Source organism: Streptomyces pinistramenti, from assembly GCF_020564935.1.
Taxonomy (GTDB): Bacteria; Actinomycetota; Actinomycetes; order Streptomycetales; family Streptomycetaceae; genus Streptomyces; species Streptomyces pinistramenti.
Window position 1 is genome coordinate 1 of record NZ_JAJCXB010000001.1, and the last position, 110659, is coordinate 110659.

General features: G+C 70.8%; 116 protein-coding genes and 7 pseudogenes (1 of these 123 cut by a window edge). 68 read left to right on the top strand and 55 right to left on the bottom strand.

Annotated elements, in window-relative coordinates; genetic code table 11:
• Both LIU39_RS00005 and LIU39_RS00010 read right to left on the bottom strand, forming a co-directional pair.
• Window positions 1–1120: hypothetical protein (locus LIU39_RS00005; protein WP_227043172.1), on the bottom strand; the 1120-nt coding region annotated here is incomplete at its 3' end.
• Window positions 1117–1812: a sigma-70 family RNA polymerase sigma factor gene (locus LIU39_RS00010; protein ID WP_227043173.1), complete on the bottom strand. Its 696-nt coding sequence runs from the start codon at window positions 1810–1812 to the stop codon at window positions 1117–1119. The genes LIU39_RS00010 and LIU39_RS00005, both read right to left, overlap by 4 nt.
• Window positions 1813–2415: 603 nt before the next feature.
• Between LIU39_RS00010 and LIU39_RS00015 the strand changes: the two genes are divergently transcribed.
• The 3 genes from LIU39_RS00015 to LIU39_RS00025 all read left to right on the top strand — a co-directional run bounded on the left by LIU39_RS00015 (window position 2416) and on the right by LIU39_RS00025 (window position 6004).
• The gene (locus LIU39_RS00015; protein WP_227043174.1) at window positions 2416–3009 is read left to right on the top strand and encodes an HAD family acid phosphatase; all 594 of its coding nucleotides are present in this window, start codon (window positions 2416–2418) and stop codon (window positions 3007–3009) included.
• Between the two features lie 334 nt (window positions 3010–3343).
• Window positions 3344–4312, top strand: a complete 969-nt coding sequence (locus tag LIU39_RS00020; RefSeq protein ID WP_227043175.1) for a helix-turn-helix transcriptional regulator — start codon at window positions 3344–3346, stop codon at window positions 4310–4312.
• Between the two features lie 726 nt (window positions 4313–5038).
• Window positions 5039–6004, top strand: coding sequence for a hypothetical protein (locus LIU39_RS00025; protein ID WP_227043176.1), 966 nt, complete (start codon window positions 5039–5041; stop codon window positions 6002–6004).
• Between the two features lie 559 nt (window positions 6005–6563).
• Here the strand turns inward: LIU39_RS00025 and LIU39_RS00030 are convergent.
• The 3 genes from LIU39_RS00030 to LIU39_RS00040 are packed head-to-tail and all read right to left on the bottom strand — an operon-like array spanning window position 6564 to window position 7967.
• Window positions 6564–7421, bottom strand: a complete 858-nt coding sequence (locus LIU39_RS00030; RefSeq protein ID WP_227043177.1) for a class I SAM-dependent methyltransferase — start codon at window positions 7419–7421, stop codon at window positions 6564–6566.
• Window positions 7422–7441: 20 nt separating this feature from the next.
• Complete coding sequence (locus LIU39_RS00035; protein WP_227043179.1) at window positions 7442–7786, bottom strand: VOC family protein; 345 nt, start codon at window positions 7784–7786, stop codon at window positions 7442–7444.
• Window position 7787: 1 nt separating this feature from the next.
• Complete coding sequence (locus LIU39_RS00040; protein WP_143944860.1) at window positions 7788–7967, bottom strand: ribbon-helix-helix domain-containing protein; 180 nt, start codon at window positions 7965–7967, stop codon at window positions 7788–7790.
• Window positions 7968–8088: 121 nt separating this feature from the next.
• Between LIU39_RS00040 and LIU39_RS00045 the strand changes: the two genes are divergently transcribed.
• A protein-coding gene (locus LIU39_RS00045; protein ID WP_443742992.1) for an IS5 family transposase occupies window positions 8089–9020 on the top strand; the annotation gives its coding sequence in 2 pieces (ribosomal slippage) (window positions 8089–8485 and window positions 8485–9020; 933 coding nt in all).
• Between the two features lie 15 nt (window positions 9021–9035).
• On the opposite strand, the gene LIU39_RS00050 is transcribed toward LIU39_RS00045, so the two are convergent.
• Window positions 9036–9347 carry a DUF6112 family protein gene (locus LIU39_RS00050; protein ID WP_227043180.1) on the bottom strand — a complete coding sequence of 104 codons (312 nt, stop codon included), beginning with the start codon at window positions 9345–9347 and terminating at the stop codon, window positions 9036–9038.
• 108 nt (window positions 9348–9455) lie between these two features.
• A complete protein-coding gene (locus LIU39_RS00055) occupies window positions 9456–10565 on the bottom strand; it encodes a C40 family peptidase (RefSeq protein ID WP_227043181.1) in 1110 nt (369 codons plus the stop codon).
• Window positions 10566–11061: 496 nt separating this feature from the next.
• Here LIU39_RS00055 and LIU39_RS00060 point away from each other — a divergent pair.
• The 4 genes and pseudogenes from LIU39_RS00060 (at window position 11062) to LIU39_RS00075 (ending at window position 13712) form a co-directional block, all read left to right on the top strand.
• Window positions 11062–11816, top strand: a pseudogene (locus LIU39_RS00060) (DNA-methyltransferase).
• A gap of 152 nt (window positions 11817–11968) precedes the next feature.
• On the top strand, window positions 11969–12625 hold the full coding sequence (locus LIU39_RS00065; RefSeq protein ID WP_227043182.1) for a DUF4913 domain-containing protein: 657 nt from the start codon (window positions 11969–11971) through the stop codon (window positions 12623–12625).
• Window positions 12625–13104, top strand: a complete 480-nt coding sequence (locus LIU39_RS00070; protein WP_227043183.1) for a hypothetical protein — start codon at window positions 12625–12627, stop codon at window positions 13102–13104. Before LIU39_RS00065 ends, LIU39_RS00070 begins: the two co-directional genes overlap by 1 nt.
• Window positions 13104–13712 carry a DUF3631 domain-containing protein gene (locus tag LIU39_RS00075; RefSeq protein ID WP_227043184.1) on the top strand — a complete coding sequence of 203 codons (609 nt, stop codon included), beginning with the start codon at window positions 13104–13106 and terminating at the stop codon, window positions 13710–13712. The genes LIU39_RS00070 and LIU39_RS00075 overlap by 1 nt, the downstream gene beginning before the upstream one ends.
• Before the next feature lie 245 nt (window positions 13713–13957).
• On the opposite strand, the pseudogene LIU39_RS00080 reads toward LIU39_RS00075, so the two are convergent.
• The 5 genes and pseudogenes from LIU39_RS00080 to LIU39_RS35135 all read right to left on the bottom strand — a co-directional run.
• Window positions 13958–14573 (bottom strand): annotated as a pseudogene (locus LIU39_RS00080) (IS5 family transposase); the annotation flags it as partial.
• Window positions 14574–14624: 51 nt separating this feature from the next.
• Window positions 14625–14909: pseudogene (locus tag LIU39_RS00085) on the bottom strand (helix-turn-helix domain-containing protein); the annotation flags it as partial.
• Window positions 14910–15132: 223 nt separating this feature from the next.
• Window positions 15133–16320: an SDR family oxidoreductase gene (locus tag LIU39_RS00090; RefSeq protein ID WP_227043186.1), complete on the bottom strand. Its 1188-nt coding sequence runs from the start codon at window positions 16318–16320 to the stop codon at window positions 15133–15135.
• Window positions 16317–16859 carry an RNA polymerase sigma factor gene (locus LIU39_RS00095; RefSeq protein ID WP_227043188.1) on the bottom strand — a complete coding sequence of 181 codons (543 nt, stop codon included), beginning with the start codon at window positions 16857–16859 and terminating at the stop codon, window positions 16317–16319. Before LIU39_RS00095 ends, LIU39_RS00090 begins: the two co-directional genes overlap by 4 nt.
• A 131-nt stretch (window positions 16860–16990) precedes the next feature.
• Complete coding sequence (locus tag LIU39_RS35135; RefSeq protein ID WP_227043190.1) at window positions 16991–18025, bottom strand: helix-turn-helix transcriptional regulator; 1035 nt, start codon at window positions 18023–18025, stop codon at window positions 16991–16993.
• A 107-nt stretch (window positions 18026–18132) separates the two neighbouring features.
• Between LIU39_RS35135 and LIU39_RS00105 the strand changes: the two genes are divergently transcribed.
• Together LIU39_RS00105 and LIU39_RS00110 are read left to right on the top strand one after the other, a co-directional pair.
• Window positions 18133–18537 carry a hypothetical protein gene (locus LIU39_RS00105; protein WP_227043191.1) on the top strand — a complete coding sequence of 135 codons (405 nt, stop codon included), beginning with the start codon at window positions 18133–18135 and terminating at the stop codon, window positions 18535–18537.
• Window positions 18538–18669: 132 nt separating this feature from the next.
• Window positions 18670–19371: a TMEM175 family protein gene (locus LIU39_RS00110; protein WP_227043192.1), complete on the top strand. Its 702-nt coding sequence runs from the start codon at window positions 18670–18672 to the stop codon at window positions 19369–19371.
• A gap of 82 nt (window positions 19372–19453) precedes the next feature.
• Here LIU39_RS00110 and LIU39_RS00115 read toward each other — a convergent pair.
• A pseudogene (locus LIU39_RS00115) lies at window positions 19454–20200 on the bottom strand (MMPL family transporter); the annotation flags it as partial.
• Window positions 20201–20584: 384 nt separating this feature from the next.
• Here LIU39_RS00115 and LIU39_RS00125 point away from each other — a divergent pair.
• The gene (locus tag LIU39_RS00125; protein ID WP_119986409.1) at window positions 20585–21313 is read left to right on the top strand and encodes a DJ-1/PfpI family protein; all 729 of its coding nucleotides are present in this window, start codon (window positions 20585–20587) and stop codon (window positions 21311–21313) included.
• Window positions 21314–21472: 159 nt separating this feature from the next.
• On the opposite strand, the pseudogene LIU39_RS00130 reads toward LIU39_RS00125, so the two are convergent.
• Window positions 21473–21760: pseudogene (locus LIU39_RS00130) on the bottom strand (IS5/IS1182 family transposase); the annotation flags it as partial.
• 14 nt (window positions 21761–21774) lie between these two features.
• Here LIU39_RS00130 and LIU39_RS00135 point away from each other — a divergent pair.
• Together LIU39_RS00135 and LIU39_RS00140 are read left to right on the top strand one after the other, a co-directional pair.
• Complete coding sequence (locus tag LIU39_RS00135; protein ID WP_372463751.1) at window positions 21775–22236, top strand: hypothetical protein; 462 nt, start codon at window positions 21775–21777, stop codon at window positions 22234–22236.
• A gap of 125 nt (window positions 22237–22361) precedes the next feature.
• On the top strand, window positions 22362–22934 hold the full coding sequence (locus tag LIU39_RS00140) for a helix-turn-helix domain-containing protein (RefSeq protein ID WP_227043194.1): 573 nt from the start codon (window positions 22362–22364) through the stop codon (window positions 22932–22934).
• 18 nt (window positions 22935–22952) lie between these two features.
• On the opposite strand, the gene LIU39_RS35425 is transcribed toward LIU39_RS00140, so the two are convergent.
• Window positions 22953–23501: a hypothetical protein gene (locus tag LIU39_RS35425; RefSeq protein WP_372463752.1), complete on the bottom strand. Its 549-nt coding sequence runs from the start codon at window positions 23499–23501 to the stop codon at window positions 22953–22955.
• Window positions 23401–23886, bottom strand: coding sequence for an FAD-dependent oxidoreductase (locus LIU39_RS35430; RefSeq protein WP_372463753.1), 486 nt, complete (start codon window positions 23884–23886; stop codon window positions 23401–23403). Before LIU39_RS35430 ends, LIU39_RS35425 begins: the two co-directional genes overlap by 101 nt.
• A 304-nt stretch (window positions 23887–24190) precedes the next feature.
• On the opposite strand from LIU39_RS35430, the gene LIU39_RS00150 reads away from it, so the two are divergent.
• The 4 genes from LIU39_RS00150 to LIU39_RS00165 all read left to right on the top strand — a co-directional run bounded on the left by LIU39_RS00150 (window position 24191) and on the right by LIU39_RS00165 (window position 28227).
• The gene (locus LIU39_RS00150) at window positions 24191–24880 is read left to right on the top strand and encodes a rhodanese-like domain-containing protein (protein ID WP_227043195.1); all 690 of its coding nucleotides are present in this window, start codon (window positions 24191–24193) and stop codon (window positions 24878–24880) included.
• Between the two features lie 251 nt (window positions 24881–25131).
• Window positions 25132–26496, top strand: a complete 1365-nt coding sequence (locus tag LIU39_RS00155; protein ID WP_227043196.1) for an MBL fold metallo-hydrolase — start codon at window positions 25132–25134, stop codon at window positions 26494–26496.
• Between the two features lie 144 nt (window positions 26497–26640).
• Complete coding sequence (locus tag LIU39_RS00160) at window positions 26641–27390, top strand: sulfite exporter TauE/SafE family protein (protein ID WP_227043197.1); 750 nt, start codon at window positions 26641–26643, stop codon at window positions 27388–27390.
• A gap of 459 nt (window positions 27391–27849) precedes the next feature.
• Entirely contained in the window at window positions 27850–28227 is a 378-nt protein-coding gene (locus tag LIU39_RS00165) for a hypothetical protein (protein WP_227043199.1), read from the top strand.
• 41 nt (window positions 28228–28268) lie between these two features.
• On the opposite strand, the gene LIU39_RS00170 is transcribed toward LIU39_RS00165, so the two are convergent.
• Window positions 28269–28454 (bottom strand): DUF6381 family protein, encoded by a 186-nt coding sequence (locus LIU39_RS00170; protein ID WP_227043202.1) that lies wholly within the window; start codon window positions 28452–28454, stop codon window positions 28269–28271.
• 233 nt (window positions 28455–28687) lie between these two features.
• Complete coding sequence (locus tag LIU39_RS00175) at window positions 28688–29266, bottom strand: TetR/AcrR family transcriptional regulator (RefSeq protein WP_227043205.1); 579 nt, start codon at window positions 29264–29266, stop codon at window positions 28688–28690.
• Between the two features lie 98 nt (window positions 29267–29364).
• On the opposite strand from LIU39_RS00175, the gene LIU39_RS00180 reads away from it, so the two are divergent.
• The 11 genes from LIU39_RS00180 to LIU39_RS00230 all read left to right on the top strand — a co-directional run bounded on the left by LIU39_RS00180 (window position 29365) and on the right by LIU39_RS00230 (window position 37033).
• Window positions 29365–29694: a hypothetical protein gene (locus LIU39_RS00180; protein WP_227043207.1), complete on the top strand. Its 330-nt coding sequence runs from the start codon at window positions 29365–29367 to the stop codon at window positions 29692–29694.
• A gap of 248 nt (window positions 29695–29942) precedes the next feature.
• Window positions 29943–30281, top strand: coding sequence for an SH3 domain-containing protein (locus LIU39_RS00185; protein ID WP_227043209.1), 339 nt, complete (start codon window positions 29943–29945; stop codon window positions 30279–30281).
• 57 nt (window positions 30282–30338) lie between these two features.
• Window positions 30339–30830 carry a hypothetical protein gene (locus tag LIU39_RS00190; RefSeq protein WP_264482219.1) on the top strand — a complete coding sequence of 164 codons (492 nt, stop codon included), beginning with the start codon at window positions 30339–30341 and terminating at the stop codon, window positions 30828–30830.
• An 11-nt stretch (window positions 30831–30841) separates the two neighbouring features.
• On the top strand, window positions 30842–31276 hold the full coding sequence (locus LIU39_RS00195; RefSeq protein ID WP_227043214.1) for a hypothetical protein: 435 nt from the start codon (window positions 30842–30844) through the stop codon (window positions 31274–31276).
• Window positions 31277–31286: 10 nt separating this feature from the next.
• The gene (locus LIU39_RS00200) at window positions 31287–31697 is read left to right on the top strand and encodes a hypothetical protein (RefSeq protein WP_227043215.1); all 411 of its coding nucleotides are present in this window, start codon (window positions 31287–31289) and stop codon (window positions 31695–31697) included.
• A gap of 27 nt (window positions 31698–31724) precedes the next feature.
• Entirely contained in the window at window positions 31725–32594 is an 870-nt protein-coding gene (locus LIU39_RS00205; RefSeq protein WP_227043217.1) for a winged helix-turn-helix transcriptional regulator, read from the top strand.
• Window positions 32591–33193 (top strand): hypothetical protein, encoded by a 603-nt coding sequence (locus LIU39_RS00210; protein ID WP_227043220.1) that lies wholly within the window; start codon window positions 32591–32593, stop codon window positions 33191–33193. The genes LIU39_RS00205 and LIU39_RS00210 overlap by 4 nt, the downstream gene beginning before the upstream one ends.
• A 5-nt stretch (window positions 33194–33198) precedes the next feature.
• Complete coding sequence (locus tag LIU39_RS00215) at window positions 33199–33645, top strand: hypothetical protein (RefSeq protein ID WP_227043222.1); 447 nt, start codon at window positions 33199–33201, stop codon at window positions 33643–33645.
• A 27-nt stretch (window positions 33646–33672) separates the two neighbouring features.
• Window positions 33673–34926 (top strand): MFS transporter, encoded by a 1254-nt coding sequence (locus tag LIU39_RS00220; RefSeq protein ID WP_227043224.1) that lies wholly within the window; start codon window positions 33673–33675, stop codon window positions 34924–34926.
• A gap of 13 nt (window positions 34927–34939) precedes the next feature.
• Entirely contained in the window at window positions 34940–35776 is an 837-nt protein-coding gene (locus LIU39_RS00225; RefSeq protein WP_227043226.1) for an SPDY domain-containing protein, read from the top strand.
• 30 nt (window positions 35777–35806) lie between these two features.
• The gene (locus LIU39_RS00230; protein ID WP_227043228.1) at window positions 35807–37033 is read left to right on the top strand and encodes an ATP-grasp domain-containing protein; all 1227 of its coding nucleotides are present in this window, start codon (window positions 35807–35809) and stop codon (window positions 37031–37033) included.
• A gap of 854 nt (window positions 37034–37887) precedes the next feature.
• Here LIU39_RS00230 and LIU39_RS00235 read toward each other — a convergent pair.
• Window positions 37888–38193 carry a hypothetical protein gene (locus tag LIU39_RS00235; RefSeq protein ID WP_227043230.1) on the bottom strand — a complete coding sequence of 102 codons (306 nt, stop codon included), beginning with the start codon at window positions 38191–38193 and terminating at the stop codon, window positions 37888–37890.
• Window positions 38194–39003: 810 nt separating this feature from the next.
• Between LIU39_RS00235 and LIU39_RS00240 the strand changes: the two genes are divergently transcribed.
• The 3 genes from LIU39_RS00240 to LIU39_RS00250 all read left to right on the top strand — a co-directional run bounded on the left by LIU39_RS00240 (window position 39004) and on the right by LIU39_RS00250 (window position 41289).
• Window positions 39004–39840: an alpha/beta fold hydrolase gene (locus tag LIU39_RS00240; protein ID WP_227043233.1), complete on the top strand. Its 837-nt coding sequence runs from the start codon at window positions 39004–39006 to the stop codon at window positions 39838–39840.
• A 67-nt stretch (window positions 39841–39907) separates the two neighbouring features.
• Window positions 39908–40495 carry a TetR/AcrR family transcriptional regulator gene (locus LIU39_RS00245; RefSeq protein ID WP_227043236.1) on the top strand — a complete coding sequence of 196 codons (588 nt, stop codon included), beginning with the start codon at window positions 39908–39910 and terminating at the stop codon, window positions 40493–40495.
• An 86-nt stretch (window positions 40496–40581) separates the two neighbouring features.
• Entirely contained in the window at window positions 40582–41289 is a 708-nt protein-coding gene (locus tag LIU39_RS00250; RefSeq protein WP_227043238.1) for a type 1 glutamine amidotransferase domain-containing protein, read from the top strand.
• 173 nt (window positions 41290–41462) lie between these two features.
• Here the strand turns inward: LIU39_RS00250 and LIU39_RS00255 are convergent, their stop codons facing one another.
• The 4 genes from LIU39_RS00255 to LIU39_RS00270 form a co-directional block, all read right to left on the bottom strand.
• The gene (locus tag LIU39_RS00255) at window positions 41463–41672 is read right to left on the bottom strand and encodes a hypothetical protein (RefSeq protein WP_227043239.1); all 210 of its coding nucleotides are present in this window, start codon (window positions 41670–41672) and stop codon (window positions 41463–41465) included.
• 23 nt (window positions 41673–41695) lie between these two features.
• Window positions 41696–43642, bottom strand: coding sequence for a caspase, EACC1-associated type (locus tag LIU39_RS00260; protein ID WP_227043241.1), 1947 nt, complete (start codon window positions 43640–43642; stop codon window positions 41696–41698).
• Window positions 43642–44025 carry an effector-associated constant component EACC1 gene (locus LIU39_RS00265; RefSeq protein ID WP_227043243.1) on the bottom strand — a complete coding sequence of 128 codons (384 nt, stop codon included), beginning with the start codon at window positions 44023–44025 and terminating at the stop codon, window positions 43642–43644. Before LIU39_RS00265 ends, LIU39_RS00260 begins: the two co-directional genes overlap by 1 nt.
• Before the next feature lie 402 nt (window positions 44026–44427).
• Window positions 44428–45252, bottom strand: coding sequence for an SDR family oxidoreductase (locus LIU39_RS00270; protein ID WP_227043245.1), 825 nt, complete (start codon window positions 45250–45252; stop codon window positions 44428–44430).
• Between the two features lie 500 nt (window positions 45253–45752).
• On the opposite strand from LIU39_RS00270, the gene LIU39_RS00275 reads away from it, so the two are divergent.
• The 5 genes from LIU39_RS00275 (at window position 45753) to LIU39_RS00295 (ending at window position 49506) form a co-directional block, all read left to right on the top strand.
• Entirely contained in the window at window positions 45753–46109 is a 357-nt protein-coding gene (locus LIU39_RS00275; RefSeq protein WP_264482220.1) for an SPDY domain-containing protein, read from the top strand.
• Between the two features lie 264 nt (window positions 46110–46373).
• Window positions 46374–46664 carry a hypothetical protein gene (locus LIU39_RS00280; RefSeq protein WP_227043248.1) on the top strand — a complete coding sequence of 97 codons (291 nt, stop codon included), beginning with the start codon at window positions 46374–46376 and terminating at the stop codon, window positions 46662–46664.
• Entirely contained in the window at window positions 46661–47476 is an 816-nt protein-coding gene (locus LIU39_RS00285; RefSeq protein WP_227043250.1) for an SPDY domain-containing protein, read from the top strand. Before LIU39_RS00280 ends, LIU39_RS00285 begins: the two co-directional genes overlap by 4 nt.
• Before the next feature lie 723 nt (window positions 47477–48199).
• Entirely contained in the window at window positions 48200–48457 is a 258-nt protein-coding gene (locus LIU39_RS00290) for a hypothetical protein (RefSeq protein ID WP_227043253.1), read from the top strand.
• A gap of 581 nt (window positions 48458–49038) precedes the next feature.
• Window positions 49039–49506 (top strand): hypothetical protein, encoded by a 468-nt coding sequence (locus LIU39_RS00295; protein ID WP_227043254.1) that lies wholly within the window; start codon window positions 49039–49041, stop codon window positions 49504–49506.
• A gap of 45 nt (window positions 49507–49551) precedes the next feature.
• On the opposite strand, the gene LIU39_RS00300 is transcribed toward LIU39_RS00295, so the two are convergent.
• The 7 genes from LIU39_RS00300 to LIU39_RS00335 all read right to left on the bottom strand — a co-directional run bounded on the left by LIU39_RS00300 (window position 49552) and on the right by LIU39_RS00335 (window position 54697).
• A complete protein-coding gene (locus tag LIU39_RS00300; protein WP_227043683.1) occupies window positions 49552–50172 on the bottom strand; it encodes a NucA/NucB deoxyribonuclease domain-containing protein in 621 nt (206 codons plus the stop codon).
• Window positions 50094–50939, bottom strand: a complete 846-nt coding sequence (locus LIU39_RS35795) for a plasmid mobilization protein (RefSeq protein WP_505016417.1) — start codon at window positions 50937–50939, stop codon at window positions 50094–50096. Before LIU39_RS35795 ends, LIU39_RS00300 begins: the two co-directional genes overlap by 79 nt.
• Window positions 50940–51298: 359 nt before the next feature.
• Window positions 51299–51490: a hypothetical protein gene (locus LIU39_RS00315; RefSeq protein WP_227043258.1), complete on the bottom strand. Its 192-nt coding sequence runs from the start codon at window positions 51488–51490 to the stop codon at window positions 51299–51301.
• Entirely contained in the window at window positions 51487–52791 is a 1305-nt protein-coding gene (locus tag LIU39_RS00320; RefSeq protein WP_227043261.1) for a DUF2637 domain-containing protein, read from the bottom strand. Before LIU39_RS00320 ends, LIU39_RS00315 begins: the two co-directional genes overlap by 4 nt.
• Window positions 52788–53459: a WhiB family transcriptional regulator gene (locus LIU39_RS00325; protein ID WP_227043263.1), complete on the bottom strand. Its 672-nt coding sequence runs from the start codon at window positions 53457–53459 to the stop codon at window positions 52788–52790. The genes LIU39_RS00320 and LIU39_RS00325 overlap by 4 nt, the downstream gene beginning before the upstream one ends.
• Window positions 53460–53651: 192 nt before the next feature.
• A complete protein-coding gene (locus LIU39_RS00330) occupies window positions 53652–54329 on the bottom strand; it encodes a zinc finger domain-containing protein (RefSeq protein ID WP_227043266.1) in 678 nt (225 codons plus the stop codon).
• Window positions 54330–54334: 5 nt separating this feature from the next.
• Window positions 54335–54697 carry a hypothetical protein gene (locus LIU39_RS00335; protein WP_227043268.1) on the bottom strand — a complete coding sequence of 121 codons (363 nt, stop codon included), beginning with the start codon at window positions 54695–54697 and terminating at the stop codon, window positions 54335–54337.
• 1211 nt (window positions 54698–55908) lie between these two features.
• Here LIU39_RS00335 and LIU39_RS00340 point away from each other — a divergent pair.
• Both LIU39_RS00340 and LIU39_RS00345 read left to right on the top strand, forming a co-directional pair.
• A complete protein-coding gene (locus tag LIU39_RS00340) occupies window positions 55909–56328 on the top strand; it encodes a hypothetical protein (RefSeq protein WP_227043269.1) in 420 nt (139 codons plus the stop codon).
• 68 nt (window positions 56329–56396) lie between these two features.
• Window positions 56397–57221, top strand: coding sequence for an MmyB family transcriptional regulator (locus LIU39_RS00345; RefSeq protein WP_227043271.1), 825 nt, complete (start codon window positions 56397–56399; stop codon window positions 57219–57221).
• A 45-nt stretch (window positions 57222–57266) separates the two neighbouring features.
• Here LIU39_RS00345 and LIU39_RS00350 read toward each other — a convergent pair whose 3' ends face one another.
• Complete coding sequence (locus tag LIU39_RS00350) at window positions 57267–57974, bottom strand: hypothetical protein (protein WP_227043273.1); 708 nt, start codon at window positions 57972–57974, stop codon at window positions 57267–57269.
• 556 nt (window positions 57975–58530) lie between these two features.
• Complete coding sequence (locus LIU39_RS00360; RefSeq protein ID WP_227043274.1) at window positions 58531–58746, bottom strand: hypothetical protein; 216 nt, start codon at window positions 58744–58746, stop codon at window positions 58531–58533.
• 199 nt (window positions 58747–58945) lie between these two features.
• Here LIU39_RS00360 and LIU39_RS00365 point away from each other — a divergent pair, with 199 nt between their 5' ends.
• Complete coding sequence (locus tag LIU39_RS00365; protein WP_227043276.1) at window positions 58946–59161, top strand: transposase family protein; 216 nt, start codon at window positions 58946–58948, stop codon at window positions 59159–59161.
• A gap of 213 nt (window positions 59162–59374) precedes the next feature.
• A complete protein-coding gene (locus tag LIU39_RS00370; RefSeq protein WP_227043279.1) occupies window positions 59375–59857 on the top strand; it encodes a hypothetical protein in 483 nt (160 codons plus the stop codon).
• Between the two features lie 458 nt (window positions 59858–60315).
• Here LIU39_RS00370 and LIU39_RS00375 read toward each other — a convergent pair whose 3' ends face one another.
• Window positions 60316–60732, bottom strand: a complete 417-nt coding sequence (locus tag LIU39_RS00375; RefSeq protein WP_227043281.1) for an ATP-binding protein — start codon at window positions 60730–60732, stop codon at window positions 60316–60318.
• A gap of 617 nt (window positions 60733–61349) precedes the next feature.
• On the opposite strand from LIU39_RS00375, the gene LIU39_RS00380 reads away from it, so the two are divergent.
• Window positions 61350–61676 (top strand): MerR family transcriptional regulator, encoded by a 327-nt coding sequence (locus tag LIU39_RS00380; protein WP_227043283.1) that lies wholly within the window; start codon window positions 61350–61352, stop codon window positions 61674–61676.
• A gap of 147 nt (window positions 61677–61823) precedes the next feature.
• A pseudogene (locus LIU39_RS00385) lies at window positions 61824–62114 on the top strand (Sua5 family C-terminal domain-containing protein); the annotation flags it as partial.
• A 167-nt stretch (window positions 62115–62281) separates the two neighbouring features.
• Here LIU39_RS00385 and LIU39_RS00390 read toward each other — a convergent pair.
• From LIU39_RS00390 to LIU39_RS00400, 3 genes are all read right to left on the bottom strand, one after another.
• Window positions 62282–62923: a carbonic anhydrase gene (locus LIU39_RS00390; RefSeq protein WP_227043285.1), complete on the bottom strand. Its 642-nt coding sequence runs from the start codon at window positions 62921–62923 to the stop codon at window positions 62282–62284.
• 830 nt (window positions 62924–63753) lie between these two features.
• A complete protein-coding gene (locus LIU39_RS00395) occupies window positions 63754–63999 on the bottom strand; it encodes a hypothetical protein (protein WP_227043288.1) in 246 nt (81 codons plus the stop codon).
• Window positions 64000–64547: 548 nt separating this feature from the next.
• On the bottom strand, window positions 64548–65249 hold the full coding sequence (locus tag LIU39_RS00400; protein WP_227043290.1) for a TMEM175 family protein: 702 nt from the start codon (window positions 65247–65249) through the stop codon (window positions 64548–64550).
• Between the two features lie 156 nt (window positions 65250–65405).
• Here LIU39_RS00400 and LIU39_RS00405 point away from each other — a divergent pair, with 156 nt between their 5' ends.
• Window positions 65406–66023 carry a TetR/AcrR family transcriptional regulator gene (locus LIU39_RS00405; protein ID WP_227043292.1) on the top strand — a complete coding sequence of 206 codons (618 nt, stop codon included), beginning with the start codon at window positions 65406–65408 and terminating at the stop codon, window positions 66021–66023.
• Between the two features lie 28 nt (window positions 66024–66051).
• Here the strand turns inward: LIU39_RS00405 and LIU39_RS00410 are convergent.
• Together LIU39_RS00410 and LIU39_RS00415 are read right to left on the bottom strand one after the other, a co-directional pair.
• Window positions 66052–67019 (bottom strand): annotated as a pseudogene (locus tag LIU39_RS00410) (IS5 family transposase).
• Window positions 67020–67084: 65 nt separating this feature from the next.
• Entirely contained in the window at window positions 67085–67402 is a 318-nt protein-coding gene (locus tag LIU39_RS00415) for an ArsR/SmtB family transcription factor (RefSeq protein WP_227043294.1), read from the bottom strand.
• A 78-nt stretch (window positions 67403–67480) separates the two neighbouring features.
• Here LIU39_RS00415 and LIU39_RS00420 point away from each other — a divergent pair, with 78 nt between their 5' ends.
• From LIU39_RS00420 to LIU39_RS00465, 10 genes are all read left to right on the top strand, one after another.
• On the top strand, window positions 67481–67762 hold the full coding sequence (locus LIU39_RS00420) for a muconolactone Delta-isomerase (protein ID WP_227043295.1): 282 nt from the start codon (window positions 67481–67483) through the stop codon (window positions 67760–67762).
• Window positions 67763–68249: 487 nt separating this feature from the next.
• A complete protein-coding gene (locus tag LIU39_RS00425) occupies window positions 68250–68459 on the top strand; it encodes a MarR family transcriptional regulator (protein ID WP_227043296.1) in 210 nt (69 codons plus the stop codon).
• Between the two features lie 332 nt (window positions 68460–68791).
• Window positions 68792–69031 (top strand): helix-turn-helix domain-containing protein, encoded by a 240-nt coding sequence (locus LIU39_RS00430; RefSeq protein ID WP_308409328.1) that lies wholly within the window; start codon window positions 68792–68794, stop codon window positions 69029–69031.
• Between the two features lie 22 nt (window positions 69032–69053).
• The gene (locus LIU39_RS35440) at window positions 69054–69689 is read left to right on the top strand and encodes a tyrosine-type recombinase/integrase (RefSeq protein ID WP_227043297.1); all 636 of its coding nucleotides are present in this window, start codon (window positions 69054–69056) and stop codon (window positions 69687–69689) included.
• Window positions 69690–69886: 197 nt separating this feature from the next.
• Window positions 69887–70282, top strand: a complete 396-nt coding sequence (locus LIU39_RS00440; protein WP_227043298.1) for a tyrosine-type recombinase/integrase — start codon at window positions 69887–69889, stop codon at window positions 70280–70282.
• A gap of 83 nt (window positions 70283–70365) precedes the next feature.
• Complete coding sequence (locus tag LIU39_RS00445; RefSeq protein WP_227043299.1) at window positions 70366–71199, top strand: M55 family metallopeptidase; 834 nt, start codon at window positions 70366–70368, stop codon at window positions 71197–71199.
• Window positions 71192–72526, top strand: a complete 1335-nt coding sequence (locus LIU39_RS00450; protein WP_227043300.1) for a M20/M25/M40 family metallo-hydrolase — start codon at window positions 71192–71194, stop codon at window positions 72524–72526. Before LIU39_RS00445 ends, LIU39_RS00450 begins: the two co-directional genes overlap by 8 nt.
• A 78-nt stretch (window positions 72527–72604) precedes the next feature.
• On the top strand, window positions 72605–74638 hold the full coding sequence (locus tag LIU39_RS00455) for a prolyl oligopeptidase family serine peptidase (RefSeq protein ID WP_227043301.1): 2034 nt from the start codon (window positions 72605–72607) through the stop codon (window positions 74636–74638).
• Window positions 74635–75567: a S66 peptidase family protein gene (locus LIU39_RS00460; protein ID WP_227043303.1), complete on the top strand. Its 933-nt coding sequence runs from the start codon at window positions 74635–74637 to the stop codon at window positions 75565–75567. The genes LIU39_RS00455 and LIU39_RS00460 overlap by 4 nt, the downstream gene beginning before the upstream one ends.
• A 171-nt stretch (window positions 75568–75738) precedes the next feature.
• Complete coding sequence (locus tag LIU39_RS00465) at window positions 75739–77583, top strand: CocE/NonD family hydrolase (RefSeq protein WP_227043307.1); 1845 nt, start codon at window positions 75739–75741, stop codon at window positions 77581–77583.
• Window positions 77584–77662: 79 nt separating this feature from the next.
• Here the strand turns inward: LIU39_RS00465 and LIU39_RS00470 are convergent, their stop codons facing one another.
• Both LIU39_RS00470 and LIU39_RS00475 read right to left on the bottom strand, forming a co-directional pair.
• Complete coding sequence (locus tag LIU39_RS00470; RefSeq protein WP_227043308.1) at window positions 77663–77857, bottom strand: ferredoxin; 195 nt, start codon at window positions 77855–77857, stop codon at window positions 77663–77665.
• A 66-nt stretch (window positions 77858–77923) separates the two neighbouring features.
• Window positions 77924–79111, bottom strand: coding sequence for a cytochrome P450 (locus tag LIU39_RS00475; protein ID WP_227043309.1), 1188 nt, complete (start codon window positions 79109–79111; stop codon window positions 77924–77926).
• Between the two features lie 331 nt (window positions 79112–79442).
• On the opposite strand from LIU39_RS00475, the gene LIU39_RS00485 reads away from it, so the two are divergent.
• Both LIU39_RS00485 and LIU39_RS00490 read left to right on the top strand, forming a co-directional pair.
• Window positions 79443–80870: a CoA transferase gene (locus LIU39_RS00485; protein ID WP_227043311.1), complete on the top strand. Its 1428-nt coding sequence runs from the start codon at window positions 79443–79445 to the stop codon at window positions 80868–80870.
• Between the two features lie 102 nt (window positions 80871–80972).
• Window positions 80973–81506: a GNAT family N-acetyltransferase gene (locus LIU39_RS00490; RefSeq protein ID WP_227043313.1), complete on the top strand. Its 534-nt coding sequence runs from the start codon at window positions 80973–80975 to the stop codon at window positions 81504–81506.
• 13 nt (window positions 81507–81519) lie between these two features.
• Here LIU39_RS00490 and LIU39_RS00495 read toward each other — a convergent pair whose 3' ends face one another.
• Entirely contained in the window at window positions 81520–81864 is a 345-nt protein-coding gene (locus LIU39_RS00495) for a MerR family transcriptional regulator (RefSeq protein WP_227043315.1), read from the bottom strand.
• 58 nt (window positions 81865–81922) lie between these two features.
• On the opposite strand from LIU39_RS00495, the gene LIU39_RS00500 reads away from it, so the two are divergent.
• Window positions 81923–82555, top strand: coding sequence for a flavodoxin family protein (locus LIU39_RS00500; protein WP_227043317.1), 633 nt, complete (start codon window positions 81923–81925; stop codon window positions 82553–82555).
• 209 nt (window positions 82556–82764) lie between these two features.
• On the opposite strand, the gene LIU39_RS00505 is transcribed toward LIU39_RS00500, so the two are convergent.
• The 3 genes from LIU39_RS00505 to LIU39_RS00515 all read right to left on the bottom strand — a co-directional run bounded on the left by LIU39_RS00505 (window position 82765) and on the right by LIU39_RS00515 (window position 85663).
• On the bottom strand, window positions 82765–83118 hold the full coding sequence (locus LIU39_RS00505; protein WP_227043321.1) for a VOC family protein: 354 nt from the start codon (window positions 83116–83118) through the stop codon (window positions 82765–82767).
• 102 nt (window positions 83119–83220) lie between these two features.
• Complete coding sequence (locus LIU39_RS00510) at window positions 83221–84036, bottom strand: class I SAM-dependent methyltransferase (RefSeq protein ID WP_227043323.1); 816 nt, start codon at window positions 84034–84036, stop codon at window positions 83221–83223.
• Window positions 84037–84178: 142 nt separating this feature from the next.
• Entirely contained in the window at window positions 84179–85663 is a 1485-nt protein-coding gene (locus LIU39_RS00515) for a bifunctional phosphatase PAP2/diacylglycerol kinase family protein (protein WP_227043325.1), read from the bottom strand.
• Between the two features lie 120 nt (window positions 85664–85783).
• Here LIU39_RS00515 and LIU39_RS00520 point away from each other — a divergent pair, with 120 nt between their 5' ends.
• From LIU39_RS00520 to LIU39_RS00530, 3 genes are all read left to right on the top strand, one after another.
• Window positions 85784–86221: a GNAT family N-acetyltransferase gene (locus LIU39_RS00520; protein ID WP_227043327.1), complete on the top strand. Its 438-nt coding sequence runs from the start codon at window positions 85784–85786 to the stop codon at window positions 86219–86221.
• Window positions 86222–86529: 308 nt separating this feature from the next.
• A complete protein-coding gene (locus LIU39_RS00525; RefSeq protein WP_227043328.1) occupies window positions 86530–87735 on the top strand; it encodes an aminotransferase class I/II-fold pyridoxal phosphate-dependent enzyme in 1206 nt (401 codons plus the stop codon).
• 119 nt (window positions 87736–87854) lie between these two features.
• Window positions 87855–89021 carry an MBL fold metallo-hydrolase gene (locus tag LIU39_RS00530; protein WP_227043329.1) on the top strand — a complete coding sequence of 389 codons (1167 nt, stop codon included), beginning with the start codon at window positions 87855–87857 and terminating at the stop codon, window positions 89019–89021.
• A gap of 375 nt (window positions 89022–89396) precedes the next feature.
• Here the strand turns inward: LIU39_RS00530 and LIU39_RS00535 are convergent, their stop codons facing one another.
• Both LIU39_RS00535 and LIU39_RS00540 read right to left on the bottom strand, forming a co-directional pair.
• Window positions 89397–90011, bottom strand: a complete 615-nt coding sequence (locus LIU39_RS00535) for a DedA family protein (protein ID WP_227043647.1) — start codon at window positions 90009–90011, stop codon at window positions 89397–89399.
• Between the two features lie 20 nt (window positions 90012–90031).
• Entirely contained in the window at window positions 90032–90874 is an 843-nt protein-coding gene (locus LIU39_RS00540; protein ID WP_264482225.1) for an MBL fold metallo-hydrolase, read from the bottom strand.
• Between the two features lie 239 nt (window positions 90875–91113).
• Between LIU39_RS00540 and LIU39_RS00545 the strand changes: the two genes are divergently transcribed.
• Window positions 91114–93255: a phage holin family protein gene (locus LIU39_RS00545; protein ID WP_227043650.1), complete on the top strand. Its 2142-nt coding sequence runs from the start codon at window positions 91114–91116 to the stop codon at window positions 93253–93255.
• A gap of 86 nt (window positions 93256–93341) precedes the next feature.
• Window positions 93342–94694, top strand: a complete 1353-nt coding sequence (locus LIU39_RS00550) for an amino acid permease (RefSeq protein ID WP_227043331.1) — start codon at window positions 93342–93344, stop codon at window positions 94692–94694.
• Window positions 94695–94725: 31 nt separating this feature from the next.
• Here the strand turns inward: LIU39_RS00550 and LIU39_RS00555 are convergent, their stop codons facing one another.
• Complete coding sequence (locus LIU39_RS00555) at window positions 94726–95868, bottom strand: M20 family metallopeptidase (RefSeq protein WP_227043332.1); 1143 nt, start codon at window positions 95866–95868, stop codon at window positions 94726–94728.
• Between the two features lie 273 nt (window positions 95869–96141).
• Here LIU39_RS00555 and LIU39_RS00560 point away from each other — a divergent pair, with 273 nt between their 5' ends.
• Window positions 96142–96450 (top strand): 4a-hydroxytetrahydrobiopterin dehydratase, encoded by a 309-nt coding sequence (locus tag LIU39_RS00560; protein WP_227043333.1) that lies wholly within the window; start codon window positions 96142–96144, stop codon window positions 96448–96450.
• Between the two features lie 13 nt (window positions 96451–96463).
• Here the strand turns inward: LIU39_RS00560 and LIU39_RS00565 are convergent, their stop codons facing one another.
• Together LIU39_RS00565 and LIU39_RS00570 are read right to left on the bottom strand one after the other, a co-directional pair.
• Complete coding sequence (locus LIU39_RS00565) at window positions 96464–97477, bottom strand: YihY/virulence factor BrkB family protein (protein WP_227043334.1); 1014 nt, start codon at window positions 97475–97477, stop codon at window positions 96464–96466.
• Between the two features lie 328 nt (window positions 97478–97805).
• Window positions 97806–98456, bottom strand: coding sequence for a DUF6286 domain-containing protein (locus LIU39_RS00570; protein ID WP_227043335.1), 651 nt, complete (start codon window positions 98454–98456; stop codon window positions 97806–97808).
• A 721-nt stretch (window positions 98457–99177) separates the two neighbouring features.
• On the opposite strand from LIU39_RS00570, the gene LIU39_RS00575 reads away from it, so the two are divergent.
• From LIU39_RS00575 to LIU39_RS00585, 3 genes are read left to right on the top strand one after another with little or no spacing between them, the layout of a single operon-like run.
• Window positions 99178–99723: an RNA polymerase sigma factor gene (locus tag LIU39_RS00575; RefSeq protein WP_227043336.1), complete on the top strand. Its 546-nt coding sequence runs from the start codon at window positions 99178–99180 to the stop codon at window positions 99721–99723.
• Entirely contained in the window at window positions 99714–100325 is a 612-nt protein-coding gene (locus tag LIU39_RS00580) for an Asp23/Gls24 family envelope stress response protein (protein ID WP_227043337.1), read from the top strand. The genes LIU39_RS00575 and LIU39_RS00580 overlap by 10 nt, the downstream gene beginning before the upstream one ends.
• Window positions 100322–100711, top strand: a complete 390-nt coding sequence (locus tag LIU39_RS00585) for an Asp23/Gls24 family envelope stress response protein (RefSeq protein ID WP_227043339.1) — start codon at window positions 100322–100324, stop codon at window positions 100709–100711. Before LIU39_RS00580 ends, LIU39_RS00585 begins: the two co-directional genes overlap by 4 nt.
• A 27-nt stretch (window positions 100712–100738) precedes the next feature.
• On the opposite strand, the gene LIU39_RS00590 is transcribed toward LIU39_RS00585, so the two are convergent.
• The 3 genes from LIU39_RS00590 to LIU39_RS00600 all read right to left on the bottom strand — a co-directional run bounded on the left by LIU39_RS00590 (window position 100739) and on the right by LIU39_RS00600 (window position 104260).
• Window positions 100739–101578: an endo alpha-1,4 polygalactosaminidase gene (locus tag LIU39_RS00590; RefSeq protein ID WP_227043341.1), complete on the bottom strand. Its 840-nt coding sequence runs from the start codon at window positions 101576–101578 to the stop codon at window positions 100739–100741.
• 159 nt (window positions 101579–101737) lie between these two features.
• Window positions 101738–103132 (bottom strand): cryptochrome/photolyase family protein, encoded by a 1395-nt coding sequence (locus tag LIU39_RS00595; RefSeq protein ID WP_227043343.1) that lies wholly within the window; start codon window positions 103130–103132, stop codon window positions 101738–101740.
• A gap of 60 nt (window positions 103133–103192) precedes the next feature.
• The gene (locus LIU39_RS00600) at window positions 103193–104260 is read right to left on the bottom strand and encodes a DUF1266 domain-containing protein (protein ID WP_227043345.1); all 1068 of its coding nucleotides are present in this window, start codon (window positions 104258–104260) and stop codon (window positions 103193–103195) included.
• A 104-nt stretch (window positions 104261–104364) separates the two neighbouring features.
• Between LIU39_RS00600 and LIU39_RS00605 the strand changes: the two genes are divergently transcribed.
• From LIU39_RS00605 to LIU39_RS00615, 3 genes are all read left to right on the top strand, one after another.
• Window positions 104365–105363: a class I SAM-dependent methyltransferase gene (locus tag LIU39_RS00605; RefSeq protein WP_227043347.1), complete on the top strand. Its 999-nt coding sequence runs from the start codon at window positions 104365–104367 to the stop codon at window positions 105361–105363.
• A 164-nt stretch (window positions 105364–105527) separates the two neighbouring features.
• Window positions 105528–105989, top strand: coding sequence for a hypothetical protein (locus tag LIU39_RS00610; RefSeq protein ID WP_227043350.1), 462 nt, complete (start codon window positions 105528–105530; stop codon window positions 105987–105989).
• Window positions 105990–106458: 469 nt separating this feature from the next.
• On the top strand, window positions 106459–107217 hold the full coding sequence (locus tag LIU39_RS00615) for a DUF2637 domain-containing protein (protein ID WP_227043352.1): 759 nt from the start codon (window positions 106459–106461) through the stop codon (window positions 107215–107217).
• Between the two features lie 152 nt (window positions 107218–107369).
• Here LIU39_RS00615 and LIU39_RS00620 read toward each other — a convergent pair whose 3' ends face one another.
• The 3 genes from LIU39_RS00620 to LIU39_RS00630 form a co-directional block, all read right to left on the bottom strand.
• Window positions 107370–108203 (bottom strand): aldo/keto reductase, encoded by an 834-nt coding sequence (locus LIU39_RS00620; protein WP_308409327.1) that lies wholly within the window; start codon window positions 108201–108203, stop codon window positions 107370–107372.
• Window positions 108204–108331: 128 nt separating this feature from the next.
• Window positions 108332–110158 (bottom strand): AMP-dependent synthetase/ligase, encoded by a 1827-nt coding sequence (locus tag LIU39_RS00625; RefSeq protein ID WP_227043354.1) that lies wholly within the window; start codon window positions 110156–110158, stop codon window positions 108332–108334.
• Between the two features lie 402 nt (window positions 110159–110560).
• Window positions 110561–110659, bottom strand: partial view of a LysR family transcriptional regulator gene (locus LIU39_RS00630; protein ID WP_227043356.1) — the end only. Its footprint extends 765 nt past the window's final position; the window shows 99 of its 864 coding nt (coding positions 766–864); its start codon lies off the right edge, out of view; its stop codon occupies window positions 110561–110563.

Consider the following 110659-nt stretch of genomic DNA (forward strand, 5'->3'; position numbering starts at 1 on the left):
CCGGGGTGCCGGACGCGGCCCGGCCGCTCACCGCGGTCGGCTCCTCGTACGCCTCCTCGGCGAAGAGCGAGGCGGCGCCGCGCCGGCCGTCGGACGTCTGCCCGGCGGGCGGCGGCGGCAGTACCGGCGGGATGTCGGGCAGGGCCTTGGCCACCGCGCGCCCCAGGGCGTTCGCGGCGGTCAGCAGCCCGGTGCCGGCCAGCAGCAGCCGGCCGTGCCGGTCGGTCACCAGGCGCCTGGTGTGCCCGCGCGCGCGGCCGGGCACCAGGATCCGCGGCCTGGGCGGCCCCGACGGGCTGGTCGCGAAGTCCTCGGGCAGCGGGTCGGGCAGCTCGGCCGCGACCAGCACCGGGGCGATGCCGTGCCGCGGCTCGGTGTCCCGCGCGGCCCGGAACGCCTCGCGTACCGGAGCGCCGGGATGCCGGGGGTGCACCCCTTCGGCGACGGTCACCAGCCCGTCGGGCACCCGGGCGTCGAGCTGCGCCGCGAGGACCCGCACCAGCGCCTGAGCGGTCCGGCTGTCGCCCTCGACCGCCGTGGTGGCGGGGCCGCAGGCCAGGTCGAGGAAGACGCAGCTGCGGCCGGTCGAGCCGGTCGCGACGAGCACCGGCGGGCCGTCGTCCGGATACGGCGTGACCGCCGGCAGGTCCTGGCGGCGCACCGTCCAGCGGGACGGGTCCGCGAGGTCCTCGGTCCAGGGTGCGTCCGGCGCGTCCGCCGCCGTACCGGCCAGCAGCACGGTGACCGATTCGTCGTCGACCAGCGCCGCGTACGGCCGCGGGGCGCGGTCGGCGGGGACCTGGCGGGCGGCGGCCTGCCGGGCTGCGGTCACGGCGCGTTCGGCGTCCCGCCAGCTGTGCGGGGAGCGCAGGTGTCGGGTCAGGAGGCGCAGCGCCCTGCGGTGTTCGCGCAGGGCGGCCAGGGGCGCGCCGAAGGCATGGGCGGTGGCCGCCGTCTCCCGGCGGACGGCGGCCCAGGATGCCTTCCAGCCGCCGGCCCGGCGTACCGGAATCCGGATCAGCAGGAACAGCAGCAGGAGCATCCCGAGCACGCCGAGGATGGTGAAGATGAGGTTCTGGTGGGCGTTGATGAAGGCGAACGGATCGGCGTTGCGGTTCATGCGGCGGCGCTTTCGGCGGCGGGGAGAGGGGGCGTCGCGTTCGTGGCTGTCCTCGTGGTCGTTCCCGGAAGACCGGGGGGTGGGGCGGATTGCCTCGGGGGCTTGGCGAGTTCACGTCGCATCGCGAGCAGAGCGTAATGCGTGCGCGACTTGACCGTGCCACGCGGTATCCCCATGGCCTGCGCGGCCTCGGCGCCGGAGCGGCCCATGAGGTGGACGTGGACGAGCACATCGCGGTGTTCGGGGGAGAGCCGGTGCAGCGCCTGGGTCAGGACACAGCGGTCGATGACGGTGTCGGCCATGTCCGCGCCTGCCGGGTGCAGCAGGACCTCGGTGGGCGCCGGGCCCACCGGTACGGCCCGCTCGCGGCGGTGCGCGTCCACGGCGAGATTGTGCGCCACCGTGAACAGCCAGGGCCCGAGCCGGGTTTCGCTGCCGTCCGGGGCCGCGCCCTCGCTGAGGTCGAGCCGGTCGGCGGCGAGCCAGGCGCGCAGGAACGTCTCCTGGACGATGTCCTCGGCGCGGTGCGGGTCGCCGGGCGTGAGGCGGCCCGCGTAGCGCAGCAGGGACGGGCGGTAGCGCTCGACCACGCCGCGGAGCAGTGCTTCGGTGTCGGCGGCGAGGGCCGGGGGCCCGGCGGCGCCTGGGCGGCCGCGGACTGTGCGAGGTGTGGACGGGCGAGCCGTTCGCAAAACGGGCACTCCTCCTCGGACAGGGCACGAACCGGTAGAGGGTCTTTTCCGTGCCGTCAGTACGTGTCGTTCGCCGCGGTGCGAGGGGAACTCCCTCGGCCTCGTCGGCTTTCGGACACTCCGTCGCGCTCGCGGGTCACCCGGGGTGCGCACCGGCCTCTGCGCGAGCTTGACGCACAGGCAGCCCCGGCAACCTCAAGAGACCCTCTGAACTTCTCAGAGAATACGTGAAATGGGTAATCGGGCTCCGTGCGGTTCCGGCCTCGTGACGAGCCTCCGGCCACTGCGGCCTGCCGTTCCCCGGGCCGTGTGCGGAGCGAACATCACGGGGTTCACAAGAAGTTCATCCGCGCGAAGGGGAGGCTGCCGCCGCTGACGGAGCCGCACGGCCTGGCCGGATCTCATCCCTTCGCCGCCCGTTGACGCCACTGGCACCAACTGGCCACACCGGGGCGGGCCGCTCGGGTACAACATGTCCCGCGGACCCGGGAAGCGCAGAACCGCGGGAGCTGCGGCGCCCGCCCCTGGGAGATCGGGCCGGGCAGCTGCGGCTCCCCCACCCCGCCGACCGGCCGCCTCAGTTCGTCTTCGGGAGGATCCAGCATGGCTCACGGTAGGAAGTCCGCCCTCGTCGTCGGCGTCGTGATGTGCGCCCTCGCCGCCGCCCCGGTGCCGGCCGGAGCCGTGGCCGCTCCCGCCACCACGGCGGGGTCACTGCCGAGCGAGAGCCAGTGGCTGGCCGACGTGGCGCCGGTCGCCTCGTCGCTGCACAGCTACCTGGAGCAGCGCCTCGGCGACGCCGGCAGCGCCGAACACCCCGCCGTCGTCCTGGACATCGACAACACCTCGCTGGCCACCCACTACGACGAGGGACAGCCCATCAAGGCGATCCTGGAGGCCACGCGGTACGCCCACGACCACGGTGCGGCGGTCCTCTTCGCCTCCTACCGCAGCGCGAGTTCGAAGGACTCCACCACCAGGCAGCTCACGTCGGCCGGCTACACCGTGGACGGTCTGTGCCTCAAGCCGCACGGCGACAGTCCCGGCAAGGCCGCGGTCAAGCTCGGGTGCCGGAAGACCTTCGAAGGGCAGGGGTACACGCTCGTCGCCAACGTGGGCAACCGCAGCACCGACTTCGAAGGCGGCCACTACGAGAAGGGCTTCAAGCTCCCCGACTACGACGGGGGCTTGAGCTGACGGCGCACACGCGCCACTGAGCGGGGGCGTACGGGATCCCCACCACCGAGTGCTGCCGCATCGCGCGGGAGACCGGTGTCCCGGCGCTCCGCGACCCGGCGGCGTCCCCGGCCCGCGCGCACCCGCGGCGGTCCGGGGCCGCCGCCGCGTCGGCCTCCTGGAACGCCCCCGGCGGCAGGCCGGACCCGCGCCGGCGGAACCTTTGCCCGATGGCGTGCTCATGGCAGCATGTGTCCCTCTGCGACAGCCGGTCCCGCCGGCCGGCATCGCGTTCCTGCCTGCCCGCCGCCGCGGGCCGCACCGGGAGCTGGGGACCTCTGTGGCTGCTTCGGACATGACGGCATCGCTGCGGCGCCTCGGGCTGACACCCGCGGAAGCCGACGTGTGGCTGCGGCTGCTCGACGACGGCCACCGCACCTTCGACGAACTCGCGGACCGCCTGGGCCGCCCGGCCGACGAGGTGGAACGGGCCGCCGACCGCCTCATCGAACGCGGCCTCGCCGCCACCGGCTGCCCGGACCACTCCTGCCTCGCCCCCGTGGAACCCACCCTCGCGCTCGACCAGCTCTCCCACGCGCGGGCCGCGGAACTCCAGCAGGCCCGCCTGGCGGCCGCCAACGCCTACCGCGACCACCGGCGGGCCGTGCACCGGCAGGCCACGGGTGACCTGGTCGAGGTCGTCAGCGGGCCCCGGATCGCCGACCGCATCCGCCAGTTCGAGGGCGCGGCGGAGCGCGAGATCGTCCGCTTCGACTCCCCGCCATACCACACCAGGGGCGGCGCCAACCCGCTGGAGATCCGCAACCTCGAACGCGGCGTGCGCTACCGCGTGGTGTACTCCGCCGCCGCGGTGCAGAACGGCGCCTACTACGCCGCCAACATCCAGCCGTGCATCGCGGCGGGTGAGCAGGCCCGGGTCCTGACCAGCGTCCCCGTCAAACTCACCGTCTTCGACCCGCGCCTGGCCATCGTCTCGATGTCCTCGGTCGAGACGGAGGCCAACGACTCGCTGCTGCTGGTGCACCCCTCCAGCCTGCTCTCCGCCCTCCTGGGGTTCTTCGAATCCTCCTGGCGCTCCGCGTATCCCATGCACCTCGGTGACCAGATCCCGCCCACCCTGCGCCCCACGCACCGCCGCATCCTGGAACTGCTGGGCACCGGCGTCACCGACGACACCATCGCGCAGCTGCTCGGCATCAGCCGCCGCACCCTCTCGCGCCACCTGGCTCAGCTCTACCAGCGCACCGGCGCCACCAACCGCTTCCAACTCGCCCTGCACGCCGCCCACAAGGGATGGATCTGACCCGCGGCCGCCACCCGGCGCACCCGGCACGCCACGGTCCCGCCGGTTCCCGGCCGCGCCCGCGCCCCGGCGTGAACCCGCTGGTGGAGGGCGGATGGGCCAGCCGGACCACCCCTTCGGTGGAGTAGACCTCTGGACTTATCCACCGGTCTGTCCGGCGCGCTGCCGAGCGCGTACCGTGCCGGGCATGAAGATCCTGATCTCTGAGGATCGCTACGGTGACCGGCGTTGATGGCCGGTATGCGGCGGTATATGAGTCACTGGGGACCACTGAGGACGAGCGGAACTCACTGCGACAGCTGTCGGAACTGATGTCAGCCGAGGTGGGCGTGCTGACCCGTACTTCCGAGAGGTGATCGGTCGTCACCTCGCCCTGCTGGTGCTCTATGGCCCGCCGGCGATGCGGGCGAGCACTTCGGCCGGCGGGCGGACTCCTGCATGCCACCGCCCAGCGCCCAACGCGCTGACCTACCAGCTGCTGGGGTGGCACCCGACCGGGCTCGGTCTCATCGACGACCTCGACCGCGGTCACCCTGCGGCGTCCGGGTCGCCTGAACTCGACATCTTCGCCATGCGGGCCGACTCTGTTGTGCGGAACTCCTGTTCCCCGCACAGTCGGATCATACCGCTGTTCATGCGACGTTAAGCGATCGACCTATCACCATTTCCTGGGCTCTTCAAGCGAATGTGTCCCTGATGGCTGTGTGCTCTGGGACTCTTCGGGTCATGTTCGCTCTCATAAAGGCCCGAGTCGTCGCGCACCAGCGGAAGCAGGCCGACGCCGCGATACAGGAGCTGCGCGAGGACGCCGATACTCTAGGACTCGGCCCGCCGTCCGGACCGTTGCGAGTGGCTTTGCGGATGCGGTATCACACCGGGCCTCTGTTCTTTTTGGCGATGGTTCCTATCACTGCTTGCGTGGTGTGGTTTCTACCTCGCGTGGTGAATCACCTGGCCCTGGCCGTGTTTCCTGCCTACATGCTGCGTCGGCCGTCCGGCGCCTCTTCTTCGAGTTGGCCGATTCTGATCCGTGTAGGCCGCCTTTTCCTGACGGTGGGCCTGGGGTTCCTATTCGTGCGCCGCGTAGCGGTCTTCCTCGGGTCGTTCTGCGAACTAAAAGCCGGCGTTTTTCTGCGCTTGAGTGTCTGGGCCAAGCTGATCCATCAGTGTGCAGAGATCGTTCGTGCTCCGCGCATCCGCGATGGGCACTACTTGGCGAGTGTCCACTTTGCTGTGACGAGGGTCTACGGTGCGCGGGCTATGCGGGGCACCGCGGGTTTCACCGTCTGGCGACGGCGAAAAGCTATGCGTGAGCACGCGTTCGCGGTGGCCGACGCGTTGCGGGCTGCCGAGAGCAAGCTCGATGTGGAGCCGAAGGAAGGCGCCCGGGAGATAGCCCGGTTGGCGATGAAGATCAGTATTCGGTATGCCGAGGGCCGTGTTGGCGCCCTCCTAGACGAGAGCGACCTTGCGGATGTGCGCACATCTGGTAGGCGTTTCGAAGCGGCGCAATTGGTGGTGGCTGTCGTCGGAGCAGTCATTGCTGCTCTCGGAGTCCCCGCGCTTGACCTGCCGGTGCAGGTGGCAGTCGCCGCGTCCGTGCTCGCTGTAGCGGCGGTCTACCGGAATGCCGTCTTCACGGGGTTGGGCGGTTTGGCATCCCTCTACCCGCTCCTCTTTCCGGGAAAATAGGTCAGTAGCGCAGGTGCTCCTTCTGAAGCCGTTCAAGAGCGACGGGCAGGAGTCGGTGCGCATACGGGACCAAAACGGTAGTGGGTCGGAGGTGCGGCCCTTCGGGCAGGTGCTTAAGTGCGGGCTGACGATCGACCGGGACATCAACGCCGCCCGGAACATCGCCCAGCACGCCGTCCGAGCAGACGCACCACTCGTCGCCCCTGGTAGAGGGGAGACGCAAAACGCCCGTGGAGCACCGGTAAGACCGGACGGCCGCAGGGCCGCCCGGCACGGCGCGACGAAGCGGGTAGACACCCGGCCACCCGGCCAGGTGCCACCCCAGCGGAACAATCCGCTGGCGTCCCCAACCGTGCAAAAACAGGCCATGCTCTTCTAGCCCCCGCAGGTCACGAAGGGGTCCGGCCCACGCGCACACGGGACGACCCCGACCTCGAAGCCCAGCTCACCGGCTCCGACAACTGATGGAGCGGTGGCTCCGTTCACCACTCAGCCACCAAAAGCGCTTTTGAACCGCAAGGCCCGGAGGCTTCTTGGAACAGAAGGCCTAACGAGGGGGTCAGGTGGTGGCCAGCAGCAGGTCCTCTCCGCTTGACGGGCGGAGACCGTCGGTGCGATCGGCGAAGTAGCGCTCGGCGAGCAAAGCCCCCGGTACGTGTCGCGCGTCTTCGAAGCCGGCTTCGCGGGCCAGTGCCAACACCTGGAGCGGGGTGTAGAAGCTGATGAACGGTGTTCCGGATGCTTGCGCGCCTCTCCTGCTCGTCTGGAGGCCGGGGCGGTCGGCGTCGTCAAGCAGTTCGGTCGGCAGCAGGAAGGTCATGGCGAGCGTCGAGCCGGGTGCAAGCCCGGCAATCTGGCGCAGGGTGGCCGCAGTGGCGTCCTTGGTGAGGTACATGGTGACGCCGGTGGAGACGATGACCGCCGGCCGGCTGGCATCGAAGCCAGCCGTGGCCAGCTTCTTAAGCCAGTCTTCGCGCGCCTCGAAGTCGACCGGCACCAGGTGCAGCCAGTCGGGGATGCGGTGGCCGAGTTCGTCCAGGCGGTGGCGCTTCCATGCCTGAGTGCCGGGCTGGTCGACCTCGAAGATCCGCAGGCGGGAGGCGAGCTCCGGCTTGCGCTGGGCGAAGGTGTCCAGACCGGCCCCCAGGATGACGTACTGGGTCACGCCCTGGTCGGTCTGCTCAGCGATCAGGTCGTCGATGAAACGAGCGCGGGCAACGATGGCTGCCCGGAACCCGCTGGTGGCCTGCGGGTCCATGTCCGGGCGGGCGCGCCAGTCGTCGCCGGGGGCCGCCAGCTGCAGGCCGATCTCGTCCTCGATAACATGCGGGGGCGGGTCGACCTGAAGGTGCATCGCCCGCCAGAGGGCGGTCCGCACCGCGGTGTTGTCCGGTGCCTGCATCTGCTCGTGCGCCATGGTGTTCCCCTTCGTCGCGGTCAGTTCTTGGCGGGAGCCTGGAGGCTCCACAGGCGCCCGTCCGGGTCGCGGACGGTCATCTCCTTGGTCCCGTAATGGGTGTCCTCGAATGGCGTGACGACCTCGGCGACGGGACCGGGACGGAACGCGTCTGCGCCCGGCACCTTCAGCACGATCCGCGTCTGGGGCTCTTGGTCCTTGGGAACCTCGGCGATGAACACGTAGGGACCGTCACCGTTGCGCAGCTGGCCGGAGTTGTGGTCCGTCGCGAAGTCCAGCTCGTACCCCAGCGCCTGGAAGAACTGCGCCGCCTTACCCCAGTTGTGGGTCGTCAAGAACACGGCCTCGATGCCTGCGGTCGCCATGTCAGGTCTCCTTCTCAGTCGGCTGCTGTGCGTGCCCATGAGCGTCATCGAGGTAGGCACGCAGGGCGTCAGCGACCAGCGCCGACAACGACATGCCCGACTCGATGGCGCGGTACTTGACTCGCTTGATCAGCCCGATCGGCAGGTACACGTTGAACTGCTTGACTTCCTCATCACTCACAAACTCGATGCTAGCATCCTAGCAAGCTAGGCGAAAAGTGAGTCGATGGCGTCCGGGCGTCCCACTAGGACTTGTCCGGCCGATCATGTGACTGGCTGGCGTCTGGTTCGTTGATGCGGGCATGGGGCGGGGTGATCTGAGTGATGCCGAGTGGGAACGGCTGCGGCCGTTCCTGCCGGTGAGCAACGGGCGTTGTGGTCGGTGGCGGGATCACCGGCAGGTGATCGACGGGATTTTGCACCGGGTGCGGACCGGCGTGCAGTGGCGTGACCTGCCCGAACGGTTCGGCCCGTGGAAGACGGTCCATGAACGCCATCGCCTGTGGTCGGCCGACGGAACCTGGGAACGCCTGCTCCAGCAGGTCCAGGCCAAGGCCGACGCTGCCGGGGAGGTCGACTGGGACATCTCGGTCGACTCCACCGTCGTCCGCGCGCATCAGCATGCTGCCGGCGCTCGCACCGACCCGCCGTCGGCCCCCGGCCCAAAGGGGGCCGAAGCGGCAGAACACCAGGACGAGACGCCGTGGCAGAGCCTCGTCGCCCGCCTGGTGGAGGTGGTGCGGGAGGTGAGGGCCTGGGCCGCTCGCGCGGCGGGTTCACCACCAAGCTCCACCTGAGCGCGGACGGCCGCTGCCGCCCGCTGTCCCTCATCGTCACGCCGGGACAACAGGCGGACTGTACCCAGTTCAAGCCCGTACTGGAGAAGATCCGCGTCCCTCGAACCGGGCCGGGACGGCCCCGGAAGAAGCCGGACAGCCTGGCCGCGGACAAGGCTCACAGCAACGGCCCGTGCCACGAGTACCTGCGGAGCCGGGGCATCCCTCACACGATTCCCGAGAAGACCGACAGCCAGGCCGCCCGCCTGCGCAAAGGGTCACGCGGCGGACGGCCACCCGGCTTCGACGAAGAGCGGTACAAGAAACGCAACACCGTCGAGCGGACGATCAACCGGCTGAAGAACGCCAGAGCAGTGGCCACCCGCTACGACAAACGCGGCTACGTCTACCTCGGCACCGCAACCGCCGCCGCCCTCACCATCTGGCTCCGAACCTGATCGGCCGGACAAGTCCTAGTGGACCTGCGACCCCAGCTCGGAGAAGAAGGCCACCGCGCCGTTGGCGGCGCCCAGCCCGAGGGCGGCGCCGGCGGCGACGGTGGCGCCCTTCTTGCCGCTCGATTCGGCTTGGTGGCCGCCCGTGTGGTGGCCCCAGGCCCACACGCCGAGCGAGACGGCAAGAGCACCGACCACGGCGATGATCCCGAAGAGATTGATGCTGTTGACGACGCTCTTCAGGACGGAAAGGCCGGGCAGGCCACCGCTTTTGGGGGAGATGCCGGGGTCGTAGGCGAGGTAGACGACGGCGCGGTCTGCGAGGGACATGGGTACGGTGAAACTCCTTGCGGGCACGGGGAGAAGAGAAGGCGCGGCGCCCGGGGCGCCGGGAGGCCGGCTGACCCGTGCGGCGCGAAGTCCGGGCAGGCAGCGGCGTTACAGCACGCGGCGTGCGGCCAGGACCGTCCAGTCCTTGAGCGGCGTGATCCGGACCGGCTTCGATGTGCGCGGCGCTTCGACGACGAGGCCGGCGCCGATGTACATGCCGACGTGCTCGGGGCGGGCGGCGCTGCCGCGGGCGAAGAGCAGGTCACCGGGCTGGAGCGCCTTCGTCGAGACGGACTTGCCTTCGCTGACCTGCGTGTACGTGGTGCGGGTGAGGGTGATGCCGGCGTGGGCGTACGCCTGCTGCATCAGCGAGCTGCAGTCGCAGCGGCCCATCGGGTCCGGGCCGTGCGCGTTGGTGCAGGTGCCGCCCCACTGGTAGGGCGTGCCGAGCTGGCGCAGGGCCCACGTGATGGCCGCGCGCGCCTTGGGAGCGGCGTTCTTGGGGATCGTGTACCCCTTCGGCACGCGGCCTTCGGGGATTTTCCCGTAAGCGGAGCGGTCCTGTGCCGGACCGCAGCCGGATGTCCCCGTGCCGGTGCCGGATTCCTTGCCGGGCTTGTTCTTGCCCGCGTTCGGCAGGGTGGTGGTGACGCCCTTCTGCGGCGCCTTCGCCAGGTGTTCCCACTGTGCGTACGCGTCCGGGTAGCCGGAATTCTGGACGGCCTGGGTGACGGCCATCTGCTGCCAGCCGTGCACCTTCAGCAGGTGCTTGTAGAACTGCTCGCTGGCGTAGACCGGGTCGTGGATCTGCTGGGCGGTTCCCCATCCCTGGGAGGGGCGCTGCTGGAACAGGCCCAGCGAATCGCGGTCTCCGGCCGCGAGGTTGCGCAGGCGGGATTCCTGCATCGCGGTGGCGAGCGCGACGATCTGGCCGCGTGGGGGGACATCGAGGCTGACCCCGGTGGCCACGATCGTCTGGGCGTTGGGGATCTGTTCCGTGGGCAGGGTGAGGCCCTTGATGTGCACGTCTTTGCCGGACGCACCGTCGAGGACGGCGGTCACCCGCTTGGTGACGGCGTCGGTGCTGATGCCGTCCTGGCAGTCGACGGAACCCGTGGCCTGGGCGGCTTCACTGGAGGACGCCATCACCAGGGCGGTGCCGGCGAGGGGGATCGGTGCGAGGAAGACGAGGCCGATGGCGGCGGCAAGCCACTTCAACCCGGCCCGCCCTCCGGCGGGGTGAAGCGGACGGCCGCCGACCGGTCATCGGGCAGGCGGGAGCGGGGAGATGGCATAGCGGGTCCTTCAACGTGAGGCTGCGAATCACCGGGCAGGCGTGACACGTCCCGCGGCACAGCCACGGTGCGGCGGCCGGTGGCGGAACGGGACCTGGTGGCGGGGTGGCTGCCGCTCGCACGGGTGCGGCGGGCCGGGTCTGCCGGGAGGCGGCTCGTGGGCACAGGAACGGCGGGAAGGCCATCGTGTTCTCCGGCAGTTCCAAAACAGTAGGCCACGATCCCCGGTTGAAGAAATCACCGGGCGAAATGCTTCCCATCCGGGGCGACGACACTGCCCAGCCGGGGATCGTGGCTTACTGTTTTGGTTCTCCCTCGCCCCGCCTCGCGGACCCCGGCTTCGTCATGCCCGGATCCGGTCCGCTGGCATACACGCGAGCCGGAACTCTCCCTTACCCGCACCGAACTGAGGTAACTCTTTGCCTTTTTGCCTCCACCAGGGCGACGCGCTCTCTGTCCTTTCCGGCCTGCCGGATGACTGCGTCGACTCCGTCATCACCGATCCGCCCTACAACTCCGGCGGCCGGACGGCGAAGGAGCGCACCACGCGAAGCGCCCGCCAGAAATACACATCTGCGAATGCCGGACATGCGCTGCCGGATTTCACGGGCGAGAACATGGACCAGCGCTCCTACGGCTTCTGGCTGACCCAGATCATGACCGAGGCGCACAGGCTGACGAAGACCGGCGGGACCGCGCTGCTGTTCACGGACTGGCGCCAGCTGCCGGTCACCACGGACGCGATCCAGGCGGCCGGATGGCTGTGGCGCGGTGTGCTGGCCTGGCACAAGCCCCAGGCCAGGCCCCAGAAGGGGCGGTTCACGCAGAACTGCGAGTTCATCGTCTGGGCAAGCAACGGCGCCATCGACGGATCCCGTAACCCGGTCTACCTGCCGGGGCTTTACTCGGCCTCGCAGCCGTCCGGCAAGGGCCGCCACCACATCACGCAAAAGCCGTAGAGGTGATGCGTGAGCTGACCAAGATCTGCCCGGAGAAGGGCACCGTGCTGGACTTTTGCGCGGGCTCCGGATCGACGGGAGTGGCTGCCCTGCTGGAAGGCAGGGACTTCATCGGCGTCGAGAAGACGAAGCACTACGCGGAAATCGCCGCCGACCGCCTCACGGAAACCGTGCAGCAGACCCTGTCCCAGGCGGATTTCACCCTGACCGCCTGACCTCTCCCGCCGTGCGGGCAGGCTTCCGCATTCGCCTGCCCGTACCCGGCAGGGGCTATACAGCAGCAGATCCACTGTTAGGGAAACCGGGGATTCTCAGGATCGTTGTAGCTGCCTTTCCGAGACGTGCCGCAGCTGCAAGGAGACCTTTCATGCCCGAATCCACAGAGTCCCCGGACGAGGGGGAGTTGGAGCCCGTCCGGCTGCCGGACTCCGGTCTCGAAGCCCTTGAGTCCAGCGTCCGCAGCCTCATGGACCGGGGCGCCGGCCCCGACCGGCAGCCCGACCCGTTCTCCTCTGCGCCGGGACCGTCCCCGTCCCCGTTCGCGGCGTTCGGGATGCCAGGGCCGGGGGGCCTGCCGCGCCAGCCCGCGCCGCCCGAGCCGCGCCCCATCCTGGAGCTGGAGGGCCAGGAGTACGAGGACGAGCTCGACAGCCTGACCGACTGGGTCGACGACTTCCTCATGGAGATCTACGGCGCGGAGGTCACCACCGCGGCACCCTGGTGCGCGCAGTGGCAGGAGCACGACGACGTCGTGGCCTGGCTGCATGCCCTGTGGATGGCCTACCAGCAGCACAAGGAACCCGACGCCGGCCTTGCCGGCATGCTCGTGTGGCACCGGGACTTCCTCACCCACGCCATGGCCGTCGTCCGGGCGCCGGGGGGTCCGCTGTCGGCCTGCATGACCTCCCCGGACCGGCCCGCCCACCGAGTGTTGCCCGGACCGAAGCCCTCGGTTCGCTCCGCGGCCACCGCCGGCTCCGGCGAAACGGATGAGGCCGACCCGGAGACAGGCGGGGCCGCATAGTGAGCGCCGGCAAGCCGGTGTTCGGCCTCAGCTTCGACCCGCGGGCGCTGGGCGACCTCCTGGCCGCCCCCGGCGATATCCGGGACCTGGCACTCGCCCAGCTCCAGGACATCGTCAACGCGCAGAGCTCCGGCACCAAGCTGACCGGCGACCTGTCGGGCTACCGCAAACTGCTCGTCGACGCACGCCGGGAGTGGCGCATCGTCTACGCGCAGCGGCCGGCCCCGGCAACGTCCCGGCACGCCACGGAGATCCACGTGATAGCCGTGCGGCCTCGCGCCCGCAATGACATCTACGACACGACCGCGGCACGGCTGGGAATGAACCGCCGGCCGTTGAGCGCCCGTACCCACGCCGCCAGATCCCGCTCCCCGCAGCTGATCCCGCAGCGCCCCCTGCCTCACCCCGGACCGGCGTCCCACGTCGCGTCCGGCCCCGCCCAACCTGCACCGACACCTTCGAAGGGCCGAACCCGTTGATGTACCCCTCCCTGCTTGACGCCCTCGCCGCCACCTTGCTGGACGGCGAGCCGCAGACCGAGAACCCCCGCCACCGCGCACTGCTGGACACCCACGCCGACGTGCAGGCCCTCGACCGGCAGCTCGCCGAGTGGACGGAGCGTGCTCCCAGCGACGACGACGTCGACGAACTGGACCGGATCGTCGACCTCCTGGTGGAGCGCATGGCCGCGGGAGCTGTGCTGCGGCGGCTGCTGTCCACCGGGTGCTGCTGTGCGGGCACCCGGGATGGCGCATGCCGCGAGGACCCGGACGCTTCGTCCTGCCCCGGCGACGAAGTGTTCCCGCAGTCCATCGTGCAGGCGGCTTTGTATGTCTTCGGGTGCGTCGGCAGCCCGGAGGCCCTGGCCTCCGTCGACCTTGTCGGCTGCCTGCGCGAAATACCCGGGAAGCCGGAAGGCCGCTGGGATTACGCCGAGTTGACCCCGGTCCGCCTTGCCCGGCTCATGTCCCCGCACGGCATCGCGCCCCGCAACGTCACCCACGGCGACGGGTGCCGCCTCAAGTCCTACCGGCTGCAGGACCTGCTGGCCGCGCAGGCCGGCCGTCAGAACACCCAGGGATCCTGACCGCGTATGCCCTCCCCGTCCGCTCCGCCGAATAAGGCGCTGACGGCGCTCGACCACCGCATCGAAGCGGCCGTGGGCCACAGCATCGACGAACTGTGGGAGCACCACTTCTCTGAACTTGGGGCCGTTCCCTCCCGAAGCTTCTGATCTGCGGCTCTCTGAAACCGAATCGGTGGTGCCAGAGGAATCACAGCGAGATGTTCCGGGGAGCGAGAACCGCTCCGCCCGCCGCCTTAGACCGTGTCCTATGTGGTGAGGCGGACGAGTCGCTTGTCGCAGCAGATGGCTGCGGCGGGACCGAGGAAGGCCAGGTAGTTGCGGGGATTGCGCTCATAGCGGGGGCTGAGCCTGCGGTAGCCGGTCAGCCATGACATCGTCCGCTCGATCACCCATCTGCGACGGCCCAGCCGTTCGCTGGACTCGATACCTTTGCGGGCGATCCGGACTCCGATGCGCTTGCCGCGTAACCATTTCCGCAGGTCGGACCGGTCATAGGCTTTGTCCGAATGCAGGCGCTGGGGCTTGAAGCAGCGGCCGCGGTCGGGGTCGTGTCTCGTTTGGTGACCCACCACCATGGGCTTCAGTCCTTCGCTGTCGTGGGTGTTGCCGGCCGAGACGCCGACGAGGAGGGGCAGTCCGTTCGCATCCGACAGGACGTGCATCTTGGAACCCGGCTTGCCTCGGTCCACGGGGCTCGGACTGTGTGTTCGCCCCTTTTTTCGCCCTGACGTGAGCGGTGTCGAGGACGACGCGGGTGACGTCGATGAGGCCGGCGTCATCCAGCCTGTGCAGGGCCGCTTCGTGCAGGCGGCCCCACACACAGGCTCTGGACCAGATCAGAAAGCGCCGGTGCGCGGCGGAGATCGTGGGGGCGATGTGGCGGGCGACGACTTCGCGGGCCAGTTCCGGGGCCGACCAGCGTGCCAGCGGTGTGCCGCTCTCGGGGGGCAGTTGGCAGGCCAGGGCCTTGACCTGGGCGGTCTGCAGTGGCGTGAAGCGGGGCGGGCGCCCGGAGCGCTTGCGGTCGGACAGGGCGGGCAGCCGGTGTGCGGCGAAGCGGCCGCGCCAGGTGCGCACGGTGTCCCGGTGCAGCCCCATCTCGCGGGCGATACGGGCGTTGGAACGGCCCCGGGCGGCGAGCAGGACGACCTGGGCGCGCTGGCGGATCCGGTGCTCGGTCTTGTGGCCGTAGGCCATCTTCTTCAGCCGCTCGCGCTCGTAGGCGGTCAGGGCTATCGGGCAGGCAGGGGCAACGGGCAAGGCGGCGGGCCGATCACGAGAAGTGGATCACGGCAGGCCGCATCCTGTGCGGTCCGGTGCCTGGCGGCCGGCCGGCTTGCCGCACGGCCCGTCGGCTCGCCAGGGCCGCAGCCTGAGCATCGGACCCGGTGGACCTTCCAGGACAGGGCCAGCTCACTCGTCAGGCGCGGGCGTGAACACCGATGCCCCCGGAGACGACGAGGTTGTCACCGGTGATGTAGCCAGCTGCGTCCGAGGCGAGGAAGGCCACGGCTTCGGCGATGTCTGCGGGAGCACCGGCGCGGCCGAGCGGGGTGTCCCGAGCCCAGGTGTCGATCATTTCCTGGGAGACGTCCATCTTGCTGTAGGCAGGGGTGTTGATCAGCCCTGGGCTGACGGCGTTGACGCGGATGCGGCGGGGGGCGAGTTCGAGCGCGAGGGACCGCATGAGGGGCAGCAGAGCACCCTTGGCGGCTGTCATGGCGGGGCCGATCCCTTCGCCGGCGCCCACGGTGAACACGACCGAGGCGCCCTCGTTGAGGAGCGGGAGCGCCTTTTGCAGGGTGAAGAAGTTGCCTTTGACGGTGACGTCGAACAGGGCGTCGAAGTCGGCTTCGTCGGTTGACTCGATCGGGCCGGGCCGGAAGATGCCCGCGTTGAGGAAGAGCAGGTCGAGGGAGCCGAATTGCCGGCGCGCCTGCTCCATGGCGTGGTCGATGTCCGGCAGGGAGCGTGCGTCGGCCCGGACGACCGTGTGGGTGGCGCGCTGCGTGAAGCGGCGTTGCAGTTCCGGGGGGATGACCCGGTCGTCGGTGCAGCGGACGTAGGTGCTGGGCCGTGAGCGCCAGGCCGCGGTCACGGCCGCCTGGTGGCCGGCTGCCATGACCTGGGGGACCAACTCGGTGACGTGACGCAATTGCCGGTCCGTATCGAGCCGGCCGTGGAACAGCTCGCCGGCCCGGGTCGGGTCGATCGTGGTGGTGCCGGTGATGTCACCGATCATGCACGCGCCCAGGTCGCTCGGCGGTGCCTGGGCGAGCAGCCCGAAGCTGGTCTCGCCGACATCGGGCATCATCGCGGCCAAGTACACGAGATGTGCCACCTTCCGCGGTGGGAGACCGCTGATGACGGCGCCGCCGTAGGAGTGGCCGCAGGCGATGACGGGACCGGACTCGGCGATGTCGTCCAGCGCGGCTTGGGCGGCGGCAATGTCCCCCGCCAGTGAGCCTCGGTGCAGCTCGGCGACGGCCACGGGAACGCCCTGTGCACGCAGCCCGGCGGCGACGCCGTCCCACGCTCTGCCGCTGTGCCAGGCACCGTGCACGAGGAGCACGCCCCGGGGCCCGGTCGGGGAGGTGTTCGCGCTCACTCCGGCTCACCCAGCCCCTCACGCACGGCGCGGCGGGCGCGGTGCAGCCGGGACTTCATCGCCGGTGTACTCAGCCTGAGCGCCGAGGCGACGGTCTTCCCCGGCAGTCCCTGGATGTCCCGCATGATCAGGACGCGGCGCTGATCGTCCGGCAGGGATGCGATCAAGTCGACCAGCCGCTCGATCTGTAGCCGGCCCAGAACGTCGTCCTCGGCCGAGGACACGGTCGGGTCGACGGCCGTGTCCGGGCGATGCGCGAGGCTCCGCGTGCGCCGCAAGCACTCGTTGCGGACGATCCGGAACATCCATGAGGCGAGCGCGGCGGTGGCCCTCAGGGTTCCGATCCTGCGGAACAGGACGATCATCGCCTCCTGCGCCGCGTCTTCGGCGTCCTGGCTGCTGGCACACAGCGAGAACGCAAACCGCCGGACATGTGGGTACACGCCGGAGATCAGCACTCCGATCGACGACTCGTCGCCGCGCTGTGCGGCGCTGACGAGTTGGTCACCCGGCCATGAGCTCCCGGTGAACTGGGCCACGGTCCTCCCACCTTCCTCGACTCTTCGGCCGCATGGCCGCTCAACCCCTTACGTTCAATAAGAGCCGGTGGCCGGGGCAAAGGATTCAGACGAGTTGGATCGCGGCAAGCGGAACCGTGGAAACGGTTCGCTCACAGGTCCAGGATGGTCGCTACGAGTTCGCGGCGGCTGCGGACACCGGCCTTCGCGAAGACGCTCTTCAGGTGGTCCTGCACGGTGGCTGTGGTGATATGCAGTTCCATGGCGATGGCCCGCGAAGGCAGGCCGGCGACGACCCGCTCCAGGATGTCCCGCTCGCGCGGCGTGAGCCCGTACGCGAGCAGCAGCACCTCGGCCACGTCGGCGGCCGGCGCCGGGTGCACCGTCACGGCGACGGGCGCCGGGTACGGGCCACCGCTCATCGGCGAGGCGTGGACCGAGAGCCACCGGCCCGACCGGCCACGGATCCGCCCGTAGGCCGGCAGCGCCGCGCCTCTTCCCCGCGCGGCGACCTCCAGGACCGCGATGGGCAGCTCCCACCCGGACGAGGCCAGCTCGTCCCGCCAGAGTTTCGCGGCCGGATTCTCCGAGAGCAGCCGCAAGTCCTGATCGAGCAGGAGCACACCCGCCTCGGCCGGGCCGGGAGCGGCGTCGGCGGGTGCCCGGTGGACGGCCCGGCGCAGGGCCGCACCCACCGGGGCGGACAGCCGCCGCAGAACGTCGACGTCGACCGGAGTGAAGTCGGGACGCCCACCGCCGCCGAACAGGGCGATGGCGCCCCAGCACCGGCGGTCCACCACGAAGCTCGCCCGCAGCTCGTGCCGCGCGTCGATCATCGGGAGCACGGCCCGGTAGCGGTGGCTGGACTCCGGGTCACCGCCGGTGGCCGCACCGAGCGTGCCTGCGGTCACCTCGGAGCGGGCGAGCGCCGCGAACTTCAGTACGTCGTCCACCAGGTACTCGTTGTGCGCGGCGGCTGCGGCGGCGGCCGGCGTGAGTCCGGCACTCACGTCGTCGGTGATCAGCAACGTTGCGGGGTCAATCGTGCCGAAACAGTAGGAGTCGGCCGGGACGAGCCGCGTCAGCCGCTCGGCGATCCGGCGTCGCAGCTCCCGGGAGCCGAGGTCGAGACGGCAGATCGCCTCGATGTCACGCACGGTCTCGCGCTGGGCAACCGGGGAACTCACCGGCCGAACGGTACCCCAGAAGTGTGGGAGGGCCGTATGGCTGCTCCGGTGCCTACCCTCAGTCCGGAAAAGGCAAATGCACAGGCAAATGCACAGGAGGTCACGGCATGTCCCCGTCCATGCTCACTGTCGGACTCGATCCCGCGCTGGTGGACGACTCGGCCTCGTCGCGGGCGGCGTTCCCCGAGATCGACGCCGAAGCGGTCCGGGCCGGCGTGGCCGCCGGGCGGGCCCGGCTCAAGGAACTCGGCTTCACTGTCGACGTCTGCCTGCTCGACTACGGCCGCACGGCCGAGGCGGTCTACCGCGCCGCGCTGTCCAGGAAGGACTACGACATCGTGGTGATCGGCGCCGGCATCCGGCTGGACCCGGCGCTGACCCCGCTCTTCGAGGTCCTGGTCGGCATCACTCACGAACTGGCGCCCGGTGCGAAGCTCTGTTTCAACGTGAGCCCGTCGACAACCGTCGAGGCCGTCCAGCGGTGGTGGCCCGAACGCAGGCCACTAGTCTAGGACTTGGTCCGGACTCATCCATCAATGCTGGTCAACGGCTTGAGCGTGGAGAGTGTGCTGGAACGTCCACGACCAGCAGCGTCCGGCAGCGGCGGCAGGCGCGCCGGGGCGGCAAGAGAGAGGTGCAAACGTATGGGTGCCAGTGGTGTCATCGGCGAGACAGGGACGGAAGGGTCCGACCAGGCAGAGCTGTCAGTTCCCGCGGCGGACAGGGCCGAGGGGGGCGTCCCGGGGGAGCGCCTGGTGCTCTTCACCGACGCGGTCACCGCGATCTCCATCACCCTGCTGATCCTGCCGCTGGTGGACCTCGTCCCAGAAGCCGCGTCCGCCCACGAGGGCGCCAGCGAGGTGATCACCGGTCACCTCGACCAGATCTGGAGCTTCCTGCTCAGCTTCGCGGTCATCGCGAACATCTGGCGGGAACACCACCGGACCTTCTCATCGGTCACGGAGTTCACCCGCTCCCTGATGATATGGAACATGGGGTGGCTGCTCTCCGTCGTCGTACTTCCTCTGCCGACCGAGATGCTCGGCACCTTCGGCCGCGACCGATTCGTGGCGGCGTTCTACTACTCGACCCTCCTGGCCGGCATGGTCTGCCGGTTCGCGATGCTGAGGATCCTGAAGGCCACCCCGGCACTTTTCGAGGAAGACGGCCCGGCGGTCCGCCGGAGGGCCGAGGACTTGTACACCGAGAGCTGGCTCAACATCCTCGCCCTGGTCATCGCCTTCGCCATCGCGCTCGCCGTACCCGTCCTGCAGTACTACAGCCTGCTGCTGCTCGCCGTCCTGCCGAGGCTGGCGCGTTCCCGACGGCAACGCACCGCCCGCTGACCACGGGAACCGCCGCCGCCCGGACACCAGCCTGAGCTCTGGGGACAGCCGCTCCGCAGCTCGACATGATCGCTGCTATGGCTCAAGACATCCTGCGTGGGGAGAGGCACGAGGACGCGCCGACCGCGACGGGCAGGGTCGGGCCGTGACCGTCCGTGCCGTCTTTCTGCCGATCCGCCGTGAGCCGTTCGCCCTCGATGTCGAGGTCGGGCAGCAGCCGGTCCAGCCACTTCGGAAGCCACCAGCCCGCTCGGCCGACGAGCGCGAGGACGGCGGGGACAAGCGTCATCCGGACGAGGAAGGCGTCGATGCAGACCCCCACGGCGAGGGCGAAGGCGATCGGCTTCAGCATCGTGCTGCCGCCGGGGATGAAGCTCGCGAACACCGCGAACATGATGAGGGCGGCGGCGGTGACCACGCGGGAGACATGGCGCGAACCGGCCAGGACGGCTTCCGGCGGCGCGGCGCCGTGGACGAGCGCCTCGCGGATGCGGCTGACCATGAATACCTCGTAGTCCATGGCGAGTCCGAACAGCACTGCCATCGCCAGGATGGGCAGGATGCTGACCACCGGACCGGTCTCGGCGACGCCGAGCGCGCTCGCGAGCCAGTCTCACTGGAACACGGCCACGACCGCGCCGAAGGTGGCGGCCACCGACAGCAGGAAGCCCAGACTGGCCTTCAACGGGACGATCACCGAGCGGAAAACCAGGAGCAACGGCAGCAGCGACAGGCCGACGACAACGAGCGCGAAGGGGATCAGAGAGCTCGCCAACCCGTCGGAGACGTCGATGTTCACAGCGGTCGTACCGGTCACCGAGACCTCGGCCCGTGTCTGCTTCTGCCAGGTCGGCTCACCCTTACACAGGACGTACACGATCCCGCGCAGGGCGGTCCGGTCGTCCACCGGCAACCGGCCCGGATACCGCTCACGCCGCGGCGGACGAGCCGGCAGCAGCGGAGCCACACATTCCCACAGGTCATCAGGCACAAGATCATCCGACACCCGAGAAAGTCTGCCGCCACCCCACCACGCAGCCAGCAAGATCAAGAAAGCATGTTAATGATCTGCACGCCCTTAAGTACCGCCCCCTGCGGAAACACGTCCTCGTACCGGAACTCTGCGACCGTCCTGAACGACCACTACGGAGGGGGCGGTCCACCAAGCGGGCCCGATACCAACGCCTCGGCGCACACACAGGAAGGCGCATCCATGCACCGCAGAGAATTCATCCGCCACACGTCAGCAGCCGCGGGCGTCATATCCGCAGGGGCACTGGCTACCACCGCCCTGGACGATGGCGCAGCAGTCGCCTCGACGCGGCGCACAGACGCGCTGCGCGTCCACATCGTGATTTTCGACGGTGTTGAGGAGATGGACTGCATCGGCCCGTACGAGGTCTTCTCCGCCGCAGCCATGCACAGTCCGAACGGCATCGAGGTCCGGTATGTCACGACGGGACAGCCTGGGCTGGTCCGTTGCGGATACGGCACGGGCATAGAGGTGAAGTATCGGTGGTCGCCGGAAGCGGCGGACGTGGTCATCGTGCCCGGCGGCGGCTACGCCCACCGTGAAGGTCCCGGCGTATGGGCCGAAATCGATGGCGCCACTCTCCCTCGTGCCCTCGCTGCCGCTCCCCGTGAAGGGCTGACGATCAGTTCGCTGTGTACGGGAGCGGTGATTCTGTCTGCGGCCGGCCTGACGAAGGGGCGCCCGTGCACAACACACCACGGCGCGAAAAACTATCTGAGGGAACAGGGCGGTCTCGTCAAGGACGCTCGCGTGGTCGATGACGGGGATCTTGTGACGGCCGGGGGTATCACCTCGGGTCTCGACCTGGGCTTGTGGCTGGTCAACCGCGAACTCGGGCCGGATGTGGCGACGGGCGTGGAGACGATGCTGGAGTACGAGGCGCGCGGAACCGTCTGGCGGAAGAACTGACCGAGGGCGGTCCCGCCGGGGACAGATGAAAGGACTCGGTCGAGGAAGGGTAGCGGACACCGAAGCAGGTTGGCCGCTGGCGGGACCGTCAGAGGTGATAGACGCGATCGTCGCAGCAGAAGTTGCCGACCACGCGCAACCTTGGGCGTCGTTCCACTTGGTGAGTCGGCGGTAGTTGATCAGGCTGGCGCCTACGGCGGTGAAGGTGAGGAAGTGCTCGGGTTTGCGCGCGTAGCGTCGGTGCGGGCGACGGCAGCCGGAAGGCCAGGACGTGGTGCGCTCGACCACCCGGCGGTGGCCGGCCAGCGGCTGGGAGGACTCGGTCTCGCGGCGGGCGATGCGGAGTGTGATGCCAGGTGCTCGTAGCCATCGACGCTGGGTCGTAGTCGTAGCCCTTGTCGCCGTGCAGCATCTCGGACGCCGTCGGCGCGGTCGGATTCGGTCTCGTTATCGGTGGCACGATGCTCGCACCCGTTGCCCTTCTCGCCGCGCAGACCTACGTCATGAAGAAGGCCGCGCAGTTGCCCGAGAGGATGCCGGGTTGGACCTTGTACGTCGGCCGGAACTACATCGTGACCACCGACGCCACCGGGCGTAGAGAGTTCACCTGGGACCGGCTCGCGAAGGTCACCGTCGGTGAGATCCCGCATCGGGGGGCCGTATCAGTTCACCGCGCTCTTCGTGGAGTCCGCGCAGAAATCCGTCCCGCCGAATACGCGCCGGCGGGATGGCCCCACCCGAAGCTGCTCCCTCCCGCGACCACCCAGGTCGTGAGGACATTTCCGGTCTGCGTTCTGGGACCGATGACGCATGCGCAGCGGACCGAACTGTCCGAAGCCCTCGCCCGATACGGCGGATCGCGCTGGAGCACCCCGGAACATGCTGCCGAAGAGAGCAGCAGACCTGATCGTGACGCTGCCTGAGTTGGCCGCAGTCACACAAGGGCCCGTTCCGCACTGACAAAACCCTGCGCCTCGCTGACATCTTGCTCAGTTGCTGCTCGAACTCGAATTGGAAGGGGCCATGCCGGTTCGGGCAGTATCAGGGTGTGAACAGCGCGAAGAAGGACGTTCTGGATGCGGTCGGGCCCCGTCTGCGGGAGCTGCGTCGCCGGCGGGGGATCACGCTGGCTGAGCTTGGCCAGCGGACCGGAATCAGCGAGAGCACGCTGTCTCGTCTGGAGGGCGGCAGTCGCAAGCCGACTTTGGAGCTGCTGCTGCCACTCGCTGAGGTGTACGCGGTGCCCCTCGACCATCTCGTGGGCGCGCCCCGTACGGGAGACCCGCGCATTCACCTGCGCCCGGTGACCCGGGGAGGCATGACGTTGGTGCCGCTGAGCGATCCTGGCGGCGCCCAAGCTTATAAGCTTCTCATTTCACCCACGTCCCAGAGCGAGCCGGAGCTGCAGACTCACGACGGTTTTGAGTGGCTCTATGTGCTCGCCGGACGGCTTAGGCTGCTGCTGGGCGAGCAGAGCCTGAGCCTCAAGCCGGGCGAGGCCGCGGAGTTCGACACGCACGTGCCGCACTGGATTGGCGCCGACGGCGACCAGGCCGTTGAACTTCTCATCCTGCTTGGACGCCAGGGAGAACGGGCCCACCTCCGGGTCCGCGCCACCTGACCCGGTCGCGGTAAGGGCTCAGTTCCCGCCGGGGAGGGAGCCCAGTCCGTGCGCACGGCTGCCCTGCACCCGCCGCGACACCTCGGCCTCCAGCGCCCCGCTGAACACTTCACCGTCCTTCGCCGCACGGGCGGCGGCTTCCGCGTCTGCCTTCAGCAGGTCCATGTGGATCGCGGCGGCCGCGGTGGTGCCGGCTGCTGCCGCGGCGGGAACCCCGGCCAGTACATCGCTGACGTTCCCCGCGGCCCACACGCCCTGCACTCCGGTGAACCCGGAGGCGTCCACCTGGAGCTGCTCCCCCAGGCCCATCGGGTGTTCCTGCATCGTCACGCCCAGCTCGCGCAGGAAACCCGCGCGCGCGAGGAACCGGGGGGCAACCACCAGTTGCTGGACCGCCACCACCTTTCCCGACGCCAGCCGCACGCCCACCATCTGGTCCTGGCTGTCGACCTCGAGCCCGGTGGCCTCACCGTCGACCACGCCGACACCGAGAGCAGCCAGCTGCTCCCACTGTTCGTCGGTCAGTTCCGTTGCGGTGTGCAGGAACAGCGTGACGTCCTTGGACATCTGACGGAACAACAGTGCCTGGTGAAAGTTGCCGAGCACTCCGATGACCTTGTCCCGGACTTCCCAGCCGTGGCAGTACACGCAGTGCAGCACGTCCCGCCCCCACCGTTCGGCCAGCCCTGGCACGTCCGGCAGCACATCGACCAAACCAAGCGACCTCCTCGCGCCCGAGCCGCAGTAGCTCCAGAGGAGAGATGCTCTCGCGGCCGAGCACACCATGGGCGCCAGCAGCCGGAGCATTGCGGGGCTCACCCTTGTCGATCACCAGAACCGACCGGCGCACCCGGGCCAGATTCAAAGCCCCGGAAAGGCCGGCGGTCCCACCCCCGACCACCACGACGTCCCAGGCCTGTTCACCATCTCGTATCAACTCGAACTCGCTCATGCCATCAGCGTCCGACGGCGCCACGGATGCCGCATCGGTTCATGCTGTCCTGGCAAGACGCGCTGGCTCTCGCCGCCGGGGATGGCTCGCCGATCGGCCGACGGCCCCGGACCGCGCCGAGCATCTTGCCAGTCCAGCAAGAGGATTCGTCGCCTGCGGATACGTGTGTGCAAGCTGCGTCCAGATGGTTTCGGCCCCAACTGAAAGCCGGTATCTCCAGGACTCGGTCGTGTTCCCGCATTCGTTGGGAATTCCTCCAGATCGAGCGGCATGCCGGTAGTTGAAATACTTGAGGACGCAGCAGATGGAAAATCGCCACGTCGTGATCATTCCGATCGAGATCGATGAGGAGAAGGAAGCCTCTTATCTCGCCGTATGGCAAGATGCTGCGGAGGTGATGGCGGCGCAGCCCGGTTTCATTCGGACTTACATGTTCCGCACGATCGTTCCGGGGAGCAAATTCTCTCTCGTCAACGTGGCGGAATGGGAGTCCACCCGTCACTGGGAAGAGGCAATGAATGTCTGCCCGATGATGGGACAGCAGACAGCCGTCGTCCATGCCTCGAACTACGAGGCGATCCGGACGGTCCTGCCCACGCAGAGCCTGAGTTCCGGCGACGGTCGCATGCCCGCTGACCTGTCTCCTGTTGAGGCGCGTCGCCGCGCCGAGGACGGGCAACTCACACTGGTCGATGTCCGTGGAGACGATGAATGGGCAGCGCGCCACCCGGCCGGCGCCGTCCACGCCGCGCTCAGCACATTGCCAGCGTCGCTGTCGGATCTGCCTGACGGCCCACTGGCCTTCGTCTGCCGCACAGGCAACCGCAGCGCGCAGGGCGGCGTGCAGGCGATCCGCGCGGGCCGGTCTTCCGTCTACAGCGTGGCGGGCGGCCTTGAGGCGTGGGAAGCAGCGGGGCTGCCGGTCGTCCTTCCCGGGAGCGAAAGCGCCGAGAACAACGGCGATCGCGTCGCAGATGCGGTGCGCGAGGGCTGACGAAAGCGAAACCGGCAGATAACCGTCGCATACGTCCGCCGGCATGAGGCCGGCCGGATACGCCGTCCGCCCGCAGTCTTCGGGAAATTCGCTACCGCCATTCCAGACGGTGATCGTTTGCGCAATGTCCCAGGAAATGAGAACCGCGGATATCGCGAGCGGTTCGGAGTGGCGCAACGGTTCCGGAGCTTCGGCGGCGGCTTCCCGAAACGGAATTAACCGGGTACACCAGCCCGGAGAGGATTCACGCCATGTTTTTTGTCGACACCCTGGAGTTCGAGGGGCTGGGCAACCGTAGCTATCTGGCAGGGGGTCGGCGAGCTGCGGTCGTGGTCGATCCGCCGCGGGACGTCGATCAGGTGATCGCCACCGCCGCGCGGCGAGGGGTGCGCATCGCCTACGTGGCGGAGACGCACTTGCACAACGACTACGTCACCGGCGGGCTGGAACTGGCCCGCCTCACCGGCGCCCGCTACCTCGTCCCGGTCGGGGCCCGAGTCTCCTTCCCTCGCACTCTTGTCGCGGACGGGGACGTGTCCGAGGTGGACGAGTACCTGGTGCTGCGCGCGATAGCCACCCCGGGCCACACCCCGCACCACACCTCGTACGTCCTGGAGGAGGAGGGAAGCCCGGTGGCTGCTTTCACGGGCGGCTCGCTGCTGATCGGTTCCGTGGGACGACCGGACCTGGTGGACCCGCGGCTGACCGAGCAATTGGCCCGCGCCCAGCACGCTTCCGTCCACCGGTTGGCGGCGACACTCGACGACGAGGTGCCGGTGCTGCCCACGCACGGTTTCGGCAGCTTCTGCTCCTCCTCCCAAGCCGAGGGCGATGCGAGCACGATCGGCCAGGAACGCGCCGGCAACGACGCATTCACCCTGGATGTCGACGACTTCGTGAAGCGGGTCCTGGCCGGGCTGGAGAACGTGCCCGCCTACTACACGCACATGGGCCCGGCCAACGCCGCCGGACCCGGGCCCGTCGACCTGGCCCCGCCCGAGCCCGCCGACGCCGCACAGATCGCCGAACGGCTGGCGGCGGGTGAGTGGGTGGTGGACCTGCGCAGCCGGGTCGCCTTCGCCGACGGCCATGTGGCCGGATCGTTCAACTTCGAGGGCACAGGCAAGCTGGCCATCTATCTGGCCTGGCTGATCCCGTGGGGCAAGCCGGTCACCCTGCTCGGCGACACCCCGGGGCAGATTGCCGAGGCGCAGCGGGAGCTGACCCGGGTCGGTATCGACCGCCCGGCCGCCGCCGCCACCGGTGATCCAGCCGCCTGGGTCCGTCAGGGCGAACGGCTCGCCTTTTTCCCCCGCGCCGGCTTCGCCGACCTCGCCGCTGCACACAAGCGCGGCGAGGACGTGGTGGTGCTGGATGTGCGCCGGGATTCCGAACGTGCGAACGGCTTCATCGAGGGCTCCGTGCACATTCCGCTCCACGAACTGCACGGCCGGGTCGGCGACGTGCCGGACGGCACGGTGTGGGTGCACTGCGCCGGCGGGATGCGCGCGGCGATCGCCGCTTCTCTCCTGGACGCGGCCGGACGACAGGTCGTCGCCATCGATGACAGCTTCGAAGCGGCCGCCGACGCGGGCCTGAGCCTCACCCGGTCATGAATCCCTTGCTCCACCTGCACAGAAGGCACGTGATTTGTTCCTCTACCGCCAGGCTCTTGGCTGCCTCGGCCCCGTACAGGCCCCCCGGGTCACCGGTACCGCAATGCCGTCGGCCGGCGACAGCAGACACAGTGGGCGAATAGCGTGACCGCCCTGATCCTGGCCCTGATTGCAGGAGCCGTTGTCGGCCTGATGCTCGGCGCCCTCGGCGGCGGCGGCAGCGTCCTGGCGGTGCCCGCCCTGATCTACCTGCTCGGCTTCACCCCCGCCTCAGCCACCACCGCCAGCCTGATCATCGTCACCGCCACGTCTCTGACCGCCCTGTACGCGCACGCCCGGGCCGGGCGGGTGCGGTGGAAGGCCGGAGCGGCATTCGCAGCCGCCGGGATTCTTCCGGCGGCTGTCGCTGGGGCAGCCTCCGCCCACCTGCCTCAAGCCGTCCTCACCCTCGCCTTCGCCGCCATAGCCGCCCTCTCCGCCATCAAAATGCTCCGGCCCGCTTACACCGCCCGCCCCAAAGACGGCGGTGTACGGCCGGGCAAGGCAGCCGGGGCCGGTGCCGCACTCGGCACGCTGACCGGACTGCTCGGTGTGGGCGGCGGCTTTCTCGCCGTCCCCGCCCTGGTCACCGTCCTGGCCTTCGAGATGGATGCCGCAGTCGGCACCAGCCTGCTGATCATCACGGCCAACTCACTGGCCTCCCTGGCCACTCGCTCCGGCACCGCTGCCTCGGTCGACTGGGCGCTGATCGGCCCGTTCGTCGGAACCGCGATCCTGGGCGCCTGGGACGGAAAGCGCATAGCCGTGAAGGTCTCCGCGCCCCACTTGCAGCGCATCTTCGCCGTGGTCCTGCTGGCCGTGGCCGCCTTCATGCTCGCCGACGCCGTGACGTGACAGCAGCCCAGACCGGCGACAACTTGTCCAGGCGGGCCCGCATCCGCCCGGTATCCCCGGCCGCCAATCCGCCCACCTCTCCGGTTGGCCTGGTTTGCCGAGGTATCGCCCGCGCTCTGTACCGTCATGCCGGGCCGCGCGATGGCCAGCCGGATTACAGCCAGGCGATCGAGAGGGAGATCGAGTACGCGGCCATAGCGATGGGTGTGCACCTGCAGCGGCACACCCATCCAGAAGATCTCCCGGACCAGCAGCCAGCTGCCTGACACCGGGCAGTGTTCGTTCCGTCTTTTCGATGGCACTGTCACAGCTGACGCGCTGGCGAACCCGCCTCCACCGCCGGCGACGTGGGTCGGCATGGCTCCAGCTCCGCTCGACGAACAGGTGCCAGGTTGAGCGCGCTGCACCTCTGAGGAAAGAGATCCACGTGTCCGCTGCGTTCCGTATCAAGTGCTGCCGGTGCCGCAAGAACATCCCCTTGCTCAGGACGTCTACGAACTGGACGCGGAGTGGCAACGACGTTTCCCCAGGATGGTGGGAACCCTCGCCTGCTCGCGGTGCGCCGAGAAGACACACTGGCGCTGCACCCACCCCGACGGCTCCTACAGCGACGATATCCCCGCCGCCGGAGCCCGTTGCTTCGACGCCTGGAGCCATATCTCATCTTCCGGCAGCCACCAGGCGATGGTACTGCGGTTGCCCCGCTCCGGGCTGCTCCAGGGAGCCGAGCCATACGTGCGCACCGTGGCGGCCCGCAAGTGCGCCCTGGCCGCCACGGTGCGCGAGGCCCTGCAGAAATGGGATGACAAGCGCCGACCCGCCACCGCTGGTCGGTGACCGTTGGCCTTCACCGAGAACGGGCGGCACCCTTTTCGCGGTTACTGCTCGGGGCCGGCCTTCTTGGCGCTCTCCTGCTGGTCCTGAAGCCGTTGGGCTTTGTCTTTCAGCCGTTGCCGGAGTTCCGGATCCGTAGCGCGTTCGGCAGCCTCAGCCAGATCCCGTGCCTTCTGCTCCACCTGCCTCTGCCGGGCGCGGTCACGTTCGTCCTTGAGGCCCGTGATCATTCCCGGTGAGTTGGGAAGACACTCAGCTTGAATTTTAACCTCAGGCCGGCTTGCCCGCCCCGTCTCCGCGGTATCCGCCGCCGGTTCCGTCCGGATCAGGCAGATGACGAGAGGTTCTGAAACGGCATGGGGCCATGGGGCTGTCCTGCAGGTGCTCCGTAACCTCTTCCTCCCGGGCCCGAGGTGTGTGCGGCTCCGGGCGGGTTCCGCTGGAGCGAGGAGCCGAGCGAAGTTCACAACTCAGGTTGAAGCTTCCCGGGCAGTTCCGCGACAAGGTCGCGGACGTATGCCTCATCCGTACCGGGGATCGAGAAGACCACCCGGAAGTAGAGCGGCGCAACGATCCGATCCAGAACCTGCTCCAGGGACGGGGGCGCGTCGCCGCGCTCCCGTGCCGCGTCGAGGACAGGACGGAAGCGCTCGCTGACCCTGCGCAGGCATTCACGTAGCCCGTCGTGGCGCTCGTCGACATCGGGCGCGACCTCGGCGCGGAAGAACGCGATGCCACCGGGCCGGGAGAGCTCCGTCAGTGTCCAGAGTGCCTGGTTCTCCAGGTCGGTGCGCAGGTCGCCGACGAGCGGGGGCGCGCCGGCGTCGCTGCGGTGCTTGGCGACGTCGGCCAGGAGTGCGGCGAGCGTACCCCAGCGCCGGTAGAGGGTGCTGGAGTTGATCCCCGCGCGCTGGGCCACGGCGGGGAGGGCCACCTGGTCGGCGCCGAACTCGCCCACCAGCGCGACCGCGGCGCTGTGCACGGCGGCACGGAGGTGGGTGCTGCGGCCGCCGGGCCGTTTCGTCGATGCGTCAGCGTTCACCCCTCCACCTTTAAAAAGCGCTGATCTCCCGAGGCTGCCCCCGCGAGGGCATCGGCCTGCTGCCCGGCAGGGGCACCGTCGCGGCCGACGAGACCACCGTGGCTCTCGAAGGGCGGCTGGCGGGCGACGGCGATCACTACGCGCTCCTGTGCAGCTATACCGACGACCTCTCCGATACCCCTGAGACGACGGTGCTCCTGCGCGCCGTCGACGAGCGGGATCCGCAGCCGTTCAGGGGGCTGGTGGAGGCAGCCGACCTCGCCGCCGGAACGCACACCCTGCGCGAGAGCAGGTTCACCCGGCCCGAGGAGGCCACCCAGTGGTGGGACCGGCACTGGTCCCGCCCTCGCACCGGGGTGCCGATAGCGCCGCCGCCGGCCCCAAGCCCTGCCCCCGAGCCGCCGTTCACGCCCAGCCGAAGCCGCTGACACACGGTCGCGCGAGCGCGCCCCGCACAGATGCAGGAGACGCCGGCCCGCCACCGGCCGCGCTCACGCCCGCCTCAACAGCCCTGTGCCACTGGCGACTTCACGCACCCTCGGTGGAATTCCGCCGGAATATAGCAGCACATTCCCGGTTAGCGAAACCGGGGATTCTCCGGACTCTTGAATCACCCCGCACGGCATCTGCCCGGGGCCATTCCCGCATTCCCTCACACGCCTGGAAGTACATTCCCATGCGCATATCCCGCATTGCCGCCACCGCAGCCGTGACCGCAGCCGTCGCCCTGCCCATCGCCATCGCTCCGGCCGCAAGCGCCGCCGCTCCGCAGACCGTCGCTGCTGCCTCGACCTGCCACAAGACCGGTCCGTGGACGATGCACACCACGGCGGTCCGCCTCCACAGCCGTGCCTCCGGCAAGTCCACCGTCGTCGGCATTCTCTACAAGTCGCACAAGTGGACCCACGGAAAGATCAGCGGCAGCTGGGTTTATGTCCACGACAAGACCAGCGGCGTCAGCGGCTGGGCCTCCATGTCGTATGTCTATCCCACCGTTTACACCTGCCTGCACTGACCTGCCGCCCCGGGCGGAGCCGATTTCCGCACCGCGCCTCGCGCCAACGTCCCCTGAATGAAAGGAATTCGCTGTGCCTGTAGGCGACGACGACATCATGGATGGCGACGTCGCGGCGTGATCACCGCGCATATAGAGAACCGCTTCGGCATGACGCTCGCGGAATTGCAGCAGGCCGTGGCGGATGCCCCGCATGCCCACCGCGAGGCCGCGAACGTCGTGCACTGGCACGGACTTCTGCGCGAGTCCCAGAGCGCGCTGGAGAAGGCCGAGGACGACCTCGTCGCCGCACTCGACACGCAGCCCGGCGAACTCGACGACCCGGCAATGGGCCTTGCTCACCGCGTGGACGCGGCCGTGGCCGCACGCGATGGACGGGCCCTGGTCGTCACCTATCTCCTCGCCCCGGACGCCCCCGGCAAACGGGGCCCCGGCGCCTGGCGCGGTGCCGCCCCGGCAGCCCGCCGGGGCCCGGCCCTGCAGACCAGCCAGCCCGCCCGGCCCGCATCCCCACCGGCTTCCACCCCGGTCCGGGGGGTGACACGGTGAGCGGGAGCGCCATGCCCTCCACGATGGACGGCCGGATCGAAGAAGCCTTCGGTGCTCCCGTCGGCCAGCTGTACGAGGCCGCCCAAGAGCCCGAGGCGCCAGTGGCGTTGACCAGAGCGCTGGAGCTGCGCTCCTTCCTGGCCGTGGTCGAGGCACACGTCGCCCGGGTCCGCGACCGGGTCCACCAGGCCACCGCCGCCGACGGCGACATGGACGCACTGTCCGCCGACGACCTGCGGATGGACGCCCAGTGGATGGCCGCTGCCCTCAGCGCCCGCAACGACCAGCGCACCGCCCTCGGCGAGCTGCTGCGCACCATGCCGGCTCCGGCCACGGCTGCCCGGCGCCGGCCCGCGCGGTTCACCCGGTACAAGATCCCCACCACCCTGCCCCCGGCCGCCCCGGCATCCCCGCGTGCCGGGGCGGCGCCGGCCCGCCGCCCCTGAAGGTCGCCGTTTGCCCCACACCACCTCCCAGACGATCACCGAACGCATCGAGGAGCTGTACGGAGCGCCGCTCGCCGACCTCCAGGCCCACGCCGATGCTCACCCGGGCGCCAGCATGCTGACCGCCCTCCTCGACAGCCGCACCGCACTCGAACTCGCCGAGCGCAACGTCGACTTCCAGGTCGAGCGGCTACGGCAACTGGCTGATCCGGAACGCGAGATCGGGCCGTTCGACGCCGGGCACATCCTCGACTGCGCCCGCCGGATCACCGAATCGGTCGCTGCCCGCGACGCCCACACCACGACCACGAGCGCGGTGCTGCAGAGCCTGCGCCGCACTCCCGCCCCCGAGGCCCAACCGCCCACGGCGACCGCACCCCCCGCGCCCGCGCCTACGCCGTCCGCCGTCCGTACGCGCTGACATGCCCGCCTTTTCAGGAGTTCCCCCTTGGCCACCACTGGTCTGTCCCCTGCCGCCGATGCCGATCTCGCGCGCACCGCTGAGTCGTTGAACATGCTGGCCCCGCGCTGGAGCGTGTGGGTGCTGATGACGCTGTCCGCCGGGACGATGCGCTACGGGGAGATCAAGCCCCGCCTGCCGTGGCTGCTGGACGGCCAGCTCTCCCCGCGGCTCGGCACGCTCACCGAGGCCGGGCTGGTGCGGCGCACCGAGTACAACCGGCGCCACGTCACCTACGGCCTGACCGACCGCGGCACCGAGGCTCTGCCCGTTCTGAAGACGATCGCCGCCTGGGGCGACACGTATCTGGATGAATACCTCGTCCGCAACAAGGCGACGGGGAAGCTGGAGCCCGCGAAGCCCGCCCCCGCGCAGAACATCGAGGGCGCCCTCGCGCTGCTCACCCCCCGAAACGCCCTGACGATCTTGTGGATCCTCCGGGAACGGGGGACGTCCAGCGCGCAGTCTCTGGCCCGCGTCGCCCTGCCCGGTGCGAACGGCGCCGACGTCTACCCGCGGCTGCGCCAGCTCGTCGACGACGGCCTCGTCGACAGGGCCGGCACGGCGGAGGACGTGCCGCTCTACCAGCTGTCCGCATCGGGCCAGGCACTGGCACCGGTCCTGCGGTCCGTGTCGGCGTGGGCAGCCGGACGTCCCTCGGCCGAGGCGGACGACCACCCTGTGTGGGGGCCGGATCCGGCGCCGTCCCTGTCCGCGCCGGGGACCTGGCTCACCCACCAGCCCCGCACCAGCGCCCCCCCGCCGGCGCCGGCCGCCTGGAAGGGCAGCGACCTCTTCTCGCACCCGATCCCCTCCCGGCCCCTGACCGCCACCCCCGCCGGAGGGCAGCGCCGATGACGTCCACCGACACCCTCACCCGCCGAAAGCGCGAGCCGGCCACCACCGTGCTCTCGCGCCCCGCCCTGATCCGGCTGGTCAGCGAGATCGACGACAACGGACCGGTCCAAGACCGACGGATCAGCGGCACGTTCGCCGACCTCCCCCGCCACCAGGTACGTCAGGCCCTGACCGAGGGCCAGGACCTCGGCGTGCTGCGCATCGCGAAGCGCGCCGGGAACCCCCACTACCTGCTCACACCTGCCGGAGCCGAACTGGCCGACAGCTACGACGCGATGGCCCGCTGGGCACGCACACACCACTTCCCCGACCCCCGCAGCGACTTCCTCACCCGCACCCGGGCCTGCTGCGCACTCCTGAGCAGGCCGCACGTGTCCGACGTCCTGCTCCAGGACACGACGGCGCCCGCCACCGGGGAGGGTCCGGAAGCCGTGGGGTGGGCTGCCCTGGCCGAGGGCGGCCTGGCCGAGCGGGCGGACGACGGCCGCTGGTACCTCAACGGTGCCGGACAGCAGGCGCGGGAGCCGCTCGCCGCACTCGCGAGCTGGGTGCGGCGGCACGCACCGCTCTCGACACGGACAAGAGGCGGCAGGCGGTGAGCCGGGTGAGCCCGACAGCGCTGGGCACCGCCCGGGCGGCACACACCCTGGGATCTGGCCGCAATGACCTGGGCGACCACCCCGCCGACACGCCGCTTGGCCAACTGGCCTCTCTCATCGGCGAGATGGCCGACCGGGTCGACTCCCTCCAGGAACAACTCGTCGCCAAGGCCACCTACGCGGCCGAGCAGCTGGAGCGCGTCGCCACCGGCGCCGACCGGATCCGTCCTGGTTCGACCGACGGAATCCTGCAGTACCAGGGCGTGCAGACCGACATGCTCGCCGCCCGGCGCTCAGACGCCATCCAGCACCTCAAGGCGCTGCTGGCGTCCTACCAGCACCTGACCGACGACAGGTCCGAGACCCCCGCGCCGGCCCGTACGCCGGCACCCGTCCCGGCGCCGACGCGCCAGGGCCACGGGCCTTCGGGCGGCTCCCCGCGCAGCCGCTGACCGACTACCAGGAAGCGAACGCGAACGATGCCCCGCCACACAGCCGTTGCGCACCGCGGCGCCCGGCACCGCAGGCAGAGCATCGTGCGCGGCCTCTACCTGCCCCGCAGCGCGGATGCCGCCGCCGGCAGCGTGGCCACGTACGGGATCCCGATGCTCGTGCTGGCCACCACCGACTCCCTCTCGCTGACCGGGGCCGCCTTCGCACTGGAGTGGATACCGCGCCTGGCCGCCTTCGCGGCGGTCGGATCCGTGGTCGACCGCCACGGCGCCGCCACGGTGTTCCGCCTCGCGGCCCTCGCGCGGATGCTGGTGGCCCTCGCCGCCGCCGTGGCGCTGCCCGCGCTCGGCGGCGGCCCCGGCACCACGGTCACCGTGATGGCGCTGGCAGCCGCCCTCGGCATGCTCACCCAGTGCTCCTACATCGCGGCCGAAACCCAGGGAGCGGACGCCACCCGCGCGGCGGGCGACCGCGGCCACCGCGTCCAATCGGTCCTGCTGTCGATCGACCAGGTCGCCCTCCTGGCCGGCCCGGCGCTCGGCAGCCTGCTCCTTCAACAGGCAGGCGCCAGCGGCATGCTCACCGTCCTCGCCGCCTTCTCCCTGCTCGGCGCACTCCTGACACCCCACCGCACCCCGTCGCCGAAGTTGGTGCCCGTACGGATGCGGGCCGGGTTGCGCGTGGGCTGGTCCACCCTGCGGTCCCTGCCCGCACTGGCCTGGCTGGTCGCCGGACTGGCGCTGTCCAACTTCACCATCGGTGTACTCCAGGCCGCCGCCCCCGTCATCGTCGTCGCACGCCTCGGACACTCCAACGCCTCGCTCGGGCTGGTCTGGTCGGTGGCCGCGGGCGTGACCCTGGTGGCGGTGGCGGCCTGCCGCAGGGCGATCGACCGCTTCGGCCTGTGGCCCGTCGGCGCCCTGTGCGCCACGACCGCCGCCTGCGTCTGCCTCGCCGTGGCCACCGCACACACCTACGGCACCTACCTGGTGCTCACCGCCGTCCTCATGGCCGGCGAAGGCGGACTGACCGTCGTCCTGCGCACCGTGCGCTCCCACCTCATCCCCGCCCCCGTCTACGCCAGCATCCTCGCCGTGACCGTCCTGCTGCTCCTGGCGCCCTACCCCCTGGCCGGCGCACTGGTCGCCCTCACCCCGCCCGACGCCCTGGGACACGCGATCACCGCCTGCGCCTGCCTCCAGGCTGCCGGACTCGCCGTCGCCTTCGCCCGGCTGCGCACCCGCAGCCTCGTTCTCCTGGGCCCGACCACCGTCAACTGACCGGAATCTACCCGTGACCGACTCCACCCAGATCAACGGAGACGTCTACGTCTCGCCGCGCTACCTCGCCGGACTGTCCGGACACTCCGACTGCAGTTTCGACCCTGTTGCTCACTGGCCGCACTATCACCTGGACGCCGGCCCTTGTCAGCTCGTCATCGTGTCACCGGATCACCGCATCAAGATCGGCTGGTTCGGCGATGACTACGACATCTGGCAGGTCAGCGCCGCCGCGGACGCCGTATCCCAAGCCCGGTGGTCAGCGCGCATCAACCAGAACACACCACCCGAGATCGTCCACGGCCTCACCAGCGCTCTGGCCGCCGAGTGGGACGAGGACAGCGTCAGCTTCCTCACGAACCCGTCCCTGAACTGGGCCGACGCGCTACGGCCCCTGCGCGACGCCGGCTGGGAACGCAAGCCCCTGCAGAGGGGCGTGCTGGAGATCGTCTCCCCGGACGGGTTGGCGGGCGCGAGCATCGACATCGTCAGCTCTGGCCCGCACGCCGAGCCGGTGACCCTGTGGGCTGGGCCGCCCGGCTGGGGCACCCGCGCCGAGGTCATCTTCAGCGCCCGCACCCCGAAGCATCTGATTGCGGCCACGGCCGCCGCCTTCGCCGCCCCCACCCCCGTCGCCCGCTACCGGAACGACCTGAATCCCCAGCTGGCGAAGCTCGCACACCTCACCCCCGTCCAGCCACCGAGACCCGCCACGCCCACTCCACTCGACCTGCAGCGCTCGACCGCTGCACGCCACACGCCGGCCCTCGGCACCCGCAGCGCCTCCCGCGGGAGCACGACCACGCTCCCGCCCGCTCCTGCCGGCCCCCCACCTGCACGCCACCGCTGAACTCGCCCTCCACCTCCGTGGAGCTGTTCTTTGCCCGCTCGTCCCGTCGTGCTCGTCGTCGTCGCCGATACAGATCCGGAGGAGTACCGCGGCTACTGCCTGGAGCAGGTCGCCGCCGCCTATGACGTCGTCCTGATCACCGGCTCCGAACCGACCTGGCAGCGCCCGCACCTCATCGACTACGAGGTCGCCGACCCCGGCGACCAGGCGGCGTTGTCCGCCGCCGGCCGGGCCCTTGCCGCACGCCACCCGCTGGCCGGGGTGATGACGTGGACGGAGTGGTACCTCGTCCCCGTCGCCCGCCTCGCCCGCCAGCTCGGCCTGCCCACCACCGCACCCGAGGCCATGCAGGGCTGCCGCAACAAGGCCGCCTCCCGCACCCTGTTCGCCCGGCACGGCGTCCCCTCCGCCGCCTCCGCCAGCGCGACCACCGTGGCCGAAGCGGCTGCCGCGGCCGAACGGATCGGCTATCCGGCCGTCCTCAAACCGGCCTCCCACGCGGCCAGCATCGGCGTCATCCGCGTCGACCACCGCGCCGCCCTCGACGACGCGTTCGCCTTCACCACCCGCGCCGCGGGCCGCAGCAGCGAGAACCCCCGGGTGCTGGTCGAGGAATACCTGGACGGACCGGAAGTGTCGGTGGAGTGCGTCAGCTACCGGGGCGTCACCGCCGCGGTCGCCGTCACCCGCAAGACACTCAGCGCACCCCCGCTCTTCGAGGAGATCGCGCACTCGGTCGACGCCACCGATCCGCTGCTCACCACCGTGGCGCCCGCCGCGACCGCGGCAGTTCAGGCACTGGGCATCACCGACGGGGTCAGCCATGCCGAGGTGCGGCTGGTCGACGGCCGTCCGCGGCTGATCGAGGTGAACGGGCGGATCGCCGGCGACATGATCGGACACCTCGTCCATCTCGCCACCGGCATCGACCTGCCACGCGCCGCCGCCGACATCGCCTGCGGACGCGCACCCAACCTCACCCCCACCCGCATCTCGGCAGCGGCGATCCGACTCCTGTATCCCGACACCTCGGGCACCGTGGCCGAGCTGAACCTGGACGACGCCTGGCAGCCGTGGCTGGAGCGCACCGTCTTCCAGCGCCGGCCCGGCGAGAAGGTGCTGCTGCCGCAGGACGGCGGCGACGGGTTCACCGCCCGCCTCGGCTACCTGATCACCACCGGCCCCACCGGCGCCCTCGCCCAGGCACGAGCACAGGCCGTCCAGCAGCACCTTGTCGCCGACATCACCCCCAACTGATCGCCCCGTTTGCCCTCGGCCGCCGGCAGCGCGTACGCGCGCACCTGGTCGTAATTCCGTTACACGTACTTGTACCTTATGCGGAATGGATCAAGGCTACGTTCTGCGTCATCGTCGAAATCCCTTGGCACAAGTCCGAGTTGGCGGCCGAGTGCGAGCAGGCGCGGCGGTGGCTGCAGTTCCTGGTGAACCTCGGCCGGGCCGCACCCTTCGGGGTGGCGCCGCCCAGGGGACGGGCGGTGCAGTCAGCGGGCAGATGCCAGTCACCCGTTCGTGGGGTTCCCGGCAGCAGGTTGCACGCATGACTTCTGATGCGGATGCACCCGGACGGCTGAGCGCGGCGCTAACGGTGGAGATCTTGAAGGCGTTGCGGGCGTCACCCCTTGGACCGGTTGTTCTTGAAGTTGACCGTGATCCCGCCACTGCCGCCACCGAAGTGCAGCAGCGCGACGTACAGCCCAGCGATCTCGATTCTCAGTAACCCTGCTGTACCCCTCGCGACCGCCGCCCCTGGGACTCAAAGCAGACCTCTTCCCCTCGGCTATCGCGTGGGGAAGAGGTGTCGTCGTCTCCGGACGGCTTGCCCCCGGCCTGACCTGCGAGAACGAGCGATGCCCGATTTGGGGGACTCCTATCTCCGGTCGCACCTTCGTCCCCCGCTGGAAGCAACCGTCCAGCCAACGGTTCAGCCGCCTTCCGGTGTGGCCCTCTGCCGGGCTGGGGTGCGTCGCGGCGGGGCCGGACAGGTGAACGCCGGCCCTGGGGCGCGCCTGTGCGGCCGGGCTGCCGGTTGAGGGGCTCAGCGGACGTACGGCCCGTGCAAGGGCCGCGTCTGCGAGGCACATCACGGGACGTCACAAGCAGCACATGCCGCGGCGTCCGGGCGGCGAGGCCGACCAGTCGGCCACGGAGTGGTTCGGCACCGCGTTCCACTCCACCGAGGGCATGCACCACTTGGACGTGCGCCAGTCCGGCAACGGCATCCTGATCACGTCCTCGCCTGCCGCGGTCGACGGTGTCCTGGCGGCCTGGCCGATGCGGCTGCGCAACGACGACAACGGCCAGGGGCTGGGCGAGCTGGGTGCAGCCCTCGCGGCGGGCCAGCCGCACGGTTTCTCCGTGGAGAAGGGGCCCGGCTTCGAGACCGCCCTGGTGTTCATCCCACACCATCCCGAAAAGGATGTCGGGACGCTCGCCCGGGTCCGCACCGTCAAGGCCCGGACGCCGATGGCGTCTTCGAGCGCCGCGCAGAGCGGCCGATGGAGCTGTGGGCCGAAGCCGGGGAGAACGTCCGCCGGATCGTCCCACTGCTCGGGCCTGACTCGCCGCCGGCGGATGAGCCCGAGGACTGTCAGCTGTGCCCCGGCTGCTACCGGCCCGTCCACGAGAGCTCCACCTCGCACACCCTCATCGGTGCTGGTCCGGTGCCGGTGTTCGGGCTGTGCAGGCTGTGCGCCGATGGCCGCACGCTGCGCTCACTGCGCCAGGCCGACGTGCCCATCGCCCCGCAGCCACGCCTCCGGGGACTGCGAGCACATCGACAGAATCGTCTGAGGACACGTCAAGGGCCCGAAAAGTGCGCCGCTTCGCACCGGTGCCACCGCGCACTTGTGGGACCGCCAGCCAGGTAGCGGGACCTGACGACCTCCCACGTTCACTGGTCCGGTGTTCAACAGGGCGCTCTCCAGGGGCTGTTGGGTGCCGCAGTCCAGTTCCGACCGCCCGCTGGTCACGCGCCTGGACCGGGCTGCATGGGGGCCTTCCCACCCACCCTCATGGCCGCGAGTCCCTCACGATCTCCGGCCAGCCCATCGCTTCGCACCGTATCCGGAGACACCGACAACGCCAGCAGTCATGCGGCGCCCCCTCGATCGGCATCGTGGTGGGGGCTGCAGGTCGAGTAGACCGGTCGTATAGTCCTGGGTGTCGGAACGCGACAGGCACCGGATTCCCGGAAAGGGGAAGGCATCATGGGGCGCATCAAGGTCGGCACGGAGAACAGCACCAACATCGAGCTGCACTACGAGGACAAGGGGGCCGGGCAGCCGGTCGTCCTCATCCACGGCTACCCGCTGGACGGCAACTCCTGGGAGGGGCAGGTTCCGGCGTTGCTGGCCGCGGGCCACCGGGTGATCACCTACGACCGGCGGGGCTTCGGCAAGTCCAGCCAGCCGGCCACCGGTTACGACTACGACACGTTCGCCGCCGACCTGAACACCGTGATGGAGACCCTCGACCTGCGTGACGCGGTCCTGGTCGGCTTCTCGATGGGCACCGGTGAGGTCGCCCGCTACCTGTCCGCCTACGGCTCCGGCCGGGTCGCCAAGGCCGTGTTCCTCGCATCACTGGAACCGTACCTGGCGATCACCGACGACAATCCCGACGGCGCCGCCCCGCTCTCCTTCTTCGAAGGCGTCTCCGAGGCGGTAAAGAAGGACCGCTACGCCTTCTTCACCGGCTTCTACACCGACTTCTTCAGCCTCGACGAGAACCTGGGCACCCGGGTGAGCGAGGAAGCCGTGCGCAACGCCTGGAACGTGGCGGCCGGCGCGGGCCCGATCGCCTCGGCCGCCGCCCCGCTGACCTGGCCCACTGACTTCCGGGCAGACATCCCCCGGATCGACGTCCCCGCCCTGATCGTGCACGGCACGGGCGACCGCACCCTGCCCGTCGACGCCACCGGACGCCGCTTCGCCAAAGCCCTGCCCACCGCCAAGTACGTCGAGATCGACGGCGCACCCCACGGCCTGCTCACCACCCACACCACCAAGGTCAACGAGATCCTCCTGGACTTCCTCGCCCGCTGACGCACCACACCATGCGGCACTTGCCACCAACCAGACGACCGGTCTAATGGGTGATACAATGGGAAACATGCCTATCATCCAGGGCGACACCCGCCGCAGCATCCTCGACGCCGCCCAGCGGATCATGGCCCGCAAGGGATTCTCCGCGGTGGGCATCAACGAAGTCCTCACCGCGGCCGGAGTGCCGAAGGGCTCGTTTTACCACTTCTTCGGCTCCAAGGACGCCTTCGGCGAGGCCATGATAAGGGCCTACTTCACCGACTACCTCGCCGACATGGACCGCATCCTCGCCGAGCCCGGCCTGACCTCGGCGCAGCGGCTGATGAACTACTGGCAGAACTGGCGCGAGACACAGAGCGTCGGCGAATGCCAGGGCAAGTGCCTGGCCGTTAAACTCGGCGCGGAGGTCTCCGACCTGTCGGAGGCGATGCGGATCGCCCTGAAGGAAGGCACCACCGCCGTCATCGACCGCCTGGAACGGACGATCACGGCCGGCCTCAAGGACGGATCACTCACGACCGACGTCTCCGCCCGCGACACCGCCCAGTCCCTCTATGACATGTGGCTCGGAGCAAGTGTCATGGTCAAGATCCACCGCCACCTCGGCCCCATGGACACCACGATGACGGTCACCCGTCAGCTGCTGCACCTGTAGAACCAAGAGCACAGAACCAGGTCACACCGGTACTCTTCCGCACCTCGCCGGAGTCGACCGGTCTACTCAAGAAAGAAGTGCACTCCATGAAGATCCTCATTGTTCTCACCTCGCACGACGAGCTCGGCACCACGGGCCGCAAGACCGGCTTCTGGCTGGAGGAACTCGCCGCCCCCTACTACCGCTTCAAGGATGCCGGCGCCGAAGTCGTACTCGCCTCCCCCAGGGGCGGCCGGCCGCCCCTGGACCCCAAGAGCAACGAACCCGCGTTCCAGACCGACGAGACCCGCCGCTTCGAGGCCGACCCCGACGCCATGGCCGACCTCGCCCACACCGTCCGGCTCGACACCGTCTCCGCCGACGACTTCGACACTGTCTTCTACCCCGGCGGCCACGGCCCCCTGTGGGACCTGGCCGAAGACCCCACATCCGTCCGCCTCATCGAAACCACCCTGCGCGCCGGCAAGCCCCTCGCCCTGGTCTGCCACGCCCCCGGCACCCTGCGCCACGCCACCAACCCCGACGGCACCCCCCTCGTCCGCGGCCGCAAGGTCACCGGCTTCACCAACGGCGAGGAAGCCGACGCCGGCCTCACCGACATCGTCCCCTTCCTCGTCGAGGATGAACTCAACAAGCTCGGCGCCGACTACACCAAGACCGACAACTGGCAGCCCTACGTCGTCATCGACGGCCTCCTCATCACCGGCCAGAGCCCCGCCTCCTCCGGCCCCGCCGCCGACGCCCTCCTCACCCTCCTCACCCTCGTCAACCAGGTCGACGAAGCCCGCGCATAACCCACACCCCAACCAACACCACCACACACAGACCACTGACCCCGCGGACCCACCGGCACAAGCCCAAGGGCCCGCGGGGCACACCGTTGTCCTGTCGCAGCGCATCTGGCGGATGAGGAGCTACTGACTTGCTGGGGTGGCCGGTGGTTTGAGAACGCCGGGGCTCGTAGTTCTCAAACCACCTGGCTTTTGCGGAAGTCTCGTTCGCGGTAGAGACAGAAGCGCCGGTAGAGAGGGTCCTGGGTTCCGAGGGCGGTGTAGATCCGGGCGAATCGCCGGCTCAGCTCCGCTGTCGTCGCGAGGTAGAGCTCTTTGGGGTCGATGGTGTTCGTCGGTGGGTTGAGGATCAGGTTCGTCAGCACCACGATCTCGGGGAAAGCCACGAGGTGATGGCGGTCCTCCGCTTTCAGCTCACTTCCCAAAACCGCACCGTCTTGTCGTTGCTGCCAGTGGCCAGGGCCTTGCCGTCAGGGCTGAAGTCCACCGCCCAGACGGCCTCGGTGTGGCCGGTGAGGGTATCGATGCCCTTCCTGGTCGCCACATCCCACAACCGCACGGACTTGTCCATGCTTCCGGAGGCCAGCATCTTGCCTCCCCGTCTGAACGCCACCGACATGACCTGCTTGGTGTGGCCGGTGAGGATGTCGATGCTCTTCCTGGTCGCCACGTCCCACAACCGCACGGACTTGTCGTCGCTGCCGGAGGCCAGCGTCTTGTTGTCCGGGCTGAACTCCACCGTGTTGACCACGTCGGTGTGGTCGGTGAGGGTGTCGAGGAGCCTCCTGGTCGCCACGTCCCACAACCGCACTGTCTCGTCGTTGCTGCCGGAGGCCAGCGTCTTGTTGTCCGGGCTGAATGCCACGGCGTTGACCTGCTCGGTGTGGTCGGTGAGGGTGTCGAGGAGCCTCCTGGTCGCCACGTCCCACAACCGCACTGTCTCGTCGACGCTGCCGGAGGCCAGCGTCTTGTTGTCCGGGCTGAATGCCACGGCGTTGACCTGCTCGGTGTGGTCGGTGAGGGTGTCGAGGAGCCTCCTGGTCGCCACGTCCCACAACCGCACTGTCTTGTCGGCGCTGCCGGTGGCGAGCATCCTGCCATCTGGGCTGAACGCCACCGAAATGACCCGGCCGGTGTGGTCGGTGAGGGTGTCGAGGAGGTTCCTGGTCGCCACATCGCACAACCGCACCCTTTTGTCGTTGCTGCCGGTGGCCAGGGTCTTGCCGTCCGGGCTGAACTCCACCGAAGTGACCACGCCCTGGCCGCCGAGGACCTTGGGGATCTGGGCATTTTCTTTCGCTGCGGTGTCTTCTGCCTTCTTCGCCTCGGTTTCCAACAGGGGGAATGCGGCAGCTATGCCGCTCGCCAGGACTGCTCCAAGGGCGAGGGCGGCCCGTCGAGAGATCGGATTCCGGGCGGGCCCAGATGAGTTCGAAGCTGTGTGCCTGCGGTCGCCGACGGCGTTGGCCTGCGACTCGGCCGACTGCTCCGGAGAGCCTGCTGTCCGCTGTGCTGCCGAGAGGGAAAACGAGGTGGGCTCGACCGAGCGGGTAGGTGTTCCGCCCGGGGGCCGCGGCTTCTGTGAGGAAGACGGGCGGGAGCGCGCCGTACGGGGCGGCTCGGATTTCTTCTGCGGCGGTGGCGGGCGGCGGGCGAGGGCCACGTCGCCTTCCCCGGCGAACCTCAGCTGAGGGGCGATTGTGGCGTCCTCGGTCATCCAGTGGTGCACCTGCCGGTAGACCTCAACGACGGTCAGGTGCTCGGCGGCCTTGCCGGGTTGGGCAGTGCGCAGGGCGCGGACGAGCTGGCCGGTGAAGGGGCTGGGGTGTCCGGGGCGGTCGGCGGCACGGGCGAGTTGGGTGGATCTGCTGCTGGTGAGAACGTATCGGCCCCGGCCCGCGACAGGGGCCGCGGCGGTGCCCTTGAACGCGCCGCTGTAGCAGCAGTCGAGGATGATGACCGTGCTGGACGCCGGTGAGCCCTCGATGATGTTGTTGATCTCGATGGCGCTCAGCGCAGTGGCCCGCAGACCGGCGGTACGGGTGTCATTGGCGCACAGGTAGAGGGTGCCGCGTTCGTCGAGCTGGCCGTGGCCGCTGTAGTACAGCAGCAACACGTCCCCGCGCGTGGCGGTGGTGAAAAGCTCGTCGACCTTTTCCCGAAGGTCCTGGACGCCGTGGTCGGGCAGGGCTTCGAGATCGGCGGAGTCGAATAACCCGACCTGCGGATCCGTCAGTACCTGCCTCAGCTGCGCAATGTCATCCAAGGGGCCGTCGAGGGCGGGGAGGGCGTGCGGGTCGCGAGGGAAGGTGGCGTTGCCGATCAGCAGGCCCCGGTAGCGCCGGCTCTCCGCCATCAGCTGTCCCCTGACCGGCTCCCGAGGGCCGCGGTGAGCGCTTGGAAGGACGCCTGGTCGATGTTGTCACCGGTGACGTGGAGTCGCTGCTCGGCTCCCGTGCCATCGGTCCAGGTCACGGTCAGCGTCCGGGTCTTGTCCCGGGCCAGCCAGGCCCGGAAGCACGCCACGGCGGCGGTCAGTGCGCCGGATGACCCCAACGCGAGCAGCGTTGCCTCCACGGCACCCTTCTGGCCCGGCTCCGGCACACCGCGCCGAACGACCGCCCCGACCTCTTCGCGCAGCGTCGTGTGCAACGCCGTGACCTGGTCATGCCAGGGCTGATCTTCCGGGTCGAATCGGCTGCTGCCCGGCTGCATCGTCACTTCAAGCCCTGCGGTCATGACCTCCCCCTCGCCTGCCTGCGGTAGGCAGCATATTGCTCGGGCAACCATCTCCCTGGCAAACCCGGAAAAGGGGAAGTCGCCACTCCTGGCGCCTAGTTCGCAGTACCGGTATGCCGAGATGAGCCGGAGGCGGGACACGTACCGCAAACACCTCGTATGCGCGGCCGGTGAGACTGTCCGCCGGCCCGGAACAGAAACGTCCAGCCACAGTTCATGCTGCGGTGCATTGCCGACCCGCCTGGCCCCGGCTACTCCACTCCCGCACTCAACTGGCCGACTACAACGCTCAGTCACACGTCGTCTGAACTGCTCAACCTTCGGTGCGGCAGGTCATCCTCCTGTGGGTGCTGGTCCTCGGCCCGGTGTGTTCTGCTGAGAGGAGGACGTGAGTGCAGGCTGCTATCGGGCGGTGAGGAACTCTTGGGCGCCGCGCAGCCTGGTGCGCAGCCGCTGTTGGGTCGTGCGGCTGTCGAGGCGGACGTCGAGTGCCCCGGGGAAGGGGGAGTCGGCTCGTCGGCCGGAGGGGAGGGCGGATGGATTGAGGCCGTCGCGTCGGGCGATGAGGGCGCCGAGGTCGTGGCGGCTGAGGGCGTCCGGTCCCGCGAGGTGCTGTACCCCGCTCACGTCGGACGCCGCCAGTTCCAGGAGGGCGGCGGCCAGGTCGGTGACGTGCACCGGGCAGCGGATGTCGTCGGTGAACAGCACCCCCGTCCGCATGCCGGCCGCAAGGTCGTGCACGAAACGTTCGTGTGCGGAGTGCCCGTCGCCGATGATCAGCGAGGTGCGGGCGACGGCGGAATCCAGGGTGAGGAGCCGCACGCCGGTTTCCGCTGCCGCTTTCGCGGCGCCGTAGGACGTGACGGGGTCGGGTAGGCAGCGTTCGTCGTAGGGGTCGGGCGAGCCGGAGAACACCGCGTCGCTCGACACGTGGACCAGGCGGCACCCGTGGCGCGCGGTGGCCATGCCCACGCGGATCGCCCCTTCGGCCGTGATCTCCCAATTGGCGTTGCCGCTGGACGTGTTGATGACGGTGTCGGGATCCACCTCCGCCACCAGCTCGGTGATGCGCCGGTGGTCCCGCAGATCGAGCGGACGCCACAGCACATCTGAAGCGGTGCCGGAGCTGGTGGCGAACGTCGCGACCGTCTCGTGGCCCGCTCCGGCGGCCTGACGCGTCACCTCGCTGCCCAGGAACCCGCTGCCGCCAATGACCAGGATCTTCATGACCCGACACGGTAGTGGATCCGAGCCCTCGGCATGGTCTCTACCGGACGGATATGCGTTGCCCTGGGGTAACTCCAGGTGTGGAAAGCGGACTTCAGGGACGTCGCGCTCGGCCAGGCTATGGTTCCGGGCCTCGTGAGCGTGCTGAGGTCGTCCGACGCGTTCCTGCCGCCGGGTGTGCGGCACGCGGCGTCGTGTACCGGCGTGCCGCCGCATCGCTCTGCATCGGAGTGCATGAGCCGGTCGCCGGGGCGGTCGACGGGGGAGAGGTGCTGGGCCGTCGGCGTATCGCGTTCACCGACGCGTAGCTGGATGCGGGGCTGTAACCGGACGTTTCCCGGCGAGCATGTGGCATCTGCGGTTCGCCGGCCGGGGCGATTCAGTGGCCTCCGTGGCAGTTCGCCTGGGGCAGACAGGAAAGATCCCGAAAGGACTGGCCAACGGTTGCAGGGGCATGTCAACGTAGACGTCTTCCCTTGAAACACCAGGTCAGAGAGGTGATGCCTGTGACCGTGGAGGTTTCGACTCCCGGCTTCTCCACGACCGTCGAGGCCCTGCGGCTGCACTCCTGGAAGCTGGGCCCCGGCCAGCCGACGTTGGTCATCGACCAGTTCACGGACGCCGACTTCAAGCTTGTCGTGGACGACCGGGCCGATGTCCACATCAACTCCCGTGACGGCCGCTTCTATCTCGGCTGGTTCCCGTCGGGCAGGCCCGGCACCGACGGCGAGGGATGGAAGCTCGCGGTCACCGGCACCGCGGACACCCCCGGCTACAGCGTCACGTTCGACACCGAAACCCCGGCCGAGATCGCCGCCGCCGTCGCCCGCGTCCTGGCGACCTCCCGCCCCCTGTGAGCGCTCCGCAACCCGCGCCCCTTCCTTCTGCATTGCCCTGACCGGCTGTCGACGAACACGCGAACACCGCCCGCCAGGCCAGAGGCCGCACAGCGCGGACGGATGCTCCAACTGCTGGTCGGATGCCGGCTTCGGGCTCGGCGACACCGGCCCGCACCCGCGCTCCTTCGATTCTCAGCCGCTTTCTACGCCCTCGATGCGAACGGTTCGCCCCCAGCCGTACGCGCCCCTCGGGGCACCGCCGTCTACGTCAAGGAGAATGCCTTGGAACCGGAAGTGACCGTCGGCGAGTTCATCGACCGGCTCTCCCGCTGCGACCGCGACGCCGTGCTGCGCCTGGCGATCAACCCGTTCTATCCCATGGCGCACCGCCTGGGTGACGTCCTCGTCGGACCGGACGAGTGCGGAGGCCCGGTGGTGTACATCGGGGAGAGCGCGGAGGCCGAGCAGTTCGGGCCGCTTCCGCCCGAGGTCGCCGTCGCCCTCACCTGGCACGAGCCGGTCGACGCACCCCCGCGCATGCGGCGCTCAGCACGCCGCAGCCACACCCCGTGATCCCCGTATCCCTTCATCGCCGGGAGGCGCCCCTGCACCCGCACCATTCCCTGGACCCGCATGCCCCTCAGCCTTCCGGTGCCTACTGGGTCACGCCACGTCATCTCGCGGGTGACGACGGTCTGCTGGCCGACCAGGTCAGCGTCACCCTGTCCACGCTGGGCTGGGCGGACCTGACCATCGTCCGCGGACGCCGGGAGGTCGACGAGCCGGAGGAGGTCCGGCAGGTCCTGCGCAGCACCGTCCTCCACCTGCGCCCCGATACGCTGGCCTGGGCCCAGTGGGTCCTGGCGGACGAGCCCTTCCATCTCGGCGAGCTGCCGGTGCCTGGCAGGTCTCCGCCCGCCCGCACGCCTGCGGCCCTGCGCAGTGGAAATGCGTACTTCACCGGTGGCGTGCCGCACGAGGCCCTCTCGGATTTCCTTCTCGCGCTCGACGCGCGGCCCGAGCCCGCTTCCGGTTTCGACGGGCCCGACTCGGTCCTGGCCGCGCTGGCGGGCCAGGGCTGGGTGCTCGACATCGACGCCCCGGACACCGCCGCCGCGGATCCGGGTTTCACCTCCAGCTTCACGCTGTGCTGGCTGCCGGCGCTCATCCAGGACGGCGAGCCGTCCCTCGAACCGGTGGGCTGGCAGACGTGGGCACAACCGGTGCTGGGCGCCCCCTACTTGTGGTGCGCGGCCTTCAGCGCCAGCGTCCCCCACGACCTGGTCGCCGCTTTCGCCTCCTCGCTCTCCTCACCGGTGCCGGTCCTGCGCCGTGTGCTGCCCGAGAGTGCCGAAGGCCGCCTCACCCTCACCCCGGCACCCTGACCGCCGACACCCACGCACCCACCCGTACTACCTCCGCCGCCCTGCCTGGCCTGGTGGCGGTTTCACCGGCGCACACCGTGCGTATCCCCGATCACTTGGAGGTCCTTTGCCCCTGCCCCTGATCCGGTTGTCCATCGGTCTGACGAACGGCACCGCCCACTGGGGTGTTGTCGAGGGCGGCGTGCCGTTCACCCTCTGTGCGACGCACTCGCCGGACCTGGTGCCGGTCGCGCCGAACACGGCGCACCAGATGTGCCAGAGCTGCCGCCGCGGCCGGCTGGTGCTCTCCAGCCCGCCGCATCCGGGCGCCGGGGAACCGGATGTCCGGCCCGCGGCAGGGACCGGGACGGGGGCGGTCGGGCACCGGCCGATCCCCGGCCACCTGCTCGGCTACTGCGGCAAACCCCTTGACGCAGGCCGCAGTTCGAGCCGCAAGGTGTGCGCCAACTGCCTGCGCCTCAGCGACTCCCTCGCAGCGTTCCAGCGGCGGGTGGGCCCGCTGCTCCTGCCTCCTGACGAACCGTGCCATGGCGGATCCGCCCTGCTGTGGGCGCCTCGGGCCGCGCGAACCTGGTCACGGGGCATCGCCGCGATGCGGCGACCGGCAGGGCGCTGTGCGGACAGCACCTCGCCGGGCCCAACCCGGGCGCCCAGGGGTGCGCCCCGTGCCGGCGGCACCGGGAGGAGACCGAGACTGCCCGCCTGATGTGCACCCTGTCCGCGATGCGGAAGGCCGCGAACGTCTGGGACCAGCGCCCGCTCGACGTCTACGACGACCGGGCCGGCGCCCTGCGCCCCGGCGATGCCTACACCCGGCCCGACTGCGCCGACAGGCACCATGTCGCCACCGTCGCCGAACGAGGCCGGGGCAGCCACACCGACCTCCTCGTCTACCTCCCCGGCGAAGACCGTCTGATCGAGGTCCGCATACGACGCGACCGCCTGGTCACCGTCCAACGCTCCCTCACCACAACCGAATAGCCCCCGCGAGCCAGGTGAGCATTCACCGGAGGACGTCGTAACTGCCGTGCCCGGCAGGCCGATTCGGCCTGCCGGGCACGGCGCGTTCCGGCTCCTGCTGGCGGGCGGTGGCTGGGGTGCGACGTGGGCGTCTGCGGCCGGTCGGCCAGGGTGCCGGTGTGTCCGCGGTGCATGGCAATGAGCCTCCGCCAACTTGAAGCCGAAGGCCAAAGGGCTGGTGGGACGGCCTTCCGAGGGGAGTTCGCAGCGCCGCCCATAACGAGTGTGAGTATCCCGGGAGACCGTGACATCAGCGTGAGCACCCGAGCACCGGTCATATCAGCTCTTTGACCTGCGACGTCACGCTGGCAGAGACACAAAGCGGTGCCCCTGTCCGGAGGACAGAGGCAACGGCGCATCGACCGGATCAGCGGGCGCCGCGGGCCTTGGTGAGCGCCTTGTCCACGTGGGTATCCACGATGCCCCTTACGGCTCTTGGGTATCTGGGGCGAAGGGCGCCGAATCGATCTTGCATCGGGACAGGAGGCCGCTTGGTGCCGGTCGCGCGTTACGCTCCCGAGACCGGAACAAGGGGAGGGTGCATGGCCGCACTGGTGAGCAAGCAGAGCCTGGAAGTTGACGTCGCCTACCACGGGTTCTGTTTCCAGGAGTCGGATGACTTCGCCGTTCCTGTCCCCTTCGCCGACGGTTTCGTCCAGGACCGGTTCCTCAACGGGCACGAACGGCGCATCGATCTCTACAGCGCAGGCCATACGCACACCGCGCAGGTCACGGTCGAGGTGTGGAATGCGGCCCCGGCGCCGGCTCCGTCAACGGGCTGGGAGTGTGATGCGCGGGCCGAGATCGAGACAACGAGCGGGGAGTTGGCGATCTGGGCCATGACGCTGGGGCGTGCCGATGAGGTGGTGCACCTGGCGGACGAGGGCGGGTGGTGGAACGTCCGGGTGCGCTGCACGGGCCGGGAGGCTGTGCGGCGCGTCACGGAGGCCGGAGAAGACGCCGAAGGCATCGAGCGGTACGTGATCCAGTTCTGGCCCAAGGGGCGCTGAGACTGCCCGGGGCCACCGCAAACGGCGGTGGCCCCGGCCCGTTGGTCAGTCCACCTTCACCATGAAGCCGTCGTCGGGCCCGTCGATGAGACGGTTCTTGGTGTAGAAGCCGTTCAGCAGGTTTCCCGCCGCTCCGTTGTCGGCTTTCGCCAGCGGCTGCACGGAGAAGTTGAACTTCTTGGCATCAGGGTCGTAGTCGTGAACGGCTGCGCCCTCGTAGGTTGACTGGAACGGGTACTCGTCGCATTCGCGGAGGCCGCCCTGGGTGTAGTTGTCCCCCCAGTACCGCTTGCACTGTTTAACGGATGCTTTCCAGTTGGCTGTGCGGCGCTTCGTGTCCAGCTGGAGGCGGTGGAGTGCTTCTTCCGGCGTCTGCCCCATGACATGTTTCACCGTCATGAAGGGCTTGGTGTCATCCGGCTTGGTGAACGCCTTCTTGATGTGCTGTGCGACGGCTCGCTCAGGCGCGCCGGCCTTGGTGCTGTAGTGAAGCGTGGCCAGGTAGGCGAAGGAGGCTCCTCCGCGGTTCTCCGGCTTCCCGGCTCCCGTGGAATTCCGCAGGTACTTGGCGGAGTCCCACCGAGGGGTCAGCATGACGAAGTGGCCGTCGAACGGTGCTCCCTGCCAGCCGGGCGGCATCTGCGAGGTGATCGTCGGCTGATACACGGAGGCGACGAGGTCGGCTGCTCCCGATCCGGTTCCCTGCCCGGGCGCGACCTTGGCGGTCTGGAACGAAGTGCGCGGTCGGATACCGCGTGGACAGCTCCTGCCAGCTGAGGTTGACAGGCAGCGAGCCCTTCTGTGTGATCTTCGCTCGGGCCGGCCACGTCTTGGGGAACACCGATTTGACGGTGTATTTCAGTCCCGCGGTGTTGTTCGTCTTCCGCCGGCTGCCCACCGGAGTTGAGCGCGCGGGTGACCTGGTTGAGGTTGTTGCCGACCTGGCCCAGGTGCCGGCGCGCGGCGAATAGCTCGGTCACCAGCTCGCGGTGGCCGGCGATAGCCGCGGCGGTGTTCTCACTGTCGTCGGCGGCAGCAAGGCCGGCTCTGACGAGGTAGGCGGGCAGGCTCGTGCGCGTGGAGCGCGCCGCAGTGGTCAGATGCTTCCACTCGTCGTCGTTGAGGCGGATGTTGCACATGCGGGATCGCTTGCGCTCGCGTTTGAGGGGAGAGCGCTTTCGTGGCGCTGGGGGCGTGGCACTCGTGCTGCGCTGTGGTGCTTCTTCTCCTGGCTGCGGTCCGCCCTCGGTCGCTGCCTGACGGACCTGCGCCCCCCGGTGCTGGTCCGCTCCCGACACCCCTGGGGCGGGAGATGGCCGAGCTGCCTTCCCCAACGGGGAAGAGTAGCTTGGCCGATAACTTGCTTCCACCGAGGACGCGTTCACGTCCGGCTCGCCCGGCGAATGGGGGGCAGGTTCGTTCGGGCCCGTCATCGGATGCGGGCCCTCTGCTGGAGTTCGGCTACGAGGCCGAGCAGCGCGGCGGACCCGCACAGAACCGTGACAAGGCCGTCGGGGTGATGCTGGACGAGCCACTGGCCGTTCGGGGCCGGCACGGCGGCGTGCAGCAGCCGGTAGCGGACCAGGACGTCCGCCCACGCGGCGGCCTCCTCGGCACTCGGGGCAGGGCGGGGGATACGGATGAGGGCCTCCTCGGCAGGCGGTGGGGGGGGGGGGGGGCTGGGGGGGGTATCCGGTTGCGGCCCTCCTCGGCTGGCGGGGCCCCGGGTTCGGGCCCGGCCCACCGCGCGGAACAGAGCGGTTCAGGCGCGTGAGCTGCGCTTACTCGCGGTTCAGCCGCATTCGAGGCAGTGGGTGACGTGACTGCTCAGCGCCCGTGCCATGCGCCGCCGCGTGAGATACGCGCGCTTCGTGCTGGTCTTCGCCCGGGGCGAGTTCTCGTTGCGGGCGGCGTAGTTGCGCAGGTACGCCGCCTCCCGCTCATAGTCGGCCCGTATACGTGCGAAGCGGTGGCAGGTCTTCATCGGGTGCTGCTCCTTGGGGCGTTGGGGCCGGTCTCGCGGCGCAGGCGCTCCAGGACGGGCGTCAGGTTCTCGTTGCGGATGGAGATGTTCTGGGCGCGCATGATCTGCCGCAGCTGCACCCGCGTGATGGCCTCGTTGCCGGTCGTCTCCAGCACGGCCGGCACGTGAGGCAGGACCCGGGCGACGATCTCCTCCTCCGAAACCCGTGGCCGGGACGGAGGCCGCTTGCCCCGCGCCCCTCGGGACGACCGTCCCCCGCTCCCCGTCGACCTGGCCTTGGCCCTGGGGACCGTATGGCGACGGTCCCTGTCGGTTCCGGGGACGGTGCTGGGACGGTCCCCGTTGGTGTCGGTTCCGGGGACTGTGCGGGGACCGTCCCCGTTCATGTCGGTCCCGGGGACCGTGCCTTCCCGGTCCCCGTCGCCAGGGACCGCAGCATCCAGGTCCGTTGCGGGAATGTCCGCGCTCGGCACTGAGGTGCCGGCTGCGTGTGCTGCGCTGCCCGCGTCGGCGCTGGCATCGGACTCGTCTTCCGCGCACTGGGCGGGACCGGCGGTCCCGTGCGAGGTGGGGTGCTGGTCCCCGTCATCGCGGGACTGGTCTTGGTTCCCGATTCCGGCCGAGGCGTCAGCCGGTCCCTGGCGGGGCGTTTCGGGACGGTCCCCCGCAGTCGCTCGGTCCCCGACACGGTCCCCGGACCGGTCCCCGTTCGCGGTGTGACCTGTGTGGGGACCGGAGTTGGGGACCGGGGAGAGCCAGCGGACACGGCGGCCGTCCCCAACGGGCTGGTCGGGAGTGGGGGCCGGGGTGGTGCGGTCCCCGTTGTCGACCGTCGCGGTCTGCGGGGGTGCGTGGGGGTGGTGCCGGGTGATCAGGATGCAGAGGTGGACGGCGCCGGCGAGGGCGAGCGGGGCCAGCGTGGACAGGATGCCGACGGTGACGTCGCCCAGCCGCAGACCGGCGCCGGCGGTGCTGACCATCTGGTTGAGACGGATGGCGTGCAGGGCATTGGCCCAGATGCTTGCCGCGGTGGCGGAGGCGAACAGCACCCAGACGTAGAGGCGGGCGCGCATCGGTGCGGCGCGGGTGAGGATCAGAGCGCGGACGCCGTAGGCGATGAACCCGTCGATGACGAGCGGGTAGAGGAACGTGAGCCACCCGCGGACGTGGATGGCGACGGCCATCTGCTGCAGGGCGTCGTAGCTCAGGGCGCAGCCGGCGGCGCCGAGGGCGATGATGGCCAGCCGGTCCCAGCGGCCGACGGGGGTGATGGTGAGGGGCCCGTTCGCGGGGTGGTTCATGCGGCCTTTCCGAGCTGGTCGATCAGCTCCGGGGTGTGCTCCTGGCGGTCGACGGGGACGGGCGTGTCGTGCGGGGTGCCGTCGTGCGGGCCTTGCGCGTTGCCCGTGCCCGGGGTGTTCGGGGACTGGGGGTTGCGCTTTTGTTCCTGGGGCTCGGGTTCCTGGTGGAGGGCGTATCTGTCGCGGTTGTCGATGGCCTCCCGCTCGTCGCGCAGCTGGTCGCGGGCCCAGTCGAGGTCGATCCCCAGTACGTAGGCCAGGCGTTCCGCTCTCCAGCCGCGCGAGTAGGCGTGACGGATGACCGTCTTGCGCTCCGGGGTGCTCAGATGGACATCGCGCCCTCGGAATGCCGCGTGTACGCGGTTGTGGTCGAGGCGGTCCGCGGCCTTCTTGCGCCAGGCCAGCCGCTCGGATGCGGTCAGGCCGCCCCAGATGCCCTCGGGGATCGCGTTGTCGAGCGCGTGGTTGAAGCATTCCGTGCGGACGGGACACGGCCGGCAGATCTGCCGCGCCTCGGCTATGGCCCGGTGGTCGCGGGGGGCGGGGAAGAACAGCCGGTCGGCTTCCGCGGCGTCCATGCCCTGGCACAGGCTGCGGGCGTGCCAGTTGTGGTCGGCGATGCCGTGAAGGGCCGGGGGAGGGGCGTCGTCGGTGGTGATGTAGAGCAAGGGTTCTCCGGGGTGTGCCTCGTGAGGCCGGCGGGCAGCGCGGCGCACCCGCGGGAGCGGGTGGCGGGCCAGGCGGCGGGGCAGGCAGGGCGCGGCGACGAGCGCCGCGCAGGAGGAATCGGGGACGGTCCGGCAGTCCGGCGGCGCACAAGCGGCGGCCTGGCGGGTGGTGCAGGGCCGGGCGCGGGCCGGTCAGGAAGCTGCTGGTGCGGTGGCGAGGTCGACGCGCGTGGGGTGGGGCGTGGCGCGGGGCGCGTTGCCCCGGGCGCGGCCATCGAGGCCGACACGCCGGCTGCGGCACGGCTCACCCGCACAGGCATGGCACCACTCGCAGCGCACGCCGAGGGTGTCGGGCTCGCCCTGGGCGACGGCGGCCTCGCGCGCGGCGCGGGCCGGACGGTAGGCGGCAAGCTCGTCCCGCACCGCCGGGGGGATGCATGACCCGATGACGCGCAGCCGAGCCTCGATGTCGGGGCGCACGCGGCCACCGGTGAGCTGCCGGTGCGTTGCGGGCGCAGCCGCTCCCGCGGCAACCGCCTGCCGGGCGCGGCGCAACTCGGCCCGCCACGAGGCGACGTCGTCCGGGTCGGCGGCGGGAGTGGGATCGGTATGCCGGCCCAGACGGTCGCGCCGGTGGGCGCGCCACTTGCGGGCGATGTCCACGGGCAGAAGCGGGAAGGGGGAGTCGAGGAGGTGTTCCCGTACCGCTGCGCGGACGTCCCAGCCGTGGCCGGTGGCCAGCGGCACTTCGGCCATCAGCTCGTGCCACTGGTCGAGTTGGTCACGGGCCTCTCGCTCGCCGGTGCGGATCATGCGGGGGTCGAGGCGGCCGATGTAGGCGAGGACGGCGGCAACTTCGTGTCGTTCCATGGGAGTTACTCCGTTCCCGTCGGGGCGTCGAGGGCGGCGAGCAGGACGGCGGTGTGCGCCTCGGCGCGGGTCATGCCGCCGGCGGGGGAGTGCCCGCCGCCGGGCAGGGCGTAGAGGCTGGGACGGCCAGGGGCCGGGCTGTGCCCCCGGGCGATCCACGCCCGCCAGTCGCCGGCCCAGGCGGCTGCTGGACGCGGAGCCCACCCCGCCCGGTACGACCGCCACTTCTCGTCGGCGGCGCCCACGCCCGTCTCGCCGAGCCGGGCGAGGTGCCCCTGCTGCCGGAGCCAGGCGCGGGTCTCGTCGTCGGGCTGCCACTCGGCGGCCGGGACGAAGGTGGGGGCACTGCTGCTGCTCTTACCGTTCACCTTCGGTTCACTACTGTTCTGGGGGTCGGATTCTGACCCTGTGCCGGGTCGGATTCCGATCCCCTCCCGGGTCGGATTCTGATCCCCCGGGCCGGATTCCGACCCCGTTGTGAAGGCGGTGGCCGGGTCGGATTACGACCCCCCCGCCGGGGCGGGTTCCGGCCCCCCTGCGGGGCGGGTCCTGCTTCCCCGCAGGAGCGGATTCCGCGGCTGGTGCGAAGGCGCCGGACGGGGCGGATGCGGGCCGCCGAAGCGCCGCGTTGCGGTCTTCCTCGGCGGCCTGCTCCGCGAGAAACCGAGCGGCGGCCGGAAGGTGGTAGTAGGTCTCTCCGCGCGGCCCTGTGCGGCCCTTGACCGGCTCCAGCTCGCCGAGAGCGGCCAGTTTGGCGAGGGAGTCCCGTACGGCGCTCCGGGACGCGTTGGCGCGCCTCATGAGGGTGGGGATCGAGGCGTACGCGAGGCAGCTCCGGTCGACACACCGGTCGGCGATCAGTGCGAGGGCGGTGCGCGCGTTGCCTTTGCTCCTGCTGTGGTCCCACACCCATTCGCGGGCTTCGTAGCTCATCGCAGACCGCCTCCGAAGCCGAACTCGGCCGAGGACAGGCGTGGGGCCGGGAGGGGGGACGGTGTGCGGGCTGCCGCGGGGGCCGGGACTTTCGGCCTTTCGCGCAGGGCCGTCGGCATGCAAAACTCTCCTGTGCAGTGAATCCGCGCCGGTGTGCCCCGTGAGAAGGGCCGGTGCGGTGGTGTGATCTCCGGCCCTGTGGGCTGGAGGGTTAATTCGCGTCCGGCGTCTGGGAGTTGCAGCTCTCAGACGCCGGACGCTTATCCGGGGCTATCCGGTCCGGCGAGATGGTGCGTCCCGCATGTCACTCCTCGGTCGATGCACGCAGGCGGGCTGCTTGCCGAGCGACCAAGAACATAGGCGGAGACCGCGAGAAGATCCATACTTAGCTCAAGGGTTCCCCACAAGTCGTCACCACCGCCAATTCGCATGTGAAATGCATCTCACGCCGTGAAGGCAACGACAGGCGGAGTCTGAGGTGTCTGGGCGGTTACCGGCAACCTCACCGGTGGCCACATGCGCGCTCCCCTCACTCCCTTTCAGGTCCGCGGGTTCCGTTGACCAGTGGGTAAGGACGATTTATGCGGCACGGAAGCCAGGCCGTCAACGTGATCGAAAACGGATTCAACGCGCGTAGACGCGGGCCTTGGAGTTGGGTTCGTGCGCGCACCCTGCCATCAATCGCCTTACCGGAGAGCACTGTTGGCGACTGCAGGGCGAAGTGGAAGCATGTTTATCGCTTGCGATTCGCCGTGAAGTGTCAGCCGAAACCGGCAAGCCGCAATTTTTTGCGTATTCGCCGATGCGCAAAAAATTTCCGCTCGTAATGTCCGGATCGCACCTGAAGGCGGAGTTCGCCGTGTCGATGCCGCGTGAAATTAAGCCGTCAGGAGGGAGCTTCGCGGAGCGGGGGCGTTGCTCCGCTAATGATCTTGATGTGCTGGTCAAGATCGAATTCGCATTACGTAAGGTCGGTGTCGCCGCTTTACCGGCAGGTTGCGATCCGATCGTCGGCCTGTCGCTCGGGGAGAAAGCAGTGACCGTGATCGCAGCAGGAGGGAATTGACGATGAGACCCTCAGGTGACGCAGCGGCTCTGCGTGCGGAACGGCCGGTGCCGCCACCCGGGCCTCTGATGGGACTCGGCGGACTGCTGTGGGCCTGGCGGGAGAGGGCGAGCGCGCGGACGGGCCGGACCATCACCCAGCAGGAGGTCGGCGAAGCGGCAGGCCGATCGCAGCGCTGGTACCAGGACGTCGAGGCCGGCCGGACGGTCCGCCTCCATCGCGCCCAGTGCGACGCGATCGGCGCGAAGTTCCTTCTCGACCACGACGAGCTGCAGGCCCTCATCCTCCTCAGCACGGGCGGCGCCATCCTGCCGGGCATCCCGGACCTCGACACCACCACCCGCCGCTCTCTCCAGCTCGTCCTGGACCAGCAGATGCCCCACCCCGCCTGGCTGCTCGATGCCATGCGGAACGTGGTCGGCTACAACGCGACGATGGCCAGCTGGCTCTCGTGGGTGACGCAGCCCGGTGCGAATCTGATGCGCTGGGCGCTGCTCAGCGAGGAGGGCAAGCGCGTCATCCTCGACTGGACGGAGCAGGCCGAGCAGTACCTCGCCATGCTCCGTTTCACCCTGTTCCAGCACCAGAAGGACCCCCAGGTCAACGCACTCGTCTCGGAGATCCTCTCCGACCCGTACCTGGCGCGGCGGTGGGAGGAGGGGACGGCTGTCTCCGAGGGGCGGGGCCCGCTGCGCTACCGCGCGTCCCTGGCGGCGCACGGCTGGCGCCCCGTCACCCTGGAATGCCAGACGCTCTTCCCGGCCGCGGCCCCCGCCTGCCGCATGGTGATCCTCGTGTGGATCGATGACGAAGACGAGAACCCGGTCGCCTGGGACGAGGGCATGGCCGGCGCCCGGGAGACAGCGCCTGGGCCGGTGGACCGCGCAGTGTGAGCCGTGCCGGTGGGCGTGCCCGGCCCGCTGCGCGGGTGGGCGTCGTCAGCTGCCGGCGACGGCCAGTCCGGGCAGCAGGAGATAGCCGCTGGTGCAGTCCACATCGTCGGTGCGGAGGCCCTGCGGGGCTTCCGCACCGCCGTGGCGCAGCTCGGTGATCAGCATGCCGGCGGCGTGGGCGACCTCGTCGACCTCCAGCACGGCGTGCTCCCACCAGCCGACGAGTTCTCGGTCCCACCCCCGCCGCCGCATCTCCTCTTCGGGGGTCGGGCCCGAGGGCTTGCGGTCGTCCACCATGACCGTCAGTCCGTCGCCGCCGCTCGCGACCCCGACCTTCCGGGTTCCGGCCGCGATGTTGAAGCCCAGATGCTCGGTGGTGGTGAACTGCTGGGGGACCTGCTCGGCGAGGCTGCGCAGGACGGCGTCCAGCGATGCCTCCAGCGTCAGCCAGTCCGCTGCCACGGTCACCGACGGCGCCGCCGGAGGCCGGGAGACCGGCTCCTGCGTTTCCACCTGCCAGACATACGGCAATCGGGTGAAGTCCAGATCACGCACGTCCACGTCGAACGCGGCGCGGTCGGCCTCCGCCAGGCGACCTGCGTCCAGTACCGCCAGCTGCAGCCCTTCGGCCCCGCTCTCCAGCACGAGAGCGCGGTCGCCGAGAAACCAGCGCACGCAGGGCCCGCGCACAGCGCCGCCGTACGACGCCGGCGCACCTATCCGGTCCCGCACCGCCGATATCGCCGCAGCCACCGCTCCCGGACCTCCAGGTATGGGAGCGGACGCGGCACCCTCGCCGGCTTGTTCGAGGCGACGGCAGGCGAGGTCTGCGGAAGCATCCAACCCGCGTGTCGTGTCATCCATGTGGACATATTGGCTGATTTTTGCTCTGAGGCAACACGGGGTGTCACCGGTATGCGGGGCGACGTTCCGAGGCGAAGGGATGAGGCGGGCCGGCTGGTGAGCGGGGGCTCGCCGGGCCCGGCGAGGCGGCGCGGTCTGCGATGAACGTGATTCGGGGAGGCCGCGGCCGGCGGTGACGGATCCGCCCGAGCCCCTGTGCCGGCCCGGTCGGCCCCGTAGCGCCCCGTTCGGCGGGTGTCGGGATCGGCGGCGCGGTCGTCCGGCGACTCCTCCTACCAACACCGTTGTGTTCGCCGTGCGCCGCGTCTGCGGCTGGAAGCCGTCCTCGTCTTGCGCCTGGGGCTGCCCTGCGACACCAGGGCACCCGGGCCCCCGGCTGCCGCACCCGCGTGCCGAGACCGCACCCGGCCAGCGCCCGTTCGCCGTGCTCTTCGGCTGCTCCGACTCACGCCTGGCCGAGCAGGACCGGGCCGAGGCCGCCGCGGTTGTCGCTGCAGCTACTGCCCGGGTGGCGGGCCGGACCGTGCTGCTGATCCCGCACCGCGGCGAGCGCTCCGACGAGGCCGCGCTGCCCGCCGACTACCGCAAGATCCCGCAGGTCGTGCGGGATGCCGATGGCCCGATCCCGGTCAGGAACTACTCCGGCAAGCAGAAATGCCACGGCCTGCTCGTGATCGCGCTCACCGACGATCGCGGCCGACTTCTCTGGGTGTCCGCAGCCCGGCCTGGACGGATCTCGGAGATCACCGTCTGCCGCCACGGCCAACTCACCGCCAAGCTCCGGGGGGGCCAAGCTCGGAGCCCTCGCCGGCCTGGGGCTCGTCGGACTCGACGACAGCGATCCCGACACCGGCCCAGCGGTGATCACCGGCTACAAGGCCGCCCGGAACCGCCCCCTGACCTGTGGGCAGAGGCTGTCCAACAAGGCCCTGGCCGCCGTCCGGGCGCCGGTCGAGCACGGCTTCGCGCACCTGAAGAACTGGCGCGCCCTCGGCAAGGTACGCACCGGCCCGTCGTGGGCGACCGCCCTGGTGCGGGCCCTGCTGGTACCGACGAACCGCGAAGTCGCCCGCTGAGCATCCGGGCCTCGCGTACACCAGACCCATGACGTGCAACTTCACGATCCGCGCCACTCACTGATGACGGCTCATCGTTCTTACCGGCGGCGAGTTCGGCGCGCACGCGACGTAATCAAAGCCGGCTCGCGGATTCCCTTGCAAGCACAGGGATCGTGAAGCCTTCCCCTCGAAGTGACCTTCGGTCGGGTGGCGGTGGCAGGGTGTTCTTTCGTGAAGATATTCGTGAAGGTCATGGTATGGATCGCCCTGCCGGTGTTCCTGCTGGCGGCATTCGGCTACGCGAAGGGAGTGCAGGTGACATGTGACGGCAAGGCCATGCATCCCGGTCAGGAGTGCGTGGATGCCGGGCAGTTCGGGATACCGGGCCCCGATGCCGATCGCAGGAGCTATGAGGATGTCAAGCGGGGGGAGGAGAAGGCACAGCAGATAGCGGGGTTCGTGACGGCCGCATCAGGGGCGGTGTTCCTGGTGTGCGCGACGGGAATGCTGATCGCGCGGCGTAGAGATGATGACGACGAGGCGCACCACGCGCTGGCCGTGACGGGCCGGTGGGCGATCCTCGCGCTGGCGGTGGGTGTGGTGTGTGTGGTGATGGCGGCCAGCGGCGGAGGCGACAGCAGCGCCTCCGGGCCTCGTGGGCGCCCGGCCTCGCCAGCTCCAGGGGCGTCCACGGCGCCGGCCGCCTCTGCCTAGAGCGCCGACCTGGTGCGCAGGAACATGTGCCTCAAGCCGCAGTCTGGGTCGGCGCTGCGTACGTCAAGGTCAAGACGTTCTCGAAACCGGCGCCTATTCGGTTGAGAAGGGCGCCCCGAGCCATCGCCGCGCGCTTTTCGAAGGGGCCTGGCTCCCTTGGGATACAACGCCACGGGAGACGCCATGACCTGCCTGAAAGTGCCCGGGCGTCCCCGCATCCTCCCCGTGCCCTCCCGGCGCACCGGCCCGGTCACGGATCGCAGGAGCGGCACAACCGCCGGCGCAGCAGAACCCAACAACGGCCCTGGCCGGCAGCTCAGACGATCTTCGCCGTGGACACCCGCCGACGACCAGCGTGAGTGTCCAACCCGTCCCTCACACCAGACCCGTGACCTGCAACTTCACGATGCACACCACTCGGTGGGCCAGGCGATGCAAGGTCCCCATGAGGGGGACTGTCACCGTGGCAGGCGGGTGTGGATGGTTTTGCCCCGTCCGGGGCCAGGGGTGATGGTCACCTTGCTGGTGAGGTGGCGGACCATGTGCCATCCGAACCCGCCGGAGCCGCCGTCGAGGTCGGGGGCGCGTTCACGCGGGTGTGCGGGGTTGAGGTCGCTGACGGCGACATCCACCGCCTCGGTGGTGGCGCTGAGGTGGAGGGTGTAGCGGCCACCGCCGTGGCGCAGGGCGTTGGTGGCGAGCTCGGAGACCACCAGGGCCAGGGACTGCGTCGTCTCGGGGTCCGGACTCGGGGTGAGGCAGTCGAGGAAGGCGCGGGCGACCTGGCGGGCGCGAAGGACGCCGGCGAGGCTGTCGTCTTCAAGGACGACAGGGGGCCTGGGGGCTGCCGTGCTGGTCGTTTTCGTGTCGTTCATGCGCTCACACCCCGCTGAGTTCGGTTGTGCCGCCGGGCTCAGCTTGTGCCCGCTGGTCCGGGCCTCAACCCCGGACGGCACTCTTCCGGGTGATGGCGCGGCAGAATTCCCGTCGCCGGTCATGCGGGAAATCTATTGCGGCGAGAGTAGACATGGCGAGGTGTCGGGGCTACTGTTTCTTTCGTAGCCAGGAAGTCGAAGAGGGCACGGCAGAGACGAACTGCCGTGTAAGCAGGTCAAGCAGTAGGCGGAACGGCAGTGGAGTGACGGGGCCGGGAGTGGTTGGGTCCTGTCACTGATTGCCGGGCCGAGCGGCCCCAGGGGCCGCGAGCAGTACCCGCGGTATCCAGCAGTACAACCAAGTAACCGAATGAGGTAAGGAGCAGGCGCCATCAGGATCGCCCGGGCGAGGAAGAAGTCCGCCCGGGTACCGCAGGCCCCGGATTGGAAGGTGGTCCCCGGTCACGCAACCGCGATCCCCGCACCTCCGCCCTCCCAGGCGGACCAGCGGAACAAGAAAGCCGGCGCAGTCAGCCGGTAGATGGTGTTGAAAGCTCGGGGCCCGGGTGCCAGTACGGCACCCGGGCCCCTCGACGCGTCCCTGAAAGAAGAGGTCTATGCCCCCTCGCAGTAACCGCCTCGCCGATAAATTCGACGACGACGACTACCCCGCCTACACCATGGGCCGGGCCGCCGAAATGCTCGGCACCACCCCCGCCTTCCTCCGCGCCCTGGGCGAGCACCGCCTGATCACCCCCCTGCGCTCCGAAGGCGGCCACCGCCGCTACTCCCGATACCAGCTCCGCATCGCCACCCGCGCCCGCGAACTCGTCGACCAGGGCACCGCCGTCGAGGCCGCCTGCCGCATCGTCATCCTCGAAGACCAACTCGAAGAAGCCCAGCGCATCAACGAGGAACTGCGCGCCCACGGCACCACCCCGTAGCGCGGTCGAGACCGGCCTGTCCGAGCCGACCGCTGCTCCGGCACGTCCTGAGCACCCCCGCCCGGCGGGCGGGGCCTGCCCGACGAGGCGGCGGGCCGGCAGGAGCGGCCCGTCCGCGGACAGCACGTTGGACAGGCGGGCCCGTCGTTTCTGCCTGCCGCCTTCGCCGAGGCTCCGGTGAAGGCGCACGCCGTGGTGGCCCTCCCCACTTCGATGGCCGCCTACGCGCGCGGGCTGTACGGGTTCCTGCGCGAGCTCGACCAGCACGGGTGCGACCTCATCATCGCGTCGCTGCCGGCGGAGGAGGGGCTGGGACTGGCGATCACCAACCGCCTCCGCCGCGCCGCGGGGCCCGGCCCACCGTGTGACCAGCACCGACGCCGTGCCCTCACTGCTTCCGGACCCGGGGCCGGGCGGATTCGTGACGGACTCGGCTGAGCGCCCACCGCTCTGGCAGACGGGCACAGCTCGTGGCTCCAGTCGCCGGTGACGACCGTTCCCCACCCCCGGGTTGATCAAGCGGCGAATCCGATGGGTTCCTCGTCCACACATACGAAGGTCCTCCGACCGCGGCGCATCATGCTGAGCAACCACGGTCGGGGCGGTCAGGACGCGGTGGGAACCGCCGCGTCAAGGCCGCGAGAGGCGACGAGCTGTGCACTGCCGTCGGCCAGCCGGTAGGACAGCCCCACCACGCCGAGGCGGCCGGCGGCCACCCGCTCGGCCAGGACGCGGGAGCGTTCCAGCAGCAGGTCCACGGTGTGCTCGATGTGCTCGGCCAGGATCTCTTCCGCTCGGTCGCGTCCAGCGGCGCGGGCTGCCAGCACGCTCGGGGTCACCCGTTCGACAACGTCACGGACGAAACCGCCGGGCACCCGGCCACCGTCGGCTGCGGCACGGGCGGCTGCGATGGCCCCGCACGAGTCGTGGCCGAGCACGACGACGAGCGGGGCGTCGAGCACGCTCACGCCGTACTCGATGGAACCGAGGACTTCTGTACCAGCCACATGCCCCGCGGTACGCACCACGAACAGGTCCCCCAGGCCGCGGTCGAAGATGATCTCGGCGGCCAGCCGGGAGTCGGAGCACCCGAACAGCACGGCGAAGGGCTGCTGGGACGGTGCGATCTCGGCGCGGCGGGTGGTGTCCTGGTTGGGGTGCTCGGGGGTGCCGGCGACGAAGCGCTGGTTACCGTCCAGCAGCAGCTCGAAGGCGACGCGGGGCGTCGGGGTCTGGATCTCGGGCATGGCCGCAGCCTACGATCCAGCACCAACCGCCGCACCGTCAGGTCCTGCCTCAGCTCGCCGGGTCGAATCGGCGTGTTGGACGGGGGCATCGTGCTGCCGAGGGCAACTCCAACTCGGGAGTGGGGATGGAAGCAACGGTCAGCTTTCGTGGGCATGGTGGCGGGGTTGAAGAGTGTTCCTGGGCGTCTGTGGCACCGGCGTTGCTGCAGACGGCTCATCCGTGGCGGACGTTCCGCTGGTACAGGGACCAGAAGGGCCTCAAATCCAGCTTCATAATCTCGGCGCCAGCTGCATGTGGATGGCATTTATGCAGCCATCGTGAGACTCACAGCTCGGAGTGTTCACTCCTCCGGTTGGTGTGAGGGGTGACCTTTCCATGCGGGGAGCGAGCGCTGGCACCTGAGACCACGAGAAGGACCGCAGCCTCGCACAGCATCTGCGGCGGTACCGCCGTGTGATCGGGCGGCGAAGAGCAGACGCGACAGCTCAAGTCGTGACTCGTAGATCACGTGGTCGCGCATCGTCGCCGACCAGTAGGTGCCCGAGTAGTGCCCCGTTGTGGCCCGGCGCGGCGCCGGTGGCGTGGGGGAGCGCGGTGTTCAGGCTCTCGGCGTACGTGCCGTGGCCGTCGCCCACCATCCGACCATCGCTGTCACCGAGCAGCACGAAGGCGGCCCCTCCGCCCCCGTTCCGGGGGTAGAGGGGCCGCCTTCGTCCGTCACGTCGGCGGAACGTCCGGTGCGGGTGCGGCGTCCGGTTTCTCCGATGTGCGCGCGGCCAAGGAGACCGTGGCCTCGGTGGAGAGGGCCGGAGGTGCCCCGCCTCGTGACTCAGCCCCGGTAGAAGACCAGCATGCTGCCCGGGTTCTGGGGATCGCGTTCGCAGTGGACGATCGTGACGTGGTGGCCCGCTCCCTGGTCCATCTGCTGCTGGGTCTCCTTGGTGAAGCAGTCCGTCGCGGCGTCGCCCTGCGTTTCAACGAAGGGGAGGTCGGCGGCCTGGGCGGCTCCGATGGCCAGGCCGGAGAAGGCCAGGATGCCGGCGGCGGCGACTGCTGCGCGCTGGAACTTGCGCATGTTTTCTCTCCTTTACGTGCGTACGTTCATTGGTGCGTGTGCGCCTCTGCGGCGCACGGGCCCGCTACTCGCGGAGCGCGGCTGGATCGGACCGGCCCCGCAGTCGGCCGGAGTCGTGTCCGGCCGCAGCGAAGCGCCGCGTCGCGCTCCAAGATCTTTTCGGACACCTGAACCCCACCACACGCTCGAATGACGCTTCAAGGGCTCAAGATCCTTTGTTACGGGGTTATCACAAGCTGGCCGGAGTCCTTGCTTTGCCCGAGCCCTGATCGCTCCTCTTTTATTAGAAGGCGTCGAAGTCTGCGGCGGCGTCGATGGCGAGTTCCTGGACCTGCCGGTGCCCGGCTCCGGCGCCGGTGGCGGTGTTGATCCGCTCGCAGGCGTCGGCGAAGCTGCTGATCGAGGACCGGGGCGCGGGTAGCGGTGAGGCCGGGCAGGGGGTGTCCTGCCCGGCCTCACCGTGTGCCTCGTGCCCGCCGCATCCCCGGGCTGCGGAGCGGCAGTCCCCAGGGCTCAGTCGGGTATCCGGGCGCTGGCTGCTCCAGTGGTCAGCGGGCGGAGCGCCGGCGTCGGAGACGCTCCAGCCTCGGCAGGACGGGGAGCAGCAGCAGGCTGTAGTACTGCAGGACGGGTACGGCGAGCGCGATGACCAACGCGATGGCCACGGCGAGGACGTTGAGGTAGCTCTCGGTATACAAACCCTCGATCCTCCGACGGCCCTCTTCGCCGTCCCCCTCGACCAGTCCCGGGGTGGTTTTCAGGATCCTCAGCATCGCCAGCCGGCACACCATGCCGGCCAGGAGGGTCGAGTAGTAGAACGCCCCCACGAACCGGTCGTGGCCGCCGAAGGCGCCGATCATCTCCGTCGGGAGGGGGAGCACGACGACGGAGAGCAACCATCCCATGTTCCATGCCGTCAGGGAGCGGGTGAGCATCGTGACCGACGAGAAGGCCCGGTGGTGCTCCCGCCAGATGTTCGCGATGACCGCGAAGCTGAGCAGGAAGCTCCAGAGCTGGCTGAGGTGACCTGTGATCACCTCGCTGGCGTCCTCGTGAGCGGACGCGACTTCTGGGACGAGGTCCACCAGCGGAAGGACCAGCAGGGTGATGGAGATCGCGGTCACCGCGTCGGTGAAGAGCACCAAGCGCTCCCCTGAGACGCCCCCCTCGACCCTGTCCGACGGAACCGACGACTCCGCCGGGTCAGCCCCTCCCGTCTCGGTCTCGTCGATGACGCCACTGGCACCCATGTGATTGCACCTCTCCTTGTCATGCCCGCCGCGCCTGTCGTCGCTACCGGACTGTGATGATCGTGTACGTTCCAGCGAACCAAGCTCACTTTAGATGAGCACAGCTCATCTGAACATACCTGTGGTCATCTTTGGTGAACCCGTATCATGTGGTCCGTGAGTACACGACAGCCGAACCGCCGCGCCGAATACGCCGAGCTGACCCGCCAGGCGATCATTGACGCGGCGCGCAGGCTCTTCGCCGAGCGCGGTTTCTTCGGGAGCAAGATCGACGAGATTGCCGAGCTCGCCCATGTGGCGCCGGGCACTGTGTATGCAGTGGGCGGCGGCAAGCAGGGGCTGCTTCGGGTCATGGTCGAAGAGTGGGCGAACTCCCCGCTGCTCAAGGAGAGCCGGGAACGCCTGCACACGCTGCAGGACTGCGACGAGATCCTGGCGCTCGTGGCGTCCGCCAGTCGCAAGGTCCGCGAGGATCACGGAGCAGTCATGCGGGTCCTGTTGAGTGCGGCCCCGCACGACGAGACGGCCGCGCAGGGCCTACGTGACTCCACGGAGCGCTACCGCAGCAGTATGGCTGCGATCGCGGCCCGCCTGGAGGAGCTGGACGGTCTCGCGGACGGCGTCGACGCTCGAAGTGCGACTGACATCCTGTGGTTCTACTTCGGCTACAACGGTTACTTCACACTCACCGAGGACAACGGCTGGACGTTGGCAGAGGCAGAACAGTGGCTGCTGATCCAGTGCAAACAGGCGCTCCTGCGGACAGTTGCATGACGGATCTAGGCCGTGTACGGAGTTGTGATCAAGGTTGTGATTCGAGGTGTCGGATCCAGAGGGGACCGGCGCATAATTCGAGTCCGGCCTGGTGGCTTTCGGGCCTTTTGTCGTAGTGGACTGCAAGGCCGCGCCAGTCCTTGATCTTGTTAATGGTGCGTTCGACGCTGTTGCGGAGCTTGTACAGGTGCTTGTCCCAGGTGACGGGCCGTCCGCCACGCGAGCCACGGTTCTTGCGGTGGGCGGCCTGATCCTTCTTTTCGGGGATGACCGCCCTGATCCCACGTTTACGCAGGTGGGAGCGATTCTTGCGGGACGAGTGCGCCTTGTCTCCGGCAACTGCGCCGGGCCGGGTACGGGGCCGGCCGACCAGGGACACGGATCTTGTTCAGGACGGGGATGGTCTGCGGACTGTCTCCGGCCTGCCCCGCAGTGATCTTGAGCGAGAGGGGCAGGCATTGCGGCACACAGGACAGGTGCGTCTTGGTGGTCAGTCCGCCGCGGGAACGTCCAAGGTCGGCGGCGGCGAGCCGGGCCCTGCGGCGACCGCGCACGTGCCGCCGTTCTTCCCGCTTCGGGTCCAGTTGCCCGTCTTGTCCCTCGCTGGTGCCCCCCTTTCCGCGGCCGCCTTCTCCACGGCGTTCAGGGTCTCGGGCTCCACGATCACCCCCGCGGCATCATGATGGACCCGGACCGTGGTCGAGTCCACACTGACCAGCGACAAGTCCACAAGACCTCGCTTCGCCGCCTCGGCGATCACCCCCTGGAACACCGCGGTGAACACCCCGGCATCCCGCCACTGCCGAAACCGGCCGTAAACGGTAGACCAGCGCCCGAACCGTTCGGGCACCTCCCGCCACTTCGCCCCGTTCCTGAACCGCCACACGACGCCCTCGAAGTGCGCCCGCAGTTCTCCGGGTACGGCCCGTACTCACCGACCGGCAGGAACGGGGAGATGAACTCCCACTCGGCATCCGAAAGTTGAGGGCGAGACATCCCACCGTTCTACTCCATGAGCCGGACCCTCAGGTCGGGGATCCACGAGATCACAACCCCACACATTAATGCGTGTCGATGGTGTCGAGGGCCTCAAGGATGCCCGTCAGTGCCGCGGAGAAGCGGTCGAGGGTGTCCTCCCGCAGCGAGACGAAGCAGCGGGTGCCCTCGAAGCGGTGGAGAGTCAGCCCCGCTTCTCGCAGGATCCGCATGTGGTGGCTCACCGTGGATGGCCCGAGGCTCACGGAAAAGTCCTCACGCTGGTGCTCGGCGCGGTCCGCCAGTACGGAGATGATCGCGAGCCGGGCCGGATCCCCCAGGGCAGAGAGCAGCCTTGCAAGCTGAACGTCCCCGAGATCGGGGTGATGCGGACTCTTCGGCATGGGGGCAAGACTACTATTTCGAAGTTCTACATTGTTCGATGTAGTCTTCCTGGCGGCACATCGACCAAGGAGGTCCCCATGGAGTTTCTCGTGCAGGTCGACGGTTCCCGCGTCTACACGCTGCCCGCCGACGAACGCGACGATCTCATCCGCCGGGAACGGGAGCGGGGCCGTCAACTGCTGGACGAGGGAGTGATCCAGCAGTTCTGGCGGATCCCGGGCCGGCGCGGCAACGTCGGCATATGGTCTGCCGTCGACGCCGACGCGCTGGAAGAGGCTCTGACCAGCCTGCCGATCTGGCCGTACGCCGACATCGAGGTCACCGCCCTGGCCACGCACCCCATGATCCGGCAACGCTGACCCGCCCGCACCGGCTGGGCGTCCGCGTCGACCCCAGCGCCGGTCGCTCCCGACGGAGAACGGGCCGGGCGGCTCATCCGGCGGGGTGTGCTGCGCGCCCAGCGACGGGTGTGCAGCGCGCCTTGCCGTGAGTGTGCGGCCCGCCCGGCCCACGGCAAGAACCGTGGCTCGCGTGGCGGACGGCCCGTCACCTGGGACAAGCACCTGTACAAGCTCCGCAACAGCGTCGAACGCACCATTAACAAGATCAAGGACTGGCGCGGCCTTGCAGTCCGCTACGACAAAAGGCCCGAAAGCTACCAGGCCGGACTCGAATTATGCGCCGGTCTCCTCTGGATCCGACACCTCGAATCACAACCTTGATCACAACTCCATACACGCCCTAGGCGCCCTGAACGCGTGGATCGCACAGCAGCGCGACGACTATGTCGCCCTCTCCACTGCGCTGTGCCTCTGCGTCTGTGCAGCCGGGCTGTTCGCAGAGCACGTGTGGCAACAGGACTACCGACGTGACCGAGTGGTCCTCGCCTACGTCGCCGTCCACCCCGGCCTGATGGCACAACAGATCGCCCACGCCCTCGGCATCCGCGAGCCGGGCATTGCCCGCGCTCTCGGCCGCCTCACCGGCGACGGCCTCCTCGCCCTGGCCGCGGACAGCGCGACGTACAGCCTCGACTCTGGCCGACCTGCTTCCTGACGCCTTCCAGCTCGGCGCTCGGCAGTGAACTCCATTCTGACTCCCACTACATAGCCGACGATCCCCGGTTAGCCAAACCGGGGATCGTCCAGACCATGGATGTAGTTCGCACCGGCTGTACTTGGCGGTGGAGTGGTGCGGGCTAGGTGATCAGTGCTGCCTGGATCCGGCAAAAGAGATAGCGGTCAGCAGTTGAGAGCCGCAGACCGAGGAACGGCAGAATTCAACATCGGTGTTGAGGCGTCGTTAAGCTAAAGGAGCTCGGTCGGCTGCTGGTGTGCGAAAGCATCAGCATTCGCGCCGTGTAAGGAAAACCCATGTCCCGAGTCGTGATGCCTTCTTATTGCCTGTGCAATAGGGATCCTGAAAATAAGCCAGCTCTGAGTTACTCGGATGACGAGGCGCTGACTGTGCCGGAAGTTGCTAGTTGGCTGAGAATCAGTAAGAACAAGGTGTTCGATCTGATTCGCGAAGCCCGTCTTGCGTCGTTCGCTATCGGCCGGAGCCGTCGTGTCCTGGCCCGAGACGTGCGTACCTTTGTTGCCCAGCAGAAGGAGAATCGAGATCGCTAAGCGCCGCCCAAACGGAGCTGGAATGGATCCGGCGAAGAGGTCTGACGGCCGCTTTGCAGCACGGGTCTATGTGCTACAGCCTGATGGGGGATTGAAGCCGAAATGGGTCTACTCGCGTTCTTGCGAGGAGTGCATTCGTAAGCGTGACGAGTTGCTCGCCAAGAAGCGTGACAATGTACCCGTCCCCGCGCGCGATGTGAAGCTGGCCGACTGGCGGGATTATTGGCTGGAGAATGTGATCCTCGTGGACCACTCGTACGCTACGTACGCTGGTTATGAGCAATGTGTTCGACTTCATCTGAAGCCTCGCCTCGGGGCGAAGAGGCTGGCCAGCCTGACCATTGCTGACGTCCGTGAATTCAGGGCTGTGATGCTTAAATCCAAGGGCGCCAGTACGGCGAAGCGCGCACTCGTGCCATTGCGGTCGGCGCTCACGGCTGCAATGAGGGAAGACCTGCTGATGCGGAACGTTGCACAGTTGGTGGACTTGCCTGACGTCGTAACAGGCGACTACGAACCCTGGCCCCATGAGGAAGCTATAGTTTTTCCGCGCTGCCCGGAAGTATTGGCTTGGAGTTGGTTTCCTTTTCGCGCTCTTGGTTGGCCTGCGTCGAGGCGGAGTGCGTGGTCTCCGGTGGTCGGGTGTCGAATTGGATAAGCGCACGCTGCTAGTGCGGCTGCAGAGTCAGAGGATCAAGGTTCCAGGTCGGGAAATCGTGGATGTAGATTACAAGCCGAAAGATGAAGGGCGGAAGAAAAATAAGGGACTTGTGGGTCTCCCTGAAGTTTTGGTAATTCCGCTCCAAGAACAGGGGGCGGCAGGAGGGGCAGCGCCTCAAGGCAGGTGCGAGATGGGTGGAGAGCGATTACGTCTTCACCGGCGACAAAGGGCAGCGGATGAATGAGGATGCCCTGGCCGGAGCCTTCAAGCGGCTGTGCGAGAAGCTGGGGCTCCGCACCATCCGGCTCCACGACCTCCGTCACGGCGCGTCGAGCCTTCTGGCCGACACTGGCACCAAACCCCATGAGACACAGGCCATCTTGGGGCGCAGCCATGTTGATACCTCGATGTGGGTCTACACCCATGCCGCCCTGCAGGCCCAGCGCGAGGCATTCGACAGAGTGGGGGCGTTGCTCGGGGCTGACGAGCCCGTTGCTGACAGCGCAGAGCGCTTCCCCTCCTCGGCGGGGAGGGGAAGCGCGCAGCTGACGGTGAAGATGCTTGTATTGGGGGTGGAGTTGGGGTCCTGACCGATGTTCTTCGGGAACTGATGTCGGCGACTGATGTCACGGCTGGCCCAGACAGCTTCTGACCTGCAAGAAGGCGGACCATCATGAAGATCCTGATCAGTGCGGACATGGAGGGCGCCACCGGCGTGACCTGGCCCGCCGACGTGCTGCCCGGCACCCCCCAGTGGGAACGCTGCCGTCACATGTTCACCTCCGACGTCAACGCGGCAATCGCCGGATTCTTCGACGGCGGCGCAGACGAAGTCCTCGTCAACGAGGCGCACTGGACGATGCGCAATCTCCTGCTGGAACAGCTCGACGAACGCGCCCAGCTGCTCACCGGCCGGCACAAGGCGCTGAGCATGGTCGAAGGCGTCCAGCACGGCGACGTCGACGGCATCGCCTTCGTCGGCTACCACACCGGCGCCGGCACCGAAGGCGTCCTCGCCCACACCTACCTCGCCAACACCCTGACCGGAGTGTGGGTCAACGGCGCCCGCGCGAGCGAGGGCCACCTCAACTCCCTCGTCGTGGCCGAGTACGGCGTCCCCGTGGTGCTGGTCACCGGCGACGACCGCACCTGCCAGGACGCCCTGACCTACGCGCCGCAGGCCCGCGGCGTGGCGGTCAAGGACTATGTCTCGCGCTATGCCGCGGTCTGCCGCCCGCCGGCCCGCACCGCGGCCGCCATCCGCGCCGCGGCCCGTGAGGCGGCGCCGCTGGCCGTCCGTCAGGAAGCGGCCCGCGGTGGCCCGTTCCGGGTGGAGATGGAGTTCGACGCCGAGCATCTGGTCGGCGCCGCCACCTGCGTGCCCGGGGTGGAGCGCAGCGGGGAGCGCCGCGTCGCCTATACGACGCAGGACATGTACGAAGGAATCCGCTGTTTCAAGGCGGTCACCACCGTCGTTTCGTCCGCAGTGGAGGAGCAGTATGGCTGAGCAGAACGGTCCGGTCGACGCGCAGGCACTCGACGAGGCCGTGCGGTTCACCTCCGACCTCATCCGCATCGACACCACCAACCGTGGCGACGGCGCGTGCCAGGAGCGCCCGGCCGCCGAGTACGTCGCCGAGCGGCTGGCCGAGGCCGGGCTCGAACCGGCCCTGCTGGAGCGCAGCAAGGGCCGCACGAACGTCGTCGCCCGGATCGAGGGCAGCGACCCGGGAGCCGACGCCCTGCTCGTGCACGGCCATCTGGACGTGGTGCCCGCCGAACCGGCGGACTGGACCGTGCACCCCTTCTCGGGCGAGGTACGCGACGGCGTGGTCTGGGGCCGCGGCGCCATCGACATGAAGAACATGGACGCGATGGTGCTCGCCACCATCCGCAGGTGGGCGCGGGCAGGCATGCGGCCGCGCCGGGACATCGTGCTGGCCTTCACCGCCGACGAAGAGGCCAGCGCCGAGGACGGCTCCGGCTTCCTCGCCGATCAGCACGCCGCACTGTTCGACGGCTGCACGGAAGGCATCAGCGAATCCGGCGCCTTCTCCTTCCACACCGACAGCGGACTCCGGCTGTACCCGGTCGCGGCGGGCGAACGCGGCACGGCGTGGCTGAAGTTGACCGCCCACGGCCGGGCCGGGCACGGCTCGAAGGTCAACCACGCCAACGCCGTCAGCCGGCTCGCCGCCGCCGTCGCCCGGATCGGCGCGCACGAGTGGCCGCTCCGCCTCACCCCGACCGTGGTCGCCGCCCTGCGCGAACTGGCCGCACTGCACGGCGAATCCGTCGACCCCGAGGCGCCCGGCTTCGATGTCGACGCCCTGCTGGCCCGGCTCGGCACGGCCGCTTCCCTGGTCGAGCCGACGGTCCGCAACAGCGCCAACCCGACGATGCTGGAGGCCGGTTACAAGGTCAACGTGATCCCGGGCAGCGCCGTCGCCCAGGTGGACGGCAGGGTCGTGCCCGGCGGCGAGGCGGAGTTCCGCGCCACCATGGACCGGCTCACCGGGCCCGACGTGAGCTGGGAGCTCCACCACGGCGAGGTCGCCCTGCAGGCCCCGGTCGACTCCCCGACGTTCGCCGGGATGCGGGCCGCGCTCGAACGCTTCGACCCCGACGGCCACGTCGTGCCGTACTGCATGTCGGGTGGCACCGACGCCAAGCAGTTCTCCCGCCTCGGCATCACCGGCTACGGTTTCTCCCCGCTCAAGCTCCCCGAGGGCTTCGACTACCAGGCGCTCTTCCACGGCGTGGACGAACGCGTGCCCGTCGACGCCCTGCACTTCGGCGTCCGCGTACTCGACCACTTCCTGCGACAGGCATAGGGCGTGACCGTGACCGGCCGCCCCGCCCCCGCGCACCCCAAGGTCCCGGCTCCGCCCGGTGAAGGAGGAACATCCCGCATGGTGACGACGGCTCCCTACGGCGCCTGGCGCTCCCCGATGGACGCCAGGACCGTCGCCGCCCACGACGGCCGCCCGGCCTTCGTCGGCATGGTCGGCGACGAGATCTGGTGGACCGCGCCGCGGCCGGCCGAGGGCGGCCGACGCGCCCTCATCCGCAGGCGCCCCGACGGCACCGAGGAGTCCGTGCTGCCCGCGCCCTGGAACGTCCGCAGCCGGGTCCTGGAATACGGCGGCCAGCCCTGGGCCGGCACGGTCACCGCCCGCGGACCGCTGGTCGTCTTCAGCGACTTCGCCGACCAGCGCCTCTACGCCTGCGAACCGGACAGCGGCGCATCCCCCCGCCCTCTCACCCCACTGTCCGCCGTCGGACGCGGACTGCGCTGGGTGGACCCGGTGCTGTGCCCCGAGCGCGGTGAGGTGTGGTGCGTCCTGGAGGAGTTCACCGGGGAGCGGCCCACCGATGTCCGCCGGGTGATCGCCGCCGTACCGCTCGACGGCTCCGCGGCCCAGGACCGTTCCGCGGTGAGGGAGTTGAGTGACGGCCGGCACCGCTTCGTCACCGGCCCGCGGATCTCGCCGGACGGCACCCGCGCGGCCTGGATCGCCTGGGACCACCCCCGGATGCCGTGGGACCACACCGTCGTGATGACCGCCGACATCACGGCCGACGGCGCCTTCCGAGGCATCCGGCCGCTGATCGGCGGATCCGGCGACCCCGGCAGCGCCGCGCCCGGCGGCGGGACCGGCGAATCGGTCGCCCAGATCGAATGGGCGGCGGACGGCTCGCTGCTGTACGTCTCCGACCTCAGCGGCTGGTGGCAACTGCGGAGCATCGACCCGGACACGGCGGCCGACGGCGCGGCCCGGGGCCGGGCCCTGTGCGCCGCCCGCGAGGAGGAGTTCGGCGGCCCGCTGTGGAACATCGGGCAGCGCTGGTTCCTGCCCCTGGAGAACGGCACGATCGCGGTGGTCCACGGCCGCGGCGCCACCACCCTGGGCATCCTCGACCCGGTCACCGGCGAACTGGTCGACGCGGTGGGCCCGTGGACGGAATGGGCACCCCACCTCGCCGTGCACGGCAGCCGGGTCGTCGGCATCGCCGCGGGCCCGCACAGCGGATACGAAATCGCCGAACTGGACACCTGCACCGGCCGCACCCGCGTCATCGCCTCCCGGCACGTCGACGTCCTGGACCCGGCCTATTACCCCAGGCCCCGGGCCCGTACGTTCACAGGCCCCGGCGGACGGGAGATCCACGCGCACCTCTACCCGCCGCACAACCCCGACCACACGGCGCCCGAGGGCGAACTGCCGCCCTACGTGATCTGGGCGCACGGCGGCCCCACCAGCCACGCCCCCCTCGTACTCGACCTGGAGATCGCCTACTTCACCTCCCGCGGCATCGGCGTCGCCGAGGTCAACTACGGCGGCTCGACCGGCTACGGCCGCGCGTACCGCGAGCGGCTGCGCGGCCAGTGGGGCGTGGTCGACGTCGAGGACTGCGCGGCCGTCGCCGGGGCACTGGCCGAGGAGGGCACCGCCGACCGCGCCCGGCTGGCGATCCGCGGCGGCAGCGCGGGCGGCTGGACCACCGCCGCCTCGCTGACCTCCACCGACCTCTACGCCTGCGGCACGATCAGCTACCCGATCCTGGACCTCGCCGGCTGGGCGACCGGCGAGACCCACGACTTCGAGTCGCAGTACCTGGAGTCGCTCATCGGCCCGCTCGCCGAGGTCCCCGAGCGCTACCGCGACCGTTCGCCGCTGCACCGCGCAGACCGGATCACCGCGCCGTTCCTGCTGCTCCAGGGCCTGGACGATGTGATCTGCCCGCCCGCGCAGTGCGAGCGGTTCCTCGCCGAGGTCGCCGGGCGCGGCGTGCCGCACGCCTACCTCTCGTTCGCCGGCGAGGGCCACGGCTTCCGCCGGGAGGCGACCTTGGTGCGCACGATCGAGGCCGAACTCGCCCTCTACACCCACACCTTCGGCATCAGCCGCCCCGATGCCGCACCCCTGGAGCTGCGCTCGTGACCGCGGCCGGACTGACCCGGCCGCCCCGGCTGCGGCCCGGCGACCGGGTCGCGGTGATCGCCCCCAGCGGCCCGCTCGCCCTCGAGCGGCTGGACGGCGGCCTCGACATCCTGCGCGGCTGGGGCCTCGACGCGGTCGCCGGACCGCACGCCGCCGGACGGCACGCCACGCTGCACCACCTCGCGGCGGATGACGCCCGGCGGGCCGCCGACCTCCAGCGCGCCTGGTGCGATCCGGAGATCGCCGCGGTGTTCGCCGCCCGCGGCGGCTACGGCGCCCAGCGGATGGTCGACCTGCTCGACTGGGACGCCATCCGGGCCGCAGCCCCCAAGCCCCTCGTCGGTTTCAGCGATGTGACGGTGCTCCAGGAGGCGTTCGCGGTGCGCGCGGGTGTCGTCTCCTTCTACGGTCCGGCCGTCGCCGGCGAGGTGTTCCTCAAGGACGAGGCGACCCGCGAGCAGCTGCGGCGCACGCTCTTCGCGCCGGAGGCGGAACGCACCCTGGCGCCCGAGGCCACCATGCCGCTGGTGCCGGGCCGGGCCCGCGGCGTCACCCTCGGCGGCTGCCTGGCGATGCTCGCCTCCGAACTGGGCACCCCGCAGGCCCGCCCCGGCGCGGCCGGCGGGCTGCTGCTCCTGGAGGACGTGGGGGAGCAGCCGTACCGCATCGACCGGGCGCTCACCCAACTGCTGCGCGCCGGCTGGCTGGACGGTGTCGCCGGCATCGTCCTCGGCTCCTGGGCCCGCTGCGGCCCGTACCCGAAGGTGCGTGAGGTGCTGGCGGACCGGCTGGGCGGCCTCGGGGTGCCGGTCGTCGAGGAGTTCGGGTTCGGGCACGGCGACCGCGCGCTGACCGTGCCGCTCGGCGTGGCCGCCACCCTGGACGCCGACGCGGGCACGCTGACGCTGGACGTACCGGCGTTGACCTGAGCCGGCGGGAGGGGCGGCGGACGCTCCGGGCGCGTCCCGTGCGTCCGCGGCACTCCTCCCACCTGGCGTAACAACCCGTGTCCGCAGCGTTGACACGGATGTTGACCAGGCCACAACATGAGCCCGGCCGTTACCGACTGGTCGGTACGACATGTCCTTGTGGAGGTCTCCGTGCCCAGCGTGTCCCGCGCAGCGTCCCGCGCCGCATCCCGCTCCGTTCTCCGCACTTCCCTGACCCTGCTGGCCACCACCGCCCTCGCCGTGCCGCTCGCGGCGGCCGCTCCGGCAGCCGCCGCCGCGCCGGCCCCGTTCACCGTCACCGCCCTGAAGCTGACGGTGCGGGCCGGCGACCGCAACTGCACCGTGGACGCGGACCTCTACCGCCCCGCCGGAGTCGACGCCGCCCACCCGGCGCCCGCCGTGCTGACCACGAACGGCTTCGGCGGCAGCAAGAACGACGGCTCCACCGCCGCCACCGCCGGCGCGTTCGCCGCCCGCGGCTATGTCGCCCTGTCCTACTCCGGGTTGGGCTTCGGCAAGAGCGGCTGCCCGATCTCCCTGGACGACCCGCAGACCGACGGCAAGGCGGCGAGCGGGCTGATCGATTTCCTCGCCGGAGCCCGTACCGCCGATGACGGCACCCGCGTCGACTACGTCACCAAGGACGCCGCCCGCGACCCCCGCGTCGGCATGATCGGTGGCTCCTACGGCGGCGCGATCCAGATGGCCACCGCCGCCGTCGACCACCGCGTCGACGCACTGGTCCCGCTCATCACCTGGAACGACCTCGCGTACTCCCTCGACCCCAACAACGCGGGCCGCACGCACGGCGTGAGCGGACCGGTGCCCGGCGCGTACAAGAAGGAGTGGACGGGCGGGTTCTTCCTGATAGGCGAGGCGCAGGGGCTGCTGAACCCGAGCCTGGACCCGTCCAGAATCGGCGGCGCGGGCTGTCTGCACTTCGTCGCCGACGCCTGCGAGACCAAGCGGCTGCTGGACTCCGGGCACTACCCCGCGGACCGCACCGCGAAGATGCTGCACTACGCGCGCAGCGTCTCCCCGGTCTCGTACCTGAAGTCGGTGAAGGCGCCGACCCTGCTCGTCCAGGGGCAGGCCGACACCCTCTTCAACCTCAACGAGGCCGCCGCCACCTACCGCACGCTCACCGCCCAGGGCACCGAGGCCAAGATGATCTGGCAGTCCTGGGGCCACAGCGGCGGCATGGACAAGCCGGCGCCCGGCGAACTCGACCTGAGCAAGGGCAACTTGGATACCAGCTACGTCGGACAGCGGATTCTCGCCTGGTTCGACCGCTACCTGCACCACAAGACCGGCACCGACACCGGCCCCGCCTTCGCCTACTACCGCGACTGGGTGACCGAAGGCCCGGCGTACGGCACCGCGCCGTCCTTCCCCGCGGGCGGCAGCCGGAAGCTGTACCTCTCCGGCGACGGCAGGCTCGTCGACAACCGCAGGAAGGTCGTCCGCGGCAGCCGCGAATACCGCAACTGGCTGGTGCCCACCAGCCATTCGGAGAGTTCGCTGGCCGGCCTGCTGAAGCTGCCGGACCCGGCGCCGTACGACATCAAGGGCACGCACCTGGACTGGACGTCCGAGCCGGTGACCGGCAAGCCGCTGGATGTGGCGGGCACCCCCAAGGTGACCCTGAAGGTCGTCTCGCCGAAGACCGAGCAGGTGCAGAACTCCCCGGACGCGGCCAACCGGCTGGTGCTGTTCGCCAAGCTCTACGACATCGCGCCGGACGGCAGCAAAACGCTGGTGCACCGGCTGGTGGCCCCGGCCAGGGTGCCCGACGCGACCCGGAAGTTCACCGTGCAGCTCCCGGGCCTCGTGCACCGCTACCAGCCGGGCCATCGGCTGCGCTTCGTCATCGCCGCGAGCGACTCCGCCTACGCGGGCAACCGCGGCATCAAGCCGGTGACGGTCACCAGCGCACCCGAGGACACCGGCGTCATCGAACTCCCCGTCATCCAGGACCGACCAGGGCGCTTCTGACGGAGATCCGTCAGAAGCGCCCTGGGCCCTGCCGCCCCGCCACCCGAAGCGGCGGGGCGGGCCGGCGGACGGTTCCCCGTCAGTCTTCGGCGACGTCGATCGCCTGTACCGGGCAGGCGCGGGTGGCCTCCCGCAGCAGCGGGTCGCCCGCGCCGTCCTCACGGCCGGGCAGCAGCGCGCTGAAGCCGTCGTCGTCCTGGGTGAACACCCCGGGCGCCGTCAGGGCGCACTGCCCGGCGCCGATACAGACGTCCTTGTCGATGGTGATCCGCATGCCGGACCCCTTTCGTCGGTCGGTTTCCCGGTAACCACCGGGCCCCCTCGGTCGGTTCTCCTGTGCTCACCAGGCCAGCGGGAGCTCCACCATGCCCTGCAAGGTGCCGCCCGGCTTGAACGGGATCTCTTCCGCAGGTGCCGCGAGCCGCAGCCCCGGTATCCGGCGGAAGAGTGAGCGGAACGCGATCTCCATCTCCGTGCGGGCGAGGTTCTGCCCCAGGCACTGGTGGATGCCGAATCCGAAGCCCACGTGGTGCCGGGCCGAACGGTCCCAGTCCAGTGCGTCCGGGTCCGCATAGGCCGACCCGTCGCGGTTGATCAGGGACGTGGCCAGCATCACGCCGTCGCCGGCCCGGATGGTCCGCCCGGCGATCTCGACGTCATCGGTCGCCACCCGCAGCATCCCGTCGGCGATCGAGAGGAACCGCAGCAGCTCCTCGACGGCGGTCGGCATCAGGCTGTCGTTGGACCTCAACTGCGCCAGCTGCTCCGGGTGTTCGAGCAGGGCGAAGGTGCCGAGCGAGATCATGTTGGCGGTCGTCTCGTGCCCGGCGATCAGCAGGATCATCGCCATCCTGACGAGTTCCTCGCGCTCCAGATCGCCGTTGTGCAGCCGCTCGGCGACCAGGTCGTCCAGCAGCCCCTCGCCCCGGTCCTTCTCCTTGCGGGCGACCAGCTCGCTGAAGTACTCCTCAAGCCGCAGCCGGGCGTCATCCGTGTCCTGCGCGCTGGGGCCGCGCAGCAACCGGCGGGACTCCTCCTCGAAGAACTCGTGGTCGGCGTAGGGCACACCGAGCAGCGCGCAGATCACCATGGAAGGCACCGGCAGCGCGAAGGCGGAGACCAGTTCGGCCGGTGGCCCCTGGGCGAGCATCCGGTCGATGAGCTCGTCGACGATCCGTTGGATCTCCGGCCGCATCGCGGCGATCCGCTTGACGCTGAAGCTCGGAATCAGCATCCGCCGCTGGGTGTTGTGCTCGGGATCGTCCACCCCGATCAGCGGCGACTTGACCCGGCGGATCCCCGCGAGCCGCTCCATCGGGATGGGGAACGCCGGGTTCTGCCGGTCCGACGAGAGCCGCGGATCGACGAGCAGCGTCCGTGCTTCGGCGTGGCCGGTTACCGCCCATACCGCACGCCCGTCGTAAAGGGTGACCTTGGCCAGCGGGCCCTGCTCGCGCAGTGGTTGGTAGGCGGTCGGCGGGTGGTAGGGACAGGTCCGGTCCTGTGGGAAGGAAACGGCTTCGGACACGAGGTGCCTCCCTGATAAAGGGCCCGGTGTGCTCGGTGGGGGGCCGGGCGGGGTCACGGGTGGGGGGATCCGGCGGTGAGGTGCTGTGGCGGTGTCCGCCTTGTCGATCTCCACTCCATGCCGAGCGCACCTCGATCGTCTACCCGCAGTTCGGCCATCTTGAGTCATCTTCGGCCACCTGCGGCATGTCCGGCCATGTACCGCCCTGTTCGGGTGGCTCGGCCCACCGGAAGGGGTACGGATCCGGCCGCGCAGCCCCCGCCCGGCACGGCACCCACCCCGCGCCCACCCCCGCTACCCTCCACCTGGCACCCGGTGCCACACTGCGCACATGGGGCAACGACACCACGACGGGGCAACGGACCAGGTCTGGGCAGCGCTCGGCGGCGCTCCGGAACTGACGCAACGCCTCGCGTACGGCGGACCGCCCGGCCTGCTGCCGGCCCGGCTGCCGGTGCGGGCACTGGCCCGCGCCACCGTCGCCGGCTGCGCACTGGCCGCGGCCGAGCTGACCGCGCTGCGCACCGGCCGGCCGCTGCCTGCCGTACAGGTCGACGAGGGTGCCGTCGCCACCGCCTTCGTCAGCGAACGCCATCTGCGGATCGACGGCCGCGCCCCCACCTCGTTCGCCCCCCTCTCCCGCTTCTGGCGCACCGCCGACGGCTGGGTGCGCACCCACGCCAACTCCCCGCACCACCGGGACCGGCTGCTGCACGCGCTCGGCCTGCCGCCGACCGCGCAACCCGCCGATGTCGAGGCCGAGTTCGCGGGCCGCAGGGCCGAGGAGATCCAGGAGACCGTGTACGCGGCGGGCGGCCTCGCGGTCGCCGCCCACAGCCCGCAGGAGTGGGCCGCACACGGACAGGGCGCCGCGGTGGCCACTCACCCGCTGCTCACCCGCCAGCCCATCGGCGGCGGCGCCCCGCCGCGCCCGCTGCCCGCCCTGGCCGGCGATCCGCTGCTGCCCGTACAGGGGCTGCGGGTGCTCGACCTGACCCGGGTGATCGCCGGGCCGGTCGCCACCCGCACCCTCGCGCTGCTCGGCGCCGATGTGCTGCGCATCGACGCGCCGCAGCTGCCGGAGAGCCAGGACGCGCACAACGACACGGGCTTCGGGAAGCGCTCGGCGGCCCTGGACCTCGGCAGCCGCTCCGGCCGGGCCGCCTTCGACGGCCTGCTGGCCGACGCGGACGTGGTCGTCACCGGCTACCGTCCCGGCTGCCTCGACCGGTTCGGCCTGGCGCCCGAAGCGCTCGCCGAACGCCGCCCGGGACTCGTCGTCGCGCGGCTCTCCGCCTGGGGCGATGACGGCCCGTGGGGCGGCCGCCGCGGCTTCGACAGCCTGGTGCAGGTGGCCACCGGAATCGCCGCCGTCGAGGCACACGAGGACGGCACCCCCGGCGCGCTGCCCGCCCAGGCACTCGACCACGGAACGGGCTACCTGCTGGCCGCCGCGGTACTCCGCTCCCTCACCGAGCAGGCCGGGAACGGCGGTTCGACGCTCACCACGCTCGCCCTCGCCCGCACCGCACGCTGGCTCCTGCACGGCCTCACGGACCCCGAGCACGGCCGCACGGATCACGCGCCGGAACACCGCGCCGCCGCGGAACCCTACGACCCCGACCGCTACCTGAGCACCGTCGACGGCCCGGCCGGACGGCTGCGCCACGCCCTGTCCCCGGTCTCGTTCGACGGCGGCCCCGGCACCTGGGCCACGCCGCCGGGACACTGCGGCGCCGACGCTCCGGTGTGGCGCTGACCGGCGGCCCCGTACGGCGGTCCGTACCGGCGGCGCGATCCGGCCCGCCCCGCCCCGCCCCGGCCCTGGTCAGCGAGGCCCTGGCCTCCGTACGATCGCCCGATGATCACCGATCGCCACCTCGCACAGGGCCCCCGGGTGGGCATCAGGCCGTTCACCGCGGACGACCGGGAAGAGTTCACGCGGCGGGCGCGGGAGAGCGCCGACGAGCACCGTCCGTGGCTGTTCCCGCCGGCCGACACCGCCGGGTACGACGCCTACCTGGAGAAGCTGCGGGAGCCGGCCCGCGAGGGCTATCTGATCTGCACGCGCGACGACGGCGCCCTGGCCGGCTACCTCACGATCAACAACATCGTGCACGGCGGTTTCCGCTGCGGCGCGATCGGCTACGGCGCGTTCGCGCACGCCGCCGGGCGCGGCCTGATGACCGAGGGCCTGCACCTCGTCCTGCGGCACGCCTTCGACGTGCTGGGCCTGCACCGTCTGGAGGCCAACATCCAGCCCGGCAACGAGCGTTCGATCGCCCTCGTTCAGCGCGCCGGATTCCGTCTGGAGGGCTTCTCGCCCGACTTCCTCTTCATCGGCGGGGCCTGGCGCGATCACGAGCGCTGGGCGATCACCAGCGAAATGGTCTGATGCCGGGGACGGTTCAGGACTGCGCCAGATAGCCGGCGAGGGCGCTGCGGCTGCGCCGGAGGCCGTCGATCCGCTCGTCCGCGGCCTTCAACTCCCGCTCCAGGGTGGCCCGCAGATCCTCACACCAGTCGAAGCCCGGGCCCTCGCCCCGGGCGCACGGCAGCACCGAACGGATCACCGCGGTGGGCAGTCCCGCCTCCAGCAGGGCACGCACCTGCCGCACCCTGACCACCGACTCCTCGTCGTAATAGCGGTAGCCGTTCGGACCGCGCCGGGTGTCCAGCAGGCCCTGCTCCTCGTAGTACCGCAGCAGCCGCGGACTGACTCCGGTACGCCGGGACAACGCGCCGATCAGCATCTGACCGCCCCCATCCGATCTTGACCTTTCCATCGATGTGAAGCTCTAACGTCGCCCCATGACCGAAACATTCCGTGCCGGCGGTCCGCAGTCGGCCGACACCCGCTCGTTCCTCTTCGTCCTCGGCAGCTCCCGCCCCGACGGCAACACCGAAACCCTCGCACGGGCCGCGGCCGGCCAGCTGCCCGCCGGTATACCGCAGCGCTGGGTGGACCTGGCGAAGCTGCCGCTGCCCGACTTCCAGGACGGACGGCACGAGACCGACACCTCGCCGGGCGGGGCGAACGAGGAGACGCTGCGGCAGGCCACCCTCGAAGCCACCGACATCGTCATCGCCTCGCCCCTGTACTGGTACACCCTCTCCGCACAGACCAAGCGCTACCTCGACTACTGGTCGGGCTGGCTGACGGTGCCCGGCGCGGACTTCAAGGAGCGGATGGCGGGCCGGACCCTGTGGGGCGTGACGGTCATGGCGGACGAGGACGAGGCCGTCGCCGACGGACTGGTGACCACCCTCCGCCACACCGCCGCGTACCTGGAGATGCGCTTCGGCGGGGTGCTGTTCGGCAACGGCTCCCGGCCCGGCCAGGTGCGGGACGACGAGCGCGCCGAGATCCGCGCCAAGACCTTCTTCCAGCAGGACGCCCCGTTCGCCCGGTTCCCCCACGACGAGACGGACGGCGGACGGTAGCCGACGGCGCCCGCCGGGCCCGGGAGGACGGCCGGTGCGGGCCGGCGGCGCACAGTGGACGCGTCGCACGCAGCGCGCGACAGTCGTGCCCGGCCGCCTTCAGCGCGGCGTCATACGCCGGCAGCATGCGCCGCCCCGCGGGCCCGTGGTTTCTCCGCTCAGGTCCGCGGCGCTCCGCCGCCCGCAGCGCCCGGAGTGTGGCCTCCCGGTCAGGCGTCCTGCCGCCGGTCGACGTACTCGAAGATCGAGCCGTCCGGGTGCCGGGCGACCAGATTGCGGCCGATGGGGGTCGCCAGCGGGCCCGCGATGATGTCCGCGCCCACCGCCTGCAGGTCCGCCACGGCCTCGTCCACGTCCTTGACCGCTATCGTCGCGGTGACCTTCCGCAGCACCGAGAGTTCCGCCTCCGGGCCGCTCATCAGGAAGAAGCAGCCGACGGCCGCCACCGCGACCCCGCCGCGCCGGAAGCGCAGGGCCTCGGCGCCGGTCAGACGTTCGTAGACGCCGATGGCCGAGTCGAGATCGCCGACGCACACGCGCAATGAGGTCCCCAGAATGTCCATACGGGGAAGCGTAGTTGAGGGTGCGGCCGACGCGCGATCAGTTGCCGGTGATCGGTCCGGCGGGGCAACGCGGGCCGCCCCGTGCCGGGTTGATCACCGCCGTCACACCCGGCACAGGATCTCGCCGTGCAGCACGGAGAACCAGCCGTCCTCCTCGGCGCCCCACGCACGCCAGGCCCGTGCGGCCGCCGCCAGCTCCTCCGGCGTGGCATGACCGCCGTCCACCGCGAGCTGTGCGTAACCCGACGAGACCGTGCGGTCCGCCCACAGCTCGCTCCACCAGCTGCGTTCCTGCGGGGTGTGGTAGCACCAGGTGCCCGTCGTCGCGGTGACGGACTCCGGGGCGAAGCCGGCCTGCCGGGCCCAGGCGTGCAGCCGGCGCCCGGCGTCCGGCTCGCCGCCGTTGGCGCGGGACACCCGCAGGTACAGCCGCAGCCAGTCGTCCATCCCCTCGATCTCCGGGTACCAGGTCATGGCCGAGTAGTCCGCATCGCGGACGGCCACGATGCCGCCGGGCTTGGTGACCCGGCGCATCTCGCGCAGGGCCTGGACCGGATCGCCCACGTGCTGGAGCACCTGGTGGGCGTGGGTCACGCAGAAGGTGTCGTCCGGGTGGTCCAGGGAGTGGACGTCGCCGGTCTCGAAATGGACGTTGGTCAGCCCCCGGCCGCGCGCCGTGGCGCGGGCCTGCTCCAGGATGTCCGGCGCGTACTCCAGGCCCGTGACGTGGCCGTCCGGTACCAGCTCCGCCAGGTCGGCGGTGATGGTGCCGGGGCCGCAGCCGATGTCCAGCACCTGCATGTGCGGGCGGATCGAACTCAGCAGGTATCCGGCCGAGTTGGCGGCGGTGCGCCAGGTGTGCGAGCGCAGTACGGACTCGTGGTGGCCGTGCGTGTAGACGGCGGTTTCCTGCGGCATGGTCGGCTCCTTCGCATCCGGCGGACCCGGCGCCGCTGCGGGCGGCGCCGGACGCGCCGGGGCCCGCACGGTCCGCGTACGGATGGCCTCGGCGCGATCAAGCACACGGTACGCCGCAATCTCGAATCATGAGAGTGGCATCTCAGGATTCGGGCAGCAGGCGGTAGACCGTCAGCGCCTCGTTCTCCTTCTCCAGGGTCAACCCGCCCGGAGACGTGGTCACTTCACCGTCGAACGCGAGATCCGTACCGTCCGGCAGGCCGTCGATCCGCAGCCTGCGCAGCCGTGCCTCGCCGAGCACGGGAGAGGAGCGCGGGGTGCCCGTCAGTGCCGCCGCCAGCAGCCGGGTGCGGGCCAGCCGTCCGCCGCGCACCACCCGCACATCGAGCACCCCGTCGGCCAGATCGTGCCGCCGTACCGGCGTCAGGCCGAGGCCGCGGTAGGTGCAGTTGCCGGCGAACAACATCCACAACTCCCGCTTGCGGCCGTCCATTTCGACGGTTACCGGCTTCGCCGTCCGCAGCACCTTCCAGGCGGCGAGCACCCCGGCCGGCCAGGCGCCGATCCGGCCCGCCCACTGCTCCCTGATCCGCACCAGCTCCGGATAGGCGCCGATGGAGAAGGTGTTGAGGAAGTACTGCCCCTCCCGGTGCGGCCCGGCCCGGAACCGCGCCAGGTCCACCGCCACCGCCTCACCGCTCTCCACCGCCCGCGCCGCATCGGCGACGCTCTCGATGCCCAGGTCGTAGGCGAAGTGGTTGTGCGTGCCGCCGGGCAGCACCACCAGCGGCAGGCCGTGCCGGACCGCGACGGCCGCCGCCGCGTTGACCGTGCCGTCGCCGCCGAGCACCCCCAGCGCACCGCCCTGCCGCGCGGCGCTCTCCGCCGCTTCCTCCAGCGCCTCGTCCAACGCCGGGGCGTCCGGCCCGCCGCAGGTCACCACCTCGGCGTGCGGCAGCGCCCCGTGCACTTCCCCGGACCGGTCGGGACGGGTGTCGCCGCGCTGGCCGGAACCCTGGTTGGCGACCACGGCCAGGCCGCGGCCGCCGGGCAGCGCAGGGGCGTCCGCGCGCGGCCTGGCCGGCGGCGCCAACTGGGCCCGGGTCGGCGCCAGTCCGCGCACCGCGAACGCCGCCCCGGCCCCCAGCGCGGCCCCCGCCAGCACGTCACCGGGATAGTGCACGCCCGTGTAGACGCGGGAGAACGCCACCGACGCGGCGACCGGCGCCAGCGCGAGCCCCCACCACTTGTTCTCGAAGGCGACGCCTGTCGCGAAGGCGACCGCCGACGCCGTGTGCCCCGAAGGGAAGGAGGAGGTGACGGGCTGACGACGCACCTGCCGTATGACGGGCACCGTGTCCAGCAGCGGCCGCGCGCGCTGCACGGAGCCCTTGCCGAGCGTGTTCACCGTCGCGGACGCCACCGCGAGGGAGGCGACGCCGCGCAGTGCGGCCCGGCGGGCGGGGCGGCCGCCGAGCGCGGCGGCGCCCGCCGCGATGCCGAGCCACAGCAGTCCGTGGTCCGCGCCACGGGTCAGGCGGGGCAGCACCTGCTGCGCGCCGGGCCACTCGCGCGAGGCGATGGTGTTGAAGAGCCGCAGGTCGAGTCGGTTCAGGAGCGTTCGCATGCGCCCTCTTGTACCCCAACCCGGCCGGAACAGGCCGGAACAGGCAGGAACCGGATGCGGCCGGCCGAGGGCCAGCGGAAATCCGGTTGCCGATCCGTCGTGCTGTGCTTGCATGCCCGGGTGATCAGGACACGGAACGACACCGACCTCGATGCCTGCGCGGCCGTCCTCGCCGACGTGCACACGCACAGCGGCTATCCGCACCACTGGCCCGCCGATCCGGTCCGCTGGCTCACCCCGGACGGGCTCACCGCCGCCTGGGTCGCCGATGACGGTGGCACCGTCCTCGGCCACGCCGCCCTGTGCGGTGACGAGGTCAGCCGCCTCTACGTCGCCCCCGCCGCCCGCGGCCAGGGCCTCGGCGGCCGCCTGCTGCGCGTCGCCCAGGACGCGGCCGCGGCCCGCGGACTGCGGCTCGTCCTGGACGTGAAGAGCACCGACCGCGCGGCCGTCGCCCTCTACGAACGGCACGGCTGGATCCGCACCGGCACCGGGCAGCAGGACTGGGGAACGGGCGAGCGCGTCACGGTGCACCGGTACGAGGCACCGGCCTCGTAGAACGGGCCGCCGCCCCCGCCCGCCATCCGGCGCCCGGCCTGCCAAGCCACCCGGCCCCGCCCCCATTCCGTCGCACGCACGAGCGACCCCCATGCCCCCATACGGCCCCGCCGCCCCCGGCCGGTAGGCCGCCAGGTGCGCTCCGCTGACGTGTCGAACCGCCGCCGTCCCCGCGATCTGCCAAGGTGGGCGAGGCGTGATTCATGTGATGGGCCCACGAACACCGGCCGGGGCCCAGCCCGCCGCACCGGGCCGCGGCCGGCCGCCGTCGGCCCCCCGTCCAGCCGTCGTGCAATGTGGAGGTACGGATGCAGCGGACCGCCCCGGATCCGCGTCCGGAGCCGGACCCGCAGGCCGGCTTCCCGGTGCTGCCCGAACTCGCCGCACACCTCTCCGCCGCAGCCGGCCGCGCCGACCCGGAACCCCCGGGCGGCTCCCGCACCCTGCGCGCCTCGGCCGCCGGCTACTGGGAACGCCGCGGCCTGGCCACCGACCCGGGTCACCTCCTCGCCGCCCCCGGCGCGCCCGCCCTGCTGCTGGCCCTGTACGCGGCGGCCGACGGAGCCGTGGTGCTGCCGCGGCCCTGCGCCGAGTGGTACGCGCCGCCGGCCCGGCTGCTGGGACGGCCGGTGCACCTCGCGCCGGTGCCCGCCGAATCGGGCGGCGTGCCCGATCCGTTCGCGTTCCTGGAGACCGTGCGCAGGGCCCGCATACAGGGTGAGACGCCCCGGGTCGTGGTGCTGTCCGTCGCGGATGACCCGACCGGCACCTGCCCGGCGCCCGAGCAGCTGCACGAGGTCTGTGAGGCGGCGGCGGGCGAGGGAATGTGGGTGATCAGCGACGAATCGCGCCGCGACCTGCTGCACGATCCGCACGACACCGTGGTCCTCAGCCCTGCCGAGATGCTGCCGGACGAGGTCGTGGTGCTGACCGACCTGCGGCCCACCCTTGTCCCCGCCTCCTGGCCCGCGGCACTGGCCCGCTTCCCCGCCACCGGCCGCGGCACCGCGCTCCACGCCGCAGCCCACGACGCGCTGACCGCCCTGCACTCCCCGCTCCCCGGGCCGCTGGCCTGCGCCGTCGGCCACGCCCTCGCCGAACCCGACGCCGTACGCGCCCGCACCGCGACGGCCGCACGCGTGTACGGCACCCTCGCCGCCGCCCTCTACCGCACCCTCACGGCGGCCGGGGCGCTCTGCCGCCCGCCGCGCTCGGGCAGCCACCTCTACGCCGACCTCGACCCGCTGCGCCGCCCGCTCGCGGCCGCGGGCATCGGCGGACCGGCGGCACTGGAGCGGGAGTTGCGGGCCTGGTCGGCGCGCGGCGGGCAGCGCTTCGGGGACGATCCGGGCGCGCTGCGGGTGCGGCTCGGGGCCGAGGCGCTGCTCGGCGGCGGCCCGGAGCTGCGCCGCCGCGTCCTGGACGTGCCCGACCCGCTCGAACTGCCGCAGATCGCCGAGGCGTTGGCCGGTCTCTCGGACGCCCTGACCCGACTCACCGCACGCGGCGGCTGACCGCGCCGCTGCCCGCCCCGGCAGCCACCGCCCGCCGCCGACGTGGGCCCCCGGCTCAACCCCCTGGCTCAATCCCCCGGCTCAATCCCCTGGTTCATTCCACCGAATGGAGCCCCTCGATGACCGAACAGACCGAGCGCTCCGTCGCCGAGCGCGCGCTCGCCGAGCCGGCCGGGCCGCCCGCCGTGCCCGACGTGTCCGCCCCCGTCGAGCGGGCACCGGGCGGGAGGGGCCAGGTACCGGGCGACGCCGGGCAGGTCCGCGGCACGCTGCCCGCCGCCGCGACACCCATCGCCCCGCCGCCGCTCACCGAACCGCGCCCCCTCGGTGAACCGCGCAGCTGGCCCAGGGACTTCACCGACCGGCTGACCGCCCCCCTGCCCGGTGTCCGCGCGCTGGCCAGGATCGCCAGGGAAGGCAAGCTGCGCCCGGCTGAAGAAGCCATGCAGCAGATCCAGGACCTCCCCTTCGCGCCCGGCCCGCTGCCCCCGGCAGGACCGGACACCGTCGCCCTGACCTGGGCGGGGCACGCCAGTTGGGTCGTCAGGATCGGCGGTCTCACCGTGCTGACCGACCCCGTCTGGTCCCGCAGGATCCTCGGTACGCCGCCCCGGGTCACCCCCGTGGGAGTCCGCTGGGAGGACCTGCCGCAGGTCGACGCGGTGGTCATCAGCCACAACCACTACGACCACCTCGACGCCCCCACCCTCAAGCGCCTGCCCCGCACCACCCCGCTCCTGCTCCCCGCGGGTCTGGCGCCCTGGGCCCGCCGCCGCGGCTTCACCCAGGTCACCGAGCTGGACTGGTGGGAAGCGGTCGAACTCCCCGCGCCCGAAGGCCCCGTACGCTTCGACTTCGTGCCCGCGCACCACTGGAGCAAGCGCACCCTCGTCGACACCTGCCGCACCCTGTGGGGCGGCTGGCTGCTCACCGCACCCGACGGCCGGCGGGTGCACTTCGCGGGGGACACCGGATACGGCCACTGGTTCGAGGAGATCGGCCGCCGCTACCCCGGCATCGACCTGGCGCTGCTGCCCATCGGCGCCTACGACCCGCGCTGGATGCTGCGCCCGGTGCACACCGACCCCGAAGAGGCGGTGCGGGCCTGCCAGGACGTCGGCGCCCGGGTGCTGGCCCCGATGCACTGGTCCACGTTCCTGCTCTCCGGCGAGCCGCCGATGGAACCGCTGCACCGCGTCCGCGCCGCCTGGGCCGCCACCGGACGCCCCCGCGACGACCTCTGGGACCTGCCGGTCGGCGCCTCCCGCACGCTGCCCGCTCCCTAGGTGTATTGCCCTGTGAGGTTGGGGACGCGGGGCCGTACGCCGGTTCCGCTCGGACCGCTTCCGCTTCGATGACCGCTGACGCGGGCTGCGTCGGCAGGATGCGGTGGAGCCGGCATCCGCTGCGGGTGAGGAGACCACCGAACTCGGCGGCGGTGCGTTGACGTCCTGGAGCGCCATCGAACGACGGCAGGCGCGGCAGGCGTCCAAGGAACCCGGACATTCCGGGGCGTGCTGTTGCCGGGGAACGGACAGCTGCCGGCGATGTGCGCGTCGGCCTGGCCGGTGAGCGAGGTCATCGCGTGGTCGAAGAGACAGCTCTCGTCGGGCGTGGTGTCCAGGTGGACGAAGAGCGGAACCCCGTGGGCGGCCGCGAAGTCACGCCTCGCCGTGCTGCTGCCGGGGCCGCAGCCGCCGCCACAGTGCGGGCACCGCGCCGACCACGACGGTCAGGGCCACCGCGGCGACCACGCCTTCCCACGGCTCGCCGAACAGTGAACCGCCGGCCAACCCGATGAGCTGGTACGTCGCCGCCCACGCCAGGCACGCGGGGAGGTCGCCGCGGGCGAACGTGCGCAGCGGCATCGCCGACAGCAGACAGGCCAGCATGATCGGGATCCGGCCGGCCGGCACCAGCCGCGACAGCACCAGCACCAGCACGCCGTGCGCGCGCAGTTTCTGCTGCGCCTGCTCAAGGCGCTCCGGCGCGGACCGTGCACGCAGCCGCTCCAGCCAGCGCGATCCGCCCCGGGAGTGCGTGCCGCGGCTGCCCAGCCAGTACAGCCCCAGGTCACCCAGGAACGCCGCGAACGACGCCACGGCGAAGACGATCAACAGGGCGAACGGCGACGACTGGTGGAAGGCCACCACGGCCGCCGAGCTGACCACCGCGCCTGTCGGCACCACCGGCACCAGCGCCCCCAGTACCACCAGCAGAAAGAGCGACGGGTACCCCACCGCCTGCTGCGTCGACTCCGGTGGGACGTCCGCCATCAGTGCCACGGCCGCCGGCATCATCGCGCGACCACCGGCCGTACCGACTCGCCGTGCCCGAGCCGGTGCACCGTCACTTCCGGCGCCAGCAGCGCGACCTGACGCGCGAACTCTTCGCCGGGGGAGTGGAATTCATGCGGCCGCACCGCATCCAGGCCGATCGGCCAGTACGTGCCGTAGTGCACCGGCACGGCACTGGCGGGCGCCAGCAGCGCCACCGCCTCGGCCGCCCGCCGCGGGTTCAGGTGCCCGCTGCCCAGGAACGGCCCCCAGCCACCCACCGGCAGCAGCGCCACCTCGCACGGACCGACCGCCTCCGCCATCCCGTCGAACAGGCCGGTGTCGCCCGCGAAGTACGTCCGTACCGTGCCGCGCACGACGTAGCCGAGCGCGGGTGACCGGTGCGGCCCGTACGGCAGTCGCCGCCCGTCGTGCGCCGCGCGCACCGCCCGTACGGTCACCGTGCCCGCGCCGTCGGCGGCGCCGGCCTCCAGGACGTCCCCTGGCACGACTTCGGTGACCCGCAGTCCGCGCGCCGCGGCCACCCGCCGCAGGCCGGGCACCGCGGCACGCGCGCCGGCCGGCACCACAAGGCGCGTCCCGGGCGCGAGTCCGGCGAGCGAGGCGGGGTGCAGATGATCGGCGTGCAGATGCGACACCAGGACCAGGTCGGCCCGCGCGGCACCGGGCGGCGGCAGCGCGCCGCTGCGCCGCCGCAGATGGGCCAGCCGGCGGGTGAACAGCGGATCGGTCAGCACCCGCACCCCGGAGTCCTCGATCGTCGCGGTGGCATGTCCCCACCAGGTGACCTCCGGCACCGCTGACCTCCCGACTCGTGGCACTGCCCCTCGATCCTGCCTCATCCCGCCCGGGGTGCGGCGCGGGGGACCGGAAAGCGGGGGCGGGGTGCCGGACGGCCGTGCTGCGGACGGATATACAGGGGCATTCGGAGCAATGTCCACATAACGGGGCACAGGTCATCGACCGGTCCGTTTATGACACGCTTGGCGGGATGCCCGTGCCGCCCGGCGCGGGCCTGAGCGTGAGGTGGTAGGGCGTGCGGACGCCACGGTGGAGGACTCTCGGTGGCGCCCTGTGGCGGATGCTCGCGGTGTGGGCCGTGTCCAGCCTCACCCTGCTGCTGCTCGCCGCGGTGCTGCCCGACTTCCGCCTCCAGTCGCAAAGCGGCGACAGCTTCACCCGCACCGCCCTCACCGCGGCCCTCGGCGCCGGCGCCTTCGGCCTGCTCAGTGCTCTGGTCTGGCCGCTGCTCGTACGCGCCCTGCTGCTGGTGCCCGCCCTCGTCCTCGGCCTGCTGGTCTTCTTCCTCAACGGCTCCCTGCTGCTGCTCGCCCTCGGCCTGATCCCCGAAGGCCGTGGCCAGGCCGCACCCGAGACCGCCGTGATCGTCGCCGCCGTGATGTCCGCGACCTCATCGGCCACCTCCGGCTTCCTGGCCGTACGCAACGACGAGGCGTACCGCCGCCGACTGGTGCGGCTCGCGGGCCGGCGCGGCCGCCGGGCCGGTGCCGCCCCCGGCCCCCGCACCCCCGGCACCCTCTTCCTCCAGCTCGACGGCCTGGGGCACGACCTGCTGCGGGAGGCGACCGAGGGCGAGCGGCCGCTGATGGCGACCGTCGCCCGCTGGCGGGCCACCAGCCACCGCCTCACCCCTTGGCGCACGGACTGGTCGAGCCAGACCGGCGCCAGCCAGCTCGGCATCCTGCACGGCAGCAACGAAGACCTGCCGGCCTTCCGCTGGTACGAGAAGGAGACCGGCCAACTCGTCGTCAGCAACCGGCCCACCAGCGCCGCCGAACTCCAGCGCCGGGCCGTCGAGCGCACCGGCGACGGCGGCCTGCTCGCCTACGACGGCGCCAGCCGCGGCAACCTCTTCAGCGGCGGCGCCGACCAGGTCGCGCTGGTCATGTCGGTCGCCGCCCGCCGCGGCCGGTACAACCGCTCCCGGGCCGGCTACTTCGCGTACTTCTCCGACCCCGGCAACGCCACCCGCACCGCCGTCTCCTTCTTCGCCGAGATCTTCCGCGAGATCGCCCAGTCGCTGCGCACCCGCTTCTGCCGGGAGCTGCCGCGGGTCAAGCGCGGCGGCCTCTACCCCGTCATCCGTGCCTTCGCGACCGTCGTCGAACGCGATGTGGTGGTCGCGGCCGTCGTCGGCGACATGCTCGCCGGGCGCGCCGCCGTCTACGCGGACCTGGTCGCCTACGACGAGGTGGCGCACCACTCGGGGCCGAGCCACCGCGACACCCACCAGGTGCTGCGCAGCCTGGACCGGGCCGTCGCGCTGATCGCCAAGGCGTCCCGGCACGCCCCGCGCCCGTACCGCATCGTGCTGCTCTCGGACCACGGCCAGAGCCCCGGCGTGACCTTCCTCGATCGGTACGGGCTGCGCCTGGGCGACCTGGTGCGGGCCGGCTGCGGGCTGCCGGTGCCGCGGCGGGCGGGGCGGACCCGCAGCGGCGCCGAGGCCAGGCAGGCGGCGCGGGCCGCGCTGCACCGCCCGGAGGAGATGGACGGGCACAGCAGGTCCCAGCCGGTGGTGCTGGCCTCCGGCAACCTCGGCCTGGTGTCGTTCCCCGACATACCGGGCCGGGTCACCCGCGAGGAGCTGGACCGCAGGAATCCCGCGCTGCTCGGCACCCTCGCCAATCACCCCGGCATCGGTTTCCTGCTGGTCCGCTCGGCGGAACACGGCGCCGTGGTGCTCGGCCCGGCCGGCGCCGAGCACCATCTGGACACCGGCCGCGTCATCGGGACCGACCCGCTCGCCGCGTTCGGCGAGGGCGCCGCCGACGCGGTACGCCGCACCGACCGCTTCCCGCACGTCGCCGACATCATGGTCAACTCCGCCTACGACCCGGCGACGGGCGAGGTGCACGCCTTCGAGGAGCAGATCGGCTCGCACGGCGGTCTCGGCGGCGCGCAGGGCCATCCGTTCCTGCTGTGGCCCGAGGAGCTGTCGCCGCCGGTGCCGGACGGCGGGCCGCTGGTCGGTGCCGAGCAGGTGCACCGCGTCCTGCGCCGCTGGCTGCGCGAGGAGGACGGTCCGCAGCTGCCCCTCACCACCGGGGCGGGGCGGTTCCACGGGCAGTCCGTACTGCTGTCCCACGCGTCCGCCGCCGCGTCGCGCGCCACGGACGAGGCGAACGAACTACGGTCCGAAACGGTCAAGCCCGAAGGTTTTCCGTCGCACGACTACCCGTCACAGGACAAAAACCGCTGATTTGGGGGCGGGTGTCCATTCGCCGACGATAGGGAGTCGCTCGGCAATCCCGGGTGCACCACGCACGACGAGAGGCCCACCACGCCATGCACGACCGGCACACCCGCCGCTTCGGTCTCGGAACCGCCACCTGCCTGGTGATGGGCAACATCATCGGCGGCGGCATCTTCCTGCTGCCGGCGTCCGTGGCCCCCTTCGGCACCGTCAGCCTCGTCGCCTTCGGCGTCCTGACCCTCGGCGCCCTCGCCCTCGCCCTGGTCTTCGGCCGGCTGGCCAGGCGCCACCCCGACACCGGCGGCCCCTACGTCTACGCCCGCGAGGCGTTCGGCGACTTCGCGGGCTTCCTGTCCGCCTGGTCGTACTGGACCATGACCTGGGTCAGCAACGCGGCCCTCGCGGTCGCCGCCGTCGGCTACGTCCACGTCCTCTTCCCCGGGCACGCCTCGCGCGGCACGGACCTTGTGGTGGCCCTGGGCGCGCTGTGGCTGCCGGCCCTCGCCAACTTCGCCGGCACCCGCTACGTCGGCGCCGTCCAACTGGTCTCCACCGTCCTCAAGTTCGTCCCGCTGCTGTTCATCGCCGTCGTCGGGATGTTCTTCTTCGACCCGGACAATCTCGGCTCCTTCAACGCCGGCGGCCACAGCACCCTCGGCGGCATGTCGGCGGCCGCGGCGATCCTGCTCTACAGCTACGTCGGTGTGGAGTCCGCCGCGATGAGCGCGGGCGAGGTCCGCGACCCGGAGCGCAACGTCGGACGGGCGACCGTACTCGGCACCGTCGGCGCCGCCGTCGTCTACCTCCTGGGCACCCTCGCGGTCTTCGGCACCGTCGCCCACGACAAGCTGGTCGCCTCCAAGGCGCCGTTCTCGGACGCGGTCAACGCGATGTTCGGCGGCCAGTGGGGCGGCACCGTCATCGCGGCGGCCGCCGTCGTCTCCATCATCGGCGCGCTCAACGGCTGGACGCTGATGAGCGCCCAATCGCCGTACGCGGCCGCCAAGGACGGGCTCTTCCCCGCCGCCTTCCTCACCAAGCGGCGCGGCGTACCGACCTTCGGCGTTCTCGCCGCCGTGGTGCTGGCGAGCGCCCTCACGGTGATCAACTACCTGACGGGGACCAGCGGCGTCTTCGAGATCCTGGTGCTGATCACCACCTTCTCGGCGACCGTCCCCTACCTCCTCGCGGCCGGCGCCCAGATCTACTTCCTGCTCTCCGGACAGCGCGACAAGGTCCGCCCGGCCCGCTTCGCCCGCGACCTGACCCTCGCGCTCGCCGCCTTCGGCTTCACCTTCTGGCTCGTCGCCGGCGCCGGCTACGCCGCGATCTACCAGGGCGTGCTCTTCCTCTTCGCCGGCATCCTCGTCTACGCCTTCATGTCGGCCCGCCGGAAGGGCCGCGCCGGGGCGGAGCCGGAACCGGCCGCCGTCGAAAGCCCGTAGAACCGCCCGGCAGCCGCGGGCCGCACGGACCTCAGCCCTCCCGGCGCCCGCCGGCCCGCTCGTGCCAGCGCGCGAGAAGCCGCTCCAGCGCCTCGGCCGACGCATGGACCGCGGCCACGGAACAGCTCTCGTCCGTGACATGAGCCTGTTCCGGCTCGCCCGGCCCGTACAGCAGCACGGCAGGACCGCCCAGCTTCCCGGCGAGCACCGAGGCATCGGTGAAGTACGTGGCGCAGCACGGCTCCTGGCCGCCCGCGGCGGGCGCCGCGCCCGGCACCAGCACGCCGGTCAGCTCGCGGGCGAGAGCGTCGCCCGGGTCGGTGGCGACGCTCGGCAGGTCGAGGATCCGCTCGACGGTGACCTCCGCCGCGCCCTCCTCTGCCGCGCACTGCCGGACCACCCGGCGGATCTCGGCCACCGCATCGGCGGAACTGAAGCCCGGCACCGTGCGCACGTCGAGGGTGAGTTCGGCACGGTCGGGGACGAGGTTGGGCTGGATCCCGGCGTGGAACGTGCCGACGTTGACGGTGGCCGCACCATGGGTCGCACTGTGCGGCCAGTCGCCGTGCTCGTGGATGCGCTGCGCGGCGGCGGCCAGCTTGACCAGCGCGTTGTCGCCCAGCTCGGGCCGCGAGCCGTGCGCGCTGCGGCCGTGCGCGGTCAGCCGCAGCCACAGCGCGCCCTTGTGCCCCAGGACGACGCGGTTGGCGGTGGGCTCGGCCACCAGCAGCGCGGGGCTCGGCGCCAGCCCGTCCAGCGCCGCGGCGCCCTCGCAGCCGGTCTCCTCGCCGAAGGTGAAAACGAGCTGTACTGCCGTGCCGGGGGAGTGCGCCGCATGCCGCGTGGCGGCGCACACGATGCCCGCCACACCGGCCTTCATGTCACTGCTGCCGCGACCGCGCAGCCGGCCGCCGTGGATCTCGCCGCTCAGCGGATCGAACGACCAGCCGGACGCGTCGGCGGGCACGGTGTCCAGGTGCCCGGTCAGGGTGATCGGGGTGCCGGACCCGCGGACCGCGACGAGATTGGCGCGCCCCGCCTCCGGCTCGTCGACCCGGACGGCGAATCCGGCGTCCTCCAGGAGCGTGGCCAAAAACGCCGCGGCCGGTTTCTCGGCACCGCCCCGCGTGTCCATCCTGACGAGCTGCTGGGCGAGCGTCACGGCGTCGTACACGCGGGGTCTCCTGCCGGATGGGAGGGCGGCTGCGCAGAGCCGGGGGCGACACCATCCGACCAGATGTTGCGCACGTTGCGCAAGAGTTGTTTCGGTGGGATGCCGCGTTGTGTGGGGTTCGGAGTGCTGGACGTGCAGGGGTGCGATCCGGGATGTCGCCGGTATTTGCGCAAAGATGACGAGTGCCGGCCGGACGCAGCGGTGCGCGCGGCGTGCCAGGCTGGTAGGCGCGAGCCCACTGGTGCGGGTGCCGGAGTGAGGGAGATGAGTGCGATGGCCAAGGTGGAACCGCTCGGCGACGAGGAGATCGAGGGCCGCCTCGCGGAGCTGCCCGGATGGTCGGCGTCCGACGGCATGCTGCGGCGCAGCTACCGCTTCACCGGGCACCTACCGGCCGCCGTGATGGTCGTCCATATCGCCCGGATCCAGGACGAGTTGGACCACCATGCGGATCTCACCCTCGGCTACCACGACGTGACCGTGGCGGTGAACACGCACAGCATCGGCGGCCGGATCACCGCACTCGACTTCGGCCTGGCCCGGCGCATCGAGGCCATCGCACCCGGCCACGGGGCGAGGTGAGGGTCGCAGCTGCTCAGACGTCTCGTTCTTCGCGCCCCACCGCGGCCGGCCCGGATCCCGGAGGCGCAGCGCCCTCCGCCTCGGCGCCGGCGTCCGGCCGCGCCCCGCGCTTCCGGCCCGGCACCACCCAGCCTGCACGGGCCAGTTCGACGTTGAACTGGGCACCGGACAGCAGCGACAGGTGCGAGAACCACAGCCAGATGAGGAAGACCAGCGGCCCGGCGAGCGAACCGTAGAGGCGGTTGAAGGTGCCGACGTAGGACGCGTAGAACGTGAACGCCGCGGACGACACCAGCCACATCAGGACCGAGACCACCCCGCCCGGGACCGCCCGGCGCACCCCGCGGGAACTCGGCGGTCCCGACCGGAACAGCACCATCACCAAGACCACCGCCAACACCAGCAGCAGCGGCCACTGAAGGATGCTCCAGGTGTCCGCGCCGACCGCGCCGAGCCTCAGCGACCGGCTGACCGCCGACGCGATCGGACCGCTGATCAGCAGTGCCACCGCGCTGCTGATCAGCAGCGCCATCAGCAGCAGCGCGGTGGCGAGGATGCGCGGCGCCTTGCGCCACGGCGGCCGGTCGTCCCGCACGCGGTTCATGGCGTGCAACGCCCGCCGGAACACCGCCAGATAGCTGCACGACGACCACAGCGCGCTGACCAGCGCGCCGCTCACCAGCAGCCAGGCGGCGGTCCGCTGATGCGCCATGCCGACCAGCGCGCGCCGCAGGGTCGGGCCGGACTCGGCAGGGGCGATCGACGTGAGCTGGTTGATCAGCTGTTCGGTCGCCGCGGGGTCGGCGAGCCCGATCAGCGACACCGTCACGATCAGCGAAGGCAGCAGCGCCAGGACGGAGTAGTACGTCAGGCTCGCCGCCCAGTCCGTCACATCGTCGTTCCAGACCGACACCGGCGTACGGCGCAGCGCGGTACGGCACTGCGCCCAGCTCGGGAGCGGCGCCGCATCTGACCGCCCCGGGGCGCCGTCCCGAACGGTGTCCGGCGGCGAGGTGTCAGCGCACACGTCGGCCTCCAGGAGCCTGGGCCCGAAAGGGCAGCCCGCCGCGCAGCCGGACCCGGCCGATGCTGCGCCGGGCAGCGTCCAACGGCCCGTCGGGCACGGCACGGCTGCCCGCCGGAAGGGCCGGTTCCGGCAGCACCGCCGCACGGACGCAGGCCGCCGATCCGCACAGAGCCGGCAGCGTCCGCTTCAGCTCACGGCGCATACCGCTCCCGCCCATGTCGCATCCCTCATCTCGTATCCCCCATGTCATATCCGTCCTTCGTGTCGATGCGGGTGCCGATGTGGCGGGGGTGTGGGGTGGTCCTGGTGGCGGGGGTGTGGCGGTGGGTCACGGGATCCGGGGGCGGTAGCCGACCGGGGCGATGCGGATCACCAGACGGGGCGGGCGGACGAGGCCCAACCTGTCGCGGCGGGCGGCGAGTTCGGCGGTGAGTGCGTCGAGGGCCTCGGTGGGATCGCCGAAGGCCAGTACCGCCCGTACCACGGCCCGCCGGCCGCGCACCCGCACCCGGGCGCCCGATATGCCCGGCACCCGCAGGGCCGTATCCCGCAGCAGGGCGCCGACGCCCCGGCGGTCGAGCGAAGTCCGTACGCCCGGCAGCAGCGGTTCCCCGGCCAACTCCCGGCGTGCGCCCGGCGTGAGCGCCAGCACCACCATCGCCACCCCGGCCAGCGCGAGGGCCGAAGCGCCGCCGATCACCCACCAGTCGGTGGTGTGCACGGCGGCCGGTACGCCGCTCAACCAGTCCGGCCACGAGGGCGGTTGACCTCCGAAGGAGGCCGTGAAGCGCGGCGCGAGCAGGGCGGCGCAGCCGATCAGACCCATGAGGGCGGGCAGCACCACGGGCCCACGGCGCACCGACCTGACCCGCCGACGGCCGCGCGGCCGCCCGCCGCCCCGGCCGTCCGCACCGGCGCCCTCCGCCCCGTACGGCTTCTGCGCGGCGGCCCTCGCCGCCGCCACCTCACGACGATCCATCGCCGTCCTCCTCACGCCGCCCACCGGCCTCTCCGGCTTCATCGGCCACTCCGGCCCCGCCGGGCATTCCACCCCGTCCGACCCGCCTGCCCGCTGCCCAGCTGAAGTCAACCTCATGAGCTCGACCCGCCGGGCCCGGCCCCCGCCCACCGGCCGCTTCCCGCCCAGCGCCGCGCGCCACTCCGGGGAGACCACCCGCGAACCCGCCGAAATGCCCGGCCGGGCCCAGCGTCATGCCCGTCGGCAGGCCGGTCCCTGATGCGTTCATCGGTACGTCCCCCCCCATCGGCTCGGCGTGTCCCCGTAAGGGCACGGTACGTGCACCGTGCCGCCCGGCGCGTCCTCCCGGGGGCTGGAGATGAGCCGTCCGTCCCCTCCGGGTTCCCCGGCGGGGAACCCGGAGGGCCGGTACGCGCCCGCCTGGGCGGCGGCCGGAGCGGTGGAGTTCGCGGCCACCGCCGTGGCCCTCGCCATCGGCTCCTCGTCCGGTCCGGCGTCACGGCGCCCCCGCCTCCACGTTCGCGCCGCGGGGGCCGCGGCGCACGGACCGGTCACCCGGTGTCCGCCGGTCGTCACGCACGACAGGCGGGAAATTTTCGGCCGGAATGCCCGCCCATCCGCAGTCCGATCGGTTACGAATCTCCTGTGTGAGGATTTTTGCCCCGAGCTGTCCAAGAGGCGGCAGGGGCGACGACCGCGCACGGAGGAGAGGAGCCGATGAGTGCCAGGACCCAGCGATGCCCTGCTGGCCGTACGTGCCGGGGAGGGGGACGAAGGGGCCTTCGAGGTGCTGGTACGCCGCCACAGCGGGCTGCTCCTGAGCCTCGCCACCCGGCTGCTCGGCAGCCGTGCCGACGCGGAGGACGCCGTGCAGGAGGCGTTCGTCAGCGCCTGGCGGAGAATGCCGGAATTCCGGGGCGATGCCATGTTCTCCACCTGGATATACCGGATCGTCACCAACCGGTGCCTGAACGTGCTGCGGAGCCGCCGCCCCACCCAGGACCTCGGCTCGGTCCCCGAACCGACCGCTCCGGAGCACGCGTCATCGCCGGGGCGCGCCGCGGAATCCACCGCGGCCGTCGAGGCACTGTCCGAGGCCCTCACCGGCCTCACCCCCGAGCAGCGCGCCTGCTGGGTGCTGCGTGAACTGCACGGCCTGTCGTACGAGGAGATCGCCGAGGTCGTGGGCACCAGCCACCAGGCGGTGCGTGGCAGGGTTTTCCGCGCACGCCGCTATCTGACGGAGGTGATGGGCGCATGGCGCTAGCCGAGGACGACGACCCGACCCTGCCGTGCGGCCGCACGCTGTCGTCGGTATGGAGCCGGGCGGAGGAAGACGAGGGGGCGGCGGACGATCCGCACCTCGCCGAGTGCCCGTACTGCCGTGAGGCGCTGAGCCGCCTCGGCGTGCTGCACCGCTACGTCAGCGAGACGCGGCAGGCGGACGAGGCCGAGAGCGCGGGGGCGCATGCGGAGCGGATCGCGGAGCGCTTCACCGCGCGGGTGATGGACCTGGTCAGGACCGAACTCCGGCCCGGACGCACGCTGCCGCTCGGCGAGCCCGATGACGACGCCTGGATCACCGAGGCAGCGGCGGCGAAGGCGTTCAGAACCGCGGCGGAGCGGCTGCCCGGCGTGCACGCGGGCAGCTGCCGGGTCACCCTGACCGCTCCCGGAGGGCCGGTGAAGGTGGTCATGGAACTGGCGGCCGGTCTCACGTGGCCCGTGCCCGAACTGGCCGAGCGGGTCCGCCGGCAGATCCGGTCCGCCGCCGGGGACGGAGTCGGCATGTACGTCGCAGAGATCGATGTACGTGTCGTGGACCTGCTGGATGACACCGGGGACGACAAGGAGGAGGGCCCCGCATGAGCCGGCCGCAAGGGGATCAGTCACCACGGCATCAGCCGCAACAGCACGCACGGGTGCTGAAGGCCGCGGCCGAAGCCGCACGGGAGACGCCGGGCGTCGCCTTTCTGCGGCCCGGCCTGGGCGACCTGCTGCGTGGCGCGGTGCCGCGCAGGTCAGGCGGCGGCCCGGCGGCCGACACCCGCATGACCGGTGTACGGGCGGAGCGCCAGGACCACCCCGAACGCTGGCACCTGCGCATCCACCTCGCGGTCCGCACCGGCCACCGGGCCCTCGACGTCACCCGTGCCGTCCGGGCCCGCACCGGGACCGCCGTACGGGAAGCACTCGCCGACGGCGGCCCGGCCCCCGCGGTGAGCATCACGGTGACGGTCACCGACATCACCTGAAAACCTGCTGCTTCCCGGCGCCACAGGTCAGCAGTGCCGGTGGACGTACCCGCTCTCGTCCTTCGGGCGGACGTCGCGGTCGCGCAGGACGAGGGAGAGGGACGAGCCCCAGGACTTGCAGGCCGCGGTGAGGTCCTGCGCCCGGTACTCGATGTCGAAGACCCGGTTGTCGTAGGCCGTCGCGAACTGCTCGCACTCCTGATAGCGGCCGCATTCTTCGGTCACGGCGAAGTCGAAGCCGATACGGGCGTGTTCGCCGACCAGGTCCGTGGTGTTCTTCTGGGCGATGGCCAGGCCCTGCCGGTGGGCGCGTGCGGCGAGCAGGCGGGCGAAGGCCGCCGCGTCGTCGGCGTCGAGCAGGCCGTGCGAGCGCTGGTAGGAGTCGAGATTGTCGGGCTCCACCGCGTCGAAGCCCGCGGTGGCGCATCCGTCGATCCAGCGGCCCACCACCTCGGCCAGCGCGGCACGCCGCGATCCGGTCGAGATGTCCAGCAGGGGCTCGTCCCAGTCCTCGTCGATGACCAGGTCGCCGTCGGGCCCGCCCTTCCGCAGGAGCAGTTCCGGGTGGTGCCGCTGCCACCAGCGCACCGTCTCCTTGCCGGGCTGGGTCTGGAACGCGTTGACGTAGCAGACGTTGTAGAGACCCGGCACGGGCTTCGCGGTGCGGTCGCGGGAGACCACCCGCACATCGGGTGCGGGCCGGTAGGGGCCGCCCAGTTGGTAGTCGAACGCGGCGTGGGCCCGCGGCCGCCGTACGTCCCCGGTCGCGTCCCCGGTCGCGGCGGACGCTCCGGAGTGCGGCCCTCCGGAACCGGTGGCGGGGGTGCACCCCGCGAGGCAGGCCAGTATCAGGAGGAGCGCGGGCACGCCGCGGCGAAGGGAAGAGGACACGGCGGCTTTCGGCTTTCGGTCGGGGAGCGGATGCGGGGGCGGGACAACGGGCTGAACGTTACGGGCCGCCCCCGGATCCAGCGGCGGCAGCACCGCCCGCAGGAGCATCCGGCACCGAGTACGCCCCGCCCGCCGTCAGCCCAGGCCGCGCGCCCGCCGGAAACGGGCCAGCCCGTCCGCCAGGTCCACCAGCGGCTCCGGGTAGTCCCGCGCCGCCCGCTCCCCCGCGGCCGACGTCCACGGCCGGTGCGCGGCCGCACCCGCGAGGCCCGCCAACTCCGGTACCCAGCGCCGGACATACTCCCCGCGCGGATCGAACCGCCTGCCCTGGACGAGTGGGTTGAGAACCCGGTTGGGCCGCGTGTCGGTGCCGGTGCCCGCCATCCACTGCCAGTTCAGCTGGTTGTTGGCGAGGTCGCCGTCCACCAGCAGGTCCAGGAAGTGCCGTGCGCCCACCCGCCAGTCCACGTACAGCGTCTTCGTCAGGAACCCGGCGACCAGCATCCGTGCGCGGTTGTGCATCCAGCCCTCGTGCAGCAGCTGCCGCATCGCCGCGTCCACGACCGGGTAGCCGGTGCGGCCCTCCTGCCACGCCGCCACCTCCGCGGTGTCCTGCCGCCAACGGTCGCCCCTGGTGCGGTAGTCGGCGGTCGCCGCGTCCGGGCGCGCGGCCAGTACCTGGTGGTGGAAGTCCCGCCAGGCCAGCTGCCGTACGAAGGCCCGCGCGCCGGGATCGTCCCGGTCGGCCGCCTTGCGGACCAGTTCCACCGGCGAGAGGCAGCCGAAGTGCAGATACGGCGACAGGCGCGAGGTGGCATCGCCGGGGAGATCGTCGTGCCGGTCCTCGTAGGCGGCCAGGCCGGACCGCTGCCAGGCCCCGAAACGGCGGCGGCCGGCCGTCTCGCCGCCCTCGGGCAGTGCCGGTGACGGCATCCCGCCGGGGCACAGGCCGCCGGCCGTCGGCAGCGGATCGGAGCGCACCCCGTCCGGTACCGGAACGGTGCGCGGCGCGGGCCGTACCGTGCGCAGCCCCTCGGCCCGCCAGCGCCGGAAGTACGGGGTGAAGACGGCGAAATGGCCGCTGCCCCGGTCCGTGCCCCGCTGCCCCGCCGGCAGCACCGCGCCCGGCGGCACCGCCGTGATCACCCCGTCGTGCACCACGAGCGCACGCCGCGCCGCGGCCAGCTCAGCGCCCAGCCGCCGCTCCCTGCGCAACGCGTACGCCGAGACCCCGGCCGCGACGTGCACCTCCCCGGCCCCGGTTTCCTCGGCCACCCGGCAGGTCTCGGCGACCACTTCCCCCGTACGGATGACCAGCTGCCCGCCGCGGTCGCGGAGCCGGGCCGCCAGATCGGCCAGCGCGGCGGCGAGGAAAACGGCGCGGTTGGGCACCGTGAACCCCGCGTCCGCGACACCGGAGTCGACGACGAACAGCGGCACCACCCGGGCGGCGGAACGCAGGGCGGCGTCCAGGACGGGCTGATCGTGCACCCGCAGATCTGAACTGAACAGACAAATCGCCACATCCATGACGCATCCTTACCGCACTCCGGCCGCACTCGCGGGCCGGTACGGCGGCTCCCGCTCCGGTCACACGAAGGGGAGCCCCCGCCACGGCGAAGCGGGATCCTGGGTGAGGACCCGGTGGACGTGCAGCGCCTCGGTGTACGGGGTGCCGAACCAGCCGTTGTCGAACGCGAGCATCCGGCCGAGCGCGTACCCCGCGCCGAACTCCTCCCAGGAGCCGTAAGCCTCCCTGGCCTGCGCGCCGATCCGCGTCACGGCCTGCTCGGCCTGCGGCGGTGCGCACAGCCTGGCGCCCAGGCCCCGGCGGACGAGGTTCACGGCGTGGGCGAGGTCCAGCGCGACGAGGGACACGACCTGGCCGCCCGCGGGCAGCAACCCGTCCGTGCGGAACCGCTCTTCGTAACGGGCCGCCAGCTCGGGCACCCCGGTGTCCGCGGTTTCCGCGTCGCCTTCCGGGGCGTCTTCTTCGCCATCGGCGCGGGCGCGCAGCGCCTTCTCCGTGCCGGCCGGGACGAACTGCCCGCCGAGCAGTTGGTCAAGCCGCTGCTGCCAGGCCGCCGGATCGGTCACCGACCACTGCTCCCGCAGCGTCTGCGCGTCCGACGCATGGTCGAGGAAGACGGTGCCCAGTTCGTTCCACGGGACGCTGTGGTGCACGGCGATCGGCGCGCCGCAGGCCAGGCCGTGGGCGAGCGGCCCGTGCAGCGGCCCGGCGGTGTGCGTGCTGAGCAGGCCGCCCGGCCGGACGCCGAACCGCCCGCGGGCGTGCAGCCAGGCGGCGCGGTGCGCGCCCGTCGCGGCCAGATAGGCGGCGCACGGTGTGCCCGGGTTGACCGCGAGACACCACTTGTCGTTCGGCCAGTCCTGCGCCAGTTCCTCCACCGTGACCCGGTCGAAGAACTGCTGCGGCTGCCAGGGCGGCAGCATCCCGCGGGTCAGGACGGGGATGCACTTCCCGCCCGCCACGGGGTCGTCGTAGACCGGCAGCGGGTCCTGGCCCTGCTGCGGCACCGCCAGATACAAGTCCTCGCCCGCGACGGCGGCGAGCTGCCCGTCCCGGTCCCCACGCGCCGTTGCTTCGCACAGCCGCCGCTCGGTATCCGTCGGCGGCATCCATTCCGGAGTACCCACGAGCCCGACCTTACGGCGCCCGGCGGCACGGGCGGCGCCCGGGTGCTTGCCGAACCGGCAAGGCAAATTGCTCCCCGAAGCTCCGATGGCGCAGGCTCGGCGCCATGACCCACGACCACCACCACGACGGCTCCCGGCGGCCCGCCACTCCGCACACCCACACCCACACCCACTCGCACGACGCCTCGACGGAGATGGACTGGGAGGTACTCGGCCCGCTGCTGGAGAGCGGCGCCGAACTGCACACCCCGGTCTTCGAACAGGCCGCCGCCTGGCTGCGCGAACTGCTCACCCCGCCCGCAGCGGACGGCCGGGGCCCGGTACGCCGCATCCTCGACGTCGGCAGCGGCCCGGGTGTCACCACCTGCCTCCTGGCCCACGCCTTCCCCGAGGCCGAGGTCGTCGCGGTGGACCCCAGCGAGCCCCTGCTGGAACGCGCCCGCACCCGCGCCGGCCGCCTCGGGCTCGGCGACCGCGTCCGCACCCACATCGCCGAACTCCCGGACGGCCTGGACGCGCCGCCGGTCTCCGGTGACGGCTCCGGGTCCGGCACCCGCCCCGCCTCCGGCCCGGTCGGCGACGCCGATCTGATCTGGACGAGCAAGGCCCTGCACCACGTGGGCGACCAGCGGCGCGCGGTTTCTGCGCTCGCGCGCCACCTGCGGCCCGGCGGGCTGCTGGCCGTATCGGAAGGCGGCCTGGCCGCGCGGTCGCTGCCGCGCGACATCGGCATCGGCCGCCCCGGCCTCCAGGCCAGGCTCGAAGCGGCGAGCGAGGAGTGGTTCACGCAGATGCGGGCCGAGCTGCCCGGTGCCGTCGCCGCCGTCGAGGACTGGCCTGCACTGCTCACCGAAGCCGGCCTGCACACCCCCCGCTCCCGCAGCTTCCTGCTGGACCTGCCGGCCCCGCTGTCCGCCGACGGTCGCGCCTACGTACTCGCCGGCCTGGCTCGCACCGCCGAGATGTACGGCGAGCTGATCGACCCCGACGACCTGGCCGTCATCGACCGCCTCACCGACCCGGACGACCCGGCAGGGTTCGCCCACCGCCCCGACGCCTTCCTGCTCACCGCCCAGACCGTGCACACCGCCCGCGCGCACTGACGGGAGCCGCCCGCGAAGCCCCGCCCTCGGCCGGAGGGGGGCTTCGCGGTGTCCGTGCCGCCGATCGGGAGGCCGGGCCGCCCGGCTTCCGGTGGCGTGGCAGCCCCGGAGACCGCTGGCTAAGCTCGGTGAGGGGGCCGACGACCCGATCGATGGAGGCTCCGATGATGCTGGTGCCCGATCCGCGCGACGTGGCCCCGCGCCTCGCCACAGGCGCGTTCATCCTCAACTCCGGCCTCGGCAAACTGCACGCAGACGAGGCGACGGCCCAGGGCGTGCACGGCATGGCCTGCACGGCGTACCCGTTCCTGGAGAAGATCGAGGCCCAGAAGTTCACCAAGCTCCTGGCGTGCGCGGAACTCGCCGTCGGCGGCGCCCTGCTGGCCCCCTTCGTGCCCAGCCGCCTCGCCGGACTGGCACTCACCGGGTTCGCCGGCGGACTGGTGGGCCTCTACCTGCGCCTCCCCGGGATGCGGGAGTCCGGCAGCCTGCGGCCCACCCGGGACGGCATCCCGCTGGCCAAGGACACCTGGATGCTGGGCATCGGACTGGGCCTGCTGAGTTCCGGGGCGCGCTGGGGATGCCCGGCCGGCGCCCGGCGCGGCAGGCGGCGGTGCCGCCGCTGACGGGCGGACGCGGAGCGGGACGCGCTGGGCCATCTGGCCGTCTTCCACGGCAACCACGCGGCCCGCAGATCACCCGAATGCCGGGTGTACCTCCCCGCGGAGGGGTCGTTAACCGGACGTGACAGCAGCATGCCCCGATCACCCCGCACGATCGGGTGAACCGAGAGTGCGCCGGCCCGGAGGCCCCCGCGGAATGTCCCGCCGCCTCCGCGCCGGCCGCGACGGCGCCTGCGCGGGGCTGCTGAATCGTTCACCTGGAGCCGGTGTGCCCGACGGATACCCGTCCGGCACACCGCCGTTCACGAAGGGACCGGCGCACCGCGCCACCCGTGAACGTCCGCAGCTCACGCCCTTTGCCCTGTCCAGCCCCGGCCGTCCGTCGCCCGGCATGCCCCCGCGGCGCCTCCGCTCCTCGTCCGCCTGCTGCGCGGCGCGCGTACCGGCCAGGGTCCTATCCGAAAGACATGTCGTGCACGAGACCCAGACCTTCATCCCGGCACAGCAGACCGACGGCCACCTGCGGAACGGCGATGCCTTTCCGCACTCTGTCCGGGATGCCGGACCGCAGGTCGGTATGCCGCTCTTCGCGCCGCAGGCGGAGCCCTACGGATTCGGCAGAGTGCCCTGGGAGAGTGTCCCCGGGTGGGACGGCGAGGGTCTGGCCGTGCAGCAGGAGCCGTTCGCGGCGCCGTATCCGCCGGTTCCGGAGGCCGGGCCGGTCGTCCCGCATCCGCGCTCGCGGCGGCACCGGCCCGGCATCCACCGGGCCGACCGGACGCGGATCCGGGCATGGGCACGGATGCTCAGCTCCACGGCGGCGGCGCTCACCGCCGTGCTGATCAGCGTGCTCGGCGCCATGGTCTGCTACACCCCGCTGCGGGCCCTCGCCTCGGAAGGCGTGCCGGGCGGCCTCGCCGCGCTCTGGCCGCTGCTCATCTACGGGCCGTGGACGGTGGCCTCGCTCTCCATCCTGCGCGCCTCCGCGAACCGCCGCCGGGTCCGGCACTCCTGGTGCGTGGTCATCCTGCTCTCCGCCGTAGCGGTCGTCCTGTGCATCGCCCACGCGCGGCTCACCCTGCCCGCGGTGAGCGTCGCCGGACTGCCGCCGATCACCGTGCTGCTGTCGTTCCATCAACTGGTGCGCCAGATCGAGCCGCAGGGCCCCGGTGAGCCGACCACGGCCAAGGAGTCCGGCACCGGAAGCCACCGCAAGCCGGGCGGGGAATAGCGGGAACGACGGGCAGCAGAAACGTTCTTGGAAGACGGCGGCGATCCCAACGGCAAGGATGCGGAGCGGAGTTGACCGCAACGAGGGCAGAAACGACGGCGCCGCCGCTCCATGAGGGCGGGGCGGCGGCGCCGTGCGGCGGGACGGCCGGCTCAGGCCACGTCGAAGGTGTCCGGGTCCGGGCCCAGACGGGTGCCGTTGTCCAGGGCGGCGATGGCCGCTAGGTCGGCGTCGTCCAGCTCGAAGTCGAAGACGTCGATGTTCGCGGCGATGCGCGAAGGAGTCACCGACTTCGGGATGACGACGTTGCCGAGCTGGATGTGCCAGCGCAGCACCACCTGGGCGGGAGTCTTGCCGTGCTTCTCCGCGATCGGGGCGAGCGCCGGGTTCTCCAGGAGGCCCTTGCCCTGGCCCAGCGGCGACCAGGCTTCGGTCGCGATGTGGTGGCGGGCGTGCAGGGCGCGGGCCTGAGCCTGCGCGAACTGCGGGTGCAGCTCGATCTGGTTGACCGCGGGGACGATGGACGTCTCGCCCAGCAGCCGCTCCAGGTGGGCGGGCTGGAAGTTGGAGACGCCGATGGCCTTGGCGCGGCCGTCCGAGTAGATCTTCTCGAAGGCGCGGTAGGTGTCGACGTATGTGTCCTTGGCCGGGAGCGGCCAGTGGATGAGGTACAGGTCGACGTGGTCGAGGCCGAGCTTGGCGAGAGAGGCGTCGAAGGCGCGCAGGGTGGAGTCGTAGCCCTGCTCGGCGTTCCAGAGCTTCGTCGTGACGAACAGGTCGTCACGGGCGATGCCGGAAGTGGCGATGGCCTTCCCCGTACCCTCTTCGTTGCCGTAGACGGCGGCGGTGTCGATGCTGCGGTAGCCCGCCTCAAGGGCGTGGCCGATGGTGACGGTCGCCTCGTCGTCCGGCACCTGCCAGACGCCGAATCCGAGCTGCGGCATCGAGACGCCGTTGTTGAGCGTGATGGTGGGGACCTGGCTCACGGGGGTGCGATCCTTACGTCGGCTTTCGTGTTCGGGAACAACAACGATCATCCGCGCTCCCGCATTCCCGCGCAGGCCGACGACATGCGGGGAATCGCCGGATCCGCCGGGTTCACCTCCCCGGCAGATCAGCTCCGGTACAGCGCGTCCACCTCGACGAGGTAGGCCGCCTCGATCGCCTTGCGCTTCAGCTTCAGGGACGGCGTCAGCAGCCCGTGCTCCTCGCTGAACTGGTTGGCGAGTATCCGGAAGGTACGGATCGACTCGGCCTGCGAGACAAGGGTGTTGGCCGCGACCACCGCGCGCCGGATCTCGGTCTCCAGATCGGGGTCGCGTACCAGGTCGGTCGGCGGCATCTCCGGCTTGTCCCGCATCGTCAGCCAGTGGGTGACGGCCTCCGGGTCGAGGGTCACCAGTGCCGCGATGAACGGCCGGTCGTTGCCGACGACGATGCACTGCGCCACCAGCGGGTGCGCCCGTACCCGCTCCTCCAGGACCACCGGTGACACCGTCTTGCCTCCCGAGGTGACCAGCACCTCCTTCTTGCGGCCGGTGATCGTCAGATAGCCGTCCTCGTCCAGCTCGCCCAGGTCGCCGGTGGCGAACCAGCCGTCGTGCAGTACGGCGTCGGTGGCCTTGGTGTCGTTGAGGTAGCCGTGGAAGACCTGGCCGCCGTACAGCCAGATCTCGCCGTCATCGGCGATGTGCACGGTCGTACCGGGGATCGGTGTGCCGACCGTGCCGAAGCGGGTGCGCTCGGGCGGGTTGGCGGTGGCGGCGGCGGTGCTCTCCGTCAGGCCGTAGCCCTCGAAGATCCGCACCCCGGCGCCGGCGAAGAACAGGCCGAGCCTGCGCTCCATCGCCGAGCCGCCGGACATCGCGTGCCTGACCCGGCCGCCCATCGCCTCCCTGACCTTGCTGTAGACGAGCTTGTCGAAGAGCTGGTGCTGCATCCGCAGCGAGGCGCCGGGGCCGCCGCCGGTCCCGAACGCCTTGTGTTCCAGGGCCTCGGCGTAGCGGACCGAGACGTCGACGGCCTTGTCGAACGGGCCGAGCTTGCCCTCGGTCTCCGCCTTGCGCCGGGCCGCGGCGAAGACCTTCTCGAAGACGTACGGCACCGCGAGGATGAAGCTGGGCCGGAAGGACTGGAGGTCGGGCAGCAGCGCGCGGGCGCTCAGCTCGGGCTGGTGCCCCAGCTTGACCCGGCCGCGGATGGCCGCGACCTGGACCATCCGCCCGAAGACGTGCGCCAGCGGCAGGAAGAGCAGCGTGGATGCCTCGTCGCCCGGCTTGGAGTGGAACACCGACTCGTAGCGCTCGACGATGTTGTCGGCCTCGGCCATGAAGTTGGCGTGCGAGAGGACGCAGCCTTTGGGGCGGCCGGTGGTGCCCGAGGTGTAGATGAGCGTTGCAGTGGCGTCAGGGGTGACCGCCATCCGGTGGCGGTGCACGACGTCGTCGTCGATGTGCGCCCCGGCCGCGGTCAGTTCGGCGACCGGGTCCGCGTCGAGCTGCCACAGCTTGCGCAGCTGGGGCAGCCGGTCGATGACCGAGCCGACGGTCATCGCGTGGTCCTCGTGCTCGACCAGGCACGCCGAGACGTCCGCGTTGTGCAGCATCCAGAAGACCTGCTCGGCGGACGAGGTGGGGTAGAGCGGGACGGTCTGGGCGCCGATGGACCACAGGGCGAAGTCGAACACGGTCCACTCGTAGCGCGTACGGGACATGATGCCGACCCGGTCGCCGAAGCGGACGCCCTGGGCGAGCAGTCCCTTGGCGAGGGCGAGGACCTCGTCCCTGAACTGCCCTGCGGTGACGTCCTTCCAGTGCCCTTCGTCGTCCTTGCGCGCGAGGGCGATCCGTCCGGGATCGGTGTCGGCGTGGTCGAAGACGGCATCCGCCAGCCCGCCGACCCGGGGCGCGGTCGCCAAAGGCGGGACGGTGAACTCGCGCAATGACCCAGCTCCTCGTGGTACTCCTCACAGGGCCGCGACCGTACCCCACCGGAACGTCACGCGGGAGGTCTGTACCATGCCCCGAGCCCGGTTGCACAGTCCTTGGTCATCCGGCGAAACCGGGTCACTCCGGAGAAGACAGGACATGATCCGGTCGATTCGGTGCGGAACGATCACGACGCCGGGCCTTTATCTGCACCAAATCTCTGCACCGTTTTCGGCTCTCCGGCACGGGTTCCGGCCTCTGTGGCACGGCGCGGCGGGCGCGGTGCGACCCCAGGGAAGCCGGCGTCGCGACGGTCCGGAGCACGCAGGGCACAAGAGTTCGGGACGGCTGGAAATCGAGGGTGGGGGCAGGGTGGTTCGGGGCTTTTGCGGGGCTGTGTCCGTCGGCCCGCTCGCCTAGGGGAGGTGCAGTCGGTCGCCGCCGGCCAGGATCGCGTCGGCCAGCGCCTCGGCGGGGCCGCGCTCCGCGCCGGTGCGCCGGCCGTACAGCAGGAC

What these genes read in the sequence shown, in the direction of transcription:
- LIU39_RS00265 (WP_227043243.1), bottom strand. Translation starts at nt 44,025, where the DNA reads ATGACCGCAGGGCTTGAAGTGACGATGCAGCCGGGCAGCAGCCGATTC.
- LIU39_RS00430 (WP_308409328.1), top strand. Translation starts at nt 68,792, where the DNA reads ATGCCTTCTTATTGCCTGTGCAATAGGGATCCTGAAAATAAGCCAGCT.
- LIU39_RS00395 (WP_227043288.1), bottom strand. Translation starts at nt 63,999, where the DNA reads ATGCGCAAGTTCCAGCGCGCAGCAGTCGCCGCCGCCGGCATCCTGGCC.
- LIU39_RS00315 (WP_227043258.1), bottom strand. Translation starts at nt 51,490, where the DNA reads ATGAAGACCTGCCACCGCTTCGCACGTATACGGGCCGACTATGAGCGG.
- LIU39_RS00105 (WP_227043191.1), top strand. Translation starts at nt 18,133, where the DNA reads ATGTCCCCGTCCATGCTCACTGTCGGACTCGATCCCGCGCTGGTGGAC.
- LIU39_RS00490 (WP_227043313.1), top strand. Translation starts at nt 80,973, where the DNA reads ATGATCACCGATCGCCACCTCGCACAGGGCCCCCGGGTGGGCATCAGG.
- LIU39_RS00580 (WP_227043337.1), top strand. Translation starts at nt 99,714, where the DNA reads ATGGCGCTAGCCGAGGACGACGACCCGACCCTGCCGTGCGGCCGCACG.
- LIU39_RS00020 (WP_227043175.1), top strand. Translation starts at nt 3,344, where the DNA reads ATGACGGCATCGCTGCGGCGCCTCGGGCTGACACCCGCGGAAGCCGAC.
- LIU39_RS00125 (WP_119986409.1), top strand. Translation starts at nt 20,585, where the DNA reads ATGCACCGCAGAGAATTCATCCGCCACACGTCAGCAGCCGCGGGCGTC.
- LIU39_RS00495 (WP_227043315.1), bottom strand. Translation starts at nt 81,864, where the DNA reads ATGCTGATCGGCGCGTTGTCCCGGCGTACCGGAGTCAGTCCGCGGCTG.
- LIU39_RS00185 (WP_227043209.1), top strand. Translation starts at nt 29,943, where the DNA reads ATGCGCATATCCCGCATTGCCGCCACCGCAGCCGTGACCGCAGCCGTC.
- LIU39_RS00320 (WP_227043261.1), bottom strand. Translation starts at nt 52,791, where the DNA reads ATGAACCACCCCGCGAACGGGCCCCTCACCATCACCCCCGTCGGCCGC.
- LIU39_RS00110 (WP_227043192.1), top strand. Translation starts at nt 18,670, where the DNA reads ATGGGTGCCAGTGGTGTCATCGGCGAGACAGGGACGGAAGGGTCCGAC.
- LIU39_RS00570 (WP_227043335.1), bottom strand. Translation starts at nt 98,456, where the DNA reads ATGGATCGTCGTGAGGTGGCGGCGGCGAGGGCCGCCGCGCAGAAGCCG.
- LIU39_RS00065 (WP_227043182.1), top strand. Translation starts at nt 11,969, where the DNA reads ATGCCCGAATCCACAGAGTCCCCGGACGAGGGGGAGTTGGAGCCCGTC.
- LIU39_RS00560 (WP_227043333.1), top strand. Translation starts at nt 96,142, where the DNA reads ATGGCCAAGGTGGAACCGCTCGGCGACGAGGAGATCGAGGGCCGCCTC.
- LIU39_RS00525 (WP_227043328.1), top strand. Translation starts at nt 86,530, where the DNA reads ATGCAGCGGACCGCCCCGGATCCGCGTCCGGAGCCGGACCCGCAGGCC.
- LIU39_RS00195 (WP_227043214.1), top strand. Translation starts at nt 30,842, where the DNA reads ATGCCCTCCACGATGGACGGCCGGATCGAAGAAGCCTTCGGTGCTCCC.
- LIU39_RS00245 (WP_227043236.1), top strand. Translation starts at nt 39,908, where the DNA reads ATGCCTATCATCCAGGGCGACACCCGCCGCAGCATCCTCGACGCCGCC.
- LIU39_RS00155 (WP_227043196.1), top strand. Translation starts at nt 25,132, where the DNA reads ATGTTTTTTGTCGACACCCTGGAGTTCGAGGGGCTGGGCAACCGTAGC.
- LIU39_RS00545 (WP_227043650.1), top strand. Translation starts at nt 91,114, where the DNA reads ATGCTCGCGGTGTGGGCCGTGTCCAGCCTCACCCTGCTGCTGCTCGCC.
- LIU39_RS00450 (WP_227043300.1), top strand. Translation starts at nt 71,192, where the DNA reads ATGGCTGAGCAGAACGGTCCGGTCGACGCGCAGGCACTCGACGAGGCC.
- LIU39_RS00420 (WP_227043295.1), top strand. Translation starts at nt 67,481, where the DNA reads ATGGAGTTTCTCGTGCAGGTCGACGGTTCCCGCGTCTACACGCTGCCC.
- LIU39_RS00550 (WP_227043331.1), top strand. Translation starts at nt 93,342, where the DNA reads ATGCACGACCGGCACACCCGCCGCTTCGGTCTCGGAACCGCCACCTGC.
- LIU39_RS00415 (WP_227043294.1), bottom strand. Translation starts at nt 67,402, where the DNA reads ATGCCGAAGAGTCCGCATCACCCCGATCTCGGGGACGTTCAGCTTGCA.
- LIU39_RS00275 (WP_264482220.1), top strand. Translation starts at nt 45,753, where the DNA reads ATGCCTGTGACCGTGGAGGTTTCGACTCCCGGCTTCTCCACGACCGTC.
- LIU39_RS00510 (WP_227043323.1), bottom strand. Translation starts at nt 84,036, where the DNA reads ATGCCGCAGGAAACCGCCGTCTACACGCACGGCCACCACGAGTCCGTA.
- LIU39_RS00400 (WP_227043290.1), bottom strand. Translation starts at nt 65,249, where the DNA reads ATGGGTGCCAGTGGCGTCATCGACGAGACCGAGACGGGAGGGGCTGAC.
- LIU39_RS00585 (WP_227043339.1), top strand. Translation starts at nt 100,322, where the DNA reads ATGAGCCGGCCGCAAGGGGATCAGTCACCACGGCATCAGCCGCAACAG.
- LIU39_RS00035 (WP_227043179.1), bottom strand. Translation starts at nt 7,786, where the DNA reads ATGGCGACCGCAGGCATCGAGGCCGTGTTCTTGACGACCCACAACTGG.
- LIU39_RS00190 (WP_264482219.1), top strand. Translation starts at nt 30,339, where the DNA reads ATGAAAGGAATTCGCTGTGCCTGTAGGCGACGACGACATCATGGATGG.
- LIU39_RS00210 (WP_227043220.1), top strand. Translation starts at nt 32,591, where the DNA reads ATGACGTCCACCGACACCCTCACCCGCCGAAAGCGCGAGCCGGCCACC.
- LIU39_RS00540 (WP_264482225.1), bottom strand. Translation starts at nt 90,874, where the DNA reads ATGAGGCAGGATCGAGGGGCAGTGCCACGAGTCGGGAGGTCAGCGGTG.
- LIU39_RS35425 (WP_372463752.1), bottom strand. Translation starts at nt 23,501, where the DNA reads ATGTCCAAGGACGTCACGCTGTTCCTGCACACCGCAACGGAACTGACC.
- LIU39_RS00240 (WP_227043233.1), top strand. Translation starts at nt 39,004, where the DNA reads ATGGGGCGCATCAAGGTCGGCACGGAGAACAGCACCAACATCGAGCTG.
- LIU39_RS00235 (WP_227043230.1), bottom strand. Translation starts at nt 38,193, where the DNA reads ATGAACACCAGGGCGGTCTCGAAGCCGGGCCCCTTCTCCACGGAGAAA.
- LIU39_RS00290 (WP_227043253.1), top strand. Translation starts at nt 48,200, where the DNA reads ATGCGGAAGGCCGCGAACGTCTGGGACCAGCGCCCGCTCGACGTCTAC.
- LIU39_RS00485 (WP_227043311.1), top strand. Translation starts at nt 79,443, where the DNA reads ATGGGGCAACGACACCACGACGGGGCAACGGACCAGGTCTGGGCAGCG.
- LIU39_RS00295 (WP_227043254.1), top strand. Translation starts at nt 49,039, where the DNA reads ATGGCCGCACTGGTGAGCAAGCAGAGCCTGGAAGTTGACGTCGCCTAC.
- LIU39_RS00455 (WP_227043301.1), top strand. Translation starts at nt 72,605, where the DNA reads ATGGTGACGACGGCTCCCTACGGCGCCTGGCGCTCCCCGATGGACGCC.
- LIU39_RS00330 (WP_227043266.1), bottom strand. Translation starts at nt 54,329, where the DNA reads ATGGAACGACACGAAGTTGCCGCCGTCCTCGCCTACATCGGCCGCCTC.
- LIU39_RS00535 (WP_227043647.1), bottom strand. Translation starts at nt 90,011, where the DNA reads ATGGCGGACGTCCCACCGGAGTCGACGCAGCAGGCGGTGGGGTACCCG.
- LIU39_RS00515 (WP_227043325.1), bottom strand. Translation starts at nt 85,663, where the DNA reads ATGCGAACGCTCCTGAACCGACTCGACCTGCGGCTCTTCAACACCATC.
- LIU39_RS00445 (WP_227043299.1), top strand. Translation starts at nt 70,366, where the DNA reads ATGAAGATCCTGATCAGTGCGGACATGGAGGGCGCCACCGGCGTGACC.
- LIU39_RS00170 (WP_227043202.1), bottom strand. Translation starts at nt 28,454, where the DNA reads ATGATCACGGGCCTCAAGGACGAACGTGACCGCGCCCGGCAGAGGCAG.
- LIU39_RS00015 (WP_227043174.1), top strand. Translation starts at nt 2,416, where the DNA reads ATGGCTCACGGTAGGAAGTCCGCCCTCGTCGTCGGCGTCGTGATGTGC.
- LIU39_RS00150 (WP_227043195.1), top strand. Translation starts at nt 24,191, where the DNA reads ATGGAAAATCGCCACGTCGTGATCATTCCGATCGAGATCGATGAGGAG.
- LIU39_RS00380 (WP_227043283.1), top strand. Translation starts at nt 61,350, where the DNA reads ATGCCCCCTCGCAGTAACCGCCTCGCCGATAAATTCGACGACGACGAC.
- LIU39_RS00075 (WP_227043184.1), top strand. Translation starts at nt 13,104, where the DNA reads ATGTACCCCTCCCTGCTTGACGCCCTCGCCGCCACCTTGCTGGACGGC.
- LIU39_RS00030 (WP_227043177.1), bottom strand. Translation starts at nt 7,421, where the DNA reads ATGGCGCACGAGCAGATGCAGGCACCGGACAACACCGCGGTGCGGACC.
- LIU39_RS00605 (WP_227043347.1), top strand. Translation starts at nt 104,365, where the DNA reads ATGACCCACGACCACCACCACGACGGCTCCCGGCGGCCCGCCACTCCG.
- LIU39_RS35795 (WP_505016417.1), bottom strand. Translation starts at nt 50,939, where the DNA reads ATGACGGGCCCGAACGAACCTGCCCCCCATTCGCCGGGCGAGCCGGAC.
- LIU39_RS00500 (WP_227043317.1), top strand. Translation starts at nt 81,923, where the DNA reads ATGACCGAAACATTCCGTGCCGGCGGTCCGCAGTCGGCCGACACCCGC.
- LIU39_RS00345 (WP_227043271.1), top strand. Translation starts at nt 56,397, where the DNA reads ATGGGACTCGGCGGACTGCTGTGGGCCTGGCGGGAGAGGGCGAGCGCG.
- LIU39_RS00220 (WP_227043224.1), top strand. Translation starts at nt 33,673, where the DNA reads ATGCCCCGCCACACAGCCGTTGCGCACCGCGGCGCCCGGCACCGCAGG.
- LIU39_RS00390 (WP_227043285.1), bottom strand. Translation starts at nt 62,923, where the DNA reads ATGCCCGAGATCCAGACCCCGACGCCCCGCGTCGCCTTCGAGCTGCTG.
- LIU39_RS00250 (WP_227043238.1), top strand. Translation starts at nt 40,582, where the DNA reads ATGAAGATCCTCATTGTTCTCACCTCGCACGACGAGCTCGGCACCACG.
- LIU39_RS00025 (WP_227043176.1), top strand. Translation starts at nt 5,039, where the DNA reads ATGTTCGCTCTCATAAAGGCCCGAGTCGTCGCGCACCAGCGGAAGCAG.
- LIU39_RS00610 (WP_227043350.1), top strand. Translation starts at nt 105,528, where the DNA reads ATGATGCTGGTGCCCGATCCGCGCGACGTGGCCCCGCGCCTCGCCACA.
- LIU39_RS00595 (WP_227043343.1), bottom strand. Translation starts at nt 103,132, where the DNA reads ATGGATGTGGCGATTTGTCTGTTCAGTTCAGATCTGCGGGTGCACGAT.
- LIU39_RS00375 (WP_227043281.1), bottom strand. Translation starts at nt 60,732, where the DNA reads ATGAACGACACGAAAACGACCAGCACGGCAGCCCCCAGGCCCCCTGTC.
- LIU39_RS35430 (WP_372463753.1), bottom strand. Translation starts at nt 23,886, where the DNA reads ATGAGCGAGTTCGAGTTGATACGAGATGGTGAACAGGCCTGGGACGTC.
- LIU39_RS00270 (WP_227043245.1), bottom strand. Translation starts at nt 45,252, where the DNA reads ATGAAGATCCTGGTCATTGGCGGCAGCGGGTTCCTGGGCAGCGAGGTG.
- LIU39_RS00135 (WP_372463751.1), top strand. Translation starts at nt 21,775, where the DNA reads ATGCTCGCACCCGTTGCCCTTCTCGCCGCGCAGACCTACGTCATGAAG.
- LIU39_RS00050 (WP_227043180.1), bottom strand. Translation starts at nt 9,347, where the DNA reads ATGTCCCTCGCAGACCGCGCCGTCGTCTACCTCGCCTACGACCCCGGC.
- LIU39_RS00470 (WP_227043308.1), bottom strand. Translation starts at nt 77,857, where the DNA reads ATGCGGATCACCATCGACAAGGACGTCTGTATCGGCGCCGGGCAGTGC.
- LIU39_RS00505 (WP_227043321.1), bottom strand. Translation starts at nt 83,118, where the DNA reads ATGGACATTCTGGGGACCTCATTGCGCGTGTGCGTCGGCGATCTCGAC.
- LIU39_RS35440 (WP_227043297.1), top strand. Translation starts at nt 69,054, where the DNA reads ATGGATCCGGCGAAGAGGTCTGACGGCCGCTTTGCAGCACGGGTCTAT.
- LIU39_RS00530 (WP_227043329.1), top strand. Translation starts at nt 87,855, where the DNA reads ATGACCGAACAGACCGAGCGCTCCGTCGCCGAGCGCGCGCTCGCCGAG.
- LIU39_RS00260 (WP_227043241.1), bottom strand. Translation starts at nt 43,642, where the DNA reads ATGGCGGAGAGCCGGCGCTACCGGGGCCTGCTGATCGGCAACGCCACC.